The organism is Pseudomonas sp. LB3P14 (assembly GCF_054898045.1).
In genome coordinates this window covers 1002741-1118083 of record NZ_CM142714.1, presented here as the reverse complement: position 1 = coordinate 1118083, position 115343 = coordinate 1002741, and the positions used below count along the sequence as shown (strand labels likewise).

At 58.2% G+C, this 115343-nt stretch carries 92 protein-coding genes and 7 pseudogenes (2 of these 99 cut by a window edge); 59 read left to right on the top strand and 40 right to left on the bottom strand.

Annotated elements, in window-relative coordinates:
- Nucleotides 1-644, top strand: partial view of an L-fuconate dehydratase gene (locus tag ACYZT5_RS05250; protein WP_462050117.1) — the 3' end only. It extends 673 nt beyond the left edge of the window; only the last 644 of its 1317 coding nucleotides appear in the window; its start codon lies off the left edge, out of view; it ends in the stop codon at nucleotides 642-644.
- Between the two features lie 140 nt (nucleotides 645-784).
- Here the strand turns inward: ACYZT5_RS05250 and ACYZT5_RS05245 are convergent, their stop codons facing one another.
- Nucleotides 785-1672: a LysR substrate-binding domain-containing protein gene (locus ACYZT5_RS05245; RefSeq protein ID WP_462050116.1), complete on the bottom strand. Its 888-nt coding sequence runs from the start codon at nucleotides 1670-1672 to the stop codon at nucleotides 785-787.
- A 128-nt stretch (nucleotides 1673-1800) separates the two neighbouring features.
- Between ACYZT5_RS05245 and ACYZT5_RS05240 the strand changes: the two genes are divergently transcribed.
- The 4 genes from ACYZT5_RS05240 (at nucleotide 1801) to ACYZT5_RS05225 (ending at nucleotide 5545) form a co-directional block, all read left to right on the top strand.
- Nucleotides 1801-2946, top strand: coding sequence for an alkene reductase (locus ACYZT5_RS05240; protein WP_462050115.1), 1146 nt, complete (start codon nucleotides 1801-1803; stop codon nucleotides 2944-2946).
- Between the two features lie 171 nt (nucleotides 2947-3117).
- On the top strand, nucleotides 3118-3678 hold the full coding sequence (locus ACYZT5_RS05235) for an ester cyclase (RefSeq protein WP_462052192.1): 561 nt from the start codon (nucleotides 3118-3120) through the stop codon (nucleotides 3676-3678).
- A 13-nt stretch (nucleotides 3679-3691) separates the two neighbouring features.
- On the top strand, nucleotides 3692-4729 hold the full coding sequence (locus tag ACYZT5_RS05230) for a polysaccharide deacetylase family protein (protein ID WP_462050114.1): 1038 nt from the start codon (nucleotides 3692-3694) through the stop codon (nucleotides 4727-4729).
- A gap of 24 nt (nucleotides 4730-4753) precedes the next feature.
- On the top strand, nucleotides 4754-5545 hold the full coding sequence (locus ACYZT5_RS05225; RefSeq protein ID WP_462050113.1) for an SDR family NAD(P)-dependent oxidoreductase: 792 nt from the start codon (nucleotides 4754-4756) through the stop codon (nucleotides 5543-5545).
- A gap of 131 nt (nucleotides 5546-5676) precedes the next feature.
- Here ACYZT5_RS05225 and ACYZT5_RS05220 read toward each other — a convergent pair whose 3' ends face one another.
- Nucleotides 5677-5979 carry an alcohol dehydrogenase catalytic domain-containing protein gene (locus ACYZT5_RS05220; protein ID WP_462050112.1) on the bottom strand — a complete coding sequence of 101 codons (303 nt, stop codon included), beginning with the start codon at nucleotides 5977-5979 and terminating at the stop codon, nucleotides 5677-5679.
- 160 nt (nucleotides 5980-6139) lie between these two features.
- Nucleotides 6140-7057: an alkene reductase gene (locus ACYZT5_RS05215; protein WP_462050111.1), complete on the bottom strand. Its 918-nt coding sequence runs from the start codon at nucleotides 7055-7057 to the stop codon at nucleotides 6140-6142.
- On the opposite strand from ACYZT5_RS05215, the gene ACYZT5_RS05210 reads away from it, so the two are divergent.
- Nucleotides 7056-7253, top strand: a complete 198-nt coding sequence (locus ACYZT5_RS05210) for a hypothetical protein (protein ID WP_462050110.1) — start codon at nucleotides 7056-7058, stop codon at nucleotides 7251-7253. The two genes, ACYZT5_RS05215 and ACYZT5_RS05210, sit on opposite strands and share 2 nt — an antisense overlap.
- 285 nt (nucleotides 7254-7538) lie before the next feature.
- On the opposite strand, the gene egtB is transcribed toward ACYZT5_RS05210, so the two are convergent.
- The 9 genes from egtB to ACYZT5_RS05165 all read right to left on the bottom strand — a co-directional run bounded on the left by egtB (nucleotide 7539) and on the right by ACYZT5_RS05165 (nucleotide 16082).
- On the bottom strand, nucleotides 7539-9686 hold the full coding sequence (gene egtB / locus ACYZT5_RS05205) for an ergothioneine biosynthesis protein EgtB (RefSeq protein ID WP_462050109.1): 2148 nt from the start codon (nucleotides 9684-9686) through the stop codon (nucleotides 7539-7541).
- A 179-nt stretch (nucleotides 9687-9865) separates the two neighbouring features.
- Nucleotides 9866-10234 (bottom strand): DUF427 domain-containing protein, encoded by a 369-nt coding sequence (locus ACYZT5_RS05200; protein WP_462050108.1) that lies wholly within the window; start codon nucleotides 10232-10234, stop codon nucleotides 9866-9868.
- A 19-nt stretch (nucleotides 10235-10253) separates the two neighbouring features.
- Complete coding sequence (locus ACYZT5_RS05195; protein WP_462050107.1) at nucleotides 10254-10658, bottom strand: nuclear transport factor 2 family protein; 405 nt, start codon at nucleotides 10656-10658, stop codon at nucleotides 10254-10256.
- A gap of 95 nt (nucleotides 10659-10753) precedes the next feature.
- A complete protein-coding gene (locus ACYZT5_RS05190) occupies nucleotides 10754-11401 on the bottom strand; it encodes a glutathione S-transferase family protein (protein WP_462050106.1) in 648 nt (215 codons plus the stop codon).
- A 102-nt stretch (nucleotides 11402-11503) separates the two neighbouring features.
- Nucleotides 11504-12748, bottom strand: coding sequence for an MFS transporter (locus tag ACYZT5_RS05185; RefSeq protein WP_462050105.1), 1245 nt, complete (start codon nucleotides 12746-12748; stop codon nucleotides 11504-11506).
- 72 nt (nucleotides 12749-12820) lie between these two features.
- Entirely contained in the window at nucleotides 12821-13570 is a 750-nt protein-coding gene (locus ACYZT5_RS05180; protein WP_462050104.1) for an SDR family NAD(P)-dependent oxidoreductase, read from the bottom strand.
- Nucleotides 13571-13614: 44 nt separating this feature from the next.
- Nucleotides 13615-14364: an SDR family NAD(P)-dependent oxidoreductase gene (locus tag ACYZT5_RS05175; RefSeq protein ID WP_462050103.1), complete on the bottom strand. Its 750-nt coding sequence runs from the start codon at nucleotides 14362-14364 to the stop codon at nucleotides 13615-13617.
- Nucleotides 14365-14407: 43 nt separating this feature from the next.
- On the bottom strand, nucleotides 14408-15271 hold the full coding sequence (locus tag ACYZT5_RS05170) for an alpha/beta fold hydrolase (protein WP_462050102.1): 864 nt from the start codon (nucleotides 15269-15271) through the stop codon (nucleotides 14408-14410).
- A gap of 64 nt (nucleotides 15272-15335) precedes the next feature.
- Complete coding sequence (locus tag ACYZT5_RS05165; protein WP_462050101.1) at nucleotides 15336-16082, bottom strand: SDR family NAD(P)-dependent oxidoreductase; 747 nt, start codon at nucleotides 16080-16082, stop codon at nucleotides 15336-15338.
- A 164-nt stretch (nucleotides 16083-16246) separates the two neighbouring features.
- On the opposite strand from ACYZT5_RS05165, the gene ACYZT5_RS05160 reads away from it, so the two are divergent.
- Nucleotides 16247-17131, top strand: a complete 885-nt coding sequence (locus ACYZT5_RS05160; RefSeq protein ID WP_462050100.1) for a LysR family transcriptional regulator — start codon at nucleotides 16247-16249, stop codon at nucleotides 17129-17131.
- Between the two features lie 207 nt (nucleotides 17132-17338).
- On the opposite strand, the pseudogene ACYZT5_RS05155 reads toward ACYZT5_RS05160, so the two are convergent.
- The 5 genes and pseudogenes from ACYZT5_RS05155 to ACYZT5_RS05135 all read right to left on the bottom strand — a co-directional run.
- Nucleotides 17339-17455 (bottom strand): annotated as a pseudogene (locus ACYZT5_RS05155) (alkene reductase); the annotation flags it as partial.
- A gap of 121 nt (nucleotides 17456-17576) precedes the next feature.
- Complete coding sequence (locus ACYZT5_RS05150) at nucleotides 17577-20759, bottom strand: efflux RND transporter permease subunit (protein ID WP_462050099.1); 3183 nt, start codon at nucleotides 20757-20759, stop codon at nucleotides 17577-17579.
- Nucleotides 20760-20782: 23 nt separating this feature from the next.
- Nucleotides 20783-22123, bottom strand: coding sequence for an efflux RND transporter periplasmic adaptor subunit (locus ACYZT5_RS05145; RefSeq protein ID WP_462050098.1), 1341 nt, complete (start codon nucleotides 22121-22123; stop codon nucleotides 20783-20785).
- Nucleotides 22124-22393: 270 nt separating this feature from the next.
- Nucleotides 22394-23476, bottom strand: coding sequence for an SDR family oxidoreductase (locus tag ACYZT5_RS05140; protein WP_462050097.1), 1083 nt, complete (start codon nucleotides 23474-23476; stop codon nucleotides 22394-22396).
- Between the two features lie 151 nt (nucleotides 23477-23627).
- A complete protein-coding gene (locus ACYZT5_RS05135) occupies nucleotides 23628-24521 on the bottom strand; it encodes a LysR family transcriptional regulator (protein WP_462050096.1) in 894 nt (297 codons plus the stop codon).
- A 337-nt stretch (nucleotides 24522-24858) separates the two neighbouring features.
- Between ACYZT5_RS05135 and ACYZT5_RS05130 the strand changes: the two genes are divergently transcribed.
- From ACYZT5_RS05130 to tcuC, 5 genes are all read left to right on the top strand, one after another.
- Nucleotides 24859-25563, top strand: coding sequence for a flavodoxin family protein (locus ACYZT5_RS05130; RefSeq protein ID WP_462050095.1), 705 nt, complete (start codon nucleotides 24859-24861; stop codon nucleotides 25561-25563).
- A gap of 418 nt (nucleotides 25564-25981) precedes the next feature.
- Nucleotides 25982-26917, top strand: a complete 936-nt coding sequence (locus ACYZT5_RS05125) for a LysR family transcriptional regulator (protein ID WP_462050094.1) — start codon at nucleotides 25982-25984, stop codon at nucleotides 26915-26917.
- A gap of 173 nt (nucleotides 26918-27090) precedes the next feature.
- Nucleotides 27091-28545 carry an FAD-dependent tricarballylate dehydrogenase TcuA gene (gene tcuA, locus ACYZT5_RS05120; RefSeq protein WP_462050093.1) on the top strand — a complete coding sequence of 485 codons (1455 nt, stop codon included), beginning with the start codon at nucleotides 27091-27093 and terminating at the stop codon, nucleotides 28543-28545.
- Entirely contained in the window at nucleotides 28532-29689 is a 1158-nt protein-coding gene (gene tcuB, locus ACYZT5_RS05115) for a tricarballylate utilization 4Fe-4S protein TcuB (RefSeq protein WP_462050092.1), read from the top strand. The genes tcuA and tcuB overlap by 14 nt, the downstream gene beginning before the upstream one ends.
- Nucleotides 29690-29736: 47 nt before the next feature.
- Nucleotides 29737-31035 carry a tricarballylate/proton symporter TcuC gene (gene tcuC / locus ACYZT5_RS05110; protein ID WP_462050091.1) on the top strand — a complete coding sequence of 433 codons (1299 nt, stop codon included), beginning with the start codon at nucleotides 29737-29739 and terminating at the stop codon, nucleotides 31033-31035.
- Between the two features lie 503 nt (nucleotides 31036-31538).
- Here the strand turns inward: tcuC and ACYZT5_RS05105 are convergent.
- From ACYZT5_RS05105 to ACYZT5_RS05080, 6 genes are all read right to left on the bottom strand, one after another.
- The gene (locus ACYZT5_RS05105) at nucleotides 31539-33476 is read right to left on the bottom strand and encodes an alpha-amylase family glycosyl hydrolase (RefSeq protein WP_462050090.1); all 1938 of its coding nucleotides are present in this window, start codon (nucleotides 33474-33476) and stop codon (nucleotides 31539-31541) included.
- A 58-nt stretch (nucleotides 33477-33534) separates the two neighbouring features.
- Complete coding sequence (locus ACYZT5_RS05100; protein ID WP_462050089.1) at nucleotides 33535-34866, bottom strand: hypothetical protein; 1332 nt, start codon at nucleotides 34864-34866, stop codon at nucleotides 33535-33537.
- 21 nt (nucleotides 34867-34887) lie between these two features.
- Nucleotides 34888-36030, bottom strand: coding sequence for a cupin domain-containing protein (locus tag ACYZT5_RS05095; RefSeq protein ID WP_462050088.1), 1143 nt, complete (start codon nucleotides 36028-36030; stop codon nucleotides 34888-34890).
- Nucleotides 36031-36045: 15 nt separating this feature from the next.
- Nucleotides 36046-37854 carry a GMC oxidoreductase gene (locus ACYZT5_RS05090; RefSeq protein WP_462050087.1) on the bottom strand — a complete coding sequence of 603 codons (1809 nt, stop codon included), beginning with the start codon at nucleotides 37852-37854 and terminating at the stop codon, nucleotides 36046-36048.
- 19 nt (nucleotides 37855-37873) lie between these two features.
- Complete coding sequence (locus tag ACYZT5_RS05085; RefSeq protein ID WP_462050086.1) at nucleotides 37874-38830, bottom strand: gluconate 2-dehydrogenase subunit 3 family protein; 957 nt, start codon at nucleotides 38828-38830, stop codon at nucleotides 37874-37876.
- Between the two features lie 1014 nt (nucleotides 38831-39844).
- Nucleotides 39845-40630 carry a FadR/GntR family transcriptional regulator gene (locus ACYZT5_RS05080; RefSeq protein WP_462050085.1) on the bottom strand — a complete coding sequence of 262 codons (786 nt, stop codon included), beginning with the start codon at nucleotides 40628-40630 and terminating at the stop codon, nucleotides 39845-39847.
- A gap of 162 nt (nucleotides 40631-40792) precedes the next feature.
- On the opposite strand from ACYZT5_RS05080, the gene ACYZT5_RS05075 reads away from it, so the two are divergent.
- From ACYZT5_RS05075 to ACYZT5_RS05055, 5 genes and pseudogenes are all read left to right on the top strand, one after another.
- The gene (locus ACYZT5_RS05075) at nucleotides 40793-42103 is read left to right on the top strand and encodes an MFS transporter (RefSeq protein WP_462050084.1); all 1311 of its coding nucleotides are present in this window, start codon (nucleotides 40793-40795) and stop codon (nucleotides 42101-42103) included.
- Between the two features lie 15 nt (nucleotides 42104-42118).
- Entirely contained in the window at nucleotides 42119-43093 is a 975-nt protein-coding gene (denD, locus tag ACYZT5_RS05070) for a D-erythronate dehydrogenase (RefSeq protein ID WP_462050083.1), read from the top strand.
- A gap of 20 nt (nucleotides 43094-43113) precedes the next feature.
- A complete protein-coding gene (gene otnK, locus ACYZT5_RS05065) occupies nucleotides 43114-44406 on the top strand; it encodes a 3-oxo-tetronate kinase (RefSeq protein WP_462050082.1) in 1293 nt (430 codons plus the stop codon).
- Complete coding sequence (gene otnC, locus ACYZT5_RS05060) at nucleotides 44403-45041, top strand: 3-oxo-tetronate 4-phosphate decarboxylase (protein ID WP_462050081.1); 639 nt, start codon at nucleotides 44403-44405, stop codon at nucleotides 45039-45041. The genes otnK and otnC overlap by 4 nt, the downstream gene beginning before the upstream one ends.
- 42 nt (nucleotides 45042-45083) lie before the next feature.
- Nucleotides 45084-45341: pseudogene (locus tag ACYZT5_RS05055) on the top strand (hydroxypyruvate isomerase); the annotation flags it as partial.
- Between the two features lie 250 nt (nucleotides 45342-45591).
- Here the strand turns inward: ACYZT5_RS05055 and ACYZT5_RS05050 are convergent.
- Nucleotides 45592-46809 (bottom strand): MFS transporter, encoded by a 1218-nt coding sequence (locus ACYZT5_RS05050; RefSeq protein WP_462050080.1) that lies wholly within the window; start codon nucleotides 46807-46809, stop codon nucleotides 45592-45594.
- 129 nt (nucleotides 46810-46938) lie between these two features.
- Between ACYZT5_RS05050 and ACYZT5_RS05045 the strand changes: the two genes are divergently transcribed.
- Both ACYZT5_RS05045 and ACYZT5_RS05040 read left to right on the top strand, forming a co-directional pair.
- Nucleotides 46939-47577, top strand: coding sequence for a TetR/AcrR family transcriptional regulator (locus ACYZT5_RS05045; protein WP_462050079.1), 639 nt, complete (start codon nucleotides 46939-46941; stop codon nucleotides 47575-47577).
- 153 nt (nucleotides 47578-47730) lie between these two features.
- A pseudogene (locus ACYZT5_RS05040) lies at nucleotides 47731-47867 on the top strand (HIT family protein); the annotation flags it as partial.
- Between the two features lie 49 nt (nucleotides 47868-47916).
- Here the strand turns inward: ACYZT5_RS05040 and ACYZT5_RS05035 are convergent.
- A pseudogene (locus ACYZT5_RS05035) lies at nucleotides 47917-49476 on the bottom strand (diguanylate cyclase domain-containing protein).
- Nucleotides 49477-49639: 163 nt separating this feature from the next.
- Complete coding sequence (locus tag ACYZT5_RS05030; protein WP_462050078.1) at nucleotides 49640-51010, bottom strand: J domain-containing protein; 1371 nt, start codon at nucleotides 51008-51010, stop codon at nucleotides 49640-49642.
- 434 nt (nucleotides 51011-51444) lie between these two features.
- Here ACYZT5_RS05030 and ACYZT5_RS05025 point away from each other — a divergent pair, with 434 nt between their 5' ends.
- On the top strand, nucleotides 51445-51879 hold the full coding sequence (locus tag ACYZT5_RS05025; protein WP_462050077.1) for a hypothetical protein: 435 nt from the start codon (nucleotides 51445-51447) through the stop codon (nucleotides 51877-51879).
- 187 nt (nucleotides 51880-52066) lie between these two features.
- Here ACYZT5_RS05025 and ACYZT5_RS05020 read toward each other — a convergent pair whose 3' ends face one another.
- Nucleotides 52067-52975 carry a LysR family transcriptional regulator gene (locus tag ACYZT5_RS05020; protein WP_462050076.1) on the bottom strand — a complete coding sequence of 303 codons (909 nt, stop codon included), beginning with the start codon at nucleotides 52973-52975 and terminating at the stop codon, nucleotides 52067-52069.
- A 105-nt stretch (nucleotides 52976-53080) separates the two neighbouring features.
- Between ACYZT5_RS05020 and epsC the strand changes: the two genes are divergently transcribed.
- The 6 genes from epsC (at nucleotide 53081) to ACYZT5_RS04990 (ending at nucleotide 59618) form a co-directional block, all read left to right on the top strand.
- Nucleotides 53081-53845, top strand: a complete 765-nt coding sequence (epsC, locus tag ACYZT5_RS05015) for a serine O-acetyltransferase EpsC (protein ID WP_462050075.1) — start codon at nucleotides 53081-53083, stop codon at nucleotides 53843-53845.
- Nucleotides 53846-53860: 15 nt separating this feature from the next.
- Nucleotides 53861-54751, top strand: a complete 891-nt coding sequence (locus tag ACYZT5_RS05010; RefSeq protein WP_462050074.1) for a VOC family protein — start codon at nucleotides 53861-53863, stop codon at nucleotides 54749-54751.
- A gap of 14 nt (nucleotides 54752-54765) precedes the next feature.
- The gene (locus tag ACYZT5_RS05005) at nucleotides 54766-55656 is read left to right on the top strand and encodes an NAD(P)-dependent oxidoreductase (RefSeq protein ID WP_462050073.1); all 891 of its coding nucleotides are present in this window, start codon (nucleotides 54766-54768) and stop codon (nucleotides 55654-55656) included.
- A 3-nt stretch (nucleotides 55657-55659) separates the two neighbouring features.
- Nucleotides 55660-57177: an aldehyde dehydrogenase family protein gene (locus ACYZT5_RS05000; RefSeq protein ID WP_462050072.1), complete on the top strand. Its 1518-nt coding sequence runs from the start codon at nucleotides 55660-55662 to the stop codon at nucleotides 57175-57177.
- A gap of 5 nt (nucleotides 57178-57182) precedes the next feature.
- Nucleotides 57183-58340, top strand: a complete 1158-nt coding sequence (locus ACYZT5_RS04995; RefSeq protein WP_462050071.1) for a M20 aminoacylase family protein — start codon at nucleotides 57183-57185, stop codon at nucleotides 58338-58340.
- A 237-nt stretch (nucleotides 58341-58577) separates the two neighbouring features.
- The gene (locus ACYZT5_RS04990; protein ID WP_462050070.1) at nucleotides 58578-59618 is read left to right on the top strand and encodes an amino acid ABC transporter substrate-binding protein; all 1041 of its coding nucleotides are present in this window, start codon (nucleotides 58578-58580) and stop codon (nucleotides 59616-59618) included.
- 138 nt (nucleotides 59619-59756) lie between these two features.
- On the opposite strand, the gene cydB is transcribed toward ACYZT5_RS04990, so the two are convergent.
- The 9 genes from cydB to ACYZT5_RS04945 all read right to left on the bottom strand — a co-directional run bounded on the left by cydB (nucleotide 59757) and on the right by ACYZT5_RS04945 (nucleotide 73729).
- On the bottom strand, nucleotides 59757-60758 hold the full coding sequence (gene cydB / locus ACYZT5_RS04985; RefSeq protein WP_462050069.1) for a cytochrome d ubiquinol oxidase subunit II: 1002 nt from the start codon (nucleotides 60756-60758) through the stop codon (nucleotides 59757-59759).
- A 12-nt stretch (nucleotides 60759-60770) separates the two neighbouring features.
- Nucleotides 60771-62147 carry a cytochrome ubiquinol oxidase subunit I gene (locus ACYZT5_RS04980; protein ID WP_462050068.1) on the bottom strand — a complete coding sequence of 459 codons (1377 nt, stop codon included), beginning with the start codon at nucleotides 62145-62147 and terminating at the stop codon, nucleotides 60771-60773.
- Between the two features lie 321 nt (nucleotides 62148-62468).
- The gene (locus ACYZT5_RS04975) at nucleotides 62469-63695 is read right to left on the bottom strand and encodes an acyl-CoA dehydrogenase family protein (protein ID WP_462050067.1); all 1227 of its coding nucleotides are present in this window, start codon (nucleotides 63693-63695) and stop codon (nucleotides 62469-62471) included.
- Nucleotides 63696-63747: 52 nt separating this feature from the next.
- Nucleotides 63748-65526 (bottom strand): acyl-CoA dehydrogenase C-terminal domain-containing protein, encoded by a 1779-nt coding sequence (locus ACYZT5_RS04970; protein WP_462050066.1) that lies wholly within the window; start codon nucleotides 65524-65526, stop codon nucleotides 63748-63750.
- Nucleotides 65519-68092 (bottom strand): efflux RND transporter permease subunit, encoded by a 2574-nt coding sequence (locus ACYZT5_RS04965; RefSeq protein ID WP_462050065.1) that lies wholly within the window; start codon nucleotides 68090-68092, stop codon nucleotides 65519-65521. The genes ACYZT5_RS04970 and ACYZT5_RS04965 overlap by 8 nt, the downstream gene beginning before the upstream one ends.
- A gap of 35 nt (nucleotides 68093-68127) precedes the next feature.
- A complete protein-coding gene (locus ACYZT5_RS04960) occupies nucleotides 68128-69204 on the bottom strand; it encodes a WD40/YVTN/BNR-like repeat-containing protein (RefSeq protein WP_462050064.1) in 1077 nt (358 codons plus the stop codon).
- Nucleotides 69205-69278: 74 nt separating this feature from the next.
- Nucleotides 69279-70640 (bottom strand): DUF1329 domain-containing protein, encoded by a 1362-nt coding sequence (locus ACYZT5_RS04955; RefSeq protein WP_462050063.1) that lies wholly within the window; start codon nucleotides 70638-70640, stop codon nucleotides 69279-69281.
- A 32-nt stretch (nucleotides 70641-70672) separates the two neighbouring features.
- The gene (locus ACYZT5_RS04950) at nucleotides 70673-72502 is read right to left on the bottom strand and encodes a DUF1302 domain-containing protein (RefSeq protein ID WP_462050062.1); all 1830 of its coding nucleotides are present in this window, start codon (nucleotides 72500-72502) and stop codon (nucleotides 70673-70675) included.
- Between the two features lie 63 nt (nucleotides 72503-72565).
- Nucleotides 72566-73729, bottom strand: a complete 1164-nt coding sequence (locus ACYZT5_RS04945) for a thiolase C-terminal domain-containing protein (protein ID WP_462050061.1) — start codon at nucleotides 73727-73729, stop codon at nucleotides 72566-72568.
- Nucleotides 73730-74166: 437 nt separating this feature from the next.
- Between ACYZT5_RS04945 and ACYZT5_RS04940 the strand changes: the two genes are divergently transcribed.
- The 11 genes and pseudogenes from ACYZT5_RS04940 to ACYZT5_RS04890 all read left to right on the top strand — a co-directional run bounded on the left by ACYZT5_RS04940 (nucleotide 74167) and on the right by ACYZT5_RS04890 (nucleotide 85120).
- The gene (locus ACYZT5_RS04940) at nucleotides 74167-74775 is read left to right on the top strand and encodes a glutathione S-transferase family protein (RefSeq protein ID WP_462050060.1); all 609 of its coding nucleotides are present in this window, start codon (nucleotides 74167-74169) and stop codon (nucleotides 74773-74775) included.
- 110 nt (nucleotides 74776-74885) lie between these two features.
- The gene (locus ACYZT5_RS04935) at nucleotides 74886-75734 is read left to right on the top strand and encodes an SDR family NAD(P)-dependent oxidoreductase (RefSeq protein ID WP_462050059.1); all 849 of its coding nucleotides are present in this window, start codon (nucleotides 74886-74888) and stop codon (nucleotides 75732-75734) included.
- Between the two features lie 63 nt (nucleotides 75735-75797).
- Nucleotides 75798-76823 carry a YeiH family protein gene (locus tag ACYZT5_RS04930; protein ID WP_462050058.1) on the top strand — a complete coding sequence of 342 codons (1026 nt, stop codon included), beginning with the start codon at nucleotides 75798-75800 and terminating at the stop codon, nucleotides 76821-76823.
- Between the two features lie 18 nt (nucleotides 76824-76841).
- Entirely contained in the window at nucleotides 76842-78125 is a 1284-nt protein-coding gene (locus ACYZT5_RS04925) for a spinster family MFS transporter (protein ID WP_462050057.1), read from the top strand.
- 161 nt (nucleotides 78126-78286) lie between these two features.
- A complete protein-coding gene (locus tag ACYZT5_RS04920; RefSeq protein ID WP_462050056.1) occupies nucleotides 78287-79351 on the top strand; it encodes an AraC family transcriptional regulator in 1065 nt (354 codons plus the stop codon).
- 367 nt (nucleotides 79352-79718) lie between these two features.
- The gene (locus ACYZT5_RS04915) at nucleotides 79719-80627 is read left to right on the top strand and encodes a TauD/TfdA dioxygenase family protein (RefSeq protein ID WP_462050055.1); all 909 of its coding nucleotides are present in this window, start codon (nucleotides 79719-79721) and stop codon (nucleotides 80625-80627) included.
- 81 nt (nucleotides 80628-80708) lie between these two features.
- Nucleotides 80709-81179: a 2,4'-dihydroxyacetophenone dioxygenase family protein gene (locus ACYZT5_RS04910; protein ID WP_462050054.1), complete on the top strand. Its 471-nt coding sequence runs from the start codon at nucleotides 80709-80711 to the stop codon at nucleotides 81177-81179.
- Between the two features lie 93 nt (nucleotides 81180-81272).
- The gene (locus ACYZT5_RS04905; RefSeq protein WP_462050053.1) at nucleotides 81273-82157 is read left to right on the top strand and encodes an enoyl-CoA hydratase/isomerase family protein; all 885 of its coding nucleotides are present in this window, start codon (nucleotides 81273-81275) and stop codon (nucleotides 82155-82157) included.
- A 271-nt stretch (nucleotides 82158-82428) separates the two neighbouring features.
- Nucleotides 82429-82836, top strand: a pseudogene (locus tag ACYZT5_RS04900) (TauD/TfdA dioxygenase family protein); the annotation flags it as partial.
- A gap of 25 nt (nucleotides 82837-82861) precedes the next feature.
- Entirely contained in the window at nucleotides 82862-83422 is a 561-nt protein-coding gene (locus ACYZT5_RS04895) for an RBBP9/YdeN family alpha/beta hydrolase (RefSeq protein WP_462050052.1), read from the top strand.
- Nucleotides 83423-83476: 54 nt separating this feature from the next.
- Nucleotides 83477-85120, top strand: a complete 1644-nt coding sequence (locus ACYZT5_RS04890) for a 3-(methylthio)propionyl-CoA ligase (protein WP_462050051.1) — start codon at nucleotides 83477-83479, stop codon at nucleotides 85118-85120.
- 60 nt (nucleotides 85121-85180) lie between these two features.
- Here the strand turns inward: ACYZT5_RS04890 and ACYZT5_RS04885 are convergent, their stop codons facing one another.
- Nucleotides 85181-86227: an AraC family transcriptional regulator gene (locus tag ACYZT5_RS04885; RefSeq protein WP_462050050.1), complete on the bottom strand. Its 1047-nt coding sequence runs from the start codon at nucleotides 86225-86227 to the stop codon at nucleotides 85181-85183.
- Nucleotides 86228-86341: 114 nt separating this feature from the next.
- Here ACYZT5_RS04885 and ACYZT5_RS04880 point away from each other — a divergent pair, with 114 nt between their 5' ends.
- From ACYZT5_RS04880 to ACYZT5_RS04840, 9 genes and pseudogenes are all read left to right on the top strand, one after another.
- Nucleotides 86342-86743, top strand: coding sequence for a carboxymuconolactone decarboxylase family protein (locus tag ACYZT5_RS04880; protein WP_462050049.1), 402 nt, complete (start codon nucleotides 86342-86344; stop codon nucleotides 86741-86743).
- A gap of 107 nt (nucleotides 86744-86850) precedes the next feature.
- Nucleotides 86851-87897 (top strand): beta-keto acid cleavage family enzyme, encoded by a 1047-nt coding sequence (locus tag ACYZT5_RS04875; RefSeq protein ID WP_462050048.1) that lies wholly within the window; start codon nucleotides 86851-86853, stop codon nucleotides 87895-87897.
- 152 nt (nucleotides 87898-88049) lie between these two features.
- Nucleotides 88050-88991 carry a TauD/TfdA dioxygenase family protein gene (locus tag ACYZT5_RS04870; RefSeq protein WP_462050047.1) on the top strand — a complete coding sequence of 314 codons (942 nt, stop codon included), beginning with the start codon at nucleotides 88050-88052 and terminating at the stop codon, nucleotides 88989-88991.
- Between the two features lie 66 nt (nucleotides 88992-89057).
- Nucleotides 89058-90701 (top strand): 3-(methylthio)propionyl-CoA ligase, encoded by a 1644-nt coding sequence (locus ACYZT5_RS04865; RefSeq protein ID WP_462050046.1) that lies wholly within the window; start codon nucleotides 89058-89060, stop codon nucleotides 90699-90701.
- A 157-nt stretch (nucleotides 90702-90858) separates the two neighbouring features.
- Nucleotides 90859-91524, top strand: coding sequence for a glutathione S-transferase family protein (locus ACYZT5_RS04860; RefSeq protein WP_462050045.1), 666 nt, complete (start codon nucleotides 90859-90861; stop codon nucleotides 91522-91524).
- A 231-nt stretch (nucleotides 91525-91755) separates the two neighbouring features.
- Nucleotides 91756-93399 carry a 3-(methylthio)propionyl-CoA ligase gene (locus tag ACYZT5_RS04855; protein WP_462050044.1) on the top strand — a complete coding sequence of 548 codons (1644 nt, stop codon included), beginning with the start codon at nucleotides 91756-91758 and terminating at the stop codon, nucleotides 93397-93399.
- Between the two features lie 49 nt (nucleotides 93400-93448).
- Nucleotides 93449-93964, top strand: a pseudogene (locus tag ACYZT5_RS04850) (NAD(P)H-dependent oxidoreductase); the annotation flags it as partial.
- Between the two features lie 35 nt (nucleotides 93965-93999).
- Entirely contained in the window at nucleotides 94000-94713 is a 714-nt protein-coding gene (locus ACYZT5_RS04845) for an NAD(P)H-dependent oxidoreductase (protein ID WP_462050043.1), read from the top strand.
- A gap of 55 nt (nucleotides 94714-94768) precedes the next feature.
- On the top strand, nucleotides 94769-97435 hold the full coding sequence (locus ACYZT5_RS04840; protein ID WP_462050042.1) for a helix-turn-helix transcriptional regulator: 2667 nt from the start codon (nucleotides 94769-94771) through the stop codon (nucleotides 97433-97435).
- Between the two features lie 738 nt (nucleotides 97436-98173).
- Here the strand turns inward: ACYZT5_RS04840 and ACYZT5_RS04835 are convergent.
- Nucleotides 98174-99790 (bottom strand): IclR family transcriptional regulator domain-containing protein, encoded by a 1617-nt coding sequence (locus ACYZT5_RS04835; RefSeq protein ID WP_462050041.1) that lies wholly within the window; start codon nucleotides 99788-99790, stop codon nucleotides 98174-98176.
- A gap of 180 nt (nucleotides 99791-99970) precedes the next feature.
- Here ACYZT5_RS04835 and ACYZT5_RS04830 point away from each other — a divergent pair, with 180 nt between their 5' ends.
- The 12 genes from ACYZT5_RS04830 (at nucleotide 99971) to ACYZT5_RS04775 (ending at nucleotide 112898) form a co-directional block, all read left to right on the top strand.
- Nucleotides 99971-100783: an RraA family protein gene (locus ACYZT5_RS04830; protein WP_462050040.1), complete on the top strand. Its 813-nt coding sequence runs from the start codon at nucleotides 99971-99973 to the stop codon at nucleotides 100781-100783.
- Nucleotides 100783-101238, top strand: coding sequence for a nuclear transport factor 2 family protein (locus tag ACYZT5_RS04825; protein WP_462050039.1), 456 nt, complete (start codon nucleotides 100783-100785; stop codon nucleotides 101236-101238). The genes ACYZT5_RS04830 and ACYZT5_RS04825 overlap by 1 nt, the downstream gene beginning before the upstream one ends.
- Nucleotides 101235-102641: an aldehyde dehydrogenase (NADP(+)) gene (locus ACYZT5_RS04820; RefSeq protein WP_462050038.1), complete on the top strand. Its 1407-nt coding sequence runs from the start codon at nucleotides 101235-101237 to the stop codon at nucleotides 102639-102641. Before ACYZT5_RS04825 ends, ACYZT5_RS04820 begins: the two co-directional genes overlap by 4 nt.
- 12 nt (nucleotides 102642-102653) lie before the next feature.
- A complete protein-coding gene (locus tag ACYZT5_RS04815) occupies nucleotides 102654-102968 on the top strand; it encodes a Dabb family protein (RefSeq protein ID WP_462050037.1) in 315 nt (104 codons plus the stop codon).
- A 76-nt stretch (nucleotides 102969-103044) separates the two neighbouring features.
- Nucleotides 103045-104448, top strand: a complete 1404-nt coding sequence (locus tag ACYZT5_RS04810; protein WP_462050036.1) for an MFS transporter — start codon at nucleotides 103045-103047, stop codon at nucleotides 104446-104448.
- A gap of 27 nt (nucleotides 104449-104475) precedes the next feature.
- Complete coding sequence (locus tag ACYZT5_RS04805) at nucleotides 104476-105555, top strand: mannonate dehydratase (RefSeq protein ID WP_462050035.1); 1080 nt, start codon at nucleotides 104476-104478, stop codon at nucleotides 105553-105555.
- Between the two features lie 61 nt (nucleotides 105556-105616).
- The gene (locus ACYZT5_RS04800; protein ID WP_462050034.1) at nucleotides 105617-107149 is read left to right on the top strand and encodes a UxaA family hydrolase; all 1533 of its coding nucleotides are present in this window, start codon (nucleotides 105617-105619) and stop codon (nucleotides 107147-107149) included.
- Nucleotides 107150-107381: 232 nt separating this feature from the next.
- Nucleotides 107382-108668 carry an MFS transporter gene (locus tag ACYZT5_RS04795; protein WP_462050033.1) on the top strand — a complete coding sequence of 429 codons (1287 nt, stop codon included), beginning with the start codon at nucleotides 107382-107384 and terminating at the stop codon, nucleotides 108666-108668.
- Between the two features lie 43 nt (nucleotides 108669-108711).
- On the top strand, nucleotides 108712-109521 hold the full coding sequence (locus ACYZT5_RS04790) for an NAD-dependent epimerase/dehydratase family protein (RefSeq protein ID WP_462050032.1): 810 nt from the start codon (nucleotides 108712-108714) through the stop codon (nucleotides 109519-109521).
- A complete protein-coding gene (locus ACYZT5_RS04785; RefSeq protein WP_462050031.1) occupies nucleotides 109518-110609 on the top strand; it encodes a mandelate racemase/muconate lactonizing enzyme family protein in 1092 nt (363 codons plus the stop codon). The genes ACYZT5_RS04790 and ACYZT5_RS04785 overlap by 4 nt, the downstream gene beginning before the upstream one ends.
- A 14-nt stretch (nucleotides 110610-110623) precedes the next feature.
- A complete protein-coding gene (locus ACYZT5_RS04780; protein WP_462050030.1) occupies nucleotides 110624-111535 on the top strand; it encodes an aldose 1-epimerase in 912 nt (303 codons plus the stop codon).
- 94 nt (nucleotides 111536-111629) lie between these two features.
- Nucleotides 111630-112898, top strand: a complete 1269-nt coding sequence (locus ACYZT5_RS04775; RefSeq protein ID WP_462050029.1) for an OprD family porin — start codon at nucleotides 111630-111632, stop codon at nucleotides 112896-112898.
- A gap of 129 nt (nucleotides 112899-113027) precedes the next feature.
- Here the strand turns inward: ACYZT5_RS04775 and ACYZT5_RS04770 are convergent.
- Nucleotides 113028-113315, bottom strand: a pseudogene (locus ACYZT5_RS04770) (sugar transporter); the annotation flags it as partial.
- A gap of 331 nt (nucleotides 113316-113646) precedes the next feature.
- The gene (locus ACYZT5_RS04765) at nucleotides 113647-114675 is read right to left on the bottom strand and encodes a LysR substrate-binding domain-containing protein (RefSeq protein ID WP_462050028.1); all 1029 of its coding nucleotides are present in this window, start codon (nucleotides 114673-114675) and stop codon (nucleotides 113647-113649) included.
- A gap of 91 nt (nucleotides 114676-114766) precedes the next feature.
- On the opposite strand from ACYZT5_RS04765, the gene ACYZT5_RS04760 reads away from it, so the two are divergent.
- Nucleotides 114767-115343: the 5' end (the start) of an HAL/PAL/TAL family ammonia-lyase gene (locus ACYZT5_RS04760; RefSeq protein ID WP_462050027.1), read on the top strand. Its footprint extends 965 nt past the window's final position; 577 of the gene's 1542 nt are visible here — the first part of the coding sequence; it begins with the start codon at nucleotides 114767-114769; its stop codon lies beyond the right edge, outside the window.

Here is a 115343-nt window from a genome sequence, read left to right as displayed (position 1 = left end):
CCAACCTGGAAGACGACATCCGCCGCGCCACGATTTTGCGCGAAGAAATCGGCTGGGAACGTACCCTGATGATGGACGCCAACCAGGTCTGGGGCGTCGATGAATCGGTGGCTAATATGCGCCGCCTGGCGGCGTTCGAACCGCTGTGGATCGAAGAGCCGACCAGCCCCGACGACATCCTCGGCCATGCCAGCATCCGCCAGCGCATCGCACCGATCGGCGTCGCCACCGGTGAGCATTGCCACAACCGGGTGATGTTCAAGCAGATGTTCCAGGCCGGCGCACTGGACTTCTGCCAGTTGGACGCGGCTCGCTTGGGTGGTCTCAACGAGGTATTGATCGTGTTGCTGATGGCCGCCAAGTTCAACGTGCCGGTCTGCCCCCATGGCGGTGGTGTCGGTTTGTGCGAGTACGTGCAGCACATCGCCCTGTTCGACTACATCGCCGTCTCGGCCTCGCTGCACAACCGTGTACTCGAATACGTCGACCACCTGCACGAGCACTTCCTCGACCCGGTGGTGATCCGCCGCGGCCGCTACATCCCACCGCAGCGTCCGGGCTACAGCATCGAAATGACCGCTGAAACCCTGGAGCGCTACCAGTATCCCAACGGACAGGTGTGGATCGATATCGCCCGCGCCTGATCGCCACGCCGCGGCAACCGTCAAAGGAACGTTGATACCCGCTTGAAGCCGACTCGTTGTGATTGTTCCAAGCACTTAGGCCCTATCACTTTGAGGCGAACGCAGGCATTGACTGATTGCATCGACGCACCGCGCCGCAACTAAAGATCTGCGAGTCGGGTGCTGATCGCGTCGAGAAACGTCCTCGTTTTTGTCGGAGTAAAGCGTCTGGAAGGAAGCAGTGCATAGATAGGTGCGGACGCACTGTGCCAGTCACGCAGGATATGTACCAGGCGGCCGATGGCAAGATCGGCCGCAACGTCGACCCTGGACTTGAGCATCACACCGAGGCCACCGATCGCCCAATCCCGCACGGCATCGCCGCTATTGGCCTGAAGCCGGGAGCGTGGCTGAAAATCGATGACTTCGTTTCGCGGACCTTCCAGGCGCCATGGCATGGAGAGATCGTCGTAGCGTAGACACCAATGACGATCAAGATCGCGGGCGCATTCAGGCTCCCCATGACGTTCGAGATACGCAGGTGCGGCAACGAGGATCCGGTGATTGTCAGCAAGCTTGCGCATGATGGCGCTGCTATCTCGAGGCTGGCCAATGCGCACCGCAACATCGATCCGCTCATACGTCAGATCGACAAGCCGGTCGTCGAGCCTAAGTTCGATATCAAGCTTCGGATGGCGTTCGACCAGTTCAGCCACCAACGGTACCAAGTGAATGCGCCCGAAGGAAACGGGCGAGCTGACCCGCAGCAGACCGAACGGCTCTTCACCGCCTACGGTCATTCGTGACTCCGCAGCGTCCAACTCCTCGAGTATGCGATCGACATGAGCGATCAGGGCCAAGCCCTCGTCGGTAGCGGACAGTGTGCGAGTGGTTCGATTGATCAGCCGCTGTCCGGCTCGCCGCTCCAGTGCCATGAGCCGCTTGCTGACCACGGCGAGCCCCACACCTAAATCGCGCGCGGCCGCTGACAGGCTGCCGCACACCAGGATCCGCTGAAAGGTACGAAGTTCGTTGAGATCATCCAGCATATTATCAACCCCTGTTCAATAATCTATCTACTGATAGCCATATTCTCATACTCAAGGCAAGAGATAACACTGGCCGCACCCGATCAGAAAACCTCTGTTCGACTACGCCCAGCTTCTGGAGTCTTGCCATGACAGCCTCTTCACCCCTGTTCACATCGACCTTTGTTGCCGAACACAACGTACCTCACCGCGTGGTGATGGCGCCGATGACGCGTGCTCGCAGTACACAACCTGGTGACGTGCCCAACGCGATGAACGCCCATTACTATGCGCAACGTGCTTCGGCCGCTCTGATCGTCTCGGAAGCGACGCAGATCTCACCGCAAGGTAAGGGATATTCTTTTACCCCAGGCATTCATAGCAAAGAGCAGATAGCAGGATGGCGACTTATCACGGATGCCGTGCATGCCGCGGGTGGACGCATCTTTCTTCAGCTGTGGCATGTCGGTCGGATGTCCCATCCCGACTTCCACAATGGGGAGTTGCCGGTCGCGCCTTCGGCAGTTTCATTCGAAGGACAAATCTGGAAGGTGGATCCTGCGACCGGTCAAGGCGAGATGGTGGATTGCCCGACGCCGCGCGCACTTGGGAGAGCGGAAATCCACGACATCGTTAAAGACTTCCGCGTCGGAGCGCGCAACGCTGTAGAGGCGGGCTTCGACGGCGTCGAAATCCACGGTGCGAACGGCTACCTTGTGGATCAATTCCTGCGCACTACAGCCAACACCCGCACTGACGAATACGGCGGCTCTCGCGAAAATCGGTTGCGATTCCTCAGAGAAGTGGTCAGTGCTGTCGCAGACGAAGTGGGTGCCGAGCGCACTGCCATTCGGCTAGCACCGTTTCTGACAGCACGCGGTATGGCCTGCCCCGACATTCTGCCGACGATTCTCGACGCCATCTCGTTCCTGCAAACGCTTGGCATTGCCTACCTGCATCTGGTCGAAGCCGATTGGGACGACGCACCGCAGTTCACGGAGGCGTTCCGAGTCGACATCCGGGCGCGCTTCCAACGGCCAATCATCGTTGCCGGCAAGTACGATCTGGATCGCGCCAACTGGGTAATTGGCAAGGGCTATGCCGACCTGGTCGCGTTCGGCCGGCCGTTCGTGGCCAACCCGGACCTGCCGCGCCGGCTCGCCGAGAGCTTGCCGCTGGCCATGCTCGATAGCAACACGCTGTTCGGAGGCAGTGAGCGCGGCTATAGCGACTATCCCAGCTGGAGCGATTCAAGTCGGGCCGGCGCAGCCAGTGAACTGGAAGTTGTTTGCTGAACAGCAACCTTTCGAAGCAGAAGCGAGGACGCCATGTCGACGAACTCAAAAATCTGGCCGAATCCTGAAACGAACTTACCGCAGCAACCGGAACGCCGGGCTTTTATCGACCTGCCGACGAGTTGCAGTTCGACCGTGCATCCGTCACTACCTTTCGAATGGAGAATCCTCATGTCGCTTTCGCCTGTTGCCCGCCTGCCCCGTGCAGGTTCTTGGCTGTTCACTTTACTGATCACCGCCGCGGTGCCCCCCGCCTTCGCCGCGACCGATTTGCTCGTCCAGCCCCAATCCGTGATCGTCGACCATAGTCTTCCTCGGGCACAGGTCGAGGCGCAGATCCTGGCCGCACGCCGCTATGACACGTTCTGGACCACCGGCGACGAAGCTCTCGCGCGCGCCGCCCTGGCACCCGACTTCAAGGATTCCACGCTGCCTCCAGGTCGCCCTCAAGGCATCGCCGGACCGCTCGCGGCATCGAAAATGATGCATGCGGCTATTCCCGATATCCAGTGCGAGGTCGAGCAGATGATGGTGGTCGGTGACCGAGTCATCGCTCATTTGCGTTTCTCCGGCCACTTTACCGGCCAGTTCAAGGGCGTCCAGGGCAAAGGGCAGCCGATCGACTTCATCGCGACCGATATCTACCGCGTCGTCGAAGGTCGCATCGCTGAGAACTGGCATCTCGAAGACAACCTGACCCTGCTGCAACAACTCGGCTTGATTGCCAAGTAAGGAGATCGCACTGATGAAGTTTGATCATGAACCCATAGCTGACGGCCCGAATGCATCGGAGCAAGTCAGTCGCCGGACGTTTCTCAATCGAGCCGGGGCGACAGCGGGCGTCCTTGCTGCGAGTGCGGTGTTCCCTACCGTCGCAGCCGCGCAAGCTGCACCCTCCACGCCAAAGCTCGCGGCTACGCCACGCCATGGTCAGTTCTGGCCTGACGACATTCGGCTGGTCGTTTCCATTTCCATGCAATTTGAGGCGGGTGGACAGCCGTCCAAAGGTACGGACAGTCCGTTCCCCAAGGTCGATTTTCCGCCAGACATTCCATCGGATCTAGCAGCCAACACCTGGTTCGCCTACGGCTATCGCGAGGGAGTTCCGCGCATGCTCGATCTGTGGGATCGCCACCAGGTCAAGGTGACCTCGCACATGATCGGCGAGGCCGCTCAGCGGCATCCTGAACTGGCAAGAGAGATCGTGGCGCGCGGCCATGAAGCGGCCGGACACGGCCCTAGATGGAGCTCCCAATATGCGATGAGCCGCGAGGAAGAGAAGCAGTTCCTCGTCCAGGCAGCCAGCATGGTCGAAGAAGTCACGGGTCAGCGTCCGATTGGCTACAACTGCAACTGGCTGCGGCGTGGTCCGAATACGCTGTCGCTGCTACAAGAGTTGGGCTACGTCTACCACATCGACGATCTGAGCCGCGATGAGCCTTTTATCGAACAGGTCAACGGCAAGGACTTCGTCGTGGTGCCGTATACGCTGCGTAACAACGACATCCTACTGATCGAAGGCCGTAACTATTCGCCGTCTCAGTTCCTTGAACAGATCAAATTGGACTTCGATCAGCTCTACGAAGAAGCCGGCACACGCCGCCGCATGATGTCGGTCAGCGCGCATGACCGCATCAGCGGCTCGCCGCAGATGGCGCGGGTCTGGGACGAGTTTCTGCGTTACGCCAAGAGCCGGCCAGGTGTCGCGTTCATGCGCAAGGACGAAATTGCGCGCTACATCCTGAACAGCCCGCTGACCCTGCGCGAAGCCGAAACAGTGTAAAAATCTACTAAAGGTAAATGCAAAATGTTTAATTATCGCGGATCGACAGCGTTGGTCACAGGGGCGTCCAAAGGAATTGGCGAAGTCTTTGCAGAGCATCTTGCTGCTCGTGGCATGAACCTTGTGCTGGTTGCACGTTCCCTAGACGCATTGGATAGTTTGGCAAAACGACTGTCTGATAGATACGGAGTTCAATGCGTTGCACTCAATGCCGACCTCGCTGACCCAGATGCCACGAACTGGATTGCGACCGAACTTGAACACCGCGCAATTCAAGTAGACCTGCTAGTCAACAACGCCGGGTTAGGATTGAGCGGTAGTTTTCTGTCGCACGAACTGGAGCAGAAACAAGCCGAAATCCAGGTTAACGTTCAGGCGCTCGTCTCCCTCGCCTACCTGTTTGGCCGTGGGATGAAAGATCGTCGAAAGGGCGGCATCATCAATATCGCCTCAAACGCTAGTTTTCAGCCGCTCCCGGCGATGGCCACCTACGCCGCGACTAAGGCCTTCGTTCTCCATTTTAGCGAAGCGCTGAGCTACGAGCTGGCCGGCGACGGTGTTCGTGTGATGGCCGCGTGTCCTGGCCCGACAGCAACCAATTTTTTTGCAGGAACCACAACCACTCTATCTGCGAAGAACATGGACAGTTCAGAGTCGGTGGTTCAAAAGACACTTGATGCCTTCGATCAAGGCAAGAACGTCGCATATCCCACACGCATCAGCGTCCGACTGGGCATGTTATTGCCAAGATTTCTTCCGCGATCGCTGGTAACGAAGATTGGTGGAATAGCAACCAAAAACATGGGCCTTCATTAAATAGACCAGAGTTCGGTGCGGTCGTCGACTTGCGATTCCACGGCCGCGGGCGATATCACTTAACCTCAGACTGACTGTCGATTCACCCAGGCCGATGATTTGGGCTGAAGACCTTATTACTTCCTGCCCTATCAGCGTCGGATACCGTAGTTCTGTGAAAAGGTAGGTGCGGTACTGACCCGGTCACCGACGGCGACATGATTCACCTTGTCATCGACCGCCTCGACAACCCCGGCGCTCTCGTAACCCAGCCTTGCAGGGAGATGAACCGGCTCAACATAGGCCCCGTTGCGCCACATGGATTCAGCTCGAATAAGAACAATGGCCTTAACCTGGATACGTACTTCATCGCTGGCCTGTGCCGGCACATCGATATCCGAATAGGTGAGGACTTGCGGGCCGCCATATTGAGTGAAACCGATGATGCGAGACATACATACTCCTTGAGCACCGGGGTGTTTTTCAGAAAAGCGAAAGAGGATTTTCAGGTCGGCCTCGTAGCGCCATGCGTTGGTAACGCCTTCGTAGCCCCTGGAACTCAGAGGCCGGTCATGCAGATGACCGGTGACAGTTCCGGCTCCAGCGTCTCAACCATCAGGTTGCGAATGGAAAAGCGAGATAGTCATTTTCGATGATCGGTCCGCGGAAGATATTACGCAGCGTGGCGGCTGCCACCGGTCGCTGGGACACCTCCGTGCCCTTGATGCGCGGCTCGATGATGTGCAGGTAAGCCAGTTCATACTCATTGAGCCGCGCGGCGAAATAGCCAAAAGTCGCTTCAGGGTTACTGTCCGAGATATTTCCCCACTGCCCGCTTGGCGAGACGCGGATACCAACCCGGCCAGGGCCCCACACCGAGATCATCGCTTCCAGTATTTCGAGAGAAAAACGGACGCGATTTTCCAGACTCCCTCCATAGGCATCGGTGCGTTTGTTGGTTCCATTCTGAAGGAAGGTGTCAACCAGATAACCATTGCCGTGGTGCAACTCCACACCATCAAACCCTGCTTCCTTTGCCCGCATGGCGGCCATACGGAAAGACTCCACCAACACCGGAATCTCCCAAAGTTCGAGCGCCCGATGAGGTGAGTTTGGCACCCAGCCGTCCTGGGTCAGTACCTGGGTTTCAAATGGAACCACAGAGGGTGCAATGGGCGCTCTGCCTTCGCTCAGGTCAACATGGGACTGACGACCGTAGTGGGCGATTTGCATGACAATCTTGCTGCCTTTGGCGTGAACCGCGTCAGTGATTTTGCGCCAGGCATCAACGTGTGTCTGGGTGTAAATGCCCGGGGAGCCAGGGTAGCCACGACTGTCATGGGAGGGGTGGGCGCTTTCAGTAATCTGCAAGCCGCCTTTTGAAGCACGCTCGCTGTAGTACTCAATCATCATTGCGCTTGGGCTTTCATCCGTCTCGGCGCGTAATCGCGTCGTAGGGGCATGGATGGCTCGATGAGTAAGGTCGATCGCACCAAAGCGAAGGGCCTCGAAGAGTTCACGTGCAGTAGTCATGACAACAATCTCCATTGCCCGGCACCAATGCGCCCAGCTGTTCAAATCGGGGTGGTTATTCACTCAGAGCTTGGAACCGCCATCCACACGCAGCATCCCGCCGGTGATCCTGCGCGCCGCGCCACTGGCCCAGAAAAGCAATCGCGTCACTGATGTCGGCCGGGCTGGCGATGCGTCGCGGGTGCTTGCCCATTGACCGCAAAGAGATATCGAAGCCTTTCCGAAGTGTCTTTAAGGGAGGCCGACAAAGCGATACCGGGCTTGAAACCAAATCTAGGGACTTCTTGCGGTGCTGAAAAAGACTTTGTTAGTGGTGTGCATACCTGAAAAGCATGGAAGGCGAAATTGGCTCGTACACCTGCGTTACTTCCGCGCGGTGACCAACACCGACAGCCTGGCCGAAGCCGCGGAACATCGATTGCACATCGCAGCCGTCGCCCAGCCTCGCTCCGTTTTCACTATCGTGTTGACCACACGACAATCACGCCTTCAAATTGAACAACACGACCTGCGGCGTTTCGCTCACCCAGTAACCGCTCACCGACCAGCCTGCACGCGCCGCCAGTTCGGTGAAGGACTCGACGGTGAATTTGTGCGAGTTCTCGGTATGCAGACGTTCGCCATCGCTGAAGTGGAAGGTGTGCCCGGCGACTTTGACCACTTGTTCGCGGCGGCTCACCAGATGCATTTCCATGCGCTCGTCGGTGTCGTTCCACAGCGCCAGATGGTCGAAGTCATCGACGTTGAAATCACCATCGAGTTCACGATTGATGCGGGTCAGCAGGTTCTTGTTGAACCGTGCGGTCACCCCTTCTCCGTCGTCGTAAGCAGCGACCAGGATGTCGGCATCCTTGACCAGATCCACGCCAACGATGAAGTTTGCCTCATCACCCAATAACGTGTGGGCCGAACACAAGAATTTCACCGCTTGATCATAAGTGAAATTGCCAATGGTCGAACCGGGGAAGAACCCTACGCAGGTGTGCCCAGCCGCTTCGGCCGGCAATTTCAGCGCACGGGTGAAATCATCGATCAGCGGCACGACCTTCAATTGTTTGTACTGCTTTGTCAGCAGCGCGGCGGCTTTTTTCAGCGCATTGGCGCTGATGTCGATGGGCACGTACAGCGCAATTTGTGGCGCGGCGTCAAGCAGCAGACGGGTTTTCTCGCTGGCGCCGCTGCCGAACTCCACCAGAGCCGCGCCCACTGGAATCTCATCGGCAATCTGTTGCGCAACCCGGGTCAGCAGACCGGTTTCGGCACGTGTCGGGTAGTACTCGGCCGTCTCGCAGATAGCCTCGAACAGCTCGGAGCCCGTGGCATCGTAGAAGTATTTGGGTGACAGGCTTTTCACCGGGGCCGACAAACCGCCGATGACATCACGACCAAATTCACTGTCGTGGTTGTTCACCGCACCGGGCTGACGCGCATCCCGGGCCAGACGCAAACCGGAGAACATCCAGCGCTTGTCCGGGCCGAAAAAGTTGCGATAGGTCGAGCGGGCATGGCCTGGTGAGGTGATGCTGGCACCGCCACGCAACACCATCACGTTGATCATGAACTTGCCGTTGTATTCGCCCACCGCGCTGTCCGCCGGGCGGAATCCCGGGTAGGCGTTGTACGCACTTTGTGTCCACTGCCAGGCCACGTTATCGACTTGTTCCAGCAGACCGGCTTCAGCAGCGGCTTCCCACTCGGTTTCGGTCGGCAGGCGTGCATCGGCCCATTGGGCAAACGCAGCGGCTTCGTAATAGCTGATGCTGATCACCGGAGCCGTCGGGTCGATGGTTTCCAGGCCGCGCAAGGTCATCTGCCGCCAGCCCTTGCCGTCGTGCTGCCAATACAGCGGCGCGTTCCAGCCGTTTTGCTGCACGACCGCCCAACCGTCTGATAGCCATAGGCTGGCTCTGCTGTAGCCGCTGTCCGCCATGAAGGCCAGCCATTCACCGTTGGTCACCAGGCGGTCGCTGATTTCGAAGGATTGCAGGTAAGTGGTATGTCTTGGGCCTTCGTTGTCGAAGGCGAACCCCCTGCCCTTATGACCCATTTCGGTCAGTCCGCCCTGGAGCGGCTTGAACTGGCCGCGACGCCCGGGGAGGTCTTTGCACCAGCGCGAGTCATAGGCTGGCTTGAGAGAGGAAGTACTGAACAAATGCAGGATGTCCATCAGCAACAGCTCTTGATGCTGCTCCTCATGGGCCAGACCCAGCTCGATCAATTCGGCGGTGCCGTCGGGCAATGCCAACTCCAGCAAAGCATGCATGTGTTCGTCGACATGCTTGCGGTAGTTCAGCACCTCATCCACGGTCGGACGTGTCATCAACCCGCGTTGTGGTCGGGGATGACGGGGGCCGATAGCCTCGTAATAGGAATTGAACAAGTAACCGAACGCCGGATCGAACGGCTGGTAGTCAACGACATTTTCAGCCAGCAGAAACGTCTCGAAAAACCAGGTGGTGTGCGCCATGTGCCACTTGGCGGGGCTGGCATCAGGCATTGACTGGACGACCATGTCCTCGGGGCTGAGCGGTGCAATCAGGCTCTCTGTACGGTTGCGAATAGTTTGGTAGCGCTTGAGAAGTGCACTACTGGCGGGGAGGTCGCGTAGCTCGCTTGAGGTGCTGGTCATCAGGTTTGTCTCCGGTGAATCGTCGTTGCGCTGGTCTGTCGATCCTCGTATTTCCGGAGGAGACAGGGCTTCGTACGTTTTTCCATAACCGAGCCAGGGCGAAGTGCTTGTACACCTCGTCCCGACCCGAAAAGCGATAGCGTGACTGCTCGTAAGCGCCTGGTTTCTAACCGTCTGGCTCAGCCCTGCGCACCTTCGATTTCGAAGGTCACCTTGTCAGCGTAAAAGGCGACGTGCTCCTTGATCTGCGCCATTGCCGGGTACGTGTCTTCGTAGGTCCAGACAGCGTTTTCGGCGGTCTTTCCGTCGGCGCTCAGGTCGAAATAATTGGCGTCCCCCTTATAGGGGCAATGTGTTTTATGTTCGGTGCGCGCGTAATGTTCAACCCGAATGTCGGATCTCGGGATGTAAAAAACCGCTGGATATTTGGCCTCTTCGAGCTTCACTGCTTTGTCGGTCTGCGCGACGACGACATCATTGAAGCGAACGGTGACTCGCCCCTGGAATGGGGTAATGGTGATGGGATGATCGGGGCCGGGGATTTTCATGATGATCAGTCCTTATAATTCACGAGGGAAAGGCGGCGCCGAACATCGGCCGCCCGCTTTTAGATTCAGCATTGCTTGCTTCGTCCTGCAAGACGTCCCAGTGTTCGGCGAGCCGACTGTCTTCGATCCTGAGCACATCGGCAGCAATCCATGCAACGGGTCGACCGTTGCCGGAGAAGCGCCCATGGACGATGACGTAGTCGCCTTCTGCGACGATAAGCTGATGCTCGTAGCGCAAGGTATCGGGCGCGCTACGGATCAAGCCAAACAAGCCTTCGCGTCCGGGTTCGATATGCGCGCTGTGTTGGATGTAGGTGTCCGACCAAAAACGCGTGGCCGCCCTGTAATCTCGCTTGTTGAACAGCGTGTCAAAAGCTTCCAGCACGAGTGCCTTGTTCTGCTCCGGGGTGGTCTTGATGGTCATATCGATCCTCCTCGCGTTGCTTGCTACTTCAGGCGGCGTACTGCACTGCCCCAAAAAGAAACATGGAAAGCAGATGCGCACATTCCTGCTTGTTGTCAGGCCGACGCGCTCGCGCGCTTTGAAACCTGGTCGTACCAACGCTTCAGGGCGACGTGTTCCTCCGGTACGGGGAAGTTGATCGCTTTAGCCGCAAAATCCACGGTGACCAAGGCCGTGATGTCGGCCACGGAGTAGCGATCACCCGCCACGAACGGAACCTCAGCCAAGCGGGCATCAAGGTCGGCGAAGAAGTTCTTCACACGCTGCTTGCTGCGCTCGGCCAGTTCCGGGATCTGCTCGTAGTCATAGGGGCCTGCAATCGCGCGCCCCTTGAGGCCTGGTGCGGCATTGCGGATGGCTTCCATGACGGTCGCGAAACCTTCCAGTTCGGCGCGCCGCTCCCACATCGTGACTAAGGCCTTTTCCTTTGCGGTCTCGCCGAGCAATGGGGTTTGCGGATAGGCCTCTTCAAGGTATCGGATGATGGCTGGCACCTCACCGATGGCGGTGCCGTCTTCCAGTACCAGGGTCGGAACGACGCGGCGCGGATTGATCACACGGTAGTCCTCGGAATGCTGTTCACCTTGGCCCAGATCGACCGGGACGAGCGGAATCGACAAGCCCTTCTCGGCGAGAAAAATGCGCACACGCCGCGAGTTGGGCGAGCCCGCGGACTGATAGAGTTTGAGTGCATTGGCGGTCATGGCTTGATTTCCTTTGTGAGAACTCAGAGGTAGAGCAATGTGTCGGGCTTTAGCTACTGCCCCGACGGCGATGTAATCAACTTAGGTTCAGAGGGAAGCGGTCTAGCTAAGAAAACTCTTCTTTCGCTGCGCCACCAAAAGCGTGATTGCAGCGAGGCTTAACAAGGCGATAACGCCCGCGCCAAGGTCAACTGCGAGACTCAGTCCCGCGTGTGTCGCCACGACGCCCAGCCCAAGGGCGACAACACCAAGCGAGAGATAAGCGAACAGGTAAAGCGCCGAGAACACACCACCGCGGTGTTGTGCAGGCGTCGCGCTATTGAGTAAGGCAAGTCCACCCAAAAAGAGCAGACCGTACCCGACGCCCATCATCGCGTTTGCCGCAAGATATAACCAAAGTCCGTGCCAGACGACGGATAGTGCAAGCAAGGCCATCCCGACAGCGGAGGCGATCGCACCCAAAGTTATGGAAAGCCTTGGGCTCAGCCGCCGCATCGTTGCTCCAGTCAGCGCAGAGCCGATCGCAAACAAGGCCAGTACCGCGCCATTGACCAAGGCATTGGGGGACTCGACGAGGTCGTGGGCAACCTGTCCACCAAGCGAAAGGACCAACACGCCATGGGTGTAGGCAGTGGTCACTGCTAACGCTGCGATGGCGAACGCAGGTCGCAAAACAGAGGGAACGGACGGCGCCCTTGGCCGCCACTTGCGGGTAGCTCGCGTACCCACATGGCGCGGCAGATGCCACACCGCAACGAACAGCACCACAAGGAGTGCGAACAGTACCCAGAACGAGAGATGCATCGGCCACGGAGCGTACTGTGTAAGCGCACCTCCAACGAGCAGCGCCGCGGCGAAACCGAAGGCCTGTGCGATCGCAGTGACGGGTGCGGCCCGTCTGACCTGAACATCGGTGCCGAATTCAACCATCGCGGCGGTCGACGCCCCCACGCTAAGCCCAACGCCAACGCCCATCAATGCTCTGCCAACGAACAACCACAAGACGCCCGGAGCGATGGCAAATAGCAGTACGCCCAGCAGCGAGGCGGTCAGCCCGAAAAGCATCGTCGTTCTGCGGCCGATGTAATCAGAGAGATCACCAAACACAATCAGGACTGCCACTACGAAGAGCGGATAGATGGCGAACATGCCCGTCGTCACCGTGTGGGACAGTTGCCAGTGCTCCGCATACAGTCGGTAGCTCATGGCCGGTGCCGCGCTGGTCCACAAAGTATGCGCAACCACCCCCGCCGCCGCCCAGAAGCTAGCGCGTGGGCTCAGCTCGGTGGGCCGAGAAGCCAGAACAGCGAGCGGTGGTGGTGGACCGTGCGGGTAGACGACGGGCATGGCAGAAACTCCTTTGTACCGGCAGCTGGACTCAAAGCTTCGAGTCACCACCAACCTGAGGACAGGCACAGGTCATGAAGCGGTCTTGCCGCCGTTGACTCGAATGATTTGGCCTGTAATGAAGGTCGCCTTACCGGATGCGACAAACACAATGGCGTCGGCAATCTCTTCCGGGGCTCCGGCGCGCTTGAGTGGAACACTCATCAGGAAAGCAGCTTTGCGCTCGGCCGTACCGGTCAGCCGGTCGAGCATCGCTGTCTGAACCGGTCCGGGGGCAATTGCATTGACCCGCACACTGGAGGCCGCACCCTCAAGGGCGGCCGACTTGGTCAGACCTTCCACGGCATGCTTGCTGGCGGTATAGAGGGACAAATTCGCCGCACCACGTGCGCCCATCGTCGAAGAAATATTGATGATGCTGCCGTTACCCTGCGCCAACATCACCCTCATCTCGTGCTTCACGCTGAGGAATGTGCCGAGCACGTTGGTGTCAAAAGTTGCCGCATAGTTCTCGGGCGTCACCTCCGTTACAGCGATGGACTGTCCCTCTGTACCCGCGGCGTTAACCGCAATGTCCAGCCGGCCGAAGCGTTCGACTGTTGCATCGATCAGACTGCGGACCTCATCTTCATGACGCACGTCGGATATCAGAAATTCCGCTTCGGCACCGAGTGCTCGGAGTTCGGCCGCCAGTTTCTGACCTTCTTCTTCACGTCGTCCTGAAACGACAACGTTGGCACCCTCATTAGCGAAGGCGATCGCGGTCGCTCGACCTATGCCGGTCAGTGCGCCTGTGATGAGAACAACAGATTGAGTAGACATTTGCTTTATCCTGGTTAAGTACGCGTATCTCGAAGAGCCATCGTTCAGAGCTTTGTGCCACCGTCGACGTGCAAGGTGTCGCCGGTGATCCAACGGGCGTCATCGGAAGCGAGGAAGACAACGGCGGCTGCGATGTCGTCGGGTTGAGCCATGTGCTTAAGCGCCTGGATGCTCAGCGTGAAGTCCCGCCCCGCATCGGTTTTGGCGAAACGAGACATCTCGGTTAGAACCACGCCCGGTGCCACGGCATTGACGCGGATGCCGCGCCCGCCGAGTTCCGAGGCGAAGTGCTTGACCAAGGTATCGATGGCGCCCTTGGTGGCTGCATAGGCGGACAGCATCCCAACGCCGGTGTGCGTCGCTGCACGCGATGACAGGAGAACGACGCTGCTGCCCTTGCACAGAGCGGGTAGCAACTGCTGCACGAGGAAATACGGGGCGCGCACGTTCACTGCGAAGAGATCGTTGAAGTCCTTGACGGTAGTTTCCTCGATCGAGTCGGCCTTCGAGATGCCGGCATTGGCGACGAGGATGTCCAATCGACCACCGATGATGGCGCGCACGCGCTCGGCCAGCAAATGCGGCCCATCCGCTGCGCCCATGTCGGCGGCGATCTTCTCAGCCTTCCCGCCCGCATTGCGGATTTCGGCGACCACTGCTGTCGCTTCCTTATCTCCTCTGCTGTAGTGGACGAGCACTTGCGCGCCGGCTTGTGCCAGCGCAAGTGCGCTGGCACGGCCAATGCCGCGGGAGGCACCGGTGACGAGTGCGGTCTTGCCATAGAGGTTGGTCATGATAAGCATCCCTTGGTCTTGATCCAGATTCCCGGTGCCAGATTCAGGCGCGCCGGGTCTCTTCAGAAAGGAACAGGGACGCGTGGCCGACAAAGCGCTCGGGGTATTGATACTGCGAGCCGTGGTTGGCGTCCGGATAGAGAATCAGCTGCGCGTTCGGCAGGTGCCGCTGCAAGATCGAAGAGTTCACCGAATAGATGATCACATCGTTGTCACCATTGACGACCAGCGTTGGCTGCTTGATCGCCTTCAGGTAATCGAAGGGGTTCTCGCGTGGTGCGCCCCACTTGATCAACGCCTCGATCTGCGCAGGTCCGACCTTGTCGCTGACGTCTGGATCGCGATCCACTGTGCGTTGTCGAAAGCGTTCGAGGTAAGCACGGCCCGCCGCTTGGCTGGCTTGGGACGGGGTGAAGAACACCTTGAGCCACAAGTGATCAGGCTCGTCGTAGCTTGCACCGAAGATCTCCTGCGCTTCAGGCGTCAGCGAGGCCATACCTTCACCGCTGCGCGGTCCGGTCCCCACCAGGATCAGCCGCCGTACGAGCGCCGGTTCTGCCAGCGCCAGTTCCTGCGCGACCAGGCCGCCGAGCGAAAAGCCCAGGACATCAACCTGTGTGAGGCCAAGCGCCTTGATGAAGGCCGCGGCGTTGGCAGCCATTTTCTCGATTGAGTTCGGGACTTCCCCCGAACTACTGGAGATACCGGCGTTGTTGAACAGAATGACTTCGCGGTCGTGCGCCAATCCGTCCGTCACCGCAGGATCCCAGTGATCCATCGTGCCGGTGAAATGCATGTTGAGGACGAGTGGAACCCCACCCGATTTGCCGAAACGTCGGTAGGCGAATCGAATACCCGCTGCGTCCACGAACTGCGTCGGCACGGTCTGATGATTGTGCTGAATCATTGCGGTTCCCTCTGGTGGGGATCCCTTAATCGGGCGCGGAGCAAATCTCCGCGCCCAGACGGGATCAGTTAGCGGTATGACCGCCGTCGACGTTGAGGACATGGCCGGTGATGAATGAAGCTTCGTCCGATGCGATGAAGACGATCGCGTTGGCAAGGTCCTCCGAGAGGCCGAGTCGGCCCAGCGGAACTTGCGCCACCAGGGCCGCCTTGTTCTCCTCCGTGCCGGTGAAGCGGGTCAGCATGCCGGTGTCCGTAGGACCCGGTGAGACCGCATTCACGCGAATACCCGATGCTGCGAGTTCGAGCGCCACCGACTTGGTGATACCTTCGACAGCGTGCTTGGCACCGACATAGATCGAGGCATAGGCCGCGCCCTTGTGCCCGTAGGTCGAGGAAATATTGATGATGCTGCCGCTCCCCTGGGCCTGCATGGCGCGCACCTCGTGCTTCATGCTCAGGACCACGCCGAGCACATTTGTGTCGAACGTCGCGGCAAAGCTTTCCGCCGTCTGGTCCGTGATCGGGCCGACCGCACCTTCGGTGGCGGCGTTGTTCACGGCGACATCGAGACGCCCAAACCGCGCGACGGTCTTGTCGACCATATTGCGGACGTCATCTTCGTTGCGGACGTCGGTGTTGATGAATTCGGCCTCCGAACCGAAAGAGCGCAACTCCTCAACGAGTGCCTTACCGGCTTCGTCGCGTCGACCGGCAACGACCACCTTCGCGCCTTTCTTGGCAAAGGCGACGGCAGTGGCGCGGCCGATTCCGGTGAGGGCTCCGGTGATCAGAATAACGGGCTTGTTCATTTTTCAGCTCCTGTCAGGCATGACCTGTGGCGTATGGATAGACGATCACTTTCGGCGTAAGGAAGATTTCCACGACGCCGTCATAGCCAACAAGCTAGGAGTTTGTGGCGAAGTTGAAAAAGACTTTGTAAGCTTGGGGCATACCTGGCAGGCATGAGGGCACTATGGAACTGCGACATTTGCGATATTTCATTGCCGTCGCCGAGACGGGTAGCCTGACGGAAGCAGCCGAGAAACGACTGCACACCTCGCAGCCTTCGCTCAGCCGGCAGATCCGGGATCTGGAAAATCACGTCGGGGTCGAGTTGCTGTCGCGCAGCGTTCATGGCGTCGAGCTGACCGCTGCGGGCAAAGCCTTTCTCGACCACGCCCGCCTGGCGCTGATGCAAGTCGATGCTGCGGTCGAAACGGCACGCAGGGCGGCGCAGCCGACAAGGAAGACATTCGCCATCGGCTTCCAAACCGGGTACGAGATGAACTGGCTACCACGAGCGATGCACGTGCTGCGCGACGAAATGAACAACATCCAGGTCATGGTCTCCAGCGACTATTCACCGGATCTCGCCGAAGCGCTCGTCCGCGGCCGGCTGGACCTGGCCTTTCTGCGCGTAGAGCCGGGTTACGACCTCGAGTACCAAGTGGTAGACAGGGAGCCACTCATCGTCCTGATGCCGAGCGACCATCGGCTCACCGCGCGCGAAGCCGTACGCCCGCAGGATTTCATGGGCGAGATTTTCATTGGCGGCTCGAACAAGGCCACTGTGCTGCGCGCCGTCACCGAAGACTATCTACGGCGCTCGGGGCTCGACATCAAATGGGATCACGGGGTGGACAATTTGGCGATGGCCATGTCTCTGGTCGCCTCCACCCGCGGGCTGGCGCTGATGCCCGCCTATGCCAAGAACCTGCTGCCGTGGTCTGTCGTCAGCCGTCCGCTGGAAGGCGAGGCACCGATGATCGATATAGCGGTGGGCTACAGCAAGTCGAACACCTCACCGATTCTCAGGTTGTTCTTGTCGCGGCTCGACGAACTGATAGCGCCGAAGTGAAATCTATAGGAAATAAGGGAGGTCACATTGGATTCGTTCTGACCATTTGCTTGCATTACTCCTCATGTCTAGTTCTGTTAGGCCTTGTGAGCGGACGGTCGGACAGGATTACGAACTAGGGGCGGTTCAGGCAACCATCCGCCCAGACCTCGATTGATGAGCCCGACACCTCAAGTGTCGGGCTTTTTTTCGCGCAACCATGACGCTTCAGCAATAGAAGGGATAATCCACATAGCCTCGTTCATCGCCACCATAGAAGGTATCGCGATCGTATGCGCTCAGTGCCAGCTTGTGTTGGATCCGCGCCGGCAAATCTGGGTTGGCGCCCCCGCATACGTGCAGAACCTGATGCCCTGGTCTGTGACCAGTCGCCCCTTGGCCGGCGACATCCCCATGATTGATCTGGTAATTGGCTATAGCAAGTCGAACAATTCGCCCATTCCAGTCAAGCTTCGATGATAGGCATGAGCGCCTGATGAGCAGTGGCAGAATGCAGCGGTTTGCTGCCGCTGAGTTTGCGCAACAGCACATAGAAAACCGGAGTCAGGAACAGGCCGAAGAAGGTCACCCCGAGCATGCCAAAGAATACCGCGATGCCCATGGCGTAGCGCATTTCGGCCCCGGGCCCAGTGGAAACCACCAGCGGAACGACCCCCATGATGAAGGCGAAGGATGTCATCAAAATCGGCCGCAGACGCAGGCGGCTTGCTTCAATCGCTGCTTGAACAATCCCAGTTCCCTGCATCTCAAGCTCACGAGCAAATTCAACGATCAGGATGGCGTTCTTCGCTGACAGGCCGACCAGCACCATCAATCCAATCTGAGTGAAAATGTTGTTATCACCACCCAGCAACCAGACACCGGTCAACGCAGAAAGGATGCTCATGGGCACGATCATGATCACCGCCATCGGCAGCGCCAGGCTTTCGTACAACGCCGCGAGGACCATGAATACCAGTAACACGCTAATCGGGAACACCCAGACACCAGAGTTACCGACCAACTTTTGCTGATACGCCAGGTCGGTCCATTCCCACTTAACGCCCCGCGGCAGTGTTTCAGCAGCGATGCGCTCAATTGCAGCCTGCGCCTGACCGGTGGAGTAACCCGGTGCAGGGCTGGCACTGACGTCGGCGGCGGTGTATCCGTTGTAACGCACCACCATCTCTGGACCGAATGTCGGGGTGACGTTGACGAGCGACGACAGTGGCACCATTTCGCCCTTGTCATTGCGTGTCTTCAGTTGGCCTATGTCGTCACTGTTGGCACGGAATGCCGCGTCGGCCTGGGCCCGAACTTGATACACCCGACCGAAGAGGTTGAAGTCATTGACGTACAGCGAGCCGAGGTACACCTGCATGGTATTGAACACGTCGGTAACCGGCACACCCAACTGCAACGCCTTGACCCGGTCCAACTCGACATCCAGTTGCGGCACGTTGATCTGGTAGCTGGAAAAGGTAGAGGCCAACTCCGGTGACGCCATGGCACGTTTGACGAACGCTTGGGTGGCTTCGTCGAGCGCCGAATAGCCCAGATCACCCTGGTCTTCGAGTTGCAGCTTGAAGCCGCCCAGCGTTCCCAATCCCAGCACAGGCGGTGGTGGAAATACGCCGATGTAGGCGCCCTTGATCGATGCAAATTTGGTTTTCAGTGCATTCGCGATAGCGGCCGCGGATTTAGCCTTATCGCCCTTGCGATCCTCGGAAGAATCCAGCACCACAAACAGCACACCGGCACTGGAGGAGTTAGTGAAGCCGTTGATCGACAGGCCCGGGAACGCCGCCGCAGACCAGACGCCAGGCTGTTTCATGGCGATGCTCGACATTTCCTGGATCAGTTCGTCGGTACGGTCAAGCGTCGCGCCACTGGGAAGTTGAGCGAACGTGATCAAGTAGTCTTTATCCTGCTGTGGGATGAAACCCGTAGGCACGACTTTGCCCACGAACACAGCGAACATCAGCAAGACCGCATACAGCGCCATCATTACGGTCTTGTGCCCTACCACACCTCTGACACCCTTGGCGTAGCGACTGGCACCACGATGGAATACGTTATTGAACAACCGAAAGAACCCGCCGAAGACCTTATCCATCGATCGAGTCAACCAATCCTTCGGATGGTCATGGCCGCGTAGCAACAAAGCAGCCATTGCAGGGGAAAGGGTCAGTGAGTTGAATGCTGAAATGACCGTCGAGATCGCGATAGTCATCGCAAACTGTTTGTAGAACTGACCGCTGATGCCCGACATGAACGCCAGCGGCACGAACACCGCAACCAGCGTCAGGGCAATCGCCACGATCGGGCCACTGACCTCTTGCATTGCCTTGTAAGTAGCCGCCTTGGGCGACAGGCCCGACTCGATATTGCGCTCGACGTTCTCCACCACCACGATCGCGTCATCCACAACGATGCCGATCGCCAGCACCAGACCGAACAATGACAGCGCATTGATCGAGAAGCCGAACAACTGCATCAAGGCGAAGGTACCCACGATCGACACCGGGACGGCCAACAGCGGAATCAGAGAGGCGCGCCAGGTTTGCAGGAACACGATGACCACCAGCACCACCAGCAAAATCGCCTCGACAAGGGTGTGAATGACCGCATTGATACTGGCTCGCACGAATTTCGGTGGGTCATAGGAAATCTTGTATTCGACACCGGCGGGCATGTCCTTCTGTAGCACTTGCATCGCTTCATGCACCGCGTCGGAGATATCCAGCGAGTTGGCACCGGGCAGTTGGTAGATCCACAGCGCCACGGCGGGCTTGTTGTCAATCCGTGCCCGCAAGCCGTAGTCGGCAGCGCCTAATTCAATCCGCGCGACATCACGTAAATGAGTGACGGCGCCATTGGAGGCCTTGAGTACGATGTTTTCGAATTCTTCCACCGTCGACAGCCTGCCCTTGGCGTTGACGCTCAATTGCAGCGGCGCATTAGGCAGCGACGGCGACGATCCAATCAGACCGGCGGCAACCTGGACGTTTTGATCCTGAATCGATTTGATCACGTCGGTGGCGGTCAAATCCCGCGAGGCGACTTTCTTCGGGTCTAGCCAGATGCGCATCGAGTAGTCGCCCGACCCTTTCAGCTGAACTTCCGAAACTCCGCTAATGCGCTCGATTCGATTCTTGACGTTGATCAGTGCGTAATTGCGCAAATACGCCATGTCATAACGATCATTGGGCGAGATGAGGTGAACCGTCATGGTCATGGCTGGTGAGCCCTTGACCGTGGTGACCCCGAGGCGCTGCACATCGGCCGGCAAGCGTGGCAGCGCCTGGGACACTCGGTTCTGTACCAATTGCTGAGCCAGATTAGGATCGGTACCCAGTTTGAAGGTAACCGTCAGCGTCATTGTGCCGTCGGTGTTGGTTTGGGACTGCATATACAGCATGTCCTCGACGCCATTGATTTTCTCTTCCAGCGGAGAGGCCACGGTGGCCGCGATGACCTTAGGGTTGGCGCCGGGAAACTGCGCCGAAACAGTGACGGTCGGCGGAATGATTTCCGGGTACTCCGAGACTGGCAAACTGAACACCGAAATAACCCCGGCGAGCAGAATGAGCATCGACAACACAGCGGCGAAGATTGGGCGATCGATGAAGAATTTGGAAATATTCATGGCGCTTCTCAAGGTAAGCCGGCTTATCTCTGTTGGGGGGTGCCAACATTGATACGGGCGAGGTTGGGCTTAAGGAGTGGACTGCCGTCGAGCGCAACGTCGTTGGATCTCACAACATCACCCGGACGAATTGATTGCAGACCCGTGACAATGATCCGCTCGTCATTGTTGAGCCCACTTTCCACGACCCGTTTGCCATCGAATACAGCGCCAAGTTTTACCTCGCGGTAATTGGCTTTGTTATCAGCGCCAACCACCAGCACAAAACGTTTGTTCTGATCGGTACCAATAGATTTGTCATCAACCAGAATCGCCTGATGCGCAGTGCCGCCAAAGCGGATGTTGGCGTAAAGCCCAGGGACTAAATCACCCTTACTGTTATCGAACACCGCACGCACGCGAATTGTGCCGGACGATGTATCCATCGCATTGTCGACAGAACTCAAGAGGCCTTCTCTCGGAAAGCCTGCTTCATTGGCAAGGCCCATGTGTACCGGCACCGGCTTCTTCGTTAATTGAGCCGGATTTACATGTTTGAGAAAACTCTGCTCATCGACATCGAATGATGCGTAAAGCTGATCAATGGAAACCAAGGTGGTCAGCGGCGTGGAATTCGGGCCAGAAGACACGACGTTGCCCACGGTAATCTCGGCGCGAGACATCCGTCCGGAAATGGGTGCTGTGACGCTGGAGTATTCCAGATCGAGCTTCGCAGTAGCCAGCTGAGCCTGGACCGACTGCACGGCAGCGGCCGCTTCGCGAGCAGCATTCTGTCTGTCGTCGTAAACACTTTTCGACACAGCATTGGAAGCAATGAGCCGCTCCGCCCTGCCCATCTCGATCGCGGTAAATCCGGCCCGGGCACGAGCAGATGCCAGCTGAGCTTCCGCCCGCTGAACTTCTGCCTGAAACGGACGAGGGTCGATGGTGAACAACACATCGCCCTTATTCACGAAACTGCCATCCTTGAAATTGACTTGTATCAACTTGCCCGAGACCTGCGGGCGGATATCAATGCGCTCAACGGCCTGCAAACGACCGGAGTAGACCTGCCAATCGACAATCTCCGTGCTATGCACGCGGGCAACATCGACTTCTGGCGCAAGCGTTGCGGTATCGGCTTGCGCCTCTGAAATCGGCACATGGTTGGTCAGAGCCATGTAACCACCACCAGAAAGGATTGCCAGGACGATCAGGCTCAAGACGAATTTCGTTCCATACTTTGAGTTTCCGGATGTGAATGCACTTTGTGGGGAGGCCTGGTATCCGTCGGCATTTCTACTGGACTGTGTTGCGGGTATAAACAGCGGCGAGAAACTACCCGGGGCTTTAATTGGCGTTTCTTTTTCATTGAAAATATTCATGAAGTTAATCCTCGAAAAAGTCCATCGGAACGAATTAACGAATAAGCGGCTCTGGCCAGACAAACTCAGTAAACTCAAGGCTGTCCGGCAAGTTCGATGTCTCCGCTCCGCCTGGTGGCGAGGAAAAGAAATCACTCTTTTCTGACGAATTTCGAAAGACTCCGGATCAATCCATATCCCTGATTTGAAAAATCTGGGCAAGCCGAAAGCGCTGCGCTAACTGCTCGCCCGATACCGTAATTAGTCGTTAATTAATAAGCGGACGCTCTTTTATGGCACCAACTTCATCTCACGAAGACGCAGAAGTTGTTGGCGGAAGCTGTCGTGGGTATCGATAACTTCGGTGAATCCAGCCTGGGTCAATTTGACGGTGCTGAGCACGATGTCTTCTTCCCAATTCAGGACTGCGTCGAGAAAACCCCAATTGGCAATCTGATCATAGGGCGTGTTGACCAAGCCATGTTTGGCGACCAGTTTGTCCCAGACCTGCTTCATGGATTCCATCTGCGTGGCGAGGTTCATCGGCTGTGGCTCACCGACTTCTATGCCATAGACTTCGGCCAATACCTTCCACATGTGGCGCCAGCGGAACGAATCACCGTTGGTGATGTTGAACACCTGATTGCGTGCGCCTTCGGCATCCAGTGTCCACAACGAGGCACGGCCGAACAACTGAGCGTCCATCGTCTGGTGCAGTGCCGACCATGTGCCCCAGCTGCCAGGGAAACGCAATGGCACACCCAATTCACGGTTGATGGCGGCGAAGGTCGCAAGGCCTGTCACCAGATTCATCGGCGAGGCGATGCTTGGGCCGAACACCATATGCGGACGCAGCACTGTCCATGTTGCACCATTGCGCTCCGCCCACTCGGCGAGCAAATCTTCTTGTTGGTGATAGAAGATTGGTGCCGCCAGACGAGGATCGCTTTCACGCGCCGGGGTTTTCATTGACCCAAGGTGGAAGCCATAGGATTTTGCGCCGCCCATCAGCACTACATTACCGACGGGTACATCGCGCGCCGAAAGCGCATCGAGCGTGTTTTGCAGAATGGCGATGTTGCTGTTGATTGACTTCTCCATACTGCCACCATCGACGTAGGCCGCGAATGCCAGATCGACCTTTCCGTCAATCTCGGCCAATGCTGCGCGGGTTGCATAGGCGTCGAGCAAATCAACAGAGAGACTGGTCGGAGCGTTACCACCGGGAAAGTGGTGGGACGGTGGAGCACGGCGGGCAGCGGTTATGACCCTGCGTCCCGAATCTGCCACTGCCGCGTCAGTGATGCCTGTACCGAGAACACCGTAAGCCCCGGTGATGAGCAGGTTGCGAGGTGTATCTTCTTTAGTGGTCATATCCCAATTCCTCGAAGGAGAAGTAAACGCCGTCTGTGCAGAAAGTGTTGCCAGCGTATGCCCAACGAGATGAACCGGTTACTAGATAGGTAGAAGAGAACTTATTCCTTAAAGTCTTAAATACGCAGTAAAAGATAGATTCGTGAATTCGTCATATGTCGGACTTAACAGCCTTGTTGAGCAGGAAGTCGATGAACAATCGTGTACGAGCGGGAAGCTGCCTACCGAAGGCATGCAACGCGTAGACAGGCAATTGAATCAACGGATGTTGCGGCAGGATTTGCACCAGAGTACCCGCCTCCAAATCCTCGGTGACGGTGACACGCAGCAGGTAGGCAATACCCGCTCCGGCCAGGGACGCTTTGCGAATTGAGCCGGCGTCGTCCGTATCGAAACGACTGTTGAGCAGCAGCGTCGTACCATTGGCAAACGCAACGGGCCAGGGTTTACCACTAACTGCATAGCGCAGGCCTTGGTGGGATGCCAGTTCGTCAATGTTTCGCGGCAAGCCGTGCTTGCGGATGTAGCTGGGTGATGCGACCAGCACCCAATTGAGATCGGTGATCTTGCGTCTGATCAGTTCACTGTCTGTAAGTGTGCCCATGCGGATAGCGACGTCGTATCCCTCTCGGATGATATCGACGAAGCGATCCGTTACGTTGAGTTCGATTTTCACGTCCGGATATTGCTCAAGAAACTCGGCCACCCAACCAGCAATCAGCATCCGGCCGAATTCCTGCGGCGCTGAAATACGCAGCAGCCCCTGTACGGTGGTCGCGCCAGCAGCAACATCATCGGCTTCGTCGATTGCCCGCAATAACGGTGCAACGCGGTCGTAATAGGCCTGGCCTTCAGCGGTCAGACTGAGGGTGCGCGTGGAGCGCTGGAACAAACGTATGCCGAGCCGACTTTCGAGCCGGGCCACGCTTTTGGACACCGCAGACTGACTCGACCCGATCACCCGGCTGGCGGCGCTGAACGAGCCTTCTTCGGCGGTTCGGATAAACGCTACCAAGCCAGTGGTCTTTTCGAGAATGGTGGTCAAACGAACTCCGATCAGCGTCAAATAACTTAGGGTTCCGGGCGGTAACGATAGATCGCGCGCTTAGCGTATTCGCCGACCAGAATCTGCTTCGGCTTTATTGAAAAGGATCAACTAGCCTTCGTGACAACGACCAGTAAGAAGTCGTTGTCGGCACCGTAGCGATCGTTTCCTAAATCCTCTTGCCTGTCACTGCGACTTTTCATGTGCAGCCATATTAACGAACTCCAGGCATAAGTGCTGTTCATCACACGGGATAACTGAAAAAGCGGCGTACCCCTACCATCCCGGTGGAAACGGCACGCAACGCTGCCGTCTGTACGCAATCGCGGAGCAGCACATGTCACATACCATCAAGATTGCTGTGGTTTACCACAGTGGATATGGCCATACCGCCAAAGTGGCGGAAGCGGTCGCTCAGGGCGCGGCCCAAGTCACAGGTATCGAGGTTCAACTGATCAAGGCAGAGGAGGCTCATTTGGATTGGGAACCCCTCGACAACGCCGACGCCATCATCATGGGGGCCCCCACCTACATGGGAAGTCTGTCCTCGCCTTTCAAGGCGTTCATGGATGCCACGTCCCATCTGCAATATGTCGAAAAACGCTGGACCAATAAAGTCGCGGCTGGCTTTACGACGGGGGCATCGCGTGGGGGTGATAAGCAGAACTCACTGGTTCAATTGATGACTTTTGCCGCTCAACATCAAATGCACTGGGTCAACCTGGGCTTGAATTACGGCAACAATCGCTCTTACACCAACGAGGATATCCTCAACCGGGACAGCTACACATTGGGCATGGCAGCTCAGGCAAACATGGACGAAGGCGGCGACGTGGCACCTCCCTCCTCTGACATTCGCACTGCGCAGTTTCTCGGAGCGCGCGTTGCCGAAGTGGCACAAGAGTTGGTCGCAGGCAGACTCGCTCTGGGCCGGATCAATATGCCGGGAATCAGCGGTGGAGCGGAGCAACAAGACTCACAGCGGCGCGGAGTGGATGCAGCAGCGGAGCCGCGAGTGCTGACGAGCCTCACAGTGGGTTGAACTCAACCCCATGCCAATATTGGCCGCATTGTCATGCGGCCTTTTAAAGTTGCCGAGTGAGCAAGACCTGCCCTTCAAATACGGTCTGATTGCTTTAGGCAGAATCGACGTTGAGTAGAATCAGCCATATTTTATGACCAGTTTTATTCTCAGGCGGAATGATGCGCTGGGTAAGTGGCCAAAGCGTCGGAAACCAACAGAAGCAGTCACTTGTCAAAATTCCAGCCCGGACATCCATAAGTCGATTCTGCTCGACGATCGATTCTCCGCTACGGCTACGCTAGCTACCTGCGCATAGAGATTGACTGCCAAGGCATTACATTTCAGGCTGGACAGGTGCTGCCTTGTCTATAGCTTCGTGATTTCCGTGGCAACCGTTTAGGTATTCGAATAACAATTTCATGTGGAGCAGCAACGTTTGGAATTAAGACAACTGCGCTATTTCGTAAAAATCATCGAGCATGGCAGTCTCGGGCGTGCAGCGCTTGAACTGGAAGTTGGTGTGTCAGCCCTAAGTCAGCAAATCTCCAAGCTGGAAAACGAGTTATGCACCCGCCTTCTGAATCGCACCACCACCGGCGTAACACCCACTAGCGCCGGATTTGCATTTTTACACCATGCCCAGCTAACACTACGCCAAGCGGAGAATGCCATCATGGCCGCCCATCGCGGGCGTATGAGTGGCTACGTCAGCGTCGGCTTACCACCTACCACCGCGACGGTTCTCGCTCTGCCGTTGATCAATGCAATGCGTGCCCGTTATCCGGATATACAACTCCATCTGGTAGAAATGCTTTCCGGGCACTTAGCGGCACAGCTCAACGCACGGCAGATTGATCTGGCCATTCTGTTCCAGCTCGAAGGTGGTAAACGTTGGAGTGTGACTCCCCTGCTGGATGAAAAGCTGTTTGTAATTGCCTCGCCCAACCTGCCTCAAGCGCCCTCTGGCGACAGCGTGCAGTTAGCAGACCTCGGTGGCTTGCCGCTGGTGATGCCCAGCTCGCAACACGGTTTGCGCTCGGCATTGATGAGCGCCTTTGAGCGGGTAGGATTGACACCCAATATCATCATGGAAGTGGACGGTCTCGCCGTTCTGATGAACGCCGTCCGTGCAGGTCATGCTGCGACGATACAACCGGGGGCCGCAGCCGCGTTAAAAGGCGAGTCTGGACTTTCACTGGTTAAAATTACCGATCCTCATGTGGGCCGGCGTAATCTTCTGGCGACGCTGGCTGACGACGAACTATCCCCTGCGGCATTGGCAACGCGTTTGGTCATTGTCGATGTGGCGCGACAATTGGTCGTCGACAAACAGTGGCCGGGAGCAACGTGGATTGAGGATGTAGACGCGTAATACCTGCTGCGATCCATCTCGATCACATAAGAGTCGCGTTAAGGCAAAGCCTTTAGAAAAACTAAACACCCCGCGTCAAAAGTCGCCTTTCGGCGCTTCGCCCAGTCCCCTACATTCCTCCCCACTCGCAAGGAGCACATCGTTCCTGCCTCCTTGCGAATCGAGGAGCGACAATGATCGATGTTTTAATCATAGGTGGTGGCAATGCAGCCTTGTGCGCAGCGTTGATGGCGCGAGAAGCCGGCGCCAGCGTAATGCTGCTGGAAGCCTCACCAAAAGCCTGGCGCGGCGGTAACTCGCAACACACCCGTAACCTGCGTTGCATGCATGACGAACCGCAGGACGTGCTGATCGATGCCTACCCGGAAGAAGAATACTGGCAAGACCTATTGAAGGTCACCGGTGGCATCACCGATGAAAAACTTGCCCGTATCGCCATCCGTGCATCGTCTTCTTGCCGCGACTGGATGCGTTCACACGGCGTGCATTTCCAACCTCCGCTGTCCGGTGCTCTGCATGTGGCGCGCACCAACGCTTTTTTCATGGGCGGCGGCAAAGCGCTGGTCAACGCCTATTTCCGCAGTGCTGAACGTTTGGGCGTGAAAGTCCGCTACAACACTCAAGTGACCGATATTGAGTTGGACGATGGCAAATTCATCGCAGCCCACATTGGCGAACGTGAAGTCGATGGACAACGCGTAGCTGCAGAACGTATTGAAGCCCGAGCCTGCGTTCTGGCGGCAGGTGGCTTCGAATCCAACCGTGAATGGCTGCGCGAAGCCTGGGGCCAGAACGAGCGCGGTGAATGGCCGTCCGACAATTTCCTTATCCGTGGTACACGCTTCAACACGGGCGTTTTGTTGCGGCGAATGCTCGATCTGGGCGCTGATGTGATCGGTGATCCGACACAAGCGCACATGGTGGCGATTGATGCGCGCGCACCTCTGTACGACGGCGGCATTTGCACCCGCATCGACTGCGTATCGCTGGGAGTGGTGGTCAATCGTGACGGCGAACGCTTCTACGACGAAGGCGAAGATTTCTGGCCAAAGCGTTATGCAATCTGGGGGCGTCTGGTAGCCGGACAACCAGGTCAGCAGGCGTATTCGATCATCGATCAACAAGCCATCGGCCGCTTCATGCCACCCGTTTTTCCTGGAACCACTGCTAATACCCTGCAAGACCTTGCCCGCCAGTTGAAGCTGCCTCAAGAACAATTCGTCAAAACCATTGAGAACTACAACAACGCCTGCCGGGTCGGCACTTTCGACCACACCGCGTTGGACGATTGCCATACCCAAGGGCTAACGCCCGCCAAAACCCATTGGGCGCGCCCACTGATTAAACCGCCGTTCTACGCCTACCCACTCAAACCGGGTGTGACGTTCACCTACCTCGGCCTCGCCACCGACGAAACCGCCGCTGTGCATTTCAGTGGCAAGGCGAGCCCCAACCTGTTCGTAGCTGGAGAAATGATGGCCGGCAATGTGCTGGGCAAGGGATACACCGCCGGTATCGGCATGGCCATCGGTACTGCGTTCGGCCGCATAGCAGGTGTACAGGCAGCCGCTTCGGTGGGCTTTGGCATTTCATCTGCGAACACGGAGTTTCGACATGCAACTGTTTGATCCCAAGGCGCCGAGCGAGTTAATCCCGGTCTTAAATCTTGACGAAAGCGAAGTACAGCGGCAGATGACTGTTTGCAATGCCTGCCGCTATTGCGAAGGCTTCTGCGCGGTATTTCCTGCAATGACACGGCGCCTGGAGTTCGCTCAGACAGATATCCATTACCTGGCGAACCTTTGCCATAACTGCGGCGCGTGCCTGCACGCCTGTCAGTACGCCGCTCCCCACGAATTCGAAATTAATGTGCCGAAGGCCATGGCCAAAGTCCGCCTCGATACCTACGCCGAATACGCATGGCCGCAGGTGATGGGCAAGTTATATCAGCGCAACGGACTGACCTTGGCGCTGGCTTCTGGTGCGGGACTGGCATTGTTCCTATGCCTCACGCTGATGGTCATGGGCAATCTGTTCACAATCATGCCGGGGGGTAACTTCTACAGGATCTTCCCTCACAACACTTTGGCGGTGATGTTCGGCGCGGTCTTCGGCTTCGCGATACTCGCGTTGACGATTGGCGTGCGACGCTTCTGGCGCAACGTCTCACCGGTTGCGGCACCCTTGCCGCTAAAAACATCCGCTGCATTGGAGGCTACGGCCAACGTCGCCCAACTCAAATACCTGGACGGCGGTCATGGCGAGGGCTGCAACAATGCCGATGATCAATTCACCTTATGGCGACGGCGCTTCCACCATCTCACCTTCTACGGTTTCATGCTGTGCTTCGCAGCCACGGGTATCGCCACGCTCTATCACTTTCTTCTGGACTGGTCGGCCCCCTACCCGATCTTCAGTTTGCCGGTAATGCTTGGCATCGCAGGTGGACTCGGCCTGCTGATCGGCCCTGCGGGCTTGTTGTGGCTAAACCTACGCCGCAATCCTGAGCACGGCGACGAGAATCAGAAACCTATGGATCGCGGTTTTATCGCCTTACTGTTTTTGGTTAGCGCGAGCGGCCTGGCACTACTGGCATTCCGTGAAACCACCGCGCTAGGCCTATTGCTGGCTATCCACCTGGGTCTGGTCATGGCGTTTTTCCTGACCATGCCTTACAGCAAGTTCGCCCACGGAATCTTCCGCAGCGCCGCGCTGCTCAAATATTCCATCGAAAAACGCCAACCCAACCCGATTAACGCCAGCAGCGACTGACCGCTAAACCACTCATTCCAAAAACAACAGTGAGCATTACGGTAGCCATGATGAAAACAACAACTGAAGCAACTCGCTCCACGGGGCCTAAATTAGGCGCCATCTTGCGGGTCACCAGCGGTAACTTTCTCGAACAGTTCGACTTCTTTCTGTTCGGGTTCTACGCGACCTACATCTCCCAGACGTTCTTTCCTGCCACCAGCGAGTTTGCCTCGCTGATGATGACCTTCGCCGTATTCGGCTCGGGATTCCTGATGCGTCCGTTGGGCGCTATTTTGCTGGGGGCTTATATCGACAAGGTAGGACGTCGTAAGGGATTGATCGTGACGCTGTCGATCATGGCCGCAGGGACGGTATTGATCGCATTAGTGCCGGGCTACGCCAGCATTGGTGTGGCAGCACCGATATTGGTGTTACTGGGGCGGCTTTTACAGGGTTTCTCCGCAGGCGCGGAATTGGGCGGCGTTTCGGTGTATCTGGCTGAAATAGCCACACCAGGCCGTACCGGTTTCTACACCAGTTGGCAGTCGGCCAGCCAACAGGTTGCGATCATTCTTGCGGCAGCGTTGGGCTACACGATTAACGCCTCTATGGAGGCCGCTGAAATCGCCGCGTGGGGCTGGCGTATTCCATTCTTTATCGGCTGCGTGATCATCCCGTTCCTTTTCATTATTCGCCGTTCGCTACAGGAAACAGAGGCGTTCAAAGCGCGCAGTCAACACCCAAGCGCAAGTGAAGTTTTTCGCTCAATGCGGGATAACTGGCGCACGGTACTGGCGGGAGGTCTGTTGGCGTCAATGACCACTACCACGTTCTACCTGATTACCGTCTACACCCCCACTTTCGGCAGGTCTGTACTAAACCTGAGCACCACTGACAGTCTGGTGGTCACGCTCTTCGTCGGTCTGAGCAACTTCATTTGGCTGCCCATCGGCGGCGCAATCTCCGACCGCGTTGGTCGTCGGCCGCTGTTGCTGGCGATTTCCTTGCTGTGCATCTTCACCGCCTATCCCGCCATGCACTGGTTGGCCGAAGCGGCAAGTTTCGAACGATTACTTGCAGTTTTGCTGTACTTCTCGTTCTTCTTTGGGATCTACAACGGCGCAATGGTCGCGGCATTGACCGAAGTGATGCCGCAAAACGTGAGAGTAGTAGGATTTTCCCTGGCCTTCAGTTTAGCGACGGCTGTGTTTGGTGGTTTTACACCCGCAGTGTCGACAATCCTGGTACAGGCAACAGGAGACAAGGCATCCCCCGCCTATTGGTTGATGTTTGCTGCCATGTGCGGGTTCACGGCGACGACGATTCTATATCGTCGGCAAAAAGCTATAGCAGTCAACGCGTGAAGATATAGGAGAAGAGTAGGAAGTCAGCTTTTTTCGGGGTGATGTTGGTGAGATAGTTCAGGGTCTGCCAGTCGGAAACGCCCCCCACGGAAGCGATTATCGACCCTGGCTGTGTGAAAACGTTTGAGAGCAAGTTTGACAGTCAGGATCGGAACGGATGTCGCGTTCCTACGCAAATTTCAGGTCTGCTGACCAATCAAACGCCGGCAGATTTTACGTAGCAACGCTGACTTAAAAACGGTGCATGCATTTCCACACAGCCAGGACCCATAGCTACCATTCCATCGATAGAATTTGCGAGGGCCTTGAAAGTAGTTGAGCGGGTGAAGGGAGTAGAAGTATTCATAAAGAATACGGGTTACAAGGCTGTTTATAGTTGTGGTGTACAGGTTGGCGTACAAAAAATTGTTCCAATGATAACTATTCTGCTCTGCATGTCAGGGTAGGTGAGTGCTGTGTGGAGCAGCTCACTGTGCGTGACATTAAAGGACTCACAACGAGGATTAGTCACCATAATCACGAGAAAATACCAATATCGTATTGGCCGGAATGGTAATAATTGCTGAGCAGGACATGTCGTTCATCGGTTCTTCTATTGCCGAAACCTTTCCTCCATTGCCCGCAATGGCAGGGTTAATCCAGGTCTCGTATGCATCGCTATTGAAGATTTCCAGCCAGTGACCTGCGCCAGGCATAGGCACGCGAAATTCGCTCATCGTCTCCTCATTCAGACTAACGACTACTACGATGTCTCTGCCAACTCGTTCTATCCACCGATGAAACACCAAGACGCGTTGGAAATTGTCCATCATCAGGACTTTAAGCTGCTCGCCGCGAAGAGCAGGCTGCCTTCGCCTCAACCATATGAGTTCCTTGGTAAATCGATGGAAATCGCTCATGGTTCGGTCTGAATCCAAGCCACCCCAGAATATAAGGGTGTCCGGATGATTGACGGGGTCATCAGCCCATTTTTTGTCCTCATAGAACTCCTGGCCCATGAAGATCATCGGGATACCCGGCATAGTCAGAAGTAATCCGGTCGCGACGCGGGAACGGCTCGTGGCGTACCAAGTACGCGTATCCCCACCGCCAGCAGCGAGCAATGGGATTCGCTCGGATCTGTCACGATAGACCTCATCGTGACTTTCCACGCACTGTACCGCTCGCCACGCGTCGCGAAAGCCAGGCGCACGAAACTGATCGACTACGCCCTGCCAATCCAGCGGAGCGTCCCTTCCAGCCGCTGCTTGTTTGATCAGGGCACGAATCGCAAGTCGCAAGCCGTTATGCCAGCTTGCGTCGAAGTCAGCACCGGCGTGCTCTATAGGCCGTACGACCGCGGGCTCCGGCCCCCAATACTCTGCGATGTTGATTACCGCGGGATCGCGGCTGCGGATTGTCTGGTTGAGATGCTGGCAAAACAACCATCCGCTGCCGATATTCTCTTGGTCGATCACCGTCACCTGATCGTAGCGAAATCCGTCGACATGGTATTCATCGGCAAAGAACGCAGCGTTATCGATGAGGAACTGTCTGACATCACTGTTCCACATCGCAAATACAGGCCCTGTGTGTTCGCGGTCAGAGAAGTAAAGGCTGTCGTTCGGGTTCATGCCGGCAGCGCGATCAAAGAAGTAGATGGACTCAGCCTGGTCCTTGCTGCGGATATCGCCGGATGCATGGTTGAATACCATGTCAAAAATCACAGCGATGTTGTAGTGATGGCAAATATCGATCAGGACTTTTAGCTGGTTGATGCCGATCTCAAGTACCTCTCGCGTCAGCGCAGATTTCCCCTTCTGAGCAAGCAGGCGATTTGCAAGCGTCAGGTACGGGTCCAGTTGTGCTGCGCTTACAAAGTAGTCCATTTCCGGCGAGAACAGATCCGATCCGTTATAGCCCATGCTGCGCGGCGTGCTGTACTCACCGATCGGTAGCGGTTCGATAGCGTTGATGCCTAACTCAGCCAGGTATTCGATTCGGGCAAGTACGTCGAGGAAAGTTGCGACGCGGTTTGGCAGCCCAGGGCCGTACCAAGTACCTACATGCAACTGATAGATGATGAGATCGCTGAACTCCGGCTTTTGCCAGTTCCAGTCCTGCCAAAGGAAGCTGACCGCAGACCGGATTATGCAGGAAGGATTCGGCCACTCCCGTGTCAGCTCGCGAGCGTAGGGATCGCGCTTGAAGCCCTCCGATCCGTCACCCACGATATAGAACTTATACTTATTCCCGTCAGTCGCGCCGGTGACAAAGCCCGTCCAACGCCCATCAGGCTGGCGCGTCAATTGCGTGGAGTCGTTCCTGACCCAACCGTTGAAGTCGCCACATACATGGACTTCCTGAGCGCGCGGAGCCCACACACGAAATGTCGCACCTCCCGCAGTCAGGTTCGCACCCATCGGGGTAGTCGGGGTTATTTGATTCTGCGGAAGTGCCATGTTTTACACCCCTCCAAAACTCCGTCGTAGACCCTGCCCTTTCAAATGGTGGAATCGGCTAGTCGTAACCGCCAATCGTGCACAGCGTGATGGTCGTGTCCCCATCGTTCACCAGTGAGTGCAATTGCCCCCCTCTTATCAGAGCGATGTCGAGGTGGAACATCGTGCGGATTTCGAATGCGCGCTCACGCTCGCCTCGCTTGCACCAATCGCCAGTGATCATATAGGCGTGTTCACCCTCGTTGCTGGCAATCAGCTGGAAGGCTTCCAGATTATCGCGGTGCCGATGAAGACCGATGGCACTGTTCGGCCTTAGGTCGTGCACATCCCAGTAATTGACTGGCATGAACAATTCGCGGCTTTCCGGGGGCGGCTTGCGACCATAGGCGTCGCTGTTCCATTCGTAAAGATCGCGGCCGAGCTCGCTCATCCAGCCGTCACCGAGTTCCTGACGGCGCCGCTCTTCGTAACCAGAGTAGTTTGAGAAAAGGTTGCGATACTCAAGTGAGCCGAGCCCCCCGTGCGGGTGCTCGCTTTCCCCAATCTCGATATAGTTGCGCCTACCGCGCAATGTCATCGCAAACTCGTAGCGATAGTTTTCGCCGCCTTGTGAATCCCAGCGATCCCCCACCTTGTTGCCCCAGGCCAGCTCGATTCTGAGCGTCCTGATGGGATGCATGCTGTGCTCGACTTTGTATTCGAACATTTCCAGGCCGCGCCCCTCGGCCTTGAGCTTGTCACGCAGGGCGTCAAAGGTGGTGCCCTCAAAGTCTTCATAGTTGCCTTTGACGAGGTCCGGACGAGCAATGAGTTCACCCCGATCCATCGCCGCCCGCCCCTTCTTGTCCAGTAAGGTGCGCAAATCCGCCTTATCGTAAGCCCAAAGCTCCACCTCATAGCGGTGAGTCACGCTGTTGTAGGGCACGGAAATTGGCGCAGTTCCCGTGTTGGCATCACCGACCTTCAAGTACAAAGTGACTGAGTCCTCCAGGTAGGGACCGCCGTCGAGCGCCAGGACCGAGGTCTTAGCCGGTACGTAGGAAATATGCAGGAAGGGTCCTGTCCAGTCTCCGGCACTGGCATACCCTCTCACCAGTTGCGTTTCAGTGAGATCGAAACCGGCAACATTCTGTTTCTGGAAGTCGGTCTTGTTGTCCTGGAGTCGCGGATCGCCAACCTGCCAATCTTCACCTGAAGGTCCATAGAGCGACAGATCCCGAAATGGAAAAAGATAGTTGCGACTGCCGACGAGATAGTGCTGCAGGCCAGCGGAGGTTTCGGAACCTTCCAAGGCTGACAACAGCTTGGTAAGCGGATTTTTTTGGTTGTAGTTTGGCGACTTGCCCGGTTCGATTGGCACTACAAGATGGACATGATCGATGTGCAGCATTGCAACCTCCGAGTCGCGGGTTCAGGCGCTGTGGTAAAGGAAGGCGACGAATTTCAGCGGTGTGTCACCCGCGTTCTCAATGCCATGAATGCCGCCACTCTTCGTGAAGATCACGCTACCGGGACCGACCTCTACCTTCCGGCAATTCTTCGGGCCGATGCCATAGATATCGCGCTGTACGACCGGCGCATTGGCTAACTGTGGATCGTCGTCCTCACCGAGGTATGCGAAGCCCTTTCCTTCCACGACGTAGTAAAGCTCTTCGCTACCGATGTGCTGATGGGTGCCCTCCACCACGTTAGGCGGGACGGTGACTTCGTGAAAAAACACTACCGACCCACCGAATTCCTGCTGCAAAATCCAGCGCATTTCTACAATATTGTCATTGCCCTCATAGGGATTTCCCTTGTTCATCATCGCGTTTCGATAACGTACGGGTTCTACATTACTGACATTTTCGAAGAACCAGCCGCGTTGGAAATTCACGCCGTAGCTACGTTCCTCCTTGTTATTTTCGAAGTTGCTGGGGTCCGTTGTTTTCGGGACTTGGACATTGCGCTTGAAAAAGTCGTCCACCACTAGCTTGTCTTTCGGTAGGGTGCGTCCGTTCGGCTTTTCCACCGGGTTCTCACTGAAGAAAAGATTGATCCGCTGGAGATCGCCGATCTTGGCTAGGACCTCTTCGAATTGCGGCACCACCGTGATTGCTCCCTTATGACCCATCATGCTGAGTACTTGGTAATCGTGCCGCTTGCCCGGGGGAGGCTCCAGGGTCTCCCAAAGTTCGACCTGATAGGCATCGATCCAGGGACAGAAGTCCAAGTTGACCTGCGCATGGGCCTGGTTGTCTCGTTCAGGTTCTACCGTCACGTCCATCACTACGGAGCTACTTAAGAAGCGAGTCTTCTCGCGCATCACCTCTACCAATCTGGCTGCGCGATATTCGAACCTGAGAAAATTGCAAAGCTTTTCTCCGTCGAAATAAACCTCGCCCTTCAAGACATTAATGTCGGCCTTCCCTCGTACTTCCTGGACGTTGTACCTGTAGCGAGAACTTCGCGTCGCATTAAGGTACTGCGCGTGGTAGATACGATCCGGAAAAAAAACCACTTGGAAGACTTGAGCCCAAGGGTCTGTAGCCAGCGCATCGAACCGGCTGTCCATTCGATATCTCTCCTGCTAGTAGGTCTTGAGAAAGTCAGCAACGCGAAAGGCGTTCGCCTGGATCGTAAGCGTGGGATTGGCCCCACCCGAAGTCGGCATGAAGGAACCGTCGGTGACGAAGAGGTTATCTAGCCCCCAAACCCTGCAGTTCTGGTCAAGTACGGAATCTTGCTCATCAAGACCAAAACGCATGCCGCCCATGATGTGGTTGGCAATGCGCACCGCATTTCCATAGACAGAGCCTTCGCCAATATCTTCCCGGCTCGATCCAGGTACGCCTTCCAACAAGATGTCTTCGCATACACGCGCGTAGGTGGACATCACCGCGCCGTCGTGAGGGTGCCAGTCCTTGATGATGTGCGCCGATTTACGCCCCCATTTATCCAGCGTTGGGTGCAGGGTGATGCGATTCTCTAAACGCGGAATCTGGTTCGCCATGAAGCTAACCGAGAGACGGGTGCCGTAATCCGCTTTCAGCCATTCGGTTATGGCATCGCCACGCTTTTCGACAGCGCCCTCGAAACCTCGCCAGAAAGTATCGAGATCGGTACTGCCGTCCGTCCGCGCGAGCGTCACCGGAAGCGCCTGATCCGAAGTATTGTTGTAGATAGCACCGCCGGCCCAAAGCCCGTTACGTCTTATGAAGTCTTCACTGGCGCAGGCGTCAGTCGCAAAGTCGCTATCCAGGGAGATTGATTTGTCGAAACGATGGCCCTTGATAGCGACTTCTGCACCGCCAAAAGCATGGGTCAAGAAGAAGCGACCCAACAGGCTGTTGCTGTGCTCGAAGCGAACGGCATTGCCAAAACCGCCTCGGTCATGCTCCGCTGAAAGCAGCATGAGCCGTACGGACTCCACCGCCGAACAGGCGATCACGACCACCTTGCCCCGAACCGAACATTCCCGCCCACTAGGGTCGCGGTACACCACTTTGCTAATCTTGCGCCCTTCACTTTCAAGGTGTGTCACCACGCAATTGGCACGAATCTCGAGATCCTTACCAGCGCGAATGGTCGGACGCAGCAGCGATACCCAAGTGTTCGATTTATAGCCCATCGGGTCGCCGTATCGGTTGATATAGCCGACCTTTGGCTGCCCGGCTGTTCGACCGCTTGGCAGATGATTTTCGGTGATGACCGCGAGTGGTGTTCGATAACTCTCAAAACCCAGCTTGCGCATTCCGTCCAGGGCAAAAATACTGATCGGGTTAGGTTCAAGGGGCTGTTGGTAGTTATTACCTGAAGTGAACGGCTTGGCTTGACCGGTAGTGGTGCCGTTGATGCCAATGAGCGACTCTGCTTTGGCGTAATAGGGCTCCAGATGTTCATAGGTAAATGGCCAGTCGCGAACATGGCGCAGCGCATCCCCGTTGACATCATCCTTCAGGGTTCCCGTGCGCTCTTTGTTGAAACTTTGGAGCTTAAAGTCCAGAGGCGTGAAACGAAGAGAAACTGCACCATAGAGCTGTGTCCCACCGCCCACCGCTTGCGCGGTATAACCCTCAATTGTAACTTTGGTGGACGGACTTGAAAGATCGGAGAAGATGTGCGGTTCATCGTTCAGGTCGGGCTCGATGTGACTGGTGAAGAAAGATTCACCGGAGTTGAGCATGCCGGGAATAGTGATAATCCGCTCATGCCCCGCATCGAACATCTCGTCGCGTTTGAAATCGCTCAGGTTACCGCCATCGAGTTCGTCCTGTGTCCGAAAAAGGGGTCCCTTCTCCAGCACCAAAACAGATTTACCCTCGCGCGCAAGTTCATAGGCAATCGGGGCGCCGCCAGCGCCGCTGCCAACCACAACAACGTCGTAGATATCTCTCATAACAAAAGCCCTCGGATTCTCATCCTCGATATTCTTTGCTCTCACCGAGCGACGGCTCCAAGGCTTGGTCCCAGGCAAACGCGGGACCACCATTGTCCGTTTCGAAATGGAGGGCCAGGTAATCCCAGGCCATGCCATTGGGATTACCCCCGTATTTCGGGTGCGCGAAAGCGCCCGTCATCGAGTGGCGCCGAAGCAGTTGCAAAAAGTGCCTGGGATTTTCGTAGCGAGTTTGATCCCAGCCGTCCTCGAAGAGCTCAAGCGCTCCATCTGCAAGTTGGTCATAGATACGGGTATAGTGGTGTTCTTCTATATTTTCCGGCTCAAGTCCAGGATTACGTTTCCGAAGAATGGTATTGATCATTTCCAGGCATGTTTTATATGCGTAGAGCCTGTGACGCTCCTCTCGCGCAACTACCTTATCAATAAAGTTGGCGACACCTGCGGACACATCGAGACGGTCCAGATGTGCGACCAGGGCATCCTTACCTTCCCGCAATTGATAGTTTTGCGCCTCCAGCGTATTAAACGGCAATATATGCCGAGCCAGTCGATCCAGTATTGTGAGTTCCCAGCGCTCAAAGCTTATTGGCTGATTGTAGCCCCAGGTAAAAAAACTGGACCAACTTTCACCATTCAACAGGGTTTCTATCTGTGGGTTGATGGGGTCTAATACCAAGACGCCGTCGACTCTAAAAAGATAGCGATACCGTTGTGCCTTTCGAACTTTCAAGGTGCAGGCCATGTAGATGGAGTCCCCAACACGTGCGAGAGGAATTGTCTCGAATAACACGTGACAGGTGGTGATCAAATCCACTTGAGTTGGTACGGCTGTATCGCCGCTTGCTACCCAGACGAACGTAACGTCATTCCAATCATGGTCATTGGATTCTTTGCTGTCATGATTATCAATGACCGGGAAACGCCACGCATCGGCGAGATGCGCACGTTCTTGCCCGTTATAGATGCCATACACGTTGTGACGCTCATCAGTGTTATCACGAGCCAAGTATTTGGTGCAGTGGTTTAGAACGTATTGTTCATCTTTTATTACACATGGCCACGCCATAAGATACCCTCGCATAGATTATGACCTTTGGATGAAAGTCACATTGCAAAAGTTCTGTGTGCGGAATCTAGGTTAAAAGTACTGCACCGCGTGCTCTGCATGCCCTGATAACTCCAGGCTGCGCTCTGACGCTAGATCCGACTTTCCGATTCGTCAAGCCGAAAAAGACGGGAATTTCAGTGATGGAATAAGTGTTGTGATAACTGCTTGATAAAGCTTGAATTAGGAAAAAGGACCAAGCTTGTTTTTTCCAATGCGAGCCACGAGCCGGCGCTCTGAGTGCACGGCGTCTAGGATTCCAGATGGTCAAACACCAAACTCCACACCACTCCAACCCAGACTCGAAGTAATCGCTCGACTCACGCCCAAAGATGAAATCACCGCGGTGAACCAACTCGCCCTTCAAAGCCCTGGGGAAATTCAGCACGACGATGAACTGCAAGTGTAATGTTTCGGTCAATGCCCATATAGTCTAGGGCGCTTGCAATATTTCAGCTAGTTGGTGTTCTTCTACATTTAATAGGTCGATAACGTGATCTGTTCCTGCAGTTTTAATATCATTCAAGCGATCCCGATATAAGCTTAACAATCCCTTAACCACTCGATTCCCTCCGAACGGCGTGCTGTCCAAAGTCGCGTCCAGTGTGTATACACCGGTGAGAGGGCCTAGAACGCAGGTCGGAATGCGATGAAGACGCATTGCGACCAGTTACTTTTAGGGACGTGCGAACTTCCGAAGCTCAGTTAGGGCCACGCTGCATCACGAGCGCTGGGAAAGTGTCTTGCGCGCCTCTTTCAGGCGCTAACCAAACCGGTCCATGTGGAATACTTCGATCGCAGTGTCTAATAACCATCCGCTAAAGACCGGACCAACGATGTATTCGTTGCATGCCTAACGAGCTCTAGTAAACGTGCACGATACTATGACGCTCTCGCCCCCGGATTCTGCCAGAACGAGGGATCGGCACTCTTGAGCCGCTCAACAGCGTTATTGATGTGGTTGAGCGCCGCATGGCGCGCGCCTTCAGGGTCACGTGCGGCGATGGCCGCGTACACAGCAAAGTGCTCGACCCGCACCGTCTTGGCCAGATCCCGGCGGCGTTCCTCGTTGGAGCGCGTGATGCGGATCGCCTCTTTGATGAATTGAGCGATAAATTCATGCAGTGACGGGTACAGCGGATTGCCCGTAGCTTTGGAAATGGAGTGATGGAACGCCAGGTCTTCCTCGACGCCATCGCGACCCGCCTGCTCGGCTGCATCGATGGCCTTCAGCGCCTGGTGGATGGCATCCAGCTGCGCAAGCGAATGCCGCTGCGCTGCCAGTGCAGCCGCTTCCCCTTCGATACCACGGCGTAACTCGGTGACCCGTAATACCGCCTCGATCGACCCGCAGACATCCAGATCGATAGTGAACGCCTTGATGTGCGCGCCTTCGCTGACGACGGTACCGCTGCCTTGGCGGACCTCGACCAGACCGGCTGACTTCAGGCGCGAGATCGCCTCGCGGATGACCGTCCTGCTGACCCCGAAACGCTCCGCAAGCACAGGCTCCGTGGGCAGGCGAGCTCCCGGCAGCGCTTCGCCATTGGCGATATAGGCCTTGAGGGCCGCAGTGACCTGATCGGACAGCGTGCCCTTGGCGGAATCCTTCAGAACAGCCAGCGCATCGGCGGAACAGGAAGATTTATCAGGAGTGGACATAGGCATCTCTGGTCTCAAATCGGTGAACGGTACTGCATTTTAGGCCCGTCGTCCTCCTTGACTTCCGACCCTTGAATTCGTATGACGTATTATGATAAAAAACGGCACTTCATGTTAATCCGATAAAAACAAAGTAACCCACTACAAAAATAAGGATGGGGGAAACACATGACTGAATCAGTGATTCAAACCGGTGCCATCGTGCCCGCTGATCGCTTCGAGGACTTGGCGTATCGCAAAGTCGCGTGGCGTATCCTGCCGCTGTTGTTGCTGTGCTACCTCGTCGCATACCTGGATCGGGTGAACGTTGGTTTCGCCAAATTGCAGATGTCCGATGATCTGCAATTTTCCGAAGCCATCTATGGTCTTGGCGCAGGGATTTTCTTCATTGCATACTTCCTGGTGGAAATTCCCAGCAACCTGATCCTGCATCGTGTCGGAGCGCGGTTGTGGATCGCGCGCATCATGATCAGTTGGGGAATCATCTCCTCCGCCATGGCACTGGTTAGTACGCCAATGTCCTTCTACATCATGCGCTTCCTACTGGGGCTCGCCGAGGCCGGGTTCTACCCGGGTGTCATCCTCTATCTGTCTTACTGGTTCCCGACCCATCGCCGCGGCAAGATGTATGCCCTGTTCGCCACGGCGGTGCCGCTGTCCGGACTGATTGGCGCGCCCTTATCCGGCTGGATCATGAGCGCCTTTAACGGTGACCATGGGTTTGCCGGCTGGCAATGGCTGTTTTTTCTCGAAGGGCTGCCCTCGATCGCCGTCGGAATTCTGGTGATTTTCTGCCTCAGCGACCGGATCTCCAAGGCCGGCTGGCTCACCAACGAAGAGAAAACCCTGCTGCAGACCCGCATCGACGCCGAAACCGCTGGCCATCAAAAGCACAGCCTGAAAGAGGTGTTCCTTCAGCCGCGCATCTGGCTGCTGACGGCCATCTATTTCTGCATGATCGCCGGTTTCTACACCGTGGGTTTCTGGTTGCCTACGCTTATCCGCCAGGCCGGAGTCAGCGATGTATTGCAGGTCGGAATGCTCACCGCCATCCCTTATGCCGCAGCGGCACTGACCATGATCCTGGTTTCGCGCAGCGCGGATCGGCTGCGCGAGCGTCGTTGGCACCTGGCGCTGACCGCAGTGCTCGGCGGTATCGGCCTGTTCATCTCCGCCACCTGGAGCGACAACTTCACTGTTTCCATGATCGGCCTGACCCTTGGCTCCATGGGGGCTATGAGCACCCTGCCACTGTTCTGGAGCCTGCCGACCGCCTTCCTCGGAGGCACGGCAGCGGCAGCCGGCATTGCCCTGATCAACTCCTGGGGCAACCTGGCGGGCTTCGTCTCTCCGTACTTGATGGGTTTCCTTAAAGACGCGACCCACAGCACCACGATCGGCATGTATGTGATGGCAAGCGCGCTGTTCCTGGGCGCCCTGCTGGTCTTCAGAATTCCCGGAAAACTCGTCAACCACTGACGTTTGGAGTAACTCATGAAAATTCTCGTGACCGGCGCAGCCGGCTTCCTCGGCCGGCGCCTGATCGAAGCCCTGCTGCTGCGTGGCTCGCTCACCGACCGCGTCGGCCAGTCCCAACCCATCAGGCAAATCGTCGCCTTCGACAGGGTCGCGCTCGAGGGGATCGATGATCCTCGGGTAAAGGTGGTGTGTGGCGATATCGCTGACCCTGAAGTGCTGGACAGCCTGATCGATGCAACCACTGACAGTATCTTCCATTTGGCTGCGGTGGTTTCCAGCCAGGCGGAAGGCGACTTCGAACTGGGCATGCGCATCAACTTCACTGCGACCCAGAATCTGCTCGAACGAATTCGCCTGCTCGGCACTTGCCCGAAATGGGTGATGACCAGCTCCGTCGCGGTATTCGGCGGGCAATTGCCGGAACGCGTCCGGGATGATCACGTCTGGGCGCCGCAGAGTTCCTATGGCACGCAAAAAGCCATGAACGACCTGCTGCTCGCCGACTACAGCCGGCGCGCATTCGTCGACGGCCGCAGCCTGCGCATGCCGACCATTGTGGTGCGCCCGGGTAAACCAAACCTGGCCGCTTCCAGTTTTGCCAGCGGCATCATCCGCGAACCGCTCAACGGCCAGCACAGCGTGTGTCCGGTGCCCCTCGATACCCGGCTCTGGCTGATGTCGCCAGCGCTCGCGATTCGAAACCTGATCCATGGTCATGAGCTATCAAGCGAGCAATTGAACCAAGGTCGTGTGATCAACATGCCGGGCCTGTCCATTACCGTCGAACGGATGATCGATGCACTGCGTCAGACTGCGGGCGCAGAAGTTGCCGGACGGATTCGAATGGAGTGCAATCCCGCGATCGAGCGCATCGTCGGTTCGTGGCCAGGAGCCTTTTGCGCCACCTACTCCCGGGATCTGGGGTTCACAGCGGATGAGGATTTCACCGATGTGATCAAGCAGTTCATGAATGAGTATCTGCCGGGATAAACCAGATTGAGGAACTCAACATGTTGAATGCCCCTGCCCGCCCTCTGCTGGGCTGCATCGCTGACGATTTCACCGGTGCCACTGACCTTGCCAACATGCTGGTGCGCGGCGGCATGCGCACCGTGCAAAGCATCGGCATACCCGGTTCAGATGTCGCCGATCAACTCGACGCCGACGCTATCGTCATCGCCCTGAAGTCTCGGACCGTGCCGGCCGCCGTTGCCGTGAAGGAGGCGCTCGAAGCGTTGCGCTGGCTGCGTGAGCGTGGCTGCGAACAGATTTTCTTCAAATACTGCTCGACTTTCGACTCTACCGCTGCCGGCAATATCGGCCAGGTAAGCGAAGCGTTGCTTGGCGCACTGGACAGTGATTTCACCCTCGCGTGTCCAGCCTTCCCGGAAAACGGTCGCACGGTCTTTCGCGGGCATTTGTTCGTACAGGACCAATTACTCAGCGAGTCGGGCATGCAGCATCACCCGCTGACACCGATGACTGATGCGAATCTGGTTCGCGTACTGCAATCGCAGACCCAGGGCAAAGTCGGCCTGCTGCGCTATGACACCGTATCCAAGGGAGTCGAGAGCATTCGAACCCGCATAGCGCAGCTTCGCGCCGACGGTATACGCATGGCGGTCGCCGATGCCTTGTCCGATGCGGATCTCTACGTGTTGGGCGAAGCCTGCGCCGATCTTGCGCTGCTGACGGGTGGTTCGGGGCTGGCGCTGGGCTTGCCGGATAACTTTCGTCGTGCCGGTAAATTGCGCGACTTGGACGCCGCTCAAGTGCCAGCGGTCGAAGGCGGCGAAGTGGTTCTCGCGGGCAGCGCTTCGCAAGCAACCAATGGGCAAGTTGCGACCTGGCTGCAGGCAGGTCGTCCGGCCTTTCGTGTCGACCCGCTGGCATTGGCTGCGGGAGAACCGGTCATCGAGGAGGCATTGGCCTTCGCCGGTGACAGTGCAGAAACGGTACTGATCTACTCCACCAGCACCCCGGATGAGGTCAAGGCCGTACAACGTGAGTTAGGTACCGAGCGCACGGGGAATATGGTTGAGCAGGCCATGGGCAGGATAGCCAGCGGGCTGCACAAGACCGGTGTTCGTCGCTTTGTGGTCGCCGGAGGGGAAACCTCGGGGGCCGTGGTTCAGGCTTTGAATATCCAGCTATTGCAGATCGGTGCGCAAATTGACCCTGGTGTGCCCGCATGCGTCAGTACGCCTGGGGAACCGCTGGCCCTGGCGCTCAAGTCCGGCAACTTCGGTGGCCCTGATTTCTTCACCAAGGCTCTTAAGCAACTGGCGGGAGTTCAAGCATGAGCAACGAAAACGCCCTGCGCGAAGAGATCTGTGTCGTCGGCGGACTGTTGTATAGCCGTGGCTACACGGTGGGTAGTGCCGGCAACATCAGCGCCCGGCTGGATGACGGTTGGCTGATCACTCCCACGGACGCTTGCCTGGGCCGTCTGGACCCGGCCTCGATTTCCAAGGTTAACCTGGCAGGGGAATGGGTCAGCGGAGACAAACCATCAAAAACCCTGGCCTTGCACCGTCAGGTCTATGATCGCAATCCAGGAGTCGGAGGCGTGGTACACACACACTCGACTCATCTGGTGGCGCTGACGTTGGCCGGGGTCTGGCACAGGGATGACATCCTGCCGCCACTGACCCCCTATCAAGTGATGAAGGTCGGGCACATCCCGTTAATCCCCTATGAACGTCCCGGCTCACCGAAGGTGGCCGAACGTGTTGCGCAACTGGCCAACAGCGTGCGCGGAGTAATGCTGGAGCGGCTGGGTCCGGTGGTGTGGGAAAGCTCGGTATCCAGGGCGAGCTATGCCCTGGAAGAGCTTGAAGAAACGGCTCGCCTTTGGCTGATGAGTAATCCCAAACCTACCCCGCTCCACCGAGCGGCACTGGATGAGTTGCACGAGGCTTTTGGTGTTGAGTGGTAACCCCCCGGCCGTACGATTGTTTTTTTGATTTCAGGAGTCGCCATACCTCGTTTCGCTGCCAACCTCAGCATGCTCTACCCGGAACACAATTTTCTTGACCGTTTCGCCGCGGCCGCCGCCGATGGTTTTCAGGCGGTGGAATACCTGTTCCCCTATGACTACAGCGCGCAACAATTGAAACAGCAGCTCGACGACAATGGCCTGATCCAGGCCCTGTTCAACGCTCCGCCCGGCAATATGGCGGCAGGCGAAAAAGGCACTGTGTCCTTACCTGGCCGTGAATCAGAGTTTCGCGCCGGTGACAAGCACGGCTCTAGAAACTGCTGATGTCCGCTTTGGGAAGCGGCCCTTGCTAACAAGCAGCTATCGACCTGGACGCAACCCTTTATGGTCACCTCTGGAGCCCCAGTAAAAGCGCGGCACCGCGTCCTTTCTTTCAGCAAACCGACTGCTTGGGGTCGAAAGTGGCCATTTACAGATGTCAGAAATCGATCAAAAAACTGCTATCGATTTAAAGGCACACCCCCAGATAGCGGCTTTTTTATGTGGTTCAGTGCCCCGCAACTGCAGGCCTGCCAGCCGCACGCGGGCCCGATTTGAAGCCGTGAACCCGAGCCCTCCAGACAATTGCAAACCCTACACCCACCAACACCACCATTGCCCATGCAAAAGAGGCGACGCCCCACCTATCCAGTAACACCCCACCCACCACCCCACTCCCCGCAATCGCGCTATTCCAGGCCACCACATTCAACGACAACGCCACATCCGCCCCATCCCCGGCCGCATCCGCCAGCGCCGTTTGCAGCAACGTCGCCGCCCCGCCGAAGCTCAACCCCCAAACCGCCATGCCGATGTAGATCACCTCAGGCACGCTACCCAAAAAACCAAACACCACGCAAACCGCCGCAAACGCTGCCAAGCTCACCAACACAGTCTTGCGCAACAACGGCTCAACCAATTTGGCAGTCACCCAAATCCCCACCAACGCCGCAATACCAAACACCAACAACACCAAATCCACTTGATCCTCCAACCCCGCCGGCGCCACGAACGGTGCGATGTAGGTGTAGAGAATGTTGTGTGCCAGCATCCAGCTGATCACCACCGCCAGCACGGGTCGCACGCCCGGCGTGGTCAGCACGGTGCGCAGCGACAAGCGCTGGTGCGCGGCTTGGGGTGGGTAGTCAGGGACTTTTACCAGTACCCAGGCGATCAACACCAGCGTCAGGGCTGACATGATTCCGAAAGTGGTGCGCCAACCCACGAGGCCGCCCAGCCAGGTGCCGAGGGGCACGCCCAGGGACAGGGCAATCGGTGTGCCGACCATGGCTAGCGCCAGCGCCTTGCCCTGTTGATGGGGCGCGACCATGCGCCGGGCATAGCCGGCCAGCAGGCTCCAGGCCAGCCCCGCCGCTACGCCGGCGAAGAAGCGCGCCACCAGGGTCACGCCGTAATGGGATGACAGCGCGGTGATGGAGTTGAACAGCAAAAAACCGACGATGGTCAGCAGCAGCACGTTACGGCGGCGCCAGCCGCGGGTGGCGATGGTCATGGGGATGACCGCCAGCACCGAGCCCAGGGCGTAGGCGGTGACCATCTGCCCGGCCATGGAGGGAGAAATCGCCAGGCCTTCGCTGATCAGCGGCAACAGGCCGGCGGGCAGGGTTTCGGTGACGATGCAGATGAAGCCGGTCATGGCCAGAGCGAGCAAGGCGCCGATGGGTAGGCGGTCGGGCGCTGCCGATAAGGTAATTGAGGGTGTCACGGGAGATTCCTTGAGTGAGGACTTCAGACTTAAATACTGATCGATATAAATGTTGAGGGCTGCCAGCGCTGGTTGTCAACGACTTATGTATCGACTAGTATTTATATCGTCATCCAGAGGAGCCTTGAAATGGCGCAAATGGGCCGCCCCCGAACCTTCGACCGCGACCGCGCCGTGGAACAGGCCTTGCACCTGTTCTGGCAACACGGCTACGACGCGACCTCCCTCGCTCAGTTGAAAGCCGGACTGGGTGGCGGAATTTCCGCGCCGAGTTTTTACGCGGCGTTCGGTTCCAAGGAAGCGTTGTTTGATGAGTGTGTGCAGCGTTACCTGGCGACCTTCGCCCAGGTCACCGAATGCCTGTGGGACGAGAGCGTGCCGCCACGCCAGGCTATCGAGACCGCGCTGCGCCAGTCGGCGCGCATGCAGTGTGAAGACGGGCATCCCAAGGGCTGCATGGTAGCCCTCGGCGTGATGAGCGCGTCCAGCCCGGAGAATGCGCGGGTGGTCGATGCCCTGACCCAATCTCGCGCCCGCACTCGCGCGGGGATTTTTGCGTGTGTTGAGCGGGGTGTCAGCGCCGGTCAGTTGCCGGGCAATATTCACGCGCCCGCGATGGCTACGGTGTTCGACAGTTTCCTGCAGGGTATTTCCATCCTCGCTCGGGATAACACGCAGCATGGGGTCATTGATGCGGCCATCACCCAGATACTGCTGACGTGGGACATTGCGGCCACTACCGTGCCGCCCACGTATCGCAATGGCTAAAAGGGACTGATTGATTTAACCGGTGAGTGATGTGTGGGAAGCCAAGGCTTGTGCCGCGAGGCTATTGCGAAACCTTCTTTCCAACCGCTTCGCTCAATAGAACTGGGTGGCCTGCTTGGCACCATTCAGAAGACCATTGAGTCGCAGTTAAAGAACGCGCAGTCGCTGACTGATGGAGCGGAACTGACGCTGTTCATCTGGCGTGAATTTGGCGAGGACCCGGAGCCACCGGCAACCCAAGAACCAATATCAATCAGGTCATTGAGGGGTTACGCAGGTCATTCAGATAGGACGGCAAGTCGGTCCGACTGCGTAGAGGTGTCAAGGAAACCTGAGAACTCAGACCGCACGGGTTTCAGTCAATGCAACTCCTTTTCGCCCCAGTTGCTTGACGCCATACATGGCCTGATCCGCCGCCTTCAGCAATGTATCGAGGCTCTGGCCATGGATAGGACACAGAGAGACTCCAATACTGCACGATATTGATAGCTCTCCTGCGCTGGTCACGACTGTCTGCGCGATGGTTTCAAATACCCTCGCAGCCTTCAGTTCAGCACTCTCTGGGTTGGTAAGATCGGTAATCAGGATCACGAATTCATCCCCGCCGTAGCGTGCGACGGTGTCACGCGAGCGAGTGGCTTGTAGCATGCGATTTGCGACCGCTCGCAGAACTTGGTCGCCCACCTCGTGCCCGTACTTGTCGTTAATTTCCTTAAAGTGATCCAAGTCGATCAACAGCACGGCAAACGGAACCCCGTTCACTTTCCAATCGGAGAAGGCCTGATCAAATCGATCGGCGAAAAGGTAGCGATTTGGCAATTGGGTGAGCACGTCATGGGTTGCCAGTTAAGCCGAGCGTTCGTGTTCGACCTCTGCCCTTTCTATAGCCTTGAAATGCCGAATCAATACCACTGGCATTAGCACGAGTGCCCCTGCCAGAACTGCAAGGATTATCAAAGTTTCCGCCGTTAGAACATCCCCTAAACGCAACTGACGCTCAAACAACAACGTCATTGGTTGTGAAGCATTTCTGATTTCGACACGATCAGTCAGACGCGGCAAGAATAGGTGATCCAGGAATCCCGCTTGCTCGGTTTCTGTAGAAAACACGTTGCTTTCAGACCCTGCAACCGTTTTCAGGACAGCACTGATATGAACCAGAGGATCTACGTTCGCATAATTTACAGCGTCCAGTAGCGATCCCGTTTTGATCAAAAGCAAAGACACCATCGTGCTACCGAAAAAATTCGGCCGGGTGTTTTCTCGCACTTGTTCAGGGCGGCTGACTGACTGCATCAGAATGTAAGCGTTGCCACCCTCATACATTGTGAAAACAGGTGATACGACGGGCTTTTGATTATTGTGGGTTCGAGCCAGCGCATAGGAGAGATAGGCGACGGTTTCCAGCCTGACGCCATAGATTGAACTGGATTCTGGGAGTAACGGGTACATGAACAACACAGGCCAAGTCTCGCTGAGAAAGACCTGATGTTGGGCAGGTTGTTGAGTGAGGCTCGGGAAATCCTTGAATTCAAAGTCTGGCCGCCAAGTACGGCGCAAAAGATCTTCAAAGGCAGCTTGCTCAGCGATGGGTACAGCCCTCGCCGCCTCGAGCATATAAATATGAGGGTAAGCTGATAAAACGGCTGCCGCATAACGGGCCGCCGCTTGCGTATCGCTCTGATCGACGGCCTGTAGAAATGCTGAAAAACCCGCCAACACAGCTTCATTGGTATCTAGCTGATTGCGCACGATGCCGGAAATATTCTGTACGTATTCCGAGAAACGCGTTTCTCGGCGTTGAGTCTCGGACTTCAGCAGCAACAAGGCCGAAAAGCCAACCAGGCCGACAGCCAAAATAATGAACCCCACCAAGGAGCCGCTCCGTTTAGTAAACATCATCCTGATTTTCCATTGCGTAAAGCGTGTATAGAGCCTTGGCCAGCCTCTTTGACGTCAGCAGGTGTTGAGTTCTGTAAGACCAGTTTTGAGAGGGTTGATGACGCTAGCCATAGCCTCACACCAATATTTCGGAATCAGAGTGGGGTCGGACACCCGATAATCAGAATTCATCTTCGGCAAGATTATAGGTGGTCATATTGCCGTTTTGGACTTTATACAGCGTCAGCGTGAGGTCACTGTGTTTCGTACCTCGAGAAGTCTTTTTTTCTTCAAGCGTGAACTGTTTAGACCGCGACAGATAGCCGGAAACCAGATCTCTATAACGCAGATCATAACTACCAGGTGTGACTGCTTTGACCGTAAATCGTCCGTGTGCAGGAATGAACACGAAGCGGGCCGGCTTGGCGTGATTTCCGTTTAGGGATACCAGCTTTACAAAGACGTCCGAATTGTTCTGTCCGTTGTCGATGGTGACGGTCGAAAGCCCCTTGGAGTTGGTTTGAGGGAACCCCTTCAAATAAGAGGCCTGCTTCGGCCAAGGTTGCCCGCTTGGTGCTTTCGGTGGCCTGATCCAGGCTTGTTTGACGACCGGAGTGCCAGCGTTCGTCGAGTACCCCTCAGCCACAGGCTGGCGCGTTGAGCTTGTCCCAGCCGCATTCGGAGAAGGTATCCCGGCAGTTGAAGTCTGCTTGCCGTGGTCGACATTCGCCGTAGCTTCAGCTACGTACGGCTTAGGGTCTCGCGGCGGAGCATAAGTGTTCGTCTGCGCATTCAGTACCACTGAGGAGATGCCAGCGGCAATTACAGCGACTACCCCTAATTGCACAAAAAACCGACGCTGTGTGAGTTTCCACGCGTTCCTAAGGCGGACACTACTGCCGCCAAGCGCGGCTAGAAACGTTTCAATGTGTACGCGTAACTTAGCCCCTTCGTCATCGACGTAACTACCGTCGGACTTTTTCTTGCGAGGGATTTTTTGCGCCAAGCTAAGCGCGTCCAAGGCAACTGCGCGCGCCATGTCGGGGCGGCCTGTGGCGGCGAAAAACCCGGCCTGATGGGCAGCCAATCGCGCGTTAGGCAACACCGGTCGCTTGCCTCCGAGCATATTGACCCATAGGGCCTGGACGGAATAGATAGGGCCCCACGGAAAACCCCACCACCCCAAGGCCCAGGTAATCGCGGTGGCCTGAAGTGCCTTTTTTTCGGCGCAAGGGCTACAAAAAACCCCTTGGGTCATTGAGCGTACCGTGAAAAGCAGGAAGCTCCTGGCTTTTAAGAAAATCACGTAACGAGGCTGGGCAGAGACTTTGCCGCAACATGAGCAGACGATTGGCTCGGGCGCCTTGAAAGCTTCGGCGCAGACCTCCTCGGCTGCCTCGACCGACATCGTGTCATATTCGGCTCGAGACTCTGGTTCGGAGAGTACGGCGTAGGCTTCATTGAGGTGCTGAAATTGGTTGGTCGCGCCTGCTGACGCGTTCCGATCAGGATGTAGTTCCATTGCCCGCCGACGATAGGCGGCTTTGATCAACGCGCCATCAGCGTCGTTCTCTACCCTGAGAATGGCATAGTAGCCTTTCGGATCCCTACTCCCCATAGCGTCTTGTCCCTGTCTTATTCTCATGCTGCTTGCGGGTCTGATCTGACCATCTATTGCGCTCGGGCTAAATTCTCGGCCTTTCGAGTGGTAACGTTTTTCAACGTTTGCAAGGTTTCGGACTTCGCTTGAAACAACAGGACAAGTTAATTCTAGGGCAATTCGCCACCATTCAGAAGAGCAAACTCTACTCCCATGCCATAAGCCACTTCTGCCTGCCAATGAGGAGTGGCACACAGGCTTAGCGGTGGACATGAATCGTTTTCGCATTGCAGAAGACATATCCCGGCTTGATTTTCCTCATGGAGGCCATTGGCCTCTAAGGATGAGCTACCCTATCTTGACCGTGTTTTTTTCAGGAGAAGATTATGCATCGATTGGTGAAGCCGTCGGATTATGTTCTTCAGACTGTGATGGACAAAATGGTTTACATCCTTCCTTGGGAGCGACGACATTGTCCGGGAAATCCTACGGATGAACCCGAGCAAGGTGCTCTGCTCTATAACAAATACATCCTGAATTTCATACATGGTGTAACACCGCGAGCACCAAATGAACGAATAATTGAAATTGCGCAATGGTGTCTGGCATTAGCCGGAGAGCCTGCCAGGGCGTTGGCAGATGATTTGTCTGCGGCCTACCTCAGTCGATACAGCTTTGTGCTCGCTGACATTTCAAAATACGATGATGAATCGAAAGAATTTCGGGGGCACTTGTCGCTCTGGCCTGACGAAATTAAAAAAATGCCAGCGAATCTTGTGATGGCTTTGCGAGCCCGAGCTGCAGGCCTTTTGTTGCGCTGACGCATGGGATAGGTCGGCGCAGTATGGGATGGGCTCTACGCAACCAGCAACAGCATCTATTTCATATTTCGCTGACTAAATAGCAACACAGGACTGAAAAATAAAAATCATAACTAATTGATTAATAAAAACAAATAACAAGGTGTCGGAAACTACCCCGATGCAATCCGAACGAGCGTACCGTGTGTCAACGGGGTTTGAACGCAGACATTTCCTGTAGCAGCATCGTCAGCAAGCGACTCGAACCGACACTCAGTTGCCTTCCTAAACGACTGATCAGGTGAACGCGCGGGCTGGCAAAAATTTCGTTGTGCAGAGGGAGGGTGCAAAGGCGTCCGGCCTCCACCTCTTCATCCACCACGAAGGTTGGAAGAAGCGTCACCCCTCCTTGCATGGAATATCGCTTGAGCATGGCAATGGTATTGCAGGTCAAGGTCGGACTCAGCATCACACCCAACTGATGCTCAGCGAGTGTCAATATCTGTCGAATACCGAATGAAACACCCGGCAAAGCCAATCGATACGAATCCAGGCCAACCAGTGGGATCGGGCTATTGGATTGTGCTAGAGGGTGCTGGGGATTAACAATTACGCAGACCGGTTGAGGTTGCGAGGCGTGAGAACGGATCTTCGGATCAGCAGCAGGATTAAACACCAAGCCTAAATGCGCCTCGTCTTCTACAACCTGCCGTATCACCTCGTTGCTTCCGCACACATTCACCTGAATCTCGACCTTGGGGTACAGCGTGGAAAAGTTACTAAGTGGGCCTGCTAGCCCATCGATGAACCCCTCCCCCACCGCCAGCACGACAGACCCGCTCTGAAGCCCTCTCAACGCCTGAAGCGAATCCAGCAGAAGTTCCTGGTGAGTCAGACGCTGACGGTAATACCCGAGCACTCGGTCACCGGCCTCGGTAGGTTTCACACCTCGCCGATGCCGCTCCAGCAGTGGAGCACCCAGTTCTTGTTCAAGCTGGCCTATCTGCCGGCTGACAGCAGAGGGCGCGACGTTGAGGTAATCAGCCGCAGCTCGCACGCTGCCGAGCCTTACCGCCTCAAAGAAATAAAGAATCCGACGATCTTGTACCAGGCTCATACGCTTCCTGTGTTGCGATAAAGGCAACAAAGTTTTGAATTTGTGATTATTGCTGGAGCGCCTGCCGCATGTCCATACTCGACTCATCAGCAACAGGAGATGGATATGAGCTCTCTTTGGCAGCGCCTTCGCGATCAAGCCCACCAGTTGACCGAACGCAATCCGGTACTACGCGACTATGCAACAAGCCACCTGCTGGCCTATTCATCCTTTGAGGATGCGCTTGCGGCGAACCTTGCCCGCCAGATGCAAACTCAGGCGAGCAATGTCGCATTGGAAAGCTGGTTCAAGTCCATTATCGACGCCACCCCCTCCATCGCCGAGGCTGCCGCCGCGGATATCAATCACCTGGAAATCGTCAATCCAGCCTGTCCTGACCACCTCACGGCTTTTCTGACTTTCCGTGGCATTCAGGCCGTTCAGGCGTACCGCATTGCCCATGCGCTGTGGACTGAGGGTGACGTGCAAAGCGCGGTGCTTGTGCAGAACTGGGCGGCCAATACCTGGAGCATCGACATTCATCCGGCGGCCCGCCTGGGCAAAGCCCTGTTCGTCGATCACGGCATTGGCCTCGTCATTGGTGAAACCGCCGTGGTCGAGGATGAGGTGAGCCTTTGGCACGGCGTCACGCTGGGCAGCACGCTCAGCGAAGCAGGCGACCGACACCCTAAAATCCGCCGAGGTGCACTGATTTGCGCTGGAGCGACCGTTCTCGGAAACATCGAAGTGGGCGCTAACGCCATCGTGGCAGCCAACTCTGTAGTGCTCAAACCCGTGGCCGCTGGAACCGTTGTAGCCGGAACACCAGCCAAGGTTGTCGGTAACGCTCCTACTTCTCTTGCCACCCTCACAACAAAATCCAAAGGCTAACCAGGAGCTACCACCATGACAGCCGCTGCTCAATTCCCGCAGGGTATCGATCACCCCCTGGTCACCGTGCGTCATCACGCCGAGGCTTTGGAGCTTTACCGCAAGATGGGGTTCGCGCCTTCTCCGGTCAGCTATCACCCATGGGGAAGCGTTACTTCCTTGATGATGTTCCCCAGTAACTTCATCGAATTGATCGGTGTCGATGACCCTTCCAAGTTCGGCACCAACTCGGTGAACGGCTTCTGTTTCGGGCGTCAGCTGGGTCAATTCCTTGACCGAGGCGAGGAAGGCGTTTCGTTGGTGGCGCTGCACAGTAAGGATGCCGACGCCGATCATGCTCGTATGGTGGAGGCTGGACTCGAAAGCCAGGGGCGCATTGATTTTCGCCGCAGGATGACGCTTCCTGATGGCCGCCATGATGAAGCCGTGGTTTCCCTGGCCCTCTTCATCGATCCGGAATTACCGGACGCCTCCAACTTTATCTGCCACCAACATCGACCCGAACTGATCTGGGTTCGAGGCTGGCAGAACCATCCAAATGGTGCAGATGGGATTCTCGCAATCACTTATCTGGCAGACCCCAAGCTCCTTGAACCTCGCTGGCGAGCCATCTACGGCGATGCCGTGAAATACAACGGTGCTGCCTTGGAAGCCGATACCCAATGCGGCGTATTCCGAGCCATCGATGCAGCAACAGCAGCCCTGGAGTTTCCAGGTGTTGAGCTGCCCAAAAGTGCTCAGGAACGCCCCCATGCAATCTCCATTCGGTTGCACACCACAAGCCTGAACGTATTGCGCTCGATCCTCGAACACAACGAGATCCCTCATCGTGAAGTCCCGGGTCGCGTCTTCGTAGAGCCACAAGCGGCAGGCAACGTCATCCTCGAATTCGTACAGAACATTTAACTGAGACTTTTGAAATGACTATGAAAGTAGGCGTCATTGGCTTGGGCAATATGGGAGGCGGCATGGCCGCTACCCTCGCCAGCAAAGGCTTCGATGTGAGCGGATTTGACCTGTCCGAGGCAGCACTCGCCCAAGCTAAAGAGAAAGGTGTCAAACCCATTAGCGACCGCAATCAGCTGATCAAAGAGTCGGATATTTTGATCCTGTCTCTGCCTAAAGCTGAACATGTGGAAGCGGTCTGCCTTGGCAGCGGCGGGATCATCGAGTCAGGTCGTGAAGGCTTGATCGTTGTGGACACCACCACCTCTACGCCTGAAGCCAGCCGCAAGGTCGCTACTGCACTGGCCAGGATCGGTATCGCCTTCATCGATGCACCGGTCTCTGGCGGGCCTAAAGGTGCCGCTACCGGAACCATGTCGATGGTCATCGGAGCAGAGGATGCGGATCTGGCCCGTGCCATGCCAGTGCTGGAAGGCATGAGCGGTACTCGCGTCCATGTCGGTCAATGTGGCGCCGGCAACGTGGCCAAGATCGCCAACAACATGCTGGCCGCCTGTCACTTGATCAGCACCGCAGAAGCCGTCTCGATGGCCGCGAAAGCGGGTGTGGAACCTGAAAAGCTTTTGCAAGGGTTGAACGCAGGTTCAGGCCGCAGCGGTGCTACCCAAATCATGTTCCCAACTTGGGTACTGAACAAAGCCTATGACTCTGGCTTCACCATGGGATTGATGCGCAAAGACGTGGGCCTCGCCAGCGATCTGGCCGACAGCCTGGATCTCGACCTGCCCCTGTCCCGGATCGTCGCCCTGCTTTGGAAAGCCAGCAGCGAATCGCTGCCGGATAACGAAGACTTCTGCGCGATTGTCCAGCGAACCGATGCCAAGCTTTATGGCCGTGGAGAATAATTGATGAGCACTCAAAAAATCCTCGAACTGATGCGCCCATTCTGGGGTGATCGCAGCGTAATCGGTAGCTTCGTCGGTGGCGAGTTCATCGATGGTCACGGTTCACCGGTGGAAGTTCGAAACGCTCATGACGACAGTGTGTTGCTTACCTTTCCCGACGCTGACGACTCGCTGATTGCACACACGGACAGAGTTGCCAAGGCAGCACAAGCTGAATGGTGGGCGCTCACGGCACAAGCGCGCGGTCGCGCGATGTATCAGATCGGCGCGCTTATTCGCGAAAACACCGACAGCCTCGCACAGATCGAATCGCTGACGGGCAACAAACCAATCCGTGATGCCAAGGTTGAGGTGGCCAAGGTCGCTGAAATGTTCGAATACTACGCGGGTTGGGCAGACAAACTGCACGGCGAAGTCATCCCTGTTCCGACCTCGCATTTGAATTATGTAACCTACGAACCACTGGGCACCGTTCTGCAAATCACGCCCTGGAACGCCCCCATTTTCACCTGCGGCTGGCAGATTGCACCGGCTATCGCTGCTGGCAACGCGGTCATCCTCAAGCCATCCGAGCTGACTGCTTTGTCTTCGCTCATGGTCGGCGTATTGATCGAGCGCGCCGGCGTACCTAAAGGACTGGTCAATATCATCGCAGGCTTCGGTCACACCATCGGCCAAGGCTTCATCGCCGAGGCTGACATCCGCAAAGTTGTATTTGTTGGCTCGCCAGCGACGGGTCGACACATCGCCGTCGCAGCCGCGCAACGTTGCATCCCGGCAGTGTTGGAGTTGGGAGGCAAATCGGCAAACATCGTATTCGAGGACGCTGATCTGGAAGTCGCATTGCGCGGCGCTCAGGCAGCGATCTTCTCCGGTGCGGGTCAGAGTTGTGTATCGGGATCGCGATTGCTGGTTCAGGAATCGATCTTTGAAAAATTCACCCATGCTCTGGCGCAAGCGGCCAAGAACTTCAAGGTAGGCGATCCGAGCGATCCTGAAACTCAGATCGGCCCGATCAACAACGCCAAACAGTACACCCATGTAAAAACCATGGTCGAAGGCGCGCTGAAAGAGGGTGCGAAACTGGTCGGCCAAGATGCAGATCCCATTCCGAATAAACCTGGGTACTACATCAACCCAACGGTGTTGGCAGGTACCAACGACCTTTACTGCGCGCAGGAGGAAATCTTCGGGCCGGTGGTGGTGGCAATTCCGTTCAAAGACGAAGCCGATGCGATCCGCATTGCCAACGACAGCCGCTTCGGGTTGGCCGGGGGTGTATGGACTCGCGACGTCGGTCGTGCACACCGAGTGGCCAGGCAAATTCGCGCAGGTACCTTCTGGATCAACGGCTACAAGACTATTCACGTCAGCTCGCCATTCGGTGGCTACGGCGAGAGTGGTTACGGTCGCTCCTCCGGGCTGGATGCGTTGCGCGAATACAGCGAAGTGAAAAGCGTCTGGGTCGAAACCGCAGCCAAACCCGCCGTCAACTTCGGCTACGGCGCGAGCCTGGAGTAAACAACATGTCGATTTCCAAAGCCTTGATCGAAGATGCCATCGGCTGGCGTCGTGATTTTCACGCATCACCCGAACTCGGCTACCACGAGTTGCAGACATCCGACCGGGTTGCGCAGCTCCTGGAAAGCTTTGGGATCGATGTGAGTCGCGGGCTGGGCGGTACAGGAGTGGTTGGCACGCTGAGCAATGGACAGGGCCCTGCTATCGGCATTCGAGCCGATATGGACGCCCTGCCCATTCAAGAGTTGGGACAATGCACGCACAAGTCTACTCATCAAGGCTGCATGCACGCCTGTGGTCATGATGGGCACACGTCGATACTGCTCGCTACCGCTCGCCATTTAAGTGAAACCCGAAATTTTAGCGGGACTGTTCACTTTGTTTTTCAACCCGCAGAGGAAGGTCTCGCGGGTGCAAAGAAGATGATTGACGATGGACTGTTCGAGCAATTTCCCATGGATGCAATCTATGGGTTGCATAACTGGCCAGGTGTCCCGGCCGGGCATGTAGTGATCAACCCTGGCCCCATGATGGCATCTCTCGACACCTTCGAAATTACCCTTACGGGCAAAGGCTGTCACGCCGCCATGCCGGACAAAGGGGCCGATCCAATCATTGCAGCGGCAGAATTGATCCTTGCCCTACAGACCATCCCGTCTCGGCGACTTTCACCGCTCGACAGTGCGGTGATCAGTGTCACTCAAATCAACGCAGGCGAAGCCATCAATGTGATTCCTGAAACTGCAGTTCTCAAGGGAACCGTACGCTGCTTGCAGTCGCCGGTTCGCGACAAGGTTCAACTACTGATCGGTCAGTTCGTGGAACAGTTGCCTGGTGCTTTCGGCATCAAAGGTGAACTGGTCTATCACGTCGGATACCCGGTGACGGAAAACCATATAGAAGCTGCTTCAAAGGTTCGAAGGGCTGCCGTAACAGCAGTAGGAGAGTCAAGCGTTCAGTGGGGTTGTAACCCCTCAATGGCCTCAGAAGATTTCTCGTTCATGCTCAAAGCCTGCCCTGGAGCCTACCTATGGATGGGGGTGGATGGAGAAAAACCCTCTGCTGCTTTGCACAATCCCTATTACGACTTCAATGATCAGGTCATTGAGCCTGGAATAGCAGTTTGGACTCAGTTGGTCGAGCAATCACTACCGGTTGTTTAAGCCGAAGCGAACATCACACTCATCGTAAATCCGGCCTTCAGGGGCCGACATAAAAATAAGAAGACGACCTATGCCAAATAATAAAAAGAAATACAGTCCTTGCTGGGTCACCTGACGACGACCCGCTCTTGTTTCTGCCCTCCAGATTTGATGTTGAACACAGCGCCGAAAAGTGGGGCTCAGGCCTTGCTGCGCGCGGATTTAGCACTTACCCGCCACACACACGGGAGCACCGCAATGAAACGAGAAAGAACGCTGTTGAAATTAGCTTCAACCGTAGCGTGCCTGACCCTCAGCACTCTGTTTGCAATCAATGCCAACGCGGGCGCTACGCTTGAGAACGTCAAAAAGAAAGGCTTCGTACAATGCGGCATCAGCGATGGCCTTCCGGGGTTTTCGTACGCGGATGCCAAAGGTGACTTTCATGGATTCGACGTCGATGTCTGTCGTGCCGTGGCAGCAGCCGTTTTCGGTGACGCGAAGAAGGTCAAGTACACCCAGTTGACCGCCAAGGAACGTTTTACCGCGCTGCAATCGGGTGAAGTCGACATGCTGTCCCGAAGCACGACATGGACTTCGTCCCGAGACGGAGCCATGGGCATCCAGTTTACGAGTGTCGCTTACTACGATGGCCAGGGATTCCTGGTAAACAAAAAGCTTGGCGTGAACAGCGCGAAGGAGCTCGATGGCGCCACCTTCTGCATCCAAGCGGGTACAGTCACCGAGCTGAATCTGTCGGACTACTTCCGTAGCAACGGCATGAAGTACACCCCCATCACATTTGATACGTCCGATGAGAGTTTCAAGGCTCTGGAGTCAGGACGTTGTGATGTTCTGACCACGGATCAATCGCAGCTTTACGGCCAGCGCCTGAAACTGGCAACGCCTGATGACTTCGTTGTTCTTCCCGACGTGATTTCCAAGGAGCCATTGACCCCGGCGGTACGTAGAGGTGATGAAGATTGGTTCACCGTTGTGCGCTGGTCACTCGCCGCGATGCTCAATGCCGAGGAGCTGGGCGTGACGTCGAAAAACGTCACCGACATGATCAAGTCTTCCAAGAATCCCGATATTGCTCGGTTACTCGGAACTGAAGGTGCACTCGGCAAAGATCTGAATCTGCCCAATGACTGGGCTGCGAAGATTATTGCCCAGGTAGGCAACTATGGTGAATCCTTTGACCGGAATCTGGGGAGTGGTAGTGACATGAATATCAAACGCGGCCTGAACGCGTTGTGGAGCCAAGGCGGCCTCCAATACGGCCCGCCCGTACGCTGACATTCACTTGCCCGGCAGCTATCTGCCGGGCACTGTCCCTTCGCCTGTTTTTTCAGGGGCGCCACAAAATTCAGCGACACCTGTGGCCTTTGAACGCAGGTGATTTTTAAAACCAAATAAGTAATTCATATCGGAAGATCAATCACTAGCAGGTTTAACCTTCCCACTGAAGACCCTAAAGCCGTAAGTGTTGTAAATGAGAGTCACCGGTATCAAAACGGCGAAACCCACCAACATGAAAATCTGACTGGTTGAACTGGAGGTAGCAGCTTGCAAGGTCAGTTGTGGCGGGACAATCAGCGGGAACAGCGCTGTGATCATCAATGCAAACGCCAAAACGAAGATTCCCAAGGCAGCGAACAGCGGTAGATATTCCCGGCGGCTTCGAAATCCCAAGATAAAGCCGATCAGCAGCACAATGCACAGCGTTGAGGCCGGCAGCCAGACAAGCGGATCGGAAAGCCGATTCGCATATCGAACGTCCAGTGTCGTTGTCCAGGCAACCAACACAACCAACAGTACAGCAGTGACGAAGCCCAGCAACCTCGCCTGCCGCAGAGATCGCCGATGCAGATCGTCTACCGTGCGCCAATACAACCAGCAGGCGCCCAGCCACGTGTAGCCCACGACGAGCACTGCGCCACAGTACAACGGGAACATCCCCAACCATTCCCAGCCGTCGCCGTTGTATTGCCCGCCATGGTTGGGTACGCCTTGTACCAGCGTCCCCAACACTACCCCCTGACATCCGCCAGCGAAGACTGAGCCGACCAGCAGCAAGCCGTCAACCGCACGCTTGATACCATCGCTGGGAGCGTGGTCACGAAACTCTAGCGCGACCGCACGAAGAATCAACGCCAGAAACATCAGTACAAACGGCAGGTACAGTGCCGGGAGCAGAATGGCGTAGGCCAGTGGAAACAAGGCAAGCAAGCCGCCGCCACCGAGCACGAGCCACGTTTCATTAGCATCCCATATCGGCAAGATGGTCACTGCCATGGCACGACGATGCTGACTAGAACGGGTAAAACCCATCAGTACGCCTACGCCAAGATCCGTGCCGTCCAGTAGCACATAGTTCAACACTGAGAACCCTAAGGCTGCAGCGCAAAGGAGTGTTAGCCAGTCAGTGTCCAACATGGATGTATGCCCTCAGGATTTACCTGTCTCGTCAGCCAAAGTGGGTTGCGGCCCAGGCTCGCCCTCGTGGGGCGGCTCACGCAGCAGCCGCAGCAGAACCCATAGTCCAACGCCGAAAGTCACCAGGTAAAACGACAGGATTGTCCACGTTGCCCCGACCACCTGCTCCCGAGACACCGAAGAAAGACTGTCAGCCGTGCGGAGCAATCCATAGACGGTGTAGGGTTGGCGCCCAACCTCGGTCACCACCCAGCCACTGAGCATCGCAACAAATCCGGTCGGGGCCATCAGCACACACACTCGAAGCATCCAGCGCGCGGCGTATAAACGTCCTCGCCAGCGCAACACCAAACTGGTAACCCCCTGCCCCAGCATTAACAGGCCCAGACCGACCATGACGCGAAATGCAAAGAACACCGCCGGCACCGGCGGTATGTCCTCAGGCGGGAATTCGTCCAGCGCGGCGATTGTGCCACTCAGGTCATGCCGCAAGTACAGCGACGCAATGCGCGGAATAGACACTTCCCAATGGTTGCGCCGCTCGGTCATGTCAGGAATGGCAAACAAGCGTAAAGGTTCGCCCGCACCTTCAGCCGGGCGAGTCCAGGAGCCTTCGATGGCGGCCACCTTCTGCGGCTGAACTTTAAGGCTGTGCTCACCATGAAGATCTCCCACGAGGATTTGTACAGGTGTCAGCACGACAATCGCCCAAAGCGCCATGGAGTAGGCAAGCCGAGCTCGCGGATTCTCAGGTGCACGTAACAGCTGCCAGGCGCTGATACCGGCTACCAGCGTGCCGCTGCCGAGCAGTGCCGCCAACGTCATGTGCACCAGTCGATAAGGGAACGATGGATTGAAGATGATTGCCCACCAGTCGTCGGCCATGAAACGCCCATCAGTGGCAATGGAGTAACCCGCGGGTGTCTGCATCCAGGAGTTGGCTGACAGGATCCAGAACGCACTGATCAGCGATCCGAGCGCCACCGCGCAAGTGGCGAAGAAATGAATCCGGGGGCCGACCTTCTTCAATCCGAAGAGCATGATGCCAAGAAAACCGGCCTCTAGAAAAAAGGCGGCAAGCACTTCGTAGAACATCAAGGGGCCGAGGATGTCTCCCGCCTGAGTCGAAAGCCGCGACCAATTGAGTCCGAACTGATACTCCAGAATCAGTCCCGAGGCAGTGCCCACCGCCACATTGAGGGCAAATACCTTTAACCAGTAACGATAAACGTCCAGGTAGACACTTCGCCCACGCCATAGCCATAGAGCTTCGAGCACCATCAAAAAGTTGGCCAGACCGATGGTGAGTGCTGCCAGCACGATATGAAAGCTGATGGTGATCGCGAACTGGGCACGCGCCGCCATTAGCGCCGAATCAACCGCGTCCATGCCGTCCACTCACCGTTAGCCAACCCATGCTGGAATAAACTGTTGGCGGGAAATGGTAGCTGAAGGTGTTGGCGGGAATAGGCATGGCACCTGTCCGATGCATTGTTGTCGGTTGACACGCGGCAGTGCCAATGATTCCGAAAGTCAAAAGTTCGAACGAAAACTTCTTTTTGTATAGCGGATCTCGAGCTAATAGCTCCGAATAAAAATAGCCCTTGCTGGCGGACAGGCACAACCAAAAGAGGTCATTCGCTTAAGTTTGCGCCTGGCGCTGATGTCCAAAGGACCAACGATGTCGTGTGCTAGCGCGGTGCCAAGGAATCAGCCAACGCATTCCTTGCCAAAGATCGCACGTGCAATGACCAAACGTTGAACTTCATTTGCCCCCTCGTAAATTTCGCCGATCTTGCTGTCCCTATAAATCGCCTCCAGTGGAAATTGCTCGCCAGTAGCGGCCACCTCCTTGACGAATCCATAGCCGCCGCACACTTGAATGGCATCTCGTGCAACATCTCCCGCCAGCGAACTGCCGATCAACTTTGCCATGGCACACATCGACTGGATATTTGGACGTTTTTTATCGACGATCAGAGCGGCCTTGACGTAAAGATTGCGGGCGTTCTCCAATTGCGTCGCGTACTCGGCAAACCTGAATTGCCAATATTGAAACTGCGCAATCGTTTTGCCGAAAATTTCACGCTTCTTCATATAGGCGCTTGCGAAATCAAACGCTGCCTGTGCCATCCCAACACCGCAGGCACCGATGCCCACGCGGCCAAGCGTAAGCGAGGTCAATGCCGCTTTCAGTCCCGCGCCCTTCTCGCCGACCAGATTCTCGTCCGGCACAAATACGTCATCGAAGTAAACATCAGCTGTCAGTTGGCAGTAATTTCCCATTTTCTTGTCGGGCTCACCCACCCGAACGCCATCGCTACTCATGTCCACCAAGAGCATGGTCATGCCATCCTCCATTTTGCATAGCACGAACATGTAGTGTGCAACCGGTGCATTGGTGATCCAGCGCTTGCGTCCGCTGATCCGGTAGCCGCCTTCGACTTTCCTGGCTTCGGTTTTCAACGCCTTGACACTCAAGTCGGTGCTGGCACCAGGCTCGCTCGTGGCGAAGGCACCCACGATTTCGCCCCTGCACAGGGCGGGGAAAAGTTTTTCCTTGGCCGAAGGCTGTGCGTGTTTGAGCGTGTGGCCGAACAGGATCAATTGGACATCAATCAGTGCGGCCGCAACACCGGAGGAAACGTAAGCAATTTCTTCCAACATAACCATGGTTGCAAGTGTCGGATACTCCAGTCCGGCACCCCCATATTGTTTCTCGAAAGGGATTCGCAAAAGACCCGCATCACCCATTTGTTTGAGCAGTTGCCAGGGGAACGCCGCGACACTTTCGGGCGTGTTATTCAGTTCGTGAGCAATGGGTCGAAGTACGGTTTCTGCAAAATCTCGAACCTGCTTGCGTACTGCAAGTGTTTCGTCAGGCAACCAAAGGTCATCGTAGATTTGATCAGAAATGCGAGGCGTGGCGGAACTCATGTTTAATCCTTACTAGTGATCGTTAGAATGGCAGTCCAAGGCATTCAGCAGTTCAGAACTGCGCAGCCTCAAGCAGGTAGAGTGACTCGCTGCCGGCCTTCACCGACGCGCTCAATGAGTGAATACGCGGCAGCAGACGGGCGAAATAGAACCGCGCCGTGCCCAATTTGCTCGCGTAGAAATCGTCCTGCGCTTCTTTGCCAAAAGCAGCCTTGGCCATCCGGGCCCACATGTAGGCGTAAGCCACATAACCGAAGACTTGCAGATACTCGACCGAGGCGGAGCCAATTTCGTTCGGGTTGTTTTTCGCCCTGTCGAGCAACCACGCGGTCAATTCGTCGAGGGTGGTCACCGCATCGTTCAGCGGCTTGGTGAACTCCACCAGGTCAGCGCAGGACCTGGCGGTGAAGCGACGAATCTCGTCCGCGAACAGGTTATAGAACGCCCCGCCGGTGCCGACGATCTTGCGTGCGACCAGGTCCAGCGCCTGAATGCCATTGGTGCCTTCGTAGATCTGGGTGATGCGCACGTCGCGAATCAGTTGTTCCTGGCCCCACTCACGGATGTAACCGTGGCCGCCGAACACCTGTTGGCCGTGAATCGTGGTTTCCAGACCCAGGTCAGTCAGGAACGCCTTGGCCACCGGGGTCAGCAAGGCCACCAAATCTTCCGCGCGTTTGCGGGTCGTGGCGTCTTCGCTGAACTTGGCGGTGTCCAGTTGCATCGCCACGTACGTCGAGAAGGCACGACCGCCTTCGTTCGAGGCTTTCATGGTCAGCAGCATGCGACGCACGTCCGGGTGGACGATGATCGGGTCGGCCACTTTGTCCTTGTTCTGCGCGCCGGTCGGCGAACGGCTTTGCAGGCGATCGCGGGCGTATTCAATGGCGTTCTGGTACGAGCGTTCGCCGGTGGCGAGGCCCTGGATACCAACCCCCAGACGTTCGTAATTCATCATGGTGAACATCGCGGCCAAACCTTTGTTTGGCTCGCCGACCAGGTAACCCACGGCCTCGTCGAAGTTCATCACGCAGGTCGCGGACGCCTGGATGCCCATCTTGTGTTCGATCGAACCGCAGTTCGCAGGATTACGCGCGCCCAGGCTGCCGTCGGCATTGACCATGAACTTGGGCACCAGGAACAGCGAAATGCCTTTTGGGCCTGCGGGTGCGTCCGGCAGCTTGGCCAGCACCAGATGGATGATGTTCTCGGTCAGGTCGTGTTCACCGCCGGTGATGAAGATCTTGGTGCCGCTGACTTTGTAGGAACCGTCGGCCTGAGGCTCGGCCTTGGTCCGGATGATCCCCAGGTCCGTCCCGGCGTGCGGCTCGGTCAGGCACATGGAGCCGGCCCAGACGCCGGCGTACATGTTCGGCAGGTACGCGGCTTTCAGCGCTTCGCTGGCGTGGGCGTTGATCGACAGGCAAGCGCCCGCGGTCAGCATCGGATACAGACCAAACGACAGGCTGGCGGAGTTGACCATTTCTTCGACCTGTGCCGAAACAGCCTTGGGCATGCCCATGCCGCCGTAGGTCGGATCGCCACCAACCCCGACCCAACCGCCTTCAGCGTAAGTCTGATAGGCCTGTGGGAAACCTGCCGGGGTGGTGACGGCACCGTCCGCCCAATGGCAACCTTCTTCATCAGCCGCACGGCTCAGGGGCGCGATGCTTTTGCTGGTGACCTTGCCGGCTTCTTCGAGAATGGCTTCGACCGTTTCCGCATCAACGGTCTCGGCCAACGCAGGCAGTTCGGCCCAGAGTTTGGCGACCTCGAACACTTCATTGAGGACGAAGCGCATATCGCGCAGCGGGGCTTTGTAATCACTCATGATGGAATGTCTCTCGAATTGTTGGGGCATTGACCACGCCCTGATTAACAGGAACGTCGACCTCAGTGGATTGCGTCACGGACTCCTTGCGGACAGATTCCATTGCTGTGGCTTGGGCCCTGGACATGACATGTCTCGGGCTGCAAAGCAGGAAGTGCGACAGCGCCGGGATCAGCACCAATGCCCCGATCATGTTCCAGATGAACATGAAGGTCAGCAGGATGCCCATGTCAGCCTGGAACTTGATTGGCGACCAGGCCCAGGTAATGACGCCCGCCGCCAGGGTGATCCCCACCAGGGCCACGACCTTGCCGGTGAAGGCCACCGAGTTCTTGTAAGCCTCGGTCAAGGACAGACCGGCACGTTGCTGGGCCAGTTGGACGCTGAGCAGGTACAGGGCGTAGTCGACGCCGATACCCACGCCCAAGGCGATCACTGGCAGCGTGGCCACTTTCACCCCCATGCCCAGCCAGACCATCAAGGCCTCGCACAAGATCGAGGTCAGCATCAACGGCACCACGGCCACGACCACGGCACGCCAACTGCGGAAGGTGATGAAACACAGCACGATCACTGCGCCATAGACGTAGAACAACATGGTGCGGTTGGCTTCACGCACGACGATATTGGTCGCCGCCTCGATCCCTGCGCTGCCGGCGGCGAGCATGAACTGGCGCTCGCCATTGCTGTGCTCGCGGGCGAAGGCATCGGCCACCTTGACCACATGGTCGAGGGTTTCGGCCTTGTGATCGGCCAGATAGGCCACCACCGGCATCATCGAGCAGTCGTTGTTGAACAGCTCAGGGTTGTTGACCGAAGCCTGTTGCGCGCCGTAGTTCAGCACATCCTGATTGCGCGCGATGGTCAGCATCTTCGGGTTGCCCTCGTAAGAGCCCGCCGTGATTTGCCGTACCGCGTTGACCAGCGACACCGTGGTCTGCACCCCGGGCTGCTGCTGCAACAACCAACCGAGACGATCGGCCTCGACCAGGGTTTCGTATTTCAGGCAGCCCTCGCTGGCGGTCTTGATCATCACCGCGAACTGGTCGCTGGAGAGCGAGTAATTGGCGGTGATGTAGGCGTTGTCCCGGTTGTAACGAGAGTCCGAACGCAGCTCGGGCGCACCGGGGTCCAGATCACCGATCTTCAACTGGGTGCTGACCATGAAGCCGCCCACTGCCAGCAGACCCGCCACCACGACTGCCCCGGTAGCCCAACGGCGTTCGGTGAAGCGATCGAGGAAACTCCAGAGATTGCCCAGGCCTTTGCCCTGTGACTCCTTGTCTTCCTGGCACAGGGTACGCGCGGCCGCCTTGCGGCTCACACCGCAATAAGACAACAGCACCGGCAACAGCACCAGGTTGGTGAAGATCAGTACGGCTACCCCGATGCTCGCGGTGACCGCCAGGTCCTGGATCACCGGAATATCGATCAGTATCAGCACGGCAAAGCCCACGGCATCGGCGAGCAAAGCGGTAAGCCCGGCCAGAAACAGGCGGCGGAAGGTATAGCGCGCCGCGACCAGCTGATGCGTGCCGCGCCCAACGTCCTGCATGATGCCGTTCATCTTCTGCGCGCCATGGGACACGCCGATGGCAAATACCAGGAACGGCACCAGGATCGAAAAGGGATCGAGTGCATAGCCGAACAGAGTGACCAGTCCGAGTTGCCAAGCTACCGCAATGACCGAACAGAGGATCACCAGCGCGGTGCTGCGCACACAGCGGGTAAAAAAGAAAATGATGGCGGTGGCGATCAGTGCGGCGGCGCCGAAGAACATCATCACTAGCATCAGGCCATCAAGCAGGTCGCCGACCAGCTTGGCAAAGCCGATCACACGGATCTTGATTGGCCCCTTGCCCTCCTCGCCTTGGCCATGAGCCTCAGCATTACCGGCGTACTCATATTTGTTGCGCAGCTGCTCTTCGAGCATGCGCGAAAAAGCGTGGTAGTCGATGGCTTCCCCGGTGACCGGGTCCTTTTCCAGCAACGGCACGAAGATCATGCTCGACTTGAAGTTGTTACCCACCAGGCTGCCAACGATGCCCGAGCGGGCGATATTTTGACGCAGCTGCTCGGCACCCTTGGCCGAACCGTCATAGGCGTCCGGCATCACCGGCCCGCCCTGGAAGCCCTGCTCGGTCACTTCGGTCCAGCGCACCGCCGGCGTCCACAATGACTTCATCCAGGCCCGGTCGACGCCCGGGGTAATGAACAAAGTGTCGTTGACCTGTTTGAGCACCTCCAGGTAGTGCGGGTCGTAAATATCGCCGTCGCTGTTCTCCACCACCACCCGCACAGCGTTACCCAACCCACGCAGGGATTGGCGGTTGTCCAGGTAGTTTTTGATGAACGGCTGGCTCTGCGGCAGCATCTTCTCGAAGCTCGCCGTGAGCGTCAGCCGGGTGGCCGCAAAATATCCCAGCAGGACGGTGACGACCAGGCAGGTCAGCACCACCAGCAGGCGGTTGTTGAAGATCAGGCGTTCGAGCAGGTTACCGGAGCGTGCATCGAAGCCCTTGAGCTCCCGGATCACCGGCATCGTATCGAGTTCGTAATTACCCATAACGTTCTTGTCTCTTTTGTTATACGACAGTGGGCTTATTCGAGAGGTAGCTGACGCAGACCACGAACACCGGCGAGTACCAGCGCACCGGAACTCGATACCTGGCCCCCGGCCACCGGCGCCAGGCCGTTTTGTGGCTGCAGTTTGAAGCTGGCACCGTCGTCGACGCTGACCAGCACGTGACCGGCCTGGCTCAGCAGGACCATACGGCCGTCGTCGGTAACGGTACTGGCGGTAATGCTCAAAGGCAGGCCGAGTTCGACCTTGTTCCAGCTGTTTCCGCCATCGACGCTGCGATACGCATTGCCGCGCAGGCCGAAGACCAGCACGGCACCGGGCTTGCCAGTGAGGCCGAAGAAGGTGCCGTTGTAGGGTGTTGGGGTAGCAATGAAACGCTCGGCCGCCGGATCAAGCTTGAGCACCAGGCCCTGTTCGCCGACGATGAACAGCTCATTGCCGACCGAACGCAGCGCGTACAGGTTCAGCGCACTCGGGTTGTCTGTGCGATCAAGCCATGGGGTCCAGCTTTGACCACCGTCATCGGTACGGAAAATCAGGTTGAAGGCCCCGACGATGTAGCCGACACGGTCGTTCTCGAACCACACATCGAGGAACGGCTTGTCGGCGCCCTCCTCGACCATGCGCTGGGATTCGATCAGCAAGTTTGCAACCGACTCGTCGTCCGGACGCATCGCGGCCTGTTGTTGGTAATAAACAAGCAATGTCGGACCGACCGCACGGCCGTCAAACTGACGATTCCAGGTTTCACCACCATCGCCGCTGTGCAACACCACCCCATCGTGACCCACCGCCCAGCCTTGAAGCGAGCTGGGAAAGTGCACGGCAACCAGATCAGAACTGACCGGTACCTGGGCCTGGTGCCACTGCTGGCCGGCATCGTCCGAATAAAAAATGTGCCCGCGCTGGCCAACCGCAACCAGACGTTTTCCAGCACTGGCCAGCCCCGTAAACGCGCCCTGGAGCGCTTTCTCAGTCTGGATGGCCGGACTGTCCAGGGTATCGGCAAACTCTGCTGCCACCACGGGTCGGGTGAACGGCAGCGCCAACGCCGCAGCCAGTGCGGCAAACGCCATCCACTTGAAGTTGTTCATAGCTGTTTCCCGGATAAAAAAGCCACCGGGAAGCTCTACCGCTTCCCGATGGAAAGTGACGCTACGGAGTTCGGTTAACGGATACCCGCGCCGGCCAGCGACTCCGGTGCCCACTGGGCTTTGGAGAGCGGCTCGATGTATTTCATGCCGCCGTACGGGCCGAACATGCCGAGGATGGTGTAGCTACCAGTGACGAGGTCGTAAATCATCTGGTTGTCCGAGTTCGGCGCCTGCACGTCATAGCTGTAGGACATGTGTGCGAAAGAACCACGGTAGAGCCGACCACTGCTGTCGTATTCATCGGAAGCCAGGGCGATCCAGCTGTCCTCGTCAAGGTAGAAGGTGCGCTTGCTATAGATATGGCGACTGCCTGGTTTCAGCGTTGCTTCGACAACCCACACGCGGTGCAGCTCCCAACGGTTCAGGTCGGGGTTGACATGGTTCGGCGTGGCAACGTCTGCCGCTGCTTTGTGGTAATTCAACTTATAAGTGTTGTAGGGAACGTACATTTCTTTCTTGCCGACCAGCTTGAAATCGAAGCGGTCCATGGCACCGTTGAACACCCACGCATCATCGTAAGTGGAATTGCCGGCAGTACCCGGATTCGGCGTGTCGTAGGCGAGATCCGGCGCCAATTTGACCCGACGTTGACCTGGCAGATATTGCCAGCCGCGACGAGGTTGTTTCAGCGGGTTGACCGCGTCCACCAGAAGGATCGCCTCGCCGGCGCGACGGGCCGGCCCCTGGTAATAGATCTTGGTCTTGAAGAAGATATCGTTCGCCTTCGCAGGCTCGGTGCGGGCCGGGTCATACAGTGGGTACTCGATAAAGCCGTTGCTGGTGGTAGCCAGGGTCGCGCGACCGGCAGAATCGACGTTCCAGTTGTCGTACTTGAAATTGAGGGCGTGCCCCTGATAGCGCAGCAGGTGGTTCCACATGGCTTCATTGCCATCGTTGGGGATCGGGAACGGCACGCCCGGCAGAGCGTTTTCCAAGGCTACACCGCCCTCGAGCAACTTGGTCCCCACGGCGTTCTTGGCAGTATTGTCCAGCAGTCGTTGCGGTAGACCCACGGTACGGTGGGTCGGGAACACATCGACGCGAAAGGACGGGTATCGCTTGAGCAGCTCTTGGGTCGTTGCCGTCAGCTTGCCGGAGAATTGAGCGGCATTCTGGCCGTTGATGACCGTCTTTGGCTTTTCGCCCTCGAACGGGTCGGGGCGGAAGGAGCTACCTTTTTCATAACTGGCTGGCGCTGTAGTCAGACCACCGCTGTAGGCCGGGATGCTACCGTCGGCGTTGCCGGCCTTTTCGGCACCGACACCTGTCAAAGTGGTACCGAGCTTGGCTGCCTGGTCAGGGGAAACGGCTGCATGTGCGCCGCCGGCGACGGCCAGCGCCAAGGTGGTGGCCAGAACTGATTTGACGAATTTCATGGAATATCTCCTGTTGCTGAGCAACGGTTCGATCAGATAGTCGTTTTGAAAGTAAAAGTGACCATGCCGCGATCCTTGAGCTGGGATGGGGTTCCGCCGAAGGCGGTGGTTTGACCAACGGCGCAGTTGTACTGGCCGTTGGCGCCTGGTGCTGCGCCGTCTCCTGGGTTGCCAGCGCTGCCTGATGAGTCGCAGGTATCGAACGGGCCGAAGTTATCCACGTACTTCAAATCGAAGCGGTACTGGCTGCGCACATCCATGCCGACACCGATCGAATAGCTGCCGGCATCCTCGTTACCGCCCAACTGCACGGCGGAGTTGCCATTGAGGCCGACGTTGTAGGTCATCGGCATGAACATATCGATGCCGGGGAAGACCTGGTACCAGGTCGGGTTGAAGTTGACGCCGAGGATGTAGTTGTCCTTGGTGACCTTGTCGGTGCCGTGATACCAACTTTCGCCCTTGAACAGTTGCTTGTTCTCGGTCACGTCCAGCCAGCGGCTGTAGCCGAGTTCGACCAGCAACGAGGAGCTGTCCCACAGCGGTGTGTCGCCAAAGGTGGTCAGACCGTTGAGCACCGCGTGCACGGTGTTGCCGCGGGCCACGCCGTTTTCGCCGTTAAAGCTACCGATAAAGCCTGGCAACCCGGCGGCGGCCGCGGCCGGGCTGACGGTGCCGGGCACGCTGGCCAGCGGCATGTTCTCGCGGTAGTTCAGGTCGAAACCGACGCTGACCCCGGCGATGCTTTTCGACAGGCTGATGCCATAGATATCGATGTCATCGACGTAGAACTGGTTGTAGCTGCCGGCATTACCCGAGATCAGCTGCGCAGGACCGACGGCAGTCGGTTGCAGGGCCAGGTTGGGCAAGATGTCGGAAGTGTTGCGGTAGTAGAAACCGAGGGTGCCATCGAGCCATTCCGGGCTCCATTTGGCCATCAGACCGAAGTCACCGCGGTCGTCCGGGGTGAACGTATGACCATTGCTCAGGCGCAGAAACTGATTGGCACCGATCGGGCCAGGCGCACCAAAAAACGGATTCTGCCCGCCGATCAGCGACAGGTTATGCCCACCGCTCTGGAGGCCGTCGTTAAAGCCCAGGTACGTGCCGGACTCCGGCAGCCGCGCGGCGTCCCAATCCAGAAAGTATTGCGCGCCGACGGTCAGTTCCGGGTTGAGCGTGAAACTGGTGGACAGCTGGTTGCGCGGAATGAACAGCTCTTTGGCTTCCGTTCCTGGAACCGCCAGCGCCTTGGAAAGATCAAGCCCGGATTGCCCATAGCTGTTGCCGTGGGCAAAGGCCAGGATACTTTCGCCCCAGTACTGGGTGTGCTTGCCGAGCTTGGCACTGAGCATCGATTCTTCGCCGACTTCCGTGCTGCCGAACACGAAGGCATCGAGGATCTCGGCCGACGGGCCGTTGTAGTAGCGATCGGCGTAACCGCTCACATGGCGCGAATCCGGCACCCCGTGGTTGAGCTGGTTGGTCGCCGCGTTGTCGCTGCCAACATCGTCGTAGGCATGGTCGTACCAGCTGTTGGCGCTGACGCGAAAGCCCGCTTTCTGTTTGTAGACCACATCCAGTTCCGAGAGCACATCCAGGCGCTGGGACACCGCACTGCCCGAAGAGAAGTTGCGGTTGCCGTCGTTATTGTTCCAGGCATTGGCCAACTTGCTGTTGGGGCTCTCGACCCGCTGGGCATAGTTGAACTTGAAGGTGTTGTCGAAACGCACTGACAGGTCTTCGTTCCCGGTGCTGATCTCCAGGGCTTGCACGGGCGCAATACCCAACCCGGTCAGGATCGCGGAAGCCAGAAGCCCTCGACGCAAGTTTGCATGGCAGATCTTATTGTTATTGTTCATCTAACGAGTTCACCTTCTCTGTGGTTCATGAAAACGCATTGAAACGGCACTGCGACGCTGTCCTTAGGTGCGCTGCAGGATGGTTACCGATACCGAGCGACCCAGCGCCGCGCTGTGCTGCAGTGCCGTCCGGGCACTTTTGTTGTGCCTGGTTAGCGCCGTGCCGCGCAGTTGCCAGACCAATTCAGTGATTTGCGCCAGGCCTGTTGCGCCAGGGGCATGACCGCGACCGAGCAGGCCGCCCGAAGCGCAGACCGAAACCTGGGCGCCGCGGATATTGCGTCTTTCGCGCACGAACGCATCCATACGCTCCTCCTGACACAAGCCCAGGGCGGCGCTGTACACCATGAAGTCGCCAACACTCTGGTCGTGCAGCTCCACCACTTCGATCTCGTCGGCACCCAGCCCGGCGTGCTCGTAAGCTTGCTGGGCGACGCGGCGAGTCGCGGCGCGCCCCAGCACATCAAGCACATTGCCGGACTCCTGTTCGGAGGCGGTGTCACTGCCACGTACGCTGGACAGCACCGCTACCCCACCCCGGGCGCCATATCGGGTGAGGAATGCCGGGCTACAAAGCAGCACCGCCGCTGCACCGCAAGCGGGCGGGCATAGATAGGGTGCGAGCCAGCCATCCATTGCAGCGCCATGGTTCAGCACGGCCAAGGGATTGGTCCTGGCGTGTGCCCTGGCTTGGCTTAGTACTTCTTCGAAGCTGGCCTGAGCCACGCCCATGCGGGTCAACAACCAGCTGGTCTGGGCAGCGAATAGCGCAGCCGGATGCTGGCGGCGAGCAAGAAAGGCCAGGGAGGCGTCAACCTGTTCGAGGCCGTCCCACGCTTGCGGGGACAAATCGTCCAGGCCGAAGAACGCCCGGTTGGACACATTCGCCGGCATGCTTTCGAAGCCCAGCACCAACGCGCATTCGGCCTCGCCGCACAACACGCTGTGGCGCGCCAACTGAAACGCGCTGGTGGCCGCGGCGCAGCCGTCACGGACCGTGAACACAGGGATGCCGGTAAGGCCGGTCTCAGCCAACGCCAGCTCGCTGCAACCGACCGCGCCGGTGACGCAAGCGGCGAACACCTGATCGACGAGGTCGTAGTCAATGCGCGCATCGTCAAGCGCCTGGCGGATCGCCCGCCCCGCCAGCGCCGCGGTACTTTCGCCAGCACCCAGCGGGACAAACGGAGTCATTCCGACCCCCGCAATCAGCACTCTTTGACTCATGGAATTTCCCTCGATAGCCGATACGCGACAGCACGTCGCTTATCGATCAGGTGTCGTGGAGCAGTGCGACGTGCGGCCGAGCAATCGATCTGCACTGCAGACGCAACGTGAAGCTCACCCTATCGGGTTTGCGCCCACCCACCCCCCTCTCGTTGGGTAGGGTGAGATGGGTCAGGGGGTTGTTTAATGGAATGGCAGGCCAGCCTTCAGTCGGCCAGAAGATACAAGGCGTGCTTATAGACGCTGTCCGCTCTTGGTCGAAGACTTCAAACCTCAGTTAGGGATGGGATACGGAGGGATTAACAAAGGGGGGCCCATGTCCCAGTGGGTACATTAAATGTCCCAACCGGTCATCCGCTGACAGGGCTCATCCAGCAGTATGTAGACGATACGCACCCAGCTTTACCCATAAAAAGAACAAGCAACTGGAGATCAAGATGCTTACGCTCCTTGGCCGTGATACCTCCGCCAGCGTCCAGAAAATCATGTGGCTGTGCGACGAGTGCAATATCGAATTCAAGCGCGAGGATGTCGACCAATACGCACCGCAATTCCTCAAGCTCAACCCCAATGGCAAAATCCCCTGCGTGATCGACGACGATTTCGCGATCTGGGAATCGAATGCCATCCTTCAATACCTCGGCACCAAGCACGCGTTGATTAGCTGGTGCCCGACCGATCTGCGGGTCAGCGCCCGCGTGCGGCAGTGGATTGACTGGTCGTCCTGCGAGGCTTATCGGGCGGCCGAACCCGTGTGGATCGGCATGGTTAAAACGCCCGTCCGCCAGCGCGACATGGCGACCATCAACGAGGGGCGCGAGACCTGGTCCAGGAAGCTCGCAATTCTCGACCAGCACCTCGCCGACAACACCTATGTCGCCGGTGACACGATCACCCTCTGCGACATACCGCTCGCGATCCTGGCCTATCGCTGGTACGGACTGCGAATGAAGCGCGAACACTATCCGAACCTGAAGCGATGGTACGACTCGATCGCAGCGCGCCCGGCGTTCCAAAAGAACGTCATCGATATCGGCATCAAATAAGCCTCTCCTTCCTCGGCACTGCGCCGAAGTCTCGGATCGGATCGAATGCGGCGCGGCTAAGTGGAAGTGGCAACACCGCCAGAGCAGCCCCCCATCCAGAGGAAATAAAAATGAGCAAGACCGTGGTTATCACCGGCGTCTCCACCGGCATAGGCTTAGCCACTGCGCAAGCGCTGATCGCGCGCGGTTATCGCGTGTTCGGCAGCGTACGCAAGGAAGCCGATGGCGTGCGCGTGCGCAATCAATTGGGCGAAGCCTTCACGCCGTTGCTGTTTGACGTGACCGACAGCGCTGCCCTGTCGGCAGCGGTGGCCCAAGTGCAGGCGGCGGTGGGTGAGGAGGGTTTGGCCGGTCTGATCAACAATGCCGGCGTAGCCCCGATGGGCCCGCTGATGCATGCCTCATTGGCGGAAGTCCGGCAGGCTTTCGAGATCAATGTCTTCGGCATGCTCGCCGTAACCCAGGCCTTTCTGCCGCTGCTCGGTGCACGTACCGGCACCCGGCATGCGCCCGGTCGCGTGGTCAATCTCAGCTCGATCAGCGGCGGCGTGGCGCTTCCGTTAGTTGCGCTCTACGCAATGACCAAGCATGCCGTCGAAGCCCTTTGCGATGGCATGCGCCGCGAGTTGTCGATCTACGGCATCTCGGTCAGTGCGCTCGAGCCCGGACCGATCAAGACGCCAATCTGGGACAAGATCCCGCAGCAACAAACCGACGGCCGCTACGCCGACACCGACTATGCCGTCGCCATGGCTGCCCTGCCGGCTTTCGCCGCCAAGGAACTCAAGAGCGCCAAGCCGATGTACGTTGTGACCGACGCTATCTGTCACGCACTGGAAGCGTCGAAGCCTAAATCGCGTTATCCGCTGGTGGGTCTGTGGTACTTGCGCAACTTTATTCCCGACCGTTTGCTCGATCGTCTGACGATCCGGCTGGCCGGACTCAAGTCGGTGCGCTAACGCGCATGGGCGTCATGTCATGGCAGGACTGCGATACGCAATGTTCTGCGAAGAGTACTTAGCATGAATCTATTTACATCCCCGTATGCGGCCGGCGAAGCATGGCTGGCCGACGTGCGACGCAACTGGCCCGGCATTCTGCTCGGTATCGTCGTCGCCATCGCCGCGACCTTCATCGCCGATGCCCGTGGCGGCCCGGCATTGCTGTACGCCCTGTTGCTGGGCATGGCATTGAACTCGGTAGCGATCCAGGGCAGCGCCAAACCTGGTATCGACTTCGCTGCGCGGCGCATTCTGCGGCTCGGCGTGGCACTGCTCGGCGCCCGCATCACGCTGGAGCAACTCGGCGGCCTGGGCTGGTTCAACGGTGGCCTGATCATCGCCGGCGTATTGCTCACCATCGGCTTTGGCATGGTGATGAGTCGTGTGTTCGGTCTGGACCGTCGCCTGGGCATCCTTACCGGTGGCGCCACGGCGATCTGCGGCGCCTCGGCGGCAATTGCCATCGCCGCAGTACTGCCCCGGGACGAAAAATCGGAACGCGAGCTAATCTTTACTATTGCCGGTGTCACGGTGCTGTCGACGCTGGCGATGATTCTTTACCCGCTCATCGTCAAGGCGCTTGGCCTGCCTGCGGACGCAGCCGGGATTTTTCTCGGCGGTACCATCCACGACGTCGCGCAGGTGGTCGGCGCCGGCTACAGCATTTCCCATGAGGTCGGCGACTATGCCGTGCTGACGAAGATGCTGCGTGTCGCGTTGCTGCTGCCGGTGGTGATGGCTATCACCATTGCCGTGCGACGCCGCAACAAGAGCGTCGAGCACCGGAGTAAGGATCCGCTGCTGCCGCCCTTCCTGATCGCTTTCGTCGTTCTGGTCGCAGTCGGTAGCCTGGGCTGGATACCACCTTCGTTGGGCACCGCGATCAATGAAGTGTCGCGCGCCTGCCTGGTGATCGCCATTGCGGCGGTGGGCCTGAAAACTTCACTGCTGGATATCCGCAAAGTCGGCCCGCGCGCTGCCCTGCTGCTTGGCACCGAAGCACTGTTCCTGGTCGGGTTCGTGTTGCTGGTGCAGAAATTCCATTAACGCTGGAGAACAATAAAAATGAAGATGGAAACGAGTACCCTCGATGGCGGTACGACAGTGGTGATACCCGGCCGCTACTACATGTTGGGTCTGTTGTGGCTGACCTATACCTTCAGCGTCCTCGACCGCTATGTGATGGGCATTCTGGTCGAGCCGATCAAACGTGACCTGGGCGTCTCGGACACCATGATGGGCTTTCTGTCCGGCACGGTGTTCGGGCTGTTCTATGCCACCCTGGCGATTCCGGTGGCGATGCTGGCCGATCGCTCCAATCGGCGCAATGTGGTCGCTGCTTCGCTGTTCATCTGGTCTGTGTGCACCGTGTTCTGTGGGATGGCCACTAACGCGGTGCAACTGGCATTGGCGCGGATCTTCGTAGGAGTCGGCGAAGCCGGCTCGACACCGCCGGCGCAATCGTTGATCGCCGATCTGTTCCCGCCGAGCGAACGCGGTAAGGCGGTCGGGCTGTTTACCAGTGGCGGCAGTCTCGGGATGGTGTTGGCTTTTACCTTGAGTGGGCTGATCGCCGGACAATGGGGCTGGCGTTGGGCCTTTATTTTGCTGGGCGCCCCGGGAGTCATTCTGGCAGCGATCATGTTTTTCACCACCCGTGAGCCTCAACGTGGCCAGACCGATCCTGCGAGCCTTTTGCAGAGCAAGGAAGCCGCACCACCCTTTTTCGCCGTGTTGCGCTTTGTATTCGGCAACCGCGGCCTGCTGCATCTCATCGCGGCCGCCACCCTGGTGGTGACCAGTACCACCCTATTGGCCTTGTGGATGCCGGCCTACCTGATCCGCAACTTTCAGGTCAGCGAAACACAACTGGGCCCGGCATTGGGGCTGGTTGTGGGCGTCGCGGGGATGCTGGGAACCATCACCGTGGGTTGGCTATCGGACCGCATATCGCGCCAAAAGCCCTCTCGTCGTGTACTGCTCGGCGCTCTGATCCAGTTGTTGGCCTGGCCATGCATGGTCGGGATATTGCTCGCTGGCGATTATGTCTCCGCGCTGTGGTCGATGCTGGTGCCAGGCTTTTTGTGCTATGCCCCGGTGGCGTTGAGCTGGGTCGTACTGCAAAACCTCTCCCCGCCACGCATGCGCGCCACTATCGTCGGCATAGGCGTGCTTATCGCCAATATCGGCGGCCTGGTGATCGGCCCGCAACTGGTAGGCCTGGCCAGCGATCTGCTGGCTGATGGCGATACCACGACCGGTTTGAGGAACGCCTTGCTGCTCGCCAGCCTGTTCTATCCGTGGGCAGCGTTCCACTACGTGCGGGCCACTGCCTTGCTCAAGCACTGAGTTGGACTGTCGATAGCAACGCACAAATCGCGACAGGCAGGCCAATCACGGCGCACCCGCCGTGACGCTCGCCTGGGTGCTTTCCCGGGAGGAATGCCTGGGTGTAATGTTGTCGGCATCGGCGTGGTGTCTCAATCCGGCCCGCCTTCTGGAGTTAGAACATGCACGGCATGGTACGTAGTGCGAGCTTCAGCAACTATGGACAAATCGCCAGCTCTGTCGGGCTCGATCCCTTGAAGATGCTTCGGGCCGCGCACGTCAATCCGGCAGCACTCGCCGACGCCGATATCATGGTCAACGCCGACGCCCTGTATTGGCTATTACAGGAGTCGGCGCGTTTGTCTGGTTGTGAAGACTTCGGCCTGCGGTTGGCCGAAAGCCGACAATTTTCGTCTTTTGGCCCATTGGCGCTGGTGCTTCGCGAAGAACCCACGCTACGGCAGGCGCTCCATTCGCTCAGCCGCTACATGTGCCTGCAAAACGAGGAAACCCAATTCCGGATGGAAGAGCATGGTGATCTCGTACTCCTGCATATCGATGCGACGTACGGACGTCATGAGCCCCGGCAGCCGATTGAAATGTTCGCCGGATTGTTGCTGCGCTTGCTTCGGGTTCTCACCGACGGGGCGCTCAATGCCGACAGTGTATGTTTCACCCATGGGCCGCCAGCGAGCCTTGTAACCTATCACCGCGTGCTCGGCCCCAACGTTCGGTTTGCACAGGAATGCAACGCTATTGTCTTGCGCACACGCGATCTCGACATGCCCATCCCGAGGGCCGATCCGGAGTTCGGCCGGCATATCAAAAGGCGACTCGATTTCGAGTTGATCGCCGATGCGGATACGCCTGATAAACGGGTACGCAAGATTGTCCGCATGCTGCTGCCGACAGGCTTGTGCACCGTCGAGCGGGTAGCCCAGCAGCTGGGCGTGGACCGACGGACCCTGCATCGGCACTTGTCGCCGGTGGGCGAAACGGCCGGGACGGTCATCAACTCAGTGCGCATCGATCTGGCCTGCGAATACCTGGCAACCAGTCAACGCTCGCTGGCCCAAATTGCTGATCTGCTCGGATTTTCGGCCGCGAGCGCCTTCTCACGTTGGTTCGCGCGCGAATTCAAGGAATCTCCATCGACGTGGCGCACGCGCACCCGCAGCCATCAGAAGGCTGCCGCGTTGCCACCCCGACTGACCGACAATGATGCAAACCCGTCTTGGTACAGGTGAGCTTCTGGCCTTGAGTCCCTAAGCTTGTCTGCGGTGGGCACGGACCGTCGCGCATCGTTGGTGCGCCGATGACTGTCCGGTGAATTGCTCTACAGGCGCGACCTTGCCAAGTATCACTGCTCGCGGACGCGAACCCTGTCACCCGCCTCTTCAACCCTCTGGAACACCGCTGCGGTGTACCGAAGGCGTGCCTGTCCCAAACTGTTAAGCCAATGTCCCCATCCGTCATTCGAGCGCTGTCCCGGGCACGGATACTGCGTCCATCCGAACGTTAGAGGAAGCCCGGGCGTGACGATTCCGTCTTGCCTGAAAAACCAAAACAACAATAGGGCCGCCATCGGGGTGGTCCGAACACGGAGACACGTCCATGACTACCCCTCGTGCACCTGCCATCGTCCGCGCCGGCTCGCTGTCTGATTCGTTCAAGGTCGAGCAACTCACCTGCTCCATCGGCGCGGAAATCAGCAACATCAATCTCGGTGTCGCCTCACGCGACACCGAGATGATGGCCGAAATCCGCAAATTGATGCTAAAACACCGGGTGCTGTTTTTCCGTGACCAGGACATCACACGCGCCGAGCATGTGGCCTTCGCTCGCCATTTCGGCGAGTTGGACGTGCACCCCTACACCCCCCTCGACTCAGAACACCCGGGCCTGCAGCAGATCTACAAATCGCCCGAGGTCCCGGACGGTGTCGGACGCTACGAAAGCGCCTTTCACTCCGATGCCACCTTTCGCGAGAAGCCACCCTTGGGCTGCGTGTTGCGCTGCATCGAATGCCCGCCCGTGGGCGGCGACACGATGTGGGCCAATATGGCGCTGGCGTATGAGGGGTTGCCGGAGCACATCAAGACCCAGATCGCCGACTTGCGGGCCAGTCACAGCCTTCAGTCCACCTTCGGCGCGAAGCTGCCAATCGAGCAACGTCGGGCTCTGCATGCCAAATACCCCGACTCCGAACACCCCGTGGTACGTACCCATCCTGAGACGGGCGAAAAAGTCCTTTTTGTCAGCGGCTACGCCACGCACTTCACCAACTTTCACACCCCCGCCAACGTGCGCTTCGGACTGGATTTCGCGCCGGGCAGCGCGCAGCTGCTGCAGTACCTGATCAGCCGGGCGTTTATCCCCGAGTACCAGGTGCGCTTCCGTTGGAAGCCGAACAGTGTTGCCCTGTGGGACAACCGCAGCACCCAGCACTTGGCCGTGATGGATTACCCACCCTGCCACCGCAAGATGGAACGCGCCGAAATCGTCGGCGACGCCCCATTCTGATCCAGTTGGTTTTTTTCATCTTCCAGGCACGAGACCTGAGTCAGGTCTCGTGTGCCAACACATTTCACCGGAGTAAAAACCATGTTTCATCAACAGATCGACACCGCAGTCATTGACGCTGAATCGCTGCCGTGGATGCCATTCGCACCGTTCAGCGACGAGATCCTGATCAAGTACATCAAGGCCGATCCGATTCGCGGCGAGGTCATCAACATGCTCAAGGCCCCTCCCGGTTCGGAACTGCCCATGCACCACCACTCCGGTACGGTGATTGTCTACACCATCCAGGGCAGCTGGAAGTACAAGGAACACGACTGGGTTGCCGGTCCCGGCAGCATCGTGTACGAGACCGCCGCGTCCCGCCACACGCCCGAAGTTGTCAACACCAGTTGCGATCTGATCGTGCTGAATATCATTCTTGGCGACCTGGTATTCCTGGGTGAGAACGACCAGATGCTGGCCATCGAGAACTGGAAGACCTCCGTCGAACGTTATGAAGCCTTTTGCAAGCGCGAGAACATCGAGATGCTCGACATCACGGCCTTCAGCTAAGCGACAGCGATCTTGCATCAGGCCCCTGCGCGGCCAACGGTGCCCTGCGCCGCGCAGCCCTGATTTATCGATGGGTCATCAAAGGTTGAATATATGAATAACGAAGCGACGCCAATGACACCACTGACCCCGCAAGAACTGGAACACAAATTCAGCCAGTTGTTGTTGCAGACCCGAGCGATGCCTGACCCGGACGACAATGTACTGCTGGAGTTCGCCGAAGGTGGCCGGGTAGCGATCATTTCCTTCAACCGCCCCGACGCCTTTCATGCAATCACCAACAAGATGGCCACCCGTCTCGGGGAAATCATCAAGCATGTGTCGCTGCAGACCCAAGTACGCTGCGTCATCGTGACGGGGACGGGCAACAACTTCGGTGGCGTCACCGACTTGAGCGAACGCGGCAGTTTTACCGCTGAAGAACGCAGGCAGCAACGGCTCGGGTTTGATCAGGTCAGCTACGCCATACGCAACATGAAAAAGCCCATCTTCGCGGCGGTGCATGGCTATTCGGGCTCGGGCGCGATGGAGCTGGCAATCGGCATGGATTTCATCATTGCGGCGGACAATGCGACGTTCAATCTGCCGGACGCGATAGTGGGGATCGCCAATGCCTCAGGAGGATCAGTCTTTCTGCCCCGCGTGCTGTCACCCGGCAAAGCCATGGAGATGATGATGACGGGTGAACTGATCACCGCGCAGGAAGCTCATCGCCTGGGCATGGTCAATCATGTAGTGCCAAAGGCGCAGCTAATGCCACTGGCGCTGGAAATCGCCAGGAAGATCGTGCACAACTCGCCGACCGCCATCGAGGCGCAGAAACAAGCCATGAAATACGGGTACGGGCAACCGACCGAAATGGCGATCCAGCTGTCGCAGATGACCAACGCTCGGGCAGCCGTACATCCTGATTATGCCGAAGGCATACAGGCATTCCTCGAACGTCGGGAGGCCCGATTCAAGGATTCCGATCAGTAAATACGGATAACTGCCTCATCGCCCTGCTCGCCTCGTCGGGTCAAAAATCCCATGAGGCAGGCGCTTTGCGTTCCCCCCGACATCAGAGATTTTCCGCATGTCCCGACGGGGTAATCAAATGTCCCAACCTGTCAATCGCAAGGTGAGATGAGTGCGGATACTGCCTTCCATCCATTCGATTGAAGGAGCCCATGCCATGAACTCATCTCAAGGCGCTGCACCGACTACACCCATCTGTGACTCGCTGCGCGCCAGCGGTTACTGGAACCCCTTGCGTGCCAGTCACAGCCTGCAGTCCTCTTTCGGTGCGGCGCATCCCATCGAAAAACGCCAGGCCCTGCGCGCCCAGTACCCCGACTCCGAGCACCCGGTGGTACGCATCCACCCGGAGACGGGCGAAAAGATCCTTTTTGTCAGCGGCTACGCCACGCACTTCACCAACTTTCACACCCCCGACAACGTGCGCTTCGGGCTGGATTACGCGCCCGGCAGCGCGCAATTGCTGCAGTACCTGATCAGCCGGGCGCACATCCCCGAGTACCAGGTGCGCTTCCGTTGGAAACCGAACAGTGTCGCCCTGTGGGACAACCGCAGCACCCAGCACTTGGCCGTAATGGATTACCCACCCTGCCACCGCAAGATGGAACGCGCCGAAATCATCGGCGACGTCCCGTTCTGACACGCGCTTACCCTAGGAAAAACCCATGATTGAACCAACCATTCTCATCGTGCCGGGCTTGCGTGATGACGTGCCACAGCACTGGCAGACCCTGTTAGCGGCACGCCTGCCGCGTGTTCGCAGCGTCGCGCCGATGGGGCGCGATGACCTGGACTGCGCCGCCCTAGTCGCGGCCATCGAGCGCGAGGCACAAGCCATCGACGGGCCACTCGTGATCGTCGCGCACAGCGCCGGCTGCATCATGGTGGCGCACTGGGCGCTGCAGACGAAGCGCTCAGTGCAAGGCGCGTTGCTGGCGACGCCACCCGATCTGGAATCCGCCCTGCCTGAAGGGAATCCGACAATCGAAGCGCTGCGCACTGGCGGCTGGCTGCCCGTGCCGCGGTCCCGACTGCCCTTTCGCAGCATTGTGGGCGCCAGTCGCAACGATCCCTTGGCGAACTTCGAGCACGTCGCCGGGCTGGCACTCGACTGGGGTGCCGAGCTCGCCGACCTGGGTGAGGTCGGCCACCTTAATCCGGCGTCGGGCCACGGCGATTGGCCACAAGCCGAAGCGTTCCTGGCATCACTCAGCATGCCGCGTTGAGTACCCCGCCAGCCACAATTTTCAAGATTGTTTCATTGAAACAGGAGCCTCCCGATGCTGGGTTTGATGCAAGACCAACCGTTATTGATTTCGTCATTGATCGAGTTCGCGGAGCTTCACCACGGTGATGCCGAAATCGTTTCGCGGCGGGTCGAAGGTGACCTCCACCGCACGACCTGGCGCGAGGTCGCCTCGCGTTCACGCCAGGTGGCCAATGCAGTGGACCAGGAGCAACTGCTGTTCAGCGACCGCGTCGCCACCCTGGCCTGGAACGGTTATCGCCATCTGGAGCTCTATTACGGCGTGAGCGGTACCGGCCGGGTGCTCCACACCATCAACCCACGGCTGCATCCTGACCAGATCGCCTGGATCGCCAACCATGCCGAAGACCAGATTCTGTGTTTTGACCTCAGCTTCCTGCCGATCGTGCAGGCTATTCACGGCCAGTGCCCCACGGTCAAAAAGTGGATTGCCCTGTGCGATGCGGACACGCTGCCCGTCGACAGTGGCGTGCCCAACCTGGTGAGTTACGAGACATGGATCGGCCACCAGTCCACCGGCTACGACTGGCCCAGCTTCGATGAGAACTCGGCGTCGAGCCTGTGTTACACCAGCGGCACCACCGGCAATCCGAAGGGCGCGCTCTACAGCCATCGCTCGACCATGCTGCATGCCTATGCCGCCGCCCTGCCGGACGTGATGGCGGTCTCGGCGCGCGATTCGGTGCTGCCGGTGGTGCCGATGTTTCACGTCAACGCCTGGGGCATCCCCTACTCGGCCGCGCTGGTCGGCGCCAAGCTGGTGTTTCCCGGCCCGGCACTCGATGGCAAATCGGTGTTCGAGCTGATCGAAGCCGAGAACGTCAGCTTTGCAGCCGGCGTGCCGACGGTGTGGCAAATGATGCTGGGCCACATGGAGGCCAACGACCTTGAGTTCTCCGCCCTCAAGCGTACCGTAATCGGCGGCTCGGCCTGTCCGCCAGCCATGATCAATGCCTTCCAGCAGCAGTACGGCGTCGAGGTGCTGCATGGCTGGGGCATGACCGAGCTGTCGCCGCTGGGTGCACTGTGCACCTTGAAAAACAAGCACCTTACGCAATCGCCGGAACAGCAGTTGGCGATCCGCCTGAAACAGGGCCGTGGCATCTTCGGCGTCGACATGAAAATCGTCGATGCCGAAGGCAGGAAACTGCCGTGGGACGGCAAGACTTCAGGCGACCTCCTGGTCAAAGGGCCGTGGGTGGTCAAGGCATATTTCAAGAGCGAGGGCGGCGACCCACTGGTGCTCGATGAGCAGGGACGCGGCTGGTTCCCTACTGGCGACGTCGCCACCGTCGATGCCGACGGCTATCTGCAGATCACCGACCGCAGCAAGGACGTGATCAAGTCCGGCGGCGAATGGATCAGTTCCATCGAGGTCGAGAACATCGCGGTTGCGCACCCGGCCATCGCGATGGCCGCCTGCATTGGCGTGGCGCATCCGAAGTGGGACGAACGCCCGATCGTCGTGGTGGTCAGGAAGCCCGGCGGTGAGGTTTCGCGCGAAGAGCTGCTGGCCTTTTACGAAGGCAAGACGGCCAAGTGGCAGATACCGGACGACGTGGTGTTCGCCGAGGCGATCCCGCTCGGCGCCACCGGCAAGATCCTCAAGGCTCGGTTGCGCGAACAGCTGAGCGACTACAAACTGCCGGGGCTTTGAGTCGCGAGGACTTCGGTCCGTGGAACTGAAGGTCGTCGGGGGATAAGCGTCGACGATTCGTTACAAACCAAGCCCCTGATTTTCCTTGTGGAAGTCGGGGCTTTTTGTTTTTGACGTCGCCCGTCGCTGCGCCGCGCTGACACCATAATGCTGCCGATACCAGCGCGAGAACGCGCTCGGCGCCGAGAAACCCAGCAGTCCGGACACCTCGGCAAGCGGCCGCTCGCCCTCGTCGATGTAACGTGCGGCCAGCTCGTGCCGCGCCGCCTCGACAATGCCGCTGAAGGTCTCGCCTTCTTTTGCGAGCTGGCGGTGGACGGAGCGCCGGTCCACGCCGAGGTGCTGTGCCACCAGCTCGATCGCGCAATGACCGGCGGGCAGGAGCACGAACACCAGCTGCCGCACATCGTTGGTGACCTTCTTGTCGTTGCCGCCGTGCAGGCTCGTTTCGAGCATCTGACGCGCATAGCGGGCGATCACGGGGTCGGCCGTGGGGTTCGGCGTGTCGAGATCCTGCGCGTTGCAGACGATGCCGTTGAAGTCGTGCCCGAACTCGACGTTGCGGCCGAACACGCGCCAATGGACTGAGCGGTCCTTCGGTGCCGCGTGGGCGAAACAGATGCGCTTTGCACGCCAGTTCGGGCCGAGAAACACTTTCAACATGAGAAACAGGACAGCGATCACCAACTCGGTGGATTGCCGCACTGGTGCGGCCTTTCCGACGATCACCTCCTCGCGGATGACGACCATGTCGCCCGTTTCTTCGACCTTCAGGAACATCGCCGCATTGTACAGGCTGCGAAAGCGTACGAGCGCATCGAGCGCGCGTCGCAGCGTCGGTTCCTCGCGCACGAGCAGGCTCACCGGCCCGAGATTGGAAAGACGGCGCGATTCGGCCATGCGCAACCCGAAGGCCAGGTCACCGCTGCGGTCCGCGCAAAGTTCGAGCAGGTGCAGAACAGCCTCCACAGGCACCTTGAGATCAGGGTCACGCAAGGCGCCCGAGGGCAGACCGGCCTCAGCGAGCATCGTGTAGGGGTTGAGGCCGGCGTTACGCGCGACTTCGGCGAAACCGGTGAGGCTGGCACTGCGCAGCAAAGTGGACATGAGCGGCTTCCTAAGCGTCCCGAAATGGTAACTGAGCGTCCCCATTCGTCAATCATAAGGTGCGTCGAGTGCGGATACTACCTCCATCCGAACGAAACTGAAGGAACCCATGCGATGAACCTGCCCCAAGTACCTGTGCCGACCACACCTATCTGTGACTCGCTGCGTGCAAGCGGCTACTGGAACCCCAATTGGGAACCGTTTGCCGCGCTCGACCCGGCATGGACCGAGAAATTCATGGCGATGGCCATGGCGCCGTTGATGTCGGGTGTGCTTGACGCGAAGACGGTCGAATTCATCGCGATCGCTGTCGACGCATCCTGCACCCACATGTATGGGCCGGGCGTGCGCAACCACATCCGCAAGGCGCTCGACCTGGGCGCCACCCAGGAAGAAATCACCGCGGTGCTGCAGTTGGTGAGCGTGCTGGGCATCCACACGATGAGCCTGGGTGCACCAATCCTGCTTGAAGAACTGGCTGCGCACGCCGAAGGCCAGGCCGCGTCCGTCGGCTGAACTCCACCCTAAAGATGGAACGCGCCCCAATCATTGGCGACGCAGACCGGCCCCGCCGCCATCGACAACCCTAATCAGTACCCACCATCAACTGAAGGACACACAACATGCAATTTTTCGACGATTCCCTGTTGCCCGAAAACCAGGAGAAGCTGGTGATCCAGGTCGCCCCCTATGGACCGGAATGGGTACCCGGCGATTCCGACGACATCCCGGTCACCATAGACCAGCAGGTACAGAAGGCGGTCGATTGCTGGAACGCCGGCGCCACTGTGCTGCACGTGCACGTTCGTGAGGATGACGGCAAGGGCAGCAAGCGCCTGTCGAAGTTTAACGAGCTGCTGGCACGCCTGCGCGAGGCCGTGCCGCAGATGATCTTGCAGGTCGGCGGCTCAATCTCCTTCGCACCCGAGAGCGAAGGAGAGGCTGCGAAGTGGCAGAGCGACGACACGCGCCACATGCTGGCCGAGCTCACTCCGCGCCCCGACCAGGTGACGGTGGTGATCAACACCACGCAATTTAACGCGCTGGATCTGTTCACCGAGGAGGACATCGCTGGCACTTCGCTGACGAACCCTGCGCTGCAGGAGGCCTATCGCAATATGGTCGTGCCCTCTAATCCATCGTGGCATGTGGAGCACCTTCGCCGCCTGGTGGCCAACGGCGTCCAGCCGCATTTCATGCTGACCGGCCCGAGCTCTCTGGACTCGGTCGAGCGCCTGGTGCGGCGCGGTGCGTATTGCGGGCCGCTGGTCCTCAACTATACGGCGGTTGGAGGTGGTGCGGCTGGCGTGCATCCGGCTGACCTGCTGGAGTTCGTACGCCGCACGCCCGATGGCTCGGTACTCACTATCGAGAGCCTCGGCCGAAGCGTGTTCCCGATGAACGCGATGGCGATCGCGCTCGGCCTGCATGTGCGCGTCGGCAACGAGGACACGCTGCGCGGTCCGACGGGCGAGCGCATGACCTCGGTGCAGCAGATCGAGTCGATGGTGCGTATTGCCCGCGAACTCAATCGCGACGTCGCCAATGGCGAGGAAGCACGGCGCATCTACAAGCTCGGCGAGAACTACCGCGACGCCAATGAAACGCTGGCCAAGCTCGGCTGGGCGCCGAACCGCCGTGCTGGCGAACGGGGCTTTCCGCTGCGCTAAGCCCCTCTTGCGGGTGGGCGCCAGTTCCTCTGCCCGAAGGCCTGGATGCCCCACCCCCATCAGAAGGTCTTGAACCTCCCCCGCAAACGCGGATACCCCGTGCTATCCGTGCAACCCGTTCAATGACCTAAAGACAGTACCAGGAGATAGTGATGACAGAATCTCATGTAACCCGTCCCGTGGCAGGTGCCCCGGCCATCGTCCGACCCTCGGCACTCAAAAACTCCCTGAAGGTCGAGCTGATATCGCCGGCCCTCGGGGCCGAGATCAGCAACGTCAGCCTGATCGACGCCAGCCAGGACGCCGAGCTATTCGCGGAGATCAGGGCACTCTGGCTCAAGCACAAAGTGCTGGTCTTCCGAGACCAGGACATCACGCCGATGGAACAGCAGACCTTTGCCGAGTGCTTCGGCGAACTCGATGAACACAGACTCTACCCCGGCATGCCGGAGGCGCCGAAGATCCTGGCTATCGATATAGCCGGAAGACCTGCAATCTCGGGTTCCGAGAACATGAGAAGCTTCGAGAACAACTGGCATTCGGACACCATGTCCCAGTTCGAGCCGCTGAAGGGTGCTGTGTTGCGCTGCGTGACCTGCCCGGAAGTCGGCGGCGACACGCTGTGGGCCAACATGGCGCTTGCCTACGAGACGCTGCCGGAGCACGTGAAGCAGCAGATCGACGGTCTGTATGCCAGGAGCAGCATCGAGGTCGCGTTCTGCGGCGGCATGGCGATCGAGAAGCGCCATGAGACGGCGGCGAAGAATCCGCCCCCCGAGCATCCCGTGGTGCGCACGCATCCCGAGACCGGCGAGAAGATCCTGTATGTGTGCATGGGCTATGTCACCAGCTTCACCAACTGGAACACCGCCCAACGGGTGCAGTACGGCCAGGACATGTTCGAGCGCGCCCATATGCTGACCTATCTGGCCTCGCGGGCGACGATTCCCGAGTACCAGATGCGCCTGCGCTGGCGTCCGAACACCGTCGTCGCCTGGGACAACCGCTCGACCCAGCATTACGCGAGCTACGACTACCACCCGCAGCCCCGGCGCCTGCTGCGCGCCGGCATCAAGGGCGACCGCCCGGTCTGACGACATCGTCGCCCGTTCCGCTGCCCGCGAACATTCAACAGTGTTCTATTGAAACAGGAGCCTCCAATGCTGGGTTTGATGCAAGACCAACCGTTGCTGATTTCGTCATTGATCGAGTTCGCGGAGCTTCACCATGGTGATGCCGAAATCGTCTCGCGGCGGGTCGAAGGTGACATCCACCACACGACCTGGCGCGAAGTCGCCTCGCGCTCGCGCCAGGCAGCCAATGCACTGGACCAGGAACAGCTGCTGTTCAGCGACCGCGTCGCCACCCTGGCCTGGAACGGCTATCGCCATCTGGAGCTCTACTACGGCGTGAGCGGTACCGGCCGGGTGCTGCACACCATCAACCCGCGGCTGCACCCCGACCAGATCACCTGGATCGCCAACCATGCCGAAGACCAGATTCTGTGCTTCGACCTCAGCTTCCTGCCGATCGTGCAGGCGGTGCACGGCAAGTGCCCCACGGTCAAAAAGTGGATCGCCCTGTGCGATGCGGACAACCTGCCCGTCGACAGTGGCATACCCAACCTGGTGAGCTACGAGGCCTGGATCGGCCAGCACAGCTCGACCTACGATTGGCCCAGCTTCGACGAAAATTCAGCATCGAGCCTGTGTTACACCAGCGGCACCACCGGCAATCCGAAGGGCGCGCTCTACAGCCATCGCTCGACCATGCTGCATGCCTATGCCGCAGCCCTGCCGGACGTGATGGCGATCTCGGCGCGCGATTCGGTGCTGCCGGTGGTGCCGATGTTCCACGTCAACGCCTGGGGCATCCCCTACTCGGCCGCGCTGGTCGGCGCCAAGCTGGTGTTTCCCGGCCCGGCGCTCGATGGCCAATCGGTGTTCGAACTGATCGAAGCCGAGAACGTCAGCTTTGCCGCCGGCGTGCCGACGGTGTGGCAGATGATGCTGGGCCACATGGAGGTTAACGGCCTCGAGTTCTCGACCCTCAAGCGTACCGTAATCGGCGGCTCGGCCTGTCCGCCAGCCATGATCAATGCCTTCCAGCAGCAGTACGGCGTAGAGGTGTTGCATGCCTGGGGCATGACCGAGCTGTCGCCGCTCGGCACGCTGTGCACCTTGAAAAACAAGCACCTTACGCAATCGCCGGAACAGCAGATGGCCATCCGCCTGAAACAGGGCCGTGGCATCTTCGGCGTCGACATGAAGATCGTCGACGCCGAAGGCAAGAAACTGCCCTGGGATGGCAAGACCTCCGGCGACCTGCTGGTCAAGGGACCGTGGGTGGTCAAGGGGTATTTCAAGAGCGAGGGTGGCGATCCGCTGGTGCCCGATGAGCAGGGACGCGGCTGGTTCCCTACTGGCGACGTCGCCACCGTCGATGCCGACGGCTATCTGCAGATCACCGACCGCAGCAAGGACGTGATCAAGTCTGGCGGCGAATGGATCAGCTCCATCGAGGTCGAGAACATCGCCGTCGCGCACCCGGCCATTGCGATGGCCGCCTGCATTGGCGTGGCGCACCCGAAGTGGGATGAACGCCCGATCGTCGTGGTGATCAGGAAGCCCGGCGGCGAGGTTTCGCACGAGGAACTGTTGGCCTTTTACGAGGGCAAGACGGCCAAGTGGCAGATTCCGGACGACGTGGTGTTCGCCGAGGCGATCCCGCTTGGCGCCACCGGCAAGATCCTCAAGGCCCGGTTGCGCGAACTGCTGAGCGACTACCGGTTGCCGGGTGTTTGAGAAGAGAGGACCGCAGTCGCGGAACTGAAGATCGAGGCCCAAGCCAATCGAGTGCTCTGCCCAAGAGCATTCGGTCGGGCAGGTCCAGCCCTGCGCAAATGCGCTGGCGCGACGGAGAATCCTCCACCCACTGTTTCATCAGCGAGGCTGCCTTAAGATGATCATTCTTTACCACTGCATGAGTGCGCGTTCATTTCGGCCTCTGTGGATGCTTGAAGAGTTAGGGATGACGTATGAATTGAGAATGTTGCCTTTCCCTCCACGGGCACACGCGCGGCAATACCTGGAGATCAATCCGCTGGGGACCGTACCGGCGATGATCGACGGTCATTTGCTGATGACCGAGTCATCCGCCATCTGCGAATTTCTTGCCAGGCGCTCTGGCACGTCGCGTCTGGATGTTGCATCGCATGAGCCCGACTTCGGCCTCTACCTCAATTGGTTGCACTTCGGCGAAGCGACGCTCACTTTTCCGCAGACCCTTATCCTGCGCTACGCCCGGTTCGAAGAGCCTTCGCGGCGCAATCCTCAAGTTGCGCAAGACTACACACGCTGGTTCCTCGGCAGATTGAAGGGGCTTGAAGCGGGCCTTGAGGGTCGTACCTATCTTTGCCAGGAGCGGTTCACTGCCGCAGACGTTTCTGTCGGATACGCGCTGATGCTGGCTGAGTTCATTGGTCTGGAGGAACAGTTCCCGCCATTGGTTCGAAATTACTGGCAGATGTTGCAGCAACGGCGCGGTTTCTGCAGTGCGCTGGTGGCACAGAACCGAACGGCCAAAGAGCAAAACATTTCCACCTCTCATTCCTCTGGCGACGTTTAGAAACAAACGCGGACGCCGCCGGTGCTGCGCAGCCCGGCGGATGGCGCCCTGATGTCCCGAAATGTCAACGTAATGTCCCAAGCCGTCATTCGAGCGGCAATCCGAGCGCAGATACTGCCTTTCATGTGAACGACTGAAAGCTCCCACCAGATCACTCTTCGCCGGGTCTTTGCGTGGGTTATCCAATCTGCGAATCGCAGTTTCCCATAACATAAATAAGAGGAACTCCAGATGCTGGGTTTGATGCAGGACCAACCGTTGCTGATCTCGTCGTTGATCGAGTTCGCGGAGTGTCACCATGGTGATGCCGAAATCGTTTCGCGGCGGGTCGAAGGTGACCTGCACCGCACAACCTGGCGTGAAGTTGCCTCGCGTTCACGCCAGGTGGCCAATGCACTGGATCAGGAGCAACTGCTGTTCAGCGACCGCGTCGCCACCCTGGCGTGGAACGGCTATCGACATCTGGAGCTCTACTACGGCGTGAGCGGTACGGGCCGAGTGCTGCACACCATCAACCCGCGGCTGCACCCCGACCAGATCGCCTGGATCGCCAACCATGCCGAAGACCAAATCCTGTGCTTCGACCTCAGCTTCCTGCCGATCGTGCAGGCCATCCACAGCAAGTGCCCCACGGTCAAAAAGTGGATCGCCCTGTGCGATGCGGACACGTTGCCCATCGACAGTGGCGTGCCCAACCTGGTGAGCTATGAGTCATGGATCGGCCACCAGTCCACCGGCTACGACTGGCCCAGCTTCGATGAGAACTCGGCATCGAGCCTGTGTTACACCAGCGGCACCACCGGTAACCCGAAGGGTGCGCTCTACAGCCACCGTTCCACCATGCTGCATGCCTATGCCGCCGCCCTGCCGGACGTGATGGCGATCTCGGCGCGTGATTCGGTGCTGCCGGTGGTGCCGATGTTCCACGTCAATGCCTGGGGTATCCCCTACTCGGCCGCGCTGGTCGGCGCCAAGCTGGTGTTCCCCGGCCCGGCGCTCGATGGCAAGTCGGTGTACGAGTTGATCGAAGCCGAGAACGTCACCTTTGCCGCCGGCGTGCCGACGGTGTGGCAGATGATGCAACGTCACATGGAGGCCAGCAACCTCAAGTTTTCGACCCTGAAACGCACTGTGATCGGTGGTTCAGCCTGCCCGCCAGCCATGATCAATGCCTTTGAGCACCAATACGGTGTTGAGGTGCTGCATATCTGGGGCATGACCGAGATGTCGCCGCTGGGCACGCTGTGCACGTTGAAAAACAAGCATCTCATGCAATCGCCGGAACAGCAGTTGGCTATCCGCGTCAAGCAGGGGCGCGCCATCTTCGGTGTCGACATGAAGATCGTCGATGCCGAAGGCAAGAAACTGCCGTGGGACGGCAAGACTTCAGGCGACCTCCTGGTCAAAGGGCCGTGGGTGGTCAAGGCATACTTCAAGAGCGAGGGCGGCGACCCGCTGGTGCTCGATGAGCAGGGACGCGGCTGGTTCCCCACCGGCGACGTCGCCACCATCGACGCCGATGGCTACCTGCAGATTACCGACCGCAGCAAAGACGTGATCAAGTCCGGCGGCGAGTGGATCAGTTCCATCGAGGTCGAGAACATCGCGGTTGCGCACCCGGCCATCGCGATGGCCGCCTGCATTGGTGTGGCGCATCCGAAGTGGGACGAACGCCCGATCGTCGTGGTGGTCAGGAAGCCCGGTGGCGAGGTTTCCCGCGAAGAGCTGCTGGCCTTTTACGAAGGCAAGACGGCCAAGTGGCAGATTCCGGACGACGTGGTGTTCGCCGAGGCGATCCCGATCGGCGCCACCGGCAAAATCCTCAAGGCCCGGTTGCGCGAACAATTGAGCGACTACAAATTGCCGGGGGCTTAGGAAGTGCGGTCGGCACCGAATGGCACCTTTTCAATTTCAAGGAACCAACATGAACGTATTGCTCGTACATGCACACCCTGAGCCGAAGTCCTTTACCGCTGCCTGGCACGGCCAGGCGGTGGACGCCCTGCAATCCCAAGGGCATCAGGTGCAGATTTCCGATCTGTATGCGATGAACTGCACCCTTGGGGCGAACCAGACTCTCGCGACCGATTTCCAACAAGCGCTAGACAAACTGCTGTGGGCCGATCTGCTGATCCTCAACTTCGCGGATTACTGGTTTTCGGCGCCGGCTATGCTCAAGGCATGGATCGACCGCGTGCGGGTCTCTGGCACTTTCTACGGCGGCAAGTGCTTCTCCGATCAAGGCGGTCTGTGCGGCAAGAAAGCGCTGGTCACGGTGACCTTGGGCGGGCGTGAACACCTGTATGGCGCGGACGCCATTCATGGTCTCCTGGAAGACAAACTGCGACCGATTTTGTGCGGCACTTTGGACTATGTCGGGCTGGAGGTCCTTCCACCGCTCGGTGCCTGGCATGTGCCGTACATCGGTAGCGAGTTTCGGACCGAATAACACGCCTTCAATTTCAAGGAAACACCATGAACGTCTTAATCGTGCATGCCCATCCCGAGCCCAAGTCATTCACCGCTGCGCTGCGCGACCAAGCGGTCGAGACACTGCAAACGCAGGGGCATCAGGTGCAGGTTTCCGACCTGTACGCAATGAACTGGAACCCGGTGGCCGGTGCCGAGGATTTCTACGCTCGTGAGAATCCAGAGTACCTGGTCTACGCACTCGAGCAGCGTCTGGGCGTCAAGAGCCAGACCCTCGCGCCTGATATTCAACAGGAACTGGATAAGCTGTTGTGGGCCGATCTGTTGATCCTCAACTTTCCGGTCTACTGGTTTTCCGCGCCAGCGATGCTCAAGGGCTGGATCGACCGCGTTCTGGTCTCCGGGACCTGTTACGGCGGCAAGCGCTTCTACGATCAAGGTGGGCTGTGCGGCAAAAAAACGCTGGTCACGGTGACCCTGGGCGGGCGTGAACACATGTTCGGCGAAGGCGCCATTCATGGTCCACTCGAGGACATGTTGCGACCGCTCCTGCGTGGCACGTTGGCTTATGTCGGGCTGGAGGTCCTGCCACCATTCGTTGCCTGGCACGTGCCGTACATCAGTGCCGAAGCCCGAGAGGACTTTCTGACGAGCTATCAACAGCGGCTGGAAAACCTCGAGCAGGATCAATCCCTCGAGTTTCCGAGGTTGAGTCAGTTCGATGACGCGCTTTACCCGTTGGAACCGAGTATTCAATAGCCAAAACAAGCACTAAACGGGGAAACTATTCGGACTGTAGAGGGACATCGTCAACATGTGTCGCATAGATCCTGAACTGGTCCTGAAGACCACCCCGCCCCGAAGCCAAAAAACGGCCCGATTGCGCGAGCGACTCAGCATTGACTCCCCGGAACTGGCGGACAAGGTAGCGATCGCTGTTCATGGCCCGGCTGGCTTTGGCAAAACGACCTTGCTGGCCCAATGGCGCCGGGAGTTCCTTTCGCGCGGAGCGGTTGTGGCCTGGCTAATGCTGGATGGTCATGACGATGGAATTCGTTTTACCCAGGGACTGGCTGCGGCCATGGCCATTGGTAGCGGCAGGCAGCCTTTCGCCGACATGCTGGAACGAATGCCGGGTTATGACCGCGACGAACTGGAAGGGCTGACCTACTGGCTGGCAGAAGTGGCCGATCTGGGCAGCGAAACCGTGTTGATTCTTGATGACGCCGATGCCTTGCCCGAGGCCACCGTGCGTCATTCACTGACTTATTTACTGCACAATGCTCCGGCCAACCTGCGGATCGTCATGGCCTCGCGCAGGCCCTTGAACCTGCAGGTCGCGGACCTGCTGGCACGCGGGCTGTATGTCAGGGTCACAACGGATGCGTTACGTTTTCGCATCGAGGAAACCGTAGCGATACTGAGCAGCCGTTTTGGAGTACGCATCGACACGGACCTCTGCGTGCGCTTGAATGAAGTCACCGAGGGCTGGCCACTGGGGCTGCAATTGGCGATTACTGCCATCGAGAAAAGCCCCAACTTGAGTGCTGCCATCGATGGATTGTCGGCCTGTTCGGGCGATATCCAGCGTTACTTTGTCGATAGCCTGGTGACCCGCCTGTCTGCCGAACACGTCGATTTCCTCACCCGCATCGCCTTGCTGGACATGATTCATCCCTCGCTCTGCGTCGCACTCACCGGCGATGAGCGGGCCGGTGAAGTGCTCCAGGGGCTATGCGCCTCGACACCGATCTTCGTCGAAGGGGTCGACAGTGATTGGGTACGCCTTCATCCCCTGGCCAGAGAGTTCCTTCAGGAGCGTTTTTCACGCCTGCCGTTGGTGCAACGACAAGCCTTCCATGAACGGGCGGCAAGCTGGCTCGAAGAACACGCGCTCTTTGAGGAAGCCGCACGGCAATATCTGCTGGCAGGGCGTGCCACGCAGGCCTACGAGATGATTGAACAATGCCTGTACGAAGTCATGCTGCGAGGTCAGTTCAGTCGGGTGCTGGAGTGGGTTGCAGAACTGCCGCCCGCAGAGGTGGAATCCCGTCCGCGCATGTGCCTGGCGGCGGCCTGGTCGCTGGCGATGAGCGAAAGGCACATGGAGGCCGACAGGCTGATCGAGCGCATCCGACAGGACCCGAGTGCGAATGAAGAGTCGCGTTGCGAAGCGGCGATGATCGCGGCTACCGCAGCCTACTTCGCCGACCGGCCGGACGAATCGCTGGCAATCCTCTCCCACTGGGTGGACGCAGCGCCTCCTCAGTCGATCAAGTTACAAGCCATCCTTGCTATCCAGATCGCTCGCTTGACGCTATTCCAGGGCCAGCCGGAGAAATCCCGACGCATTTTGCAGCGCGCACCCCATTATGCGTGGAGCTCGGGGCTCGATGCGATCCGCGGGAGCGGCGGCTGGGGGATGGGCATGAGCTATCTGTGCGAGGGACGCATGCAGCCGGCCGAGGTCGCGTTTCGCGATAGCCTGCTACGGGCCGAACAGGACATCGGCCGGCGCAGTTCAGTGGCGGTGAGGCTGGCCTGTGGACTCGCCACGGTGCTGCTCGAACGAGACGAAATCCAGGAAGCCGCAACGGTGCTCGCCAACCGCCTGGATGTGGTCGAACGTCTATCCTCGCCGGATGCGATTGTGCTGGGTTTTCTGACCGCCTCGCGCCTGGCAGTTTTGCAAGGTCAGGCCCACCGTGGCCACGACCTGCTGGAGGCGTTATTCGCCCTCGGCGAGGAGCGAGGCATTGCGCGTTTCTGTCTGGTGGCCCTGGGTGAGCAGATCCGCCTGAACGCCCTACATGGCCGGGGTGATACCTGCCAGGCGCTTTGGCGCCGACTGGATGAACTGTTGCCCGACGTCGCCCGCCAACAGCACGGTTTGCTGGGGCCAGAGTTGAGCCTGGTAGCCGGGCTGGCGAACGCCTATGTCGCCCTGGTACAGCGTGACTGGCAGACGGTGCTGGACGTACTGGTTGTTGTTAACGAGACTGCCGAGCGCCTGCGGCGCGGACGGGAGATTGTCCAGATCAAGCTGCTCAAGGCCCTGGCGCTCAAGATTTCGGGAGACGATGGGCTGCCCTGCCTGCTCGAGGCGATCAGCCTCGCAGAGGAATACGGTCTGCAGCGCATTATTCAGGACACTCATCCAGATCTCGTCAAGTGGGCACAAAAGGTCCCGCATGAACCCGCCCAGCCACTGGCGTTGGCTGCACACCAACCCGCTCCTGCCTCACGGCCAGAAATGCAGACGAGCGCTTCCGCCAGCCGGCTGCTGACGCCCAGGGAGCGCGAGGTACTGCAATTGCTGGCACGTAACCTGTCAAACAAGCAAATTGCCCTGACAATGGATGTCGGTGACCAAACCGTAAAGTGGCACCTGAAAAATCTGTTCGGTAAATTCCAGGCCGGTACCCGTAAACACGTAGTGGACCGCGCCTACATGCTGGGCATCCTGGAATCAGGGATTTAACGCTTCTGCTACTGGCTTCGAGAATTGGGCCAAATGAGGATATGGCTCAACACTAAATTGCTCATCGCTACAATCAACCGATGCTCAGAGAATCGCGGACCTCTTAAAGCAGTCCTGGCGCTAACGGCGTAAACACCGACTTATTTTTTTCTTCTCCTGGTGATCTGGAGCGTTTTAGCAGCTGCAGCTTCAGACCTGCTTTCCGCTTCTTTAACACGCGTCAGAAATCGGCCACCGAGGCTAGCGCAGCCCTAGGCCTGCGAACAATTCAAGCCAGGCTGCAGCAACTCTAACAATCGCCAATATAAATTCGCTCGATTGACCGCTTTCGGCTGTGGAGCTCAGGCCTGACTTGCAGACCCTATCGCAGAAGCAAAAAAAGCGTGGCTGGTGGTGGTTTCCAGCAGAACTCGCTGGAACGAAAAAAGAGGCCGACACCCCTATTTTCAACGCTGAACGTAAATGTCACGCACAAAAAAACGCCACTCATTGAGTGGCGTTTTTTGTGAATCTTGGAGCGGGAAACGAGACTCGTATCTAGCGTCCGACCCATTGAAATCCAAGGGGTTCATTATCTTGAAACAGTAGGAAAAGACTCAATTCCGGATTTGTTTTTGAAGTATCGGTACGTGTCAAGGTACCTGTCGCCTTGGCTTTACGGTTGTTAGCCCGTGGCTCCCTTAATTTCAGGGCACTAGGGGTGAAAAAACGGACGCAAGGCCAATACCTCGATCTTGCTTACACGCGGTTCACTCCCCATGCCGTTTGCTGCGCGCAGACCCCAGTGACCTTTGGATTAATCTGAAACAAGCAGCCTGACGCCGGTGCCGTGCCGAGCGTCTCTCTGCTCAATTCATGTCGAGCACTGGTGATGTACAGGACGTCTTTGTTCGGCCCACCAAAGGCCAGATCAGTCGGGCTGGGTACTGGCAGCCCAATCATGCGGTCGAGACTGCCGTCAGCGTTGAGCCGCACAAGGCTCCAACCGTCACGCAGTGTGGTCCAGACCCCTTCCTCGCTGTCCAGCGCCAAGCCACTGAGTCGTCCGGAACCCTTGGGCATCGAGGCCAAACGGCGAACACTGCTGCTGCCAAATTGCATCACATACACGCTGCCGGAGTCAGGGCCCACGGCATACAGGGTTTGCCCTTCAGCGTCCCAGCAAAATGCACTGATACGCTCCTGAAACGACCAGGGCGAGCGCAACTCGCCTTGTGCCGTCAACTCGCCAACCTTGCAACCGCCAGCATTACTCAGACAGGCCCAAAGGCTACCATTCGGGTGGCTTGTCAACCCCAGCAGAGGCTTGCCCGGCCAACCCGGCAACGGATGTTCCAGTCCTTGCCGGTCCAGCAATGACCAGCCGTTGGCGTGAGCAATCAGCAGCCCTTCGCGGTGCAGCTCCATCGCCTGAACCGGTGCGTCCAGACGGGCAAATATCCGCTCGCCTTGAGCATCCAGTACCCGAATTGTCGGCGCCAGGGTGTCAGCCCAATACAGACATTGCTGCCCATGGGACCAACGCGCGAATGCGCCATTGAACGCCCACGGCCCCTCCACCAGTTGCACTTCGCTGTCGGCAATACGCACCTGTGACTCGCTCAACTGGGCACCGACCCGGCGGGCGGCGTCGGTCAGTTCCGGCCCCAGTAGTTCCAGACGTTCCAGTGTCAGGCGATAGGCCGGCCCGGCGACGCTCAAGGCACCGCGGACCTTGCCCGAATTGTCGCGGATCGCGGCCGCGACACAGCGCACCCCCAAGACGATTTCTTCGTCGTCGATGGCATAGCCGCGGGCGCGGGTGATCTGCAACTCGGCGTGCAATCGCCGGCGATCGGTGATGGTCAGGGGCGTCAGCGCAGTGAGTGTCAGGCCCTTGATGATCTCCTCACGCCTGGTTTCATCCAGCGCGGCGAGAATCGCCTTGCCCTGCCCGGTGCAATACACCGGCTTACTTCGCCCCAAGGCTGCGGCCGAGCGAGTGGTGTGTGCACCGTCGCAGCGCTCCAGCGACATCACCTGATTACCGTCGAGCACAGCCAGGTAGGAGGTTTCCCCGGTCAGGTCGCGCAAGGCACGCAATTCGAAACTGGCAGCGGCCACCAGGTCGGGCATCAGGTAGGCGTTGCGCACCAGCTCCAGGTAACGAAATCCCAAGCGGTAGACCTTGCGCAGCGGATCGCGCCGGATCATGCCGCGCTCGACCAGGCTGGCGATGATCCGGTAAAGCGTGGTGCGTGGCAGCGCCACCTGCCCGGCAAGATCGCTCTGGCTCAGGCCTTGAGGTGCCGAACCGATTGCCTCGAGTACGTCCAGCGCTTTCTCCAGCGCACCGGTACCTTCTACTGCCGCCATAACAAATTCCCACCATATGGAACACCGATAGAGACCCACGATATGCGGCGTTTGAAATAAGTCAATCAAGTCTTAGGATCAAGCCATCTCAGGACGATGCGCCGAGCACCAGTCCCAAAATGCGGGAATAGACGTCCTGCACTGTTTCAAGTTGAACCGCTGATCTTCAGGAGAACAACAATGACCACGATCCACCAGTACGCCGATGCCTACGACAACTCGGCCAATCGCCAAGTGGCCGTCAGCGACGAAGTGCTCGCCAAGCTCGCGACCTGCAGCAGCGGCTCGCTGACCACGCAATTGTTCAAGCTGGGCTTTCGCCAACCGGCATTGGTCGGTCTGCGCCCGATGAGCAAAGACATCAAGCCCTTCGCCGGTCGTGCCTACACCATGCGCTTCATTCCGGCCCGCGAAGACATCGACACCTACGGCACCATGACCACCAAGCCCAACGGTGACAATCTGCAATGGCAAGGCGTCGAGCAAATCCAGCCAGGCGATGTACTGGTGATCGACAGCCAGAACGATCCTCGCGCGGCCTCGGCCGGCAACATTCTGGTCACCCGGCTGCTGGCGCGCGGCGCCAAGGCGATTGTCACCGACGGGGCCTTGCGCGATGGCAGCGAAATCGCCGCCCTGCCCCTGCCGGCCTATGCCCGGGAAATCACCGCGACCACACGGATCTCCTACCACCATGTCGCTGACTTGCAGGTGCCGATCGGCTGCGCGGGCGTGGCGGTCTATCCCGGTGACGTGATCGTCGGCGATGCCGATGGCCTGACCGTAATCCCCGCGCACCTGGCGGCAGAATTGGCCGAGTACTGCTCGTTGCAAGACGACCTCGAAGATTACCTGGCCATGCGCATCGCCTCGGGCGAAGCCTTGTGGGGCATCTACCCGCCGAGCCCGGCGGCGGTTTCCGACTATCACGCATGGGTCGCCGCCGGTCGCCAGCCGATCCCGAGCATCATCGCCATCAAGGAAACCAAGTGATGAGCCAGCCATCCCGATACGCCGCCTTGATCCGTCGCTACTTCGCCGCCTGCAATGCCGCCGACCACGATGCCCTGGTCTCGTGTTTTACCCCGGACGCCGTGCACTACTTTCCGGCCGGTTTGCCGGACATTCCGTGGCGCAGTGCCGAAACTATCGCCGCCAAGTGGGTCTGGTGCGTGGAAAACCTTGGCTCGCAATGGACCATCGAAAAAATCCTGGTCAGCCCCGACAGCCCGGAAGCGGTGATTGAATGGACCCACTGGAAAGGCAAACTCGGCACGGCCTTGCGTGGTGATGAGTGGTACGTATTTGACGAGCAAACCGGCCTGATCAAGGAAATCCGCGCCTATTACGCATCCCCCGCCGATCAGGCAGTGACGATCAATGAGTTGGTCGACTTCGATTACAGCGGCCGTGGCTACCACCTGGAACCCCAAGGGAATCGCTCATGATCAGTCCTGAAATCACTCTGATCGATCAAGCCGTAGCGGCAGCAGCTAACGCGGCAACCTTGTGGGGCGAGTCGAAAGCCGGTCTGCGCATCCAGTTGCTCAACGGCCTGGCTGACGCCCTGGAGCGGCATCAAGTCGAACTGATCGCCATCGCCGATGAAGAAACCGGCCTGGGCGTGGCACGCCTGACCGGAGAAGTAGCCCGCACCGCTTTTCAGCTGCGCGGTTTTGCCGCTGCGGTTGAAGCCGGCATGCCTTACGCGGTGATCGACGACCACGCAATTGCCGGGACACCACCGGCCGGTCGACCGCGTCTGACTCGCGTGCATCAGGCGCTGGGGCCGGTGGCAATGTTTTCAGCCAGCAACTTCCCGTTCGCTTTTTCCGCGCTCGGCGGCGATACCGCATCAGCCCTGGCCGCCGGTTGTCCGGTGGTGGTGAAAGCTCACTCCGGTCACCCGCGATTGTCTCGCGCCGTACACGAAGTGGCGCTGGGTGTACTCGCCGCACAAGGTTTGCCTGCCGGACTGCTGGGGTTGGTGGAAGGTGCATCCCGCGCCGCCGGTGTGCATCTGGTGGAACATCCGCAGATTGCCGCCGTGGCTTTTACCGGTTCATACCAAGGTGGTACCGCGCTATGGAAAGTTGCGAACCAACGCCCTCGCCCCATTCCGTTCTTTGGCGAACTGGGCTCGATCAACCCGTTGCTGGCGCTGCCGGAAATTCTTGAGCGCGATGGTGAGCATCTGGCCAAGTCGCTAGCGGCATCCATCACCCTGGGCTGCGGCCAGTTCTGCACCAGCCCGGGTGTAATCGTGCTGTTCGAGCACCCGGCCAGCGAGCGCTTTATCGAGCAGTTCGCCGCTGCCCTGCAACCCTTGAGCACTCACCGAATGCTCACGCCGAGCATGCGCCGTGGCTTCAATGACGGCATCGCTCGTCTTGAGCGCGCTTCGGCGGCAAGCCCGCTCTTGCAGCCACATGCCGATACCGATGGCCCGGCACCCAGACTGTTCGAAGTCGATGCCCAGGCCTTTATCGAGGATGCGCACTTGCGAGAAGAAATCTTTGGCCCGGCGGCGGTTGTGCTGAAGGTCACGTCCGTGGCGCAGGCCATCGACGTATTGAACGCCATCGGCGGCAGCCTGACCGCGACCCTGTGGGGTTTCGAGCAGGCCAGCGAGGACAATCTCACGCTGGTCCGCGCGGCTCGCCAGATCGCTGGACGGGTGTTGTTCAGCGGCGTACCGACCGGCGTGGCCGTCACTGCCGCACAGCAACACGGCGGACCGTGGCCAGCGTCAACCCAGCCGCAAAGCACCTCGGTGGGTTACGCCGCACTGGAACGTTTCCTGCGCCCCGTGGCGTTGCAAGACGCCCCTGCCTGGCTGCTCGACGAATAAGGAGTCCGGAAAATGATGAAGCACATTGTGATGTTCCGCCGCCTGCCCGGCATGGAGCAAAACGTCGAACTGGAAACGCATCTGATCCAGTGGATGCGCGACCTGCCCAAGGACATCGACTTTGTCCGCGACTGGAAAGTCTCGGCCAATGAACTGGATCGGCCGATCTGCTGGGACTACCTGCTGGAGTCGAGCTTCGATGACGCCGACGCCGTGCAGCGTTACCTGCCCCACCCGGCCCATGTGGCGCTGATCACCGAACTGAAGAAGTACTTCGAGTGGGTCGCCATCGATTACACAGAGGACACCGATCGACAGGCCGCCTGATCTCCCTCAAGCGACGCGGGTATTGCATGCCCGCGCCTGACGCACTCGCGACAACAATAACTATATGAGGCACAACATGAACAATACTGAGCGCTATGCGCTGGCCGGTGCCCCCGACCAGCCCGCGATTGCCGGCAGGGGTATTGACCACCCTGCTGCTGCGAGGCCTGCTGTGGCCAAAACCAGTTACCGATTCCTGATACTCGCGCTGATCACCATCGTGCTGGCCCTCAGTACCGGTGACCGCGCCGCACTGTCGGTGGCCGGCAGCGACATGGGTAAGGAGCTGGGCATCAGCTCAGTGGAAATGGGCTACCTGTTTTCCGCGTTCAGTTGGGCCTATGTGATCTTCCTGATTCCTTCCGGCTGGCTGACCGATTGGATCGGCTCCAAGCGCTCGATGATGCTCGCCGTGGTGGTGTGGTCCTGCTTCACCGTGATGATGGGCATGGTGCACTTCATCGGCATGGTCGTACCCCTGTTGCTGGCGCTGCGCTTTTTGCTGGGCGCTGCTGAATCACCGGTCGGCCCGGCCTCGGGACGGATCATCGCGGCTTGGTTCCCCTCGTCTGAACGGGGCGTTGCCGGGGCCATTTTCAACAGCGCGCAATACCTCTCGCTGGCGTTGTTCACGCCGATCATGGGCTGGCTGTGCTACCGGTTCGGCTGGGAATACGTGTTCATCATCATGGGCCTGATCGGCCTGGTGATTGGCGCGGTCTGGTGGAAGCTCTATTACCTGCCCATCGATCATCCGAAAATGAATGCCGAGGAGCTTGAGTACATCCGCGCGGGCGACGGACTGGTGGACCTCGAAGGACTCAAGAGCAAGGCCGCACAAAGCAAAGGCATGAAACTGGGTGAAATCGGCCAGCTGTTTCGCAGCCGCATGCTGGTGGGGATTTTCATCGCCCAATACTGCATCACCTCGATCACCTGGTTTTTCATGACCTGGTTCCCGATCTACCTCGTGAAAGAACGTGGCTTCGACATTCTCCAGGCCGGTTTTGTCGCGGCGATCCCTGCGCTATGCGGCCTCGTGGGCGGCGTCTCCAGCGGCTTCATTTCCGACAGGCTACTGATGAAAACCGGCTCGCTGAGCCTTGCCCGTAAAACCCCGATCACCATCGGCCTGCTGCTCAGTTCCAGCATCGTGCTGTGCAACTACGCCGACAGTGCCTGGCTGGTCGTGGCGCTGATGAGCGTGGCGTTCTTCGGCAAGGGCTTCGGCTCGCTGGGCTGGACCGTGGTGGCAGATACCGCGCCCAAAGAGCTGATCGGCACCACTGGGGGCGTGTTCAACGCCTTCGGCAACACGGCCGGGATCGTTACTCCGGTAGTGATTGGCTACATCCTGCAAAGCACCGGTTCCTTCGAAGGCGCGCTGATCTACGTCGGCGCCCACGGGCTGCTGGCGGTCCTCAGCTACTGGCTGATCGTCGGCAAGATCAAGCGCTTCGAACTGAACAGCGCATCCTGACAACAAAGCGTGAATGAGGCATTCCCGATGAAAATGATTTTCCGCTGGCACGGTCCGAAAGACCCCATCAGCCTGCAATACATCAAGCAGATTCCAGGCCTGTACGGCATTGTTTCGTCGTTGTACGACATGCCGCTTGGCGAAGTCTGGCCGGTGGATCGCATCCAGAGCCTGCGCAGTGCCGCCGCCGCGTACCACTTGAAGATGGAGGTGGTCGACAGCTTCCGTGTGCATGAAGAGATCAAACTCGGCAAACCGGGTCGCGAAGCACTGATCCCGCACTACATCGAAACGCTGAAAAACCTAGCTGCCAGCGGCATCAAGATTGTCTGCTACAACTTCATGCCGGTGTTCGACTGGACCCGCACCCACATGGAATACCAACTGCCGGACGGCTCCAACACCCTGGCGTTCGAAGCCGCGCTGGTGGACAGGCTCGACGTCTCCAGCGGCGTGATTCCGTTGCCGGGTATCGGCACCAAATATCCACCTGAAAAGCTCCAGGCGCTGCTGGAAGAATACAAAGGCGTCAGCACCGAGCAGATGTGGAGCAACCTCGAGTACTTCCTTGGAAAACTGGTGCCGGTGGCCGAACAACTGGGCCTGAAGCTGGCGCTGCATGCCGACGACCCGCCCCGCTCGGTGTTCGGCCTGCCGCGCATCATCAAGAACATCGAAGACCATCGTCGCGTGCTCGACATCATCGACTCGCCAGCCAATGGCCTGACCCTGTGCAGCGGCACCATCGGCTCTGACCTGAACAACGACGTACCCGCCTTCATCAACGAATTTGCCGCCCGCCAACGGGTGCACTACGTGCATCTGCGCAATGTGAAGGTCGCTGACAACGGCGACTTCTACGAGTGCGCACACCCGACCGAATGTGGCTCCCTGGATATGGCGGAAATCATGCGCGCCCTGCATGACGCCGACTTCAGCGGCTACGCCCGACCAGACCACGGTCGCATGATCTGGGGTGAAACCGGCGTGCCGGGCTACGGTCTGTACGACCGCGCACTGGGCATCATGTACCTGCAAGGCCTGTGGGAAGGCATCGCCAAACAGAAGAGCAAAGCCCTCCTCAAGTCCCTCGACGCCGTTGCCTGATGCACATGCCGATGGGGCACTAAACCCATCGGCAGCCCGAAAACAAGAAGTGGAGAGTTCCATGACTGCCCGTGAAGTCAGCCCCGTCATTCGCCTCGACCCTGCCGACAATGTCGTGGTCGCCCGTGTCGCCATCGCCGTCGATACGCCGATCCCCGGCGAAGGCGTGACCACCCTGCACGCAGTACCGCTGGGCCACAAGATCGCCACGCGCAGGATCGGAAAAGGCCATCCAGTGCTCAAATACAACACAGTCATCGGTTACGCCAGCGAAGACCTGGCGCCTGGTACCTGGATGCACAGCCACAACATCACCTTTGGCGAAACCGATCGCGACTATCGCTACGGCCTCGACTATGTACCTACTGACTTGCTGCCGCCGGAACAGCGCGCGACCTTCCAGGGCATCGTGCGCAAAGACGGACGTGTCGCGACGCGCAATTATCTGGGCGTGTTCGTGGTCGGCAACTGCGGCGCCACCGTCGCCCGGAAAATTGCCAACCACTTTGACGAACAACGCCTGGCCGATTACCCGAACATCGACGGCGTGGTGCCCTTCGTTCATGAAATCGGCTGCGGTATGGAAATGACCGGCGAACCCATGGACCTGCTGCGCCGCACCATCGCCGGGCATATTCGCCACGCGAATACCGCTGGTGGCTTGTTGATTGCCCTGGGCTGCGAACGCAACAACATCTACGGTTTCATCGAGCAAGAAAAACTCGAGATCAACGACCTGCTCAAAACCCTGGTGATCCAGGACGTTGGCGGCGTGAAAAGCGCAGTGGCACAAGGCATCAAACTGATCGAAGCCATGTTGCCCGAAGCCAATCGGGTCAAGCGCGAACCGGTGTCGGCCGAGCACTTGATGATTGGTATGCAATGCGGCGGCTCCGATGGTTTCTCGGGGCTGTCGGCCAACCCGGCGCTGGGGGCTGCGGTGGACATTCTGGTGCGCCATGGCGGCACGGCGATTCTCTCGGAGACCTCGGAAATTTTCGGAGTGGAGCACACGCTGACGGCGCGGGCAGTGACCCCGCAGGTCGGCCGCAAGCTGATCGAACGCATCGAATGGTGGCTCAAGTACAACGAGGGTCGCGACACCCAGATCAATGGACGGGTCAGCCCCGGTAACAACGCCGGCGGCCTGGCCAATGTTCTGGAAAAATCCCTCGGCGGCGCCAAGAAAGGCGGCAATGCACCGCTGATGGAGGTCTATGAATACGCTTATCCGGTCACCACTCACGGGCTGGTGTTCATGGACACCCCCGGCTATGACCCAGTGTCTGCCACCGGCCAGATCGCCGGCGGCGCCAACATGATCGCCTTCACCACCGGACGTGGTTCGTGCTTTGGCTCGGTTCCGGCACCGACCTTCAAGCTCGCCAGCAATTCACCCATGTTCAACCGCATGAGCGACGACATGGACATCAACTGCGGGCAAATCATCGACGGCGACAAGAGCATCAAGGAAATGGGGCAGGAGATATTCGAACGCCTGCTGGCCCATGCGTCCGGCGAGAAGACCAAGAGCGAACTCAATGGCCTGGGCGAGGATGAGTTCTGCCCGTGGCAGATCGGCGTGCTGGCCTGACAAACCGCCTCATCCACCATGACAAATTCCCACTCGTTGGAACAACCAGGTCTTCGCAAAATAAACGTCGTTTCCCGCACGTCAATTAGGCCTTAGCATCGAATTCAACATGGAAACAAACTCCGGAACAAGTCCCAAATCACGGGAATAACTATCCGGTCTGCAAAGACGATCTAGCGAACACAAAAAAAACAATAATCGGCATGCTGCAAATGCCGGTCGGAGATTCAACATGCACAAGAAAAAGAACTACCGCTGGACGATCCTGACGATGCTGGTCATCGCCATGATCATCAACTACGTGGACCGTGCTGCCCTGTCCATCGCCATGCCCTTCATCACCCAGGAATACCACCTCACGCCTTCTGAAAAGGGCATGATCTTCAGCAGCTTCTTCATAGGCTATGCGCTGTTCTGCTTCGTCGGCGGTTATCTGGCCGACCGATACGGCCCAAAGCGCGTACTCACCTACGCCATGAGCGGCTGGTCGGTCCTCTGCGGGTTGACCGCACTGGCCTTCAACTTCTGGTCACTGCTGATCGTTCGCGCGCTGTTCGGTGTGGGTGAAGGCCCGGTATCCACCACGGCCAACAAAACCGTGAATAACTGGTTCCCGATCAAGGAACGGGCGCGCGCCATCGGTATCAACCAGGCTGGCGGCCCTCTGGGCGGCGCACTGGCTGGGCCGATTGTCGGCTTCCTCGCTCTTTGGCTGGGCTGGCGCGTGGCCTTTATCGTGATGGCCGTGATGGGCTTGATCTGGGCTGTCTGCTGGTTCCGTATGGCGACCTCAACACCCCAGGAGCACCCGAAAGTCAGCGCCGAAGAAATCGCCCTGATCAACGCCGAACGCGATGTCCCGGTCATGACCGCCGCCGAAGCGCCACGTACGCCAGTGCTGGAGATCATTTTGCAGCGTTCAGTACTGGTCACCGGCGTGTCGCTGTTTTGCTACAACTACATCCTGTACTTCTTCATGACCTGGTTCCCCAGCTACCTGATCGACGCCAAAGGCATCGATCTGAAATCCATGAGCATCGTCACGTCGCTGCCCTGGCTGGTGGGGACCGTGGGCTTCCTGTGTGGTGGCGTGCTGATCGACTACATCTACAAGCGCACCGGCAAGCAGTTGTTCTCGCGCAAAGTAGTACTCGTGACCTGCCTGCTGATAGCAGCGTGCTGCATCGCACTGACCGGCCAGGTCGAAGACGTGACACAAAGCGTGGTGGTCATGACCGTCGCCATCGGCTTCCTGATGCTGACCGCTCCCGCTTACTGGTCGCTGATTCAGGACGCCGTGCCAGGTCATCAAGTCGGTACCGCCGGCGGCTTCATGCATGGCCTGGCCAACTTGTCGGGGATCGTCGCGCCGACCGCCACCGGGATCATCATCCAGACTTCCGGCACCTATGCCAGCGGCTTCGCCTTGGCCGGTGGCCTGGGCATTCTTGGCGCGCTGATCGTGGCGATCTTCGTCGGCCAGCCGAAGTCCTTGACCCCCTCCCTTTCGCCGGCCTGAACCCTCGCTAGAGCACTGCGCAAACACATTTGAGGAGCGAAACATGCAAACCATCCTGATTACCGGTGCCGCAGGCATTGTCGGCAAGGCGCTGCGCCCCTTGTTGCGTGAGCACTACGCCCTGCGCCTGTTCGATCGTCTGCCGATCACCGACCTGGCGGAAAACGAAAGTGCCTTTTGCGGTGACCTGACCCGCACCGCGGACATTCTCGAAGCCGTTAAGGGTGTCGACGGCGTCCTGCACCTGGCTTGCGCGCACGGCACAGAAATCCGATTCGATAGCACGCTCAAGATCAACTACAACGCAACCCTGCAATTGCTCGAGGCCGCGCAACAGTCCGGCGTGAAGCGGTTTATCTTCGCCAGCAGTCATCATGTGCTGGGGCAACATCGCACTGATGCTGCCGAATCGTTCGATGAGCTGCCCGTGGCACCGGACAGCTACTACGCGCTGAGCAAAGTGTTTGGCGAAGGGGCCTGCGCTACCTATGCCCAACGCTACGACATGGCGATCTGCGCGATACGCATCGGGAATGCTGATCCGCTGGTCAGTGATGCCCGCCGGTTGCGCCTCTGGGTCAGTGCCCGCGACCTGGCGCAGTTGGTGTGTATCGGCATGGAGCACCAGCAGATCCGCTATGAAGTGATGTACGGCGTCTCCGAAAGCCCACGGCCATTTTTCAAAAACACCCGAGCCAGGGAGCTGGGCTATCACCCCCTGGACAATGCCAGGGACTTCATCGCCCCTGGCTACCTCGACTACGACGCCATGTGTGCGCAAAGCTCCGGCCGTGACTTCCTCGGTGGTGCCTATGCGGTCAGCCCACTGGCCAGCTGCCTGGAGTCCGCATGATTATTCGCAAGGTCGATACCTTCATTGTCGAAATCCCTTTCCACGACGGCGGCAAAGGCCAAGGCATCACGCCAACCGCCTGGCGCACGCTGGAAAACGTGCTGGTACGCATCGAGGATGATCAGGGGCATGTGGGCTGGGGTGAAGGGTTCGGTTACTTCACCGCCGATGCGACCAAGGCCACCATCGACCGCCTGATTGCGCCGGTGCTGGTGGGCAGCACGGTCGAGGACATTGGCGCCTGGAACCTGAAAACTCAACGTCAGCTGCATCTGTTCGGTCGTTATGGCGTGACGATGTTCGCCATTTCCGGGGTGGACATTGCCCTGTGGGATCTGGCAGCCCAGCGCCGTGGCGTGCCGCTGCATCGTCTCTTTACCGAGAAGGTTCGCAGCCACGTGCCGGCCTACGCGAGCCTGGTGCGCTACGCCGATCACGAGGTCGCGCCGGCCATCTGTCACAAAGCGCTGAACATGGGTTTCAAGGACATCAAGCTGCACGAAGTAACCCTTGCCGAAATCGCCCAGTGTCGGCAGGCCGTCGGCTACGACGTACCGCTGTCCACTGATGTGAATTGCGGTTGGTCGATTGCCGATACCCGGGCCTGGTTGCCGAAGCTTGCAGAACTGCAACTGGCCTGGCTGGAAGAACCGATCTTCCCGCCGGAGGATTTCGCGACCTTAAACGGCTTGCGCGGCCAGGGGGTTTCGCTGTCTGCCGGTGAAAACTGGTGCAGCGCCTTCCAGTTCGAACAGGCACTCAAGGCCGGGGCGGTCGACTCGGTGCAGCCGAGCGTGACCAAAGTTGGCGGCATCAGTGAATGCTTGCGCATCGCCGAACTCGCGCGTCAGTACGACACCCCGGTGTTGCCACACTGCCCTTACTTTGGCCCCGGTTTCCTCGCCACCTTGCACCTGGCGGTCGCTCAAGAGCAGGTTGCGCAGATTGAGTACCTGTTCGTCGAACCGCAAGCCTGGCTGTACGACATTCAGGGCATGCGCCAGGGCCATTTGTTCGAGATTCCGCAAGGTATTGGCCTGGGTCAGCAGATGGATCAAACCGTCTTTGATCGCTTCCGTCGCGCGTGAATCCGGAGCAGATAATGTCGACCCGTTTTCAGCAACTGTCCCTGCAAAACGCCGAATTGAGCCTGCATTTGCTCCCCGAGCACGGCGGCCGAATCGGTCGCCTGCAAGTGCGCAAGCACGCTCTGGAGATTTTGCAGCCGATCGATGCCTCGCAGTCTCTGGACCCACTGAACTGGCCCAAGGGTGGTGCTTACCCGCTCATTCCGTACTCCAATCGGATCGCCAACGCGCAGTTGCACTTTGAGGGTCAGGACTACGCGCTGCCCGCCCATCCACAGGCACTGCCACACACACTGCACGGCGTCAGCCATACCCTGGCGTGGCAGGTGGACAGGCAGTCGGCGACCCAGGCCAGCCTCAGTCTGGATTACTGCGGCCCGCACTGGCCATGGCCGATTCGGGCCGAGCAGCATTTCGAGCTGAGCGGCGGCAGTTTGCGGATTCGACTTGCACTGTTCAATAAAGGGGAAACGCCGATGCCGGCCGGTTTAGGCCTGCACCCGTATTTCCTCGCTCACCCGCAACTGCAAGCCAGTTTGAGTTGCACCCGCCAATGGCAGATCACTGCGGATTACCTGAGCACCGGACAGCACCTGACAGGTGACGTGGCGATGCAATTCGACAGTCAGTCCTGGCAAACCGAGGCCTGTGCCCATTACCTGTCGCAATGGGCCGGCAAGGTCGATCTCGACTATCCGCAGGGCCGCTTGAGCCTGACGGCCAGCCCTGAACTGGAACATCTGGTGGTGTTCGCTCCGGCCGGTTCGACTTATCTGTGCATTGAGCCGGTTTCACACCTGGCGGATGGTTTCAACCTACGACCGCTGCTAGGAGAACTGAGCGGCACCCAAGTCGTGGCGCCAGGAGAAAGCTTCTCGGCCGATCTGTGTTTCGAATGGATCGAGCCCTTACAACGGCCCGGATAACCTTCCAGCCCGATCTTCAACAATGAACTGACGCTTACCTGTCCGCCCGAGAATCTCGGGTGGTGAGTTCACTCATCTCTAAAAAGAATAAAAAATGAAAATCAAACCTTCATCGCCTCACTCCGTGACCGTTTGCATGACACTCTGCGCCATGCCATTGGCAGCTCACGCCGACTTCGTCAGCGACAGCAAAGCCACAGTGCTGATGCGCAATTTTTACTACAACCATGACCTTCGGGATTCAAAAGCTCCGGCGCAATCGAAGATCGAAGAGTGGGCGCAAGGCTTCATTCTCAAAGCCGAATCGGGTTACACCGAAGGTAGGGTCGGATTGGGCCTGGACATGTATGCCGGTCTCGGGATCAAGCTCGACTCCTCGCCCGACCGCAGCGGCTCGGCCCTGCTCCCCGGCGCCTACAACCGCGCAGGCGGCCCGCGCAACGCCGATCCGCGCTCCGTTGATGAGTATTCCGAGGCGACCGGTGCGCTAAAAATGAAAGTATCGAAAAGCGAACTGAAGGTCGGTGGCCTATTCCCGAAAATCCCGCTGGTTTCTGCCGGTGACTCGCGCCTGCTGCCGCAGTTTTTTGAAGGTGCCATGCTCAGCGTTCGCGAGTTCGACAAGGTCGATATCGATCTTGGCCAGATGCGAGCGGTCAATTACCGTGAATTCAGCGGTAGCCGAAAGATGCAGACCGGTAACTACCTCTCGGTAGAAAGCGACCGCTTCAACTACCTTGGGGGAACCTGGCGGGTTGCGCCGAATGCTTCGGTTGGCGTGTGGGGAGGTGAACTGAAAGACGTTTATCGCCAGACGCTCTACACCACCACCCTCAACCAACCGATAGGCGACTGGAAGCTCGGCGCCGTGGTGAACTACCTCACCTCCAGCGAAACCGGCGAAGAACTCGCAGGCAAGCTCGACAGTCGCATGGTGTCGACCCTGCTTTCTGCCAATCTGGGCCCACAAACATTCCGCTTAGGCTTGCAGTACAACGCGGGCGATAGCGCCTTGCCCTTTCTTCACGACACCGACCTGCCCGGCGTGGCCAACGCAGTCCAGGTGCTGCGTTTCGATCGCGCGCAAGAGCGCTCATGGCAAGCACGTTACGACTTTGACTTTGCAGGCGTCGGCTTGCCAGGCCTGGTGGCGATGGCTCGTTATGTCCACGGCGATAACTTCAAAGTTGCCGGCCAGGACGGCCAAGAGTGGGAGCGCAACATCGACCTGAGTTACACCATCCAGAGCGGCACCTTCAAAGATCTGTCTTTCAGATTGCGTAACGTAGAACTGGTCGGCGATGCGACAGGTCGCCGCGATGAAAATCGCTTTATTGTTTCGTATGCATTTGCGCTGTTCTGATCCTGGATAGGCCTTCAAGTCCACCCTAAAGTCGCAGCGCCTTCCCCCTGTCAGGCTCAGCACTGAACCTGACAGGGGGCCCTTCCAAGGGTCGTTTTTTCGCGCCCGCCGGCACGTAAGCCCAAGAGATCAAGCAGGACCCTCAGGCTGTCTGAAGCGGTAAATTGACACGCAGTAGAACAGCAGCGCCAACACCGCCAGCAATCCGCCAACCACCCCTATGTAGTCGAATCCGAACTGGCCGCCCACCCAACTCCCCAAGAGCGCGCCAGCACCTATGCCAATGTTGTAGATCCCCGAAAACATCGCCATCGCCACATCGGTAGCGTCCGGAGCCAGCACCAGGATCTTCGACTGCAGAGCCAGCCCAAAGCCCATGATCGCCATCCCCCAGAACAGACTCAGCGTCCCCAGATGCCACAACCGTTTTCCCCAAATGCGGGCGTCCCGACGGCGACTCCTGAAGTGGACCAGTAAGGAAATGCGTCGACGACACGTCAGGCTGCGAGACGTCATCAACCACGCTTTGCTCAAAGCGATCAGAGCGTGAAACAAGTCCTTCACGTCATCCTTCGGCTGACCTTGGCCGCTAACGCGGCCCAATCAGTCCCACGGTGCCAAGGACGTTAAGTGGATCAATCCGCGCCTTAGCCTGCCAGTTCTTCAGGTAATACCCGCAAATCTCAGTCTTCAACGCATTCAGCGTGTTTTCACACAGCCTGGACCCAAAGCTACCTGTGGTTGCGAATCACTTCTTGCTAGCGGGTTGCATAGCTATCAAGGAGTCAGTAATGACTTCTTGTGTTCTCCCTCGGCCAATCAACCAGCGTTGAAATGCCCGACATTGCGCTTTCTGCAGAGTGTTAGGGTGCCAACTCAAGTAATACGGCGAGGGAAGAGGCATGGCTCGCTGCCAAGGAATGATCAAGCGCCCTTCATCGATGTCACGGGCAATCATCGAAAACTGCGCCAGCACTATGCCTTGGTGATCGATGGCGGCTTGAATAGCCATGCTGGACGAAGAAAAACTTCGACGTATGGCAATCGTCTGTTCGACGGCAGCGCCTTCCAACTCAAACCATTCGGCCCATGAGGGGGGTGAGTCAAATTTCGGCCGTGAATCGATACGGATAAGTGGGTATTGGAGCAAGTCACCGGCATGCTCCACATTGCCTGGATGGCCTAAAAGCGTCGGTGAGCATGCCGGCACCACACAATCGCGGAACAGTACAACGCTATGCCCGGCATCCTGGCCAGGTTCGCCATAGCCAATACGAAAATCGGCGTTTTCCTCCTCCGAAGTATCCGCCAGCGTGCCATCTAGATAGATGTCGAGATCACTATCCTCATGCTGCCATTCGTAGGTGAGAGGCGCCAGCCACTTGGTCATGAGAGAAGGCAGGCCACTGACATACAAATTGTTGGGGTTTTTCGAACGCTCTACTTCGGAAACGGCGGCTCTCAATTCTTCAAATGCTATAGAACACCGCGCATGAAAACGCTGGCCAATGGCGTTCAGGCGCAAGCGCTGCCCCTCCTTGACCGTCAAGCTCATGCCCAGCGCCTCATCAAGCAACTTCATCTGCTGACTTACCGCACCCACGGAGATGTTCAAGCGTTTTGCGGCTTGGGATACACCGCCACAGTGACCGACGGTTTCAAATATTTGGAGGGCTCGTAAGGGCGGTAAGCGACTCATGGCGATGCGAACGTCTCGAAAGCATTTTAGGTTTAGAAATTCTAATAAAACTGACAGAAATTGCCATATTTTCTTCATATCCAAATCGCTTTAGCCTTCTCCCACGCTCAATCGAGCGACGGCCTGGCCGGTCCAGCCCCTCAATAATTTCGTTTCTCGGGAGTTCGCAATGAAAGCTCAACCTCAACAGATCACTCAGGTCGTCCTTGGCGATAGAGAGCCCTCCATCGAAGAGTTTGTCGCGGTAGCCCGTTATTCGGCCAAGGTGTCGTTTTCCGAGACCTACAAGAACCGCGTGAAAAAGTCCCGTGGCCTGGTGGAGCGTTTCCTCGATGAAAATCGCCTGGTCTATGGGGTGACCACCGGGTTCGGCGATAACGTTCGACATGTGATTTCTCCGCAGAACGCCAAGGAGCTCCAGGTCAATATCGTGCGCTCCCACGCCGTCGCCGTGGGCGAGCCGCTCAAGCGTGAGCAGGTTCGTGCGATCCAGTTGATGGTTCTGATCAGCCTTGGCAAAGGTTTTTCGGGGGTGCGCCTGGAGTTGCTGGAGCTGATTGCCGGCCTGCTCAACAACGAAGTCGTGCCGTTTGCGCCTGGCGAGGGTTCGGTAGGCTATCTGGCCGTCGAGGGACACCTGGCCTTGGTCCTGCTGGGCGAAGGCAAAGCCAGGGTCAATGGCGGTGAGTGGGTAGATGGCGCCACCGCACTGGAACAGGTCGGCCTGCAACCGACGGACCTGCAGT

Coding starts and splice junctions, on each gene's coding strand:
- ACYZT5_RS05245 (WP_462050116.1), bottom strand. CDS start 1,672: ATGCTGGATGATCTCAACGAACTTCGTACCTTTCAGCGGATCCTGGTG.
- ACYZT5_RS05240 (WP_462050115.1), top strand. CDS start 1,801: ATGACAGCCTCTTCACCCCTGTTCACATCGACCTTTGTTGCCGAACAC.
- ACYZT5_RS05235 (WP_462052192.1), top strand. CDS start 3,118: ATGTCGCTTTCGCCTGTTGCCCGCCTGCCCCGTGCAGGTTCTTGGCTG.
- ACYZT5_RS05230 (WP_462050114.1), top strand. CDS start 3,692: ATGAAGTTTGATCATGAACCCATAGCTGACGGCCCGAATGCATCGGAG.
- ACYZT5_RS05225 (WP_462050113.1), top strand. CDS start 4,754: ATGTTTAATTATCGCGGATCGACAGCGTTGGTCACAGGGGCGTCCAAA.
- ACYZT5_RS05220 (WP_462050112.1), bottom strand. CDS start 5,979: ATGTCTCGCATCATCGGTTTCACTCAATATGGCGGCCCGCAAGTCCTC.
- ACYZT5_RS05210 (WP_462050110.1), top strand. CDS start 7,056: ATGACAACAATCTCCATTGCCCGGCACCAATGCGCCCAGCTGTTCAAA.
- ACYZT5_RS05215 (WP_462050111.1), bottom strand. CDS start 7,057: ATGACTACTGCACGTGAACTCTTCGAGGCCCTTCGCTTTGGTGCGATC.
- egtB (WP_462050109.1), bottom strand. CDS start 9,686: ATGACCAGCACCTCAAGCGAGCTACGCGACCTCCCCGCCAGTAGTGCA.
- ACYZT5_RS05200 (WP_462050108.1), bottom strand. CDS start 10,234: ATGAAAATCCCCGGCCCCGATCATCCCATCACCATTACCCCATTCCAG.
- ACYZT5_RS05195 (WP_462050107.1), bottom strand. CDS start 10,658: ATGACCATCAAGACCACCCCGGAGCAGAACAAGGCACTCGTGCTGGAA.
- ACYZT5_RS05190 (WP_462050106.1), bottom strand. CDS start 11,401: ATGACCGCCAATGCACTCAAACTCTATCAGTCCGCGGGCTCGCCCAAC.
- ACYZT5_RS05185 (WP_462050105.1), bottom strand. CDS start 12,748: ATGCCCGTCGTCTACCCGCACGGTCCACCACCACCGCTCGCTGTTCTG.
- ACYZT5_RS05180 (WP_462050104.1), bottom strand. CDS start 13,570: ATGTCTACTCAATCTGTTGTTCTCATCACAGGCGCACTGACCGGCATA.
- ACYZT5_RS05175 (WP_462050103.1), bottom strand. CDS start 14,364: ATGACCAACCTCTATGGCAAGACCGCACTCGTCACCGGTGCCTCCCGC.
- ACYZT5_RS05170 (WP_462050102.1), bottom strand. CDS start 15,271: ATGATTCAGCACAATCATCAGACCGTGCCGACGCAGTTCGTGGACGCA.
- ACYZT5_RS05165 (WP_462050101.1), bottom strand. CDS start 16,082: ATGAACAAGCCCGTTATTCTGATCACCGGAGCCCTCACCGGAATCGGC.
- ACYZT5_RS05160 (WP_462050100.1), top strand. CDS start 16,247: ATGGAACTGCGACATTTGCGATATTTCATTGCCGTCGCCGAGACGGGT.
- ACYZT5_RS05150 (WP_462050099.1), bottom strand. CDS start 20,759: ATGAATATTTCCAAATTCTTCATCGATCGCCCAATCTTCGCCGCTGTG.
- ACYZT5_RS05145 (WP_462050098.1), bottom strand. CDS start 22,123: ATGAATATTTTCAATGAAAAAGAAACGCCAATTAAAGCCCCGGGTAGT.
- ACYZT5_RS05140 (WP_462050097.1), bottom strand. CDS start 23,476: ATGACCACTAAAGAAGATACACCTCGCAACCTGCTCATCACCGGGGCT.
- ACYZT5_RS05130 (WP_462050095.1), top strand. CDS start 24,859: ATGTCACATACCATCAAGATTGCTGTGGTTTACCACAGTGGATATGGC.
- tcuA (WP_462050093.1), top strand. CDS start 27,091: ATGATCGATGTTTTAATCATAGGTGGTGGCAATGCAGCCTTGTGCGCA.
- tcuB (WP_462050092.1), top strand. CDS start 28,532: ATGCAACTGTTTGATCCCAAGGCGCCGAGCGAGTTAATCCCGGTCTTA.
- tcuC (WP_462050091.1), top strand. CDS start 29,737: ATGATGAAAACAACAACTGAAGCAACTCGCTCCACGGGGCCTAAATTA.
- ACYZT5_RS05105 (WP_462050090.1), bottom strand. CDS start 33,476: ATGGCACTTCCGCAGAATCAAATAACCCCGACTACCCCGATGGGTGCG.
- ACYZT5_RS05100 (WP_462050089.1), bottom strand. CDS start 34,866: ATGCTGCACATCGATCATGTCCATCTTGTAGTGCCAATCGAACCGGGC.
- ACYZT5_RS05095 (WP_462050088.1), bottom strand. CDS start 36,030: ATGGACAGCCGGTTCGATGCGCTGGCTACAGACCCTTGGGCTCAAGTC.
- ACYZT5_RS05090 (WP_462050087.1), bottom strand. CDS start 37,854: ATGAGAGATATCTACGACGTTGTTGTGGTTGGCAGCGGCGCTGGCGGC.
- ACYZT5_RS05080 (WP_462050085.1), bottom strand. CDS start 40,630: ATGCCTATGTCCACTCCTGATAAATCTTCCTGTTCCGCCGATGCGCTG.
- ACYZT5_RS05075 (WP_462050084.1), top strand. CDS start 40,793: ATGACTGAATCAGTGATTCAAACCGGTGCCATCGTGCCCGCTGATCGC.
- denD (WP_462050083.1), top strand. CDS start 42,119: ATGAAAATTCTCGTGACCGGCGCAGCCGGCTTCCTCGGCCGGCGCCTG.
- otnK (WP_462050082.1), top strand. CDS start 43,114: ATGTTGAATGCCCCTGCCCGCCCTCTGCTGGGCTGCATCGCTGACGAT.
- otnC (WP_462050081.1), top strand. CDS start 44,403: ATGAGCAACGAAAACGCCCTGCGCGAAGAGATCTGTGTCGTCGGCGGA.
- ACYZT5_RS05045 (WP_462050079.1), top strand. CDS start 46,939: ATGGCGCAAATGGGCCGCCCCCGAACCTTCGACCGCGACCGCGCCGTG.
- ACYZT5_RS05025 (WP_462050077.1), top strand. CDS start 51,445: ATGCATCGATTGGTGAAGCCGTCGGATTATGTTCTTCAGACTGTGATG.
- ACYZT5_RS05020 (WP_462050076.1), bottom strand. CDS start 52,975: ATGAGCCTGGTACAAGATCGTCGGATTCTTTATTTCTTTGAGGCGGTA.
- epsC (WP_462050075.1), top strand. CDS start 53,081: ATGAGCTCTCTTTGGCAGCGCCTTCGCGATCAAGCCCACCAGTTGACC.
- ACYZT5_RS05010 (WP_462050074.1), top strand. CDS start 53,861: ATGACAGCCGCTGCTCAATTCCCGCAGGGTATCGATCACCCCCTGGTC.
- ACYZT5_RS05005 (WP_462050073.1), top strand. CDS start 54,766: ATGACTATGAAAGTAGGCGTCATTGGCTTGGGCAATATGGGAGGCGGC.
- ACYZT5_RS05000 (WP_462050072.1), top strand. CDS start 55,660: ATGAGCACTCAAAAAATCCTCGAACTGATGCGCCCATTCTGGGGTGAT.
- ACYZT5_RS04995 (WP_462050071.1), top strand. CDS start 57,183: ATGTCGATTTCCAAAGCCTTGATCGAAGATGCCATCGGCTGGCGTCGT.
- ACYZT5_RS04990 (WP_462050070.1), top strand. CDS start 58,578: ATGAAACGAGAAAGAACGCTGTTGAAATTAGCTTCAACCGTAGCGTGC.
- cydB (WP_462050069.1), bottom strand. CDS start 60,758: ATGTTGGACACTGACTGGCTAACACTCCTTTGCGCTGCAGCCTTAGGG.
- ACYZT5_RS04980 (WP_462050068.1), bottom strand. CDS start 62,147: ATGGACGCGGTTGATTCGGCGCTAATGGCGGCGCGTGCCCAGTTCGCG.
- ACYZT5_RS04975 (WP_462050067.1), bottom strand. CDS start 63,695: ATGAGTTCCGCCACGCCTCGCATTTCTGATCAAATCTACGATGACCTT.
- ACYZT5_RS04970 (WP_462050066.1), bottom strand. CDS start 65,526: ATGAGTGATTACAAAGCCCCGCTGCGCGATATGCGCTTCGTCCTCAAT.
- ACYZT5_RS04965 (WP_462050065.1), bottom strand. CDS start 68,092: ATGGGTAATTACGAACTCGATACGATGCCGGTGATCCGGGAGCTCAAG.
- ACYZT5_RS04960 (WP_462050064.1), bottom strand. CDS start 69,204: ATGAACAACTTCAAGTGGATGGCGTTTGCCGCACTGGCTGCGGCGTTG.
- ACYZT5_RS04955 (WP_462050063.1), bottom strand. CDS start 70,640: ATGAAATTCGTCAAATCAGTTCTGGCCACCACCTTGGCGCTGGCCGTC.
- ACYZT5_RS04950 (WP_462050062.1), bottom strand. CDS start 72,502: ATGAACAATAACAATAAGATCTGCCATGCAAACTTGCGTCGAGGGCTT.
- ACYZT5_RS04945 (WP_462050061.1), bottom strand. CDS start 73,729: ATGAGTCAAAGAGTGCTGATTGCGGGGGTCGGAATGACTCCGTTTGTC.
- ACYZT5_RS04940 (WP_462050060.1), top strand. CDS start 74,167: ATGCTTACGCTCCTTGGCCGTGATACCTCCGCCAGCGTCCAGAAAATC.
- ACYZT5_RS04935 (WP_462050059.1), top strand. CDS start 74,886: ATGAGCAAGACCGTGGTTATCACCGGCGTCTCCACCGGCATAGGCTTA.
- ACYZT5_RS04930 (WP_462050058.1), top strand. CDS start 75,798: ATGAATCTATTTACATCCCCGTATGCGGCCGGCGAAGCATGGCTGGCC.
- ACYZT5_RS04925 (WP_462050057.1), top strand. CDS start 76,842: ATGAAGATGGAAACGAGTACCCTCGATGGCGGTACGACAGTGGTGATA.
- ACYZT5_RS04920 (WP_462050056.1), top strand. CDS start 78,287: ATGCACGGCATGGTACGTAGTGCGAGCTTCAGCAACTATGGACAAATC.
- ACYZT5_RS04915 (WP_462050055.1), top strand. CDS start 79,719: ATGACTACCCCTCGTGCACCTGCCATCGTCCGCGCCGGCTCGCTGTCT.
- ACYZT5_RS04910 (WP_462050054.1), top strand. CDS start 80,709: ATGTTTCATCAACAGATCGACACCGCAGTCATTGACGCTGAATCGCTG.
- ACYZT5_RS04905 (WP_462050053.1), top strand. CDS start 81,273: ATGAATAACGAAGCGACGCCAATGACACCACTGACCCCGCAAGAACTG.
- ACYZT5_RS04895 (WP_462050052.1), top strand. CDS start 82,862: ATGATTGAACCAACCATTCTCATCGTGCCGGGCTTGCGTGATGACGTG.
- ACYZT5_RS04890 (WP_462050051.1), top strand. CDS start 83,477: ATGCTGGGTTTGATGCAAGACCAACCGTTATTGATTTCGTCATTGATC.
- ACYZT5_RS04885 (WP_462050050.1), bottom strand. CDS start 86,227: ATGTCCACTTTGCTGCGCAGTGCCAGCCTCACCGGTTTCGCCGAAGTC.
- ACYZT5_RS04880 (WP_462050049.1), top strand. CDS start 86,342: ATGAACCTGCCCCAAGTACCTGTGCCGACCACACCTATCTGTGACTCG.
- ACYZT5_RS04875 (WP_462050048.1), top strand. CDS start 86,851: ATGCAATTTTTCGACGATTCCCTGTTGCCCGAAAACCAGGAGAAGCTG.
- ACYZT5_RS04870 (WP_462050047.1), top strand. CDS start 88,050: ATGACAGAATCTCATGTAACCCGTCCCGTGGCAGGTGCCCCGGCCATC.
- ACYZT5_RS04865 (WP_462050046.1), top strand. CDS start 89,058: ATGCTGGGTTTGATGCAAGACCAACCGTTGCTGATTTCGTCATTGATC.
- ACYZT5_RS04860 (WP_462050045.1), top strand. CDS start 90,859: ATGATCATTCTTTACCACTGCATGAGTGCGCGTTCATTTCGGCCTCTG.
- ACYZT5_RS04855 (WP_462050044.1), top strand. CDS start 91,756: ATGCTGGGTTTGATGCAGGACCAACCGTTGCTGATCTCGTCGTTGATC.
- ACYZT5_RS04845 (WP_462050043.1), top strand. CDS start 94,000: ATGAACGTCTTAATCGTGCATGCCCATCCCGAGCCCAAGTCATTCACC.
- ACYZT5_RS04840 (WP_462050042.1), top strand. CDS start 94,769: ATGTGTCGCATAGATCCTGAACTGGTCCTGAAGACCACCCCGCCCCGA.
- ACYZT5_RS04835 (WP_462050041.1), bottom strand. CDS start 99,790: ATGGCGGCAGTAGAAGGTACCGGTGCGCTGGAGAAAGCGCTGGACGTA.
- ACYZT5_RS04830 (WP_462050040.1), top strand. CDS start 99,971: ATGACCACGATCCACCAGTACGCCGATGCCTACGACAACTCGGCCAAT.
- ACYZT5_RS04825 (WP_462050039.1), top strand. CDS start 100,783: ATGAGCCAGCCATCCCGATACGCCGCCTTGATCCGTCGCTACTTCGCC.
- ACYZT5_RS04820 (WP_462050038.1), top strand. CDS start 101,235: ATGATCAGTCCTGAAATCACTCTGATCGATCAAGCCGTAGCGGCAGCA.
- ACYZT5_RS04815 (WP_462050037.1), top strand. CDS start 102,654: ATGATGAAGCACATTGTGATGTTCCGCCGCCTGCCCGGCATGGAGCAA.
- ACYZT5_RS04810 (WP_462050036.1), top strand. CDS start 103,045: ATGAACAATACTGAGCGCTATGCGCTGGCCGGTGCCCCCGACCAGCCC.
- ACYZT5_RS04805 (WP_462050035.1), top strand. CDS start 104,476: ATGAAAATGATTTTCCGCTGGCACGGTCCGAAAGACCCCATCAGCCTG.
- ACYZT5_RS04800 (WP_462050034.1), top strand. CDS start 105,617: ATGACTGCCCGTGAAGTCAGCCCCGTCATTCGCCTCGACCCTGCCGAC.
- ACYZT5_RS04795 (WP_462050033.1), top strand. CDS start 107,382: ATGCACAAGAAAAAGAACTACCGCTGGACGATCCTGACGATGCTGGTC.
- ACYZT5_RS04790 (WP_462050032.1), top strand. CDS start 108,712: ATGCAAACCATCCTGATTACCGGTGCCGCAGGCATTGTCGGCAAGGCG.
- ACYZT5_RS04785 (WP_462050031.1), top strand. CDS start 109,518: ATGATTATTCGCAAGGTCGATACCTTCATTGTCGAAATCCCTTTCCAC.
- ACYZT5_RS04780 (WP_462050030.1), top strand. CDS start 110,624: ATGTCGACCCGTTTTCAGCAACTGTCCCTGCAAAACGCCGAATTGAGC.
- ACYZT5_RS04775 (WP_462050029.1), top strand. CDS start 111,630: ATGAAAATCAAACCTTCATCGCCTCACTCCGTGACCGTTTGCATGACA.
- ACYZT5_RS04765 (WP_462050028.1), bottom strand. CDS start 114,675: ATGAAGAAAATATGGCAATTTCTGTCAGTTTTATTAGAATTTCTAAAC.